Raw genomic sequence first — 110,584 nt, 5'->3', positions numbered from 1 at the left:
TCGCGGACCTGTCCGTGTCGTACGGGGACTTCGCGCTGCCGTTGCAGGACGCCCTGCTGGACCGGGCCTTCGAGTGCTGGGTGCACGCGGGGGACATCGCGAAGGCGGTGGACTACCCGTACGAGCCGCCGTCCGCCGGGCATCTGCACCGGATGATCGACCTCGCGGTCCGGATGCTGCCCGCCGCGCTGGCGGTGCGGCGGCGGTCGGGGCTGGCGGGACCGGCCCGGCAGCTGGTGACGGCCGGTTCGCCGGGGCGCTCGCTGCATCTGGAGATCGAGGGCTCGGGCGGCGGCGACTGGTACGTGGCGCTGGACTCGCCCGCCGCGCTCGGCTCGGCCGAGCACACGGTGGCGCAGGTCGCGCTGGACGGCGTGGAGTTCTGCCGGCTGGTGGCGGGGCACGTGCCGCCCGTGGAGGCGGCGGCCGGGCAGCGCGGGGACCGCGAGGCGATCCGCGACGTGCTCTTCGCGGCCGCCTCGCTCAGCCGGCTCTAGGGGCCCCGCTCAGTCGAAGACGACCGTGCGGCGGCCGTTGAGCAGGATGCGGCGTTCCGCGTGCCACTTCACGGCGCGGGCCAGCGCCTGGCACTCCACGTCGCGGCCGATCGCGACCAGCTGGTCCGGGGTCACGCCGTGGCCGACGCGCTCCACCTCCTGCTCGATGATCGGCCCCTCGTCGAGGTCGGCCGTCACGTAGTGGGCGGTGGCGCCGATGAGCTTCACGCCGCGCGCGTGCGCCTGGTGGTAGGGCTTGGCGCCCTTGAAGCTCGGCAGGAAGGAGTGGTGGATGTTGATGATCCGGCCGCTGAGCTGCTTGCACAGGTCGTCCGAGAGGACCTGCATGTAGCGGGCCAGGACGACCAGCTCCACGTTCTCCTCGCGGACCAGCTCCAGCAGCTCCGCCTCGGCCTGCGCCTTGTTGTCGCGGGTCACCGGGATGTGCCGGAAGGGCACGTCGTACGAGGCGACGAGCTCGGCGAAGTCCGGGTGGTTGGAGACGACGGCGGCGATCTCGACCGGCAGGGCGCCGATCCGGGACCGGAAGAGCAGGTCGTTGAGGCAGTGGCCGAACTTGCTGACCATCAGCACGATCCGCATCCGCTCCGACGAGCGGTGGATCTGCCAGTCCATGGCGAAGGAGTCACCGATCGCGGCGAAGCTGGCCCGCAGCTTGTCGACGGTCACCGGGGTGCCCGCCGAGAAGTGGACGCGCATGAAGAACAGACCCGTGTCGTGGTCCCCGAACTGCTGGCTGTCCTCGATGTTGCAGCCGGTCATGAAGAGATAGCTCGACACGGCGTGCACGATGCCTTGTTTGTCCGGGCAGGACAGCGTGAGGACGTACTGGTCGGAGGCGGTGTCGGCAGGCTGCGGCGCGGTCATCCCCGTAGCGTGCCACAACGACGCGCCTTCAGGCGGACCTGGTCAGAATGCGGAGCACGTCCAGGGAGCGGGGCGGTACGTCCGGGTCCTCGCCGTCGTTGGTGGACAGCAGCACATGGGCCTCGCGGGTGGCGGCGACCGCCTCCGGCCAGCCGTGGTGCTCCAGGTAGGCGGAGACGGGGGCGTCCGCGCCGACCTGGTGCATGATGCGCAGCACCCGCAGCACGGCGGCGTCCACGAGGGCGGCCTCGGTGGCGTCCCGGAAGATCGTGCCGACGTACTTCTCGGCGGACCAGTTGTCGAGCCAGGTGTCCTCGACCAGGCGGTACACGGCGTCGGTGACGTCGCCGTACCCCTCCCGGCCGGCCAGCCAGCACTCGTGGTGGAAGGTGGGATCGGAGAGCATGTGCAGCGCCGAGCGCACGTTGCTGCGCCAGCGCCACCACGGAAGGTCGTTGAGCGGCATGCCGCCCATGGTGGAGGAGCGACGGCCGCGACGGGAAGAGTTCTCGGAACCTTGCTGCACGGTTGTCGATCGTACGTTCCCTTTCCGGCACCCTCGACCGGCCCCCGGCGTTCACCGGGACGTCACCGGGCGTTGAGGACGGGCCACCACTGCGTTACCCGGGGCCGGGAAGGCTCTGGGGCCATGACCGGACGGCGACGCCCCCCTTCCCCCCGCCCCCTCAGGACACTCACCGGTGCGGTGGCGGCGGGGGCCCTGCTGCTGACCGGCTGCGGCGCGCTCCCTGGAGCCTCGGGGGACTCCGGGGAGCCCGTCACCGTCGTCACCTGGGCACCGGGCGGCGCCTCCGCCCCGGACGCGGCGAACATGGCGGGCATGACCGCGATGGCGCAGGCGTACGGGCGCTGGGTCAACGCCGCCGGCGGCATCGACGGGCACGAACTGCGCGTCGTCACCTGTGACGAACAGGACACCCCGGCCGGCGCGGGCGACTGTGCCCGCCGGGCCGTGGAGGAGAAGGCGGTCGCGGTCCTCGGCTCCTACAGCCGGCACGGGCGGGCGTCCCTGGCCCCGCTGGAGGTCGCCGACATCCCGTACATCGGCGGCTACGGGGCCTCCGAGGACGAGTTCCGCAGCTACACGTCCTATCCGCTGACCGGCGGCCAGTCCGCGCTGCTCGCTGGCACCGCCGAACAGCTCGCGCACGGCTGCGACCGGGTCTCGCTGGTGCGCCCGGACACGCTGGAGGGCGACAGCCAGTCGTGGCTGCTGCACACGGGGCTCAAGAGCGCCGGCCGGCCCCCGCAGCTCGACATACCGACGGCCGAGGGCGTCACCTCGTACGACGAGGAGGCGGAGCGCGCGCTGTCCGGCGCGGGCACGGACGGGGGGTGCGTGACGTCCGTGCTCGGCGAGCGTACGGAGACGTTCTTCGACTCGTTCCGGCGGCTGGAGCCGGCGGGCGCCGACGTGCGGGTGGCGTCCGTGCTCGGCAGCGTCGAACAGCCGCTGATCGACCGCACCGGGGGCCGGGACAGCCCGTTCGAGGGGGCGTACGTCACCGGCTGGTACCCGGCCGCGGGCGACGACCGGTGGAATCCGATGCGGAAGGTGATCCGTGAGCAGGCCTTCGGCGACAACCGGATCGACCCGGACGACACGGGCGTGCAGACCACATGGGTCGCGTACACCGCGCTGAAGTCGCTCGTCGAGTCGATGCACGAGTCCCGGATCACCGCCGCGAAGGTCACCGAGGCCCTCAAAGGGGGCGTCCGCGCGGACACCGGCGGTCTCACGCCCGTGCTGCGCTGGCGTTACGAGGACATGATCGGCTCACGGTCGTACCCGCGCATCGTCAACAGCAAGGTGACGTTCCAGGTGGTGCGGGACGGGCGGCTGGTCGCCGAGCGGAAGGGCTTCGTGGACGTCACGGAGACCCTCGTCGACGCCAGCGCCACCCGCTGAGCCGGCCTGATCCGAACGAAAGGCCCTACAGCGCGGTCGCCTCGCGCCGCGTCAGGCCGTACTTCTCCGCGATCTTGTTCCACAGCCCGGCCGCCTGCCGCTTCGCCGTGCTGGCCTCGCCGCTCTTCACGGTCGCCTGCTGGGTGTGCGAGGTCGTCTTCGCGTGCCCGTGCTTGCAGACCTTCTTGCTCTTGGCCTGCGCCGCCCATGCCGCGTAGTGGTCGTCGGCGGCCGCGGACGCCTGCCATGCCTTGGTGAGCGAGGCCGTCAGCTGATCGTGGTTCGGCAGCTTGTCGACGGACAGCGTCTGGAGCCGGGTGACCAGGTCGCGGCGCTGTGTCGCGGCGCCCTTGAGGTCGGAGACGGCCTTGTCCAGATCGGTGCAGTTCTTGGTCTTCTCGACCGCGCCGATCACCGCCGCACGGCTGTTGTTGCTGTCCGCGAGGAGCTTGTCCAGCGCCTCGGCCTGCGGCTTCGCCGGGTCCGCCGCGGGCTGCTCCTCCCCCTTGGACGGTTCACCGGCGGCCGGCGAACCGGCGGACGCCACCGGCTGCTTGGCGTCCTTGTCGTCGTCGCCGCCGCTCATCAGCGCGCCCGCGCCGAGCCCGATGACCGCGCACCCGACGACGACCGCCGCGATCAGCGGCACCGCACCGGACCGCTTGCGCCGCCCGCCGCCGTCCCCCTCGTCCTGCACACCGCCGTCCTGCGGACCGCTGTACGGGGGCGGCGGCTGCTGGAAGCCCTGCTGCGGCGGCGGACCCGCCTGGTACGGCTGCGGCTGCGGGCTCTGCTGGTACGGGGGCTGCTGCTGGGCCGGGTCGAACCGGGGCATCTGCTGCGTCGCACCCTCGGGCGCGTCGCTGCGGAAGAGGTTGTCGAACTCCGCGGGCGGCTGCCGCTCGCCGGGGGCCCCGGGCCGGATGCCGTACGGGGCTCCGCCGGGCACCGGGGGTATGTACTGCGTCGCCTCGGCGTCCCCGCCGCCCTGGGGGGCCTGCGCGGCGGGGCCCAGGAACCGCGTGGACTCCGCGGGGTTCTCCGGCGGCATCCCGCCGGGCGCGGGGCCCGCGGGGATGGGCGCGATGTACTGCGTGGCGTCGGCGTCACCGCCGGGTGCCGCGCCGGACCCGGCCTCGGGCGGCAGCGGCTGCGCGTACGGCTGGGGCTGCGCGGGCGGCCGGGGCTGGGCGGGCGGCTGGGCGCCCTGGTACGGCCCGCCCTGGCCGTAGGCACCGGGCTGCTGCTGCCCCTGGCCGTACGCGTCCTGCCCGCCGTACTGCTGCTGTCCGTACGGGCCCTGCTGCTGCGGGGCCTGCTGCTGCGGGGCCGCCTGGTACGGCTGCTGCTGCGGGTAGCCGTAACCGCCCTGGCCGCCGCCGTCCTGCGGGCCCCAGGGCTGTCCCCACGGCTGCCCGCCGGCCGGGGCCGCCCGGTCCGCGGCGCCCCCCGGCGTCCAGGGCTCGCCGCCGTCCGAGGGCAGCACGACACCCTCGTGTGCGGGCCGTACAGCAGGGGGCTGCTGCTCGTCGCCCTGTCCGCTCTGTGTCACCGGGACTCCTACGTGTCAACTATGGAATCGTCGGCTCACGCTATCGGGTGGCAGCCGCCGTTCGCCAAGTGCCCGCTGTCCCCCGTCTGCCCGCGGTACAGGGTGTAACACCACGCCCCCTCAAGACGCAGTTAAGGGCCCCTCTCGCTCGCCGCCCGGGTTTCCTCAGGCCGCCTGGAGCTCCAGGCGCGCGCCGAACTCCCGTACCGCGGGCTCGTCCCCGTACGGCAGCAGACGCTGCTGGAGGTCCTCCAGATACTCCGCGCCCCGGCTGGAGCGCACCGTGCCCAGCAGCTCCATCGCCCGCGTCCCCGTGTGGCATGCCTGCTCCACCTCCCGCATCTGCACCTGGGCCGTGGCCAGCAGCGCGAGCCCGATACCGCGACGGCGGGCCCGGGACTCCGGGTGGCCGTCCAGGGACTCCTTCGCCCGGCGCGCGGCGGCCTCCGCCTGCCCGAGGTCGCGGTGGCAGTGCGCCAGTTCGTCCGCGAGGTAGGCGTGGTCGAAGTGGGCGATCCAGTCGGGGTCGTCCCCGGTGTCCGGCGCGGCCTGTCCGAGGGCCGCCTCGGCCCGCCCCGCCACCTCCAGGCAGGCACGCGCGTCACCGAGCAGCGCGTGGCCGCGCGCCTCCGCCGCGTAGAACATCGCCTCCGCGCGCGGCGTGACCCGGCCGCGCGCCCCCTCCTGCGCGGCCCGCGCCAGCTGCGCGATCTCGCGCGGGTTGCCGAGCTGGGCGGCGAGGTGGCTCATGGACGCGGCCAGCACATAGCCGCCGTAGGCGCGGTCGCCCGCCGCCTGTGCGAGGCGCAGGGCCTGGATGTAGTAGCGCTGGGCGAGGCCGGGCTGGCCCGTGTCGACGGCCATGTACCCGGCGAGTTCGGTGAGCCGGGCGACCGCGCCGAACAACTGGCGGCCGGTCGATTCGCGGTACGCCCCCGAAAGCAGCCCGGAGACCACGCTGTTGAGGTAGTGCACGAGGACCGGCCGCACATGGCCGCTGCCGAAGCGGTGGTCGAGGTCGACCAGCGCCTCCGTCGTCGCCCGCACCGCCGCCACGTCCGACTTCCCGACCCGGGAGCCGGCCGCGCGGGCGACCTGCGGGTCGGCGCCGGTGATCAGCCAGTCCCGGCTGGGCTCCACCAGGGCGGAGGAGGCGACCGTCGAGCCGGACAGGAAGTCGCGGCGGCCGACGTCGCTGCGCCACAGCTCGCAGACCTGCTCGATCGCCCCGATGACCGTGGGGGCGAACTGGAGGCCGACGCCGGAGGCGAGGTTCTTGCCGTTGGCCATGCCGATCTCGTCGATCGTGACCGTACGGCCCAGCTTGCGGCCCAGCGCCTCGGCGATGGTGCCCGGCGCCCGGCCGCGTGGCTGCTGGCCGCGCAGCCAGCGGGCCACGGATGTCTTGTCGTAGCGGAGGTCGAGGCCGCGCTCGGCCCCGACCATGTTGACCCGGCGGGCCAGGCCCGCGTTGGAGCATCCGGCTTCCTGGATGAGCGCCTGGAGCCGTTCGTTCGGCTGGCGTGCGACGAGTGGCCTGGCTGCCATGTGTATCCCCCTGAGGCCGCAGTGATCGGTGGCCGGATCACTGCCCGACATATGCCTGAGAAATGCGCGAATTCATCGTGTTGGTCACTTTCCGCGCGACTTACCTCATTCGTCACGGCGAGTACCTAAAATGCCGCACCGAACCGCACCGCCCGGATGTCCCGTAACCAGTTACCCGCCCGGGGCCCGTGCCTCTCCCACGCGCCCCCGCCCATGCACCCGTGCGCCCCGTATGCGGATCCGCGTACCGGGCGGCCGTAACTCTTCGTGAAGCCTGTAGTTGAGCCGAGCGTGGAAGAGCCCATCGGAGTCATGGAAACCGCGCAGGTCCCCCGGCAGCGCGCGGAGCAGCTGCTCGACGCCGCCGTGCGGTACACGGAGGAGAGGCACTGGGACGTCTGCCCCGGCACCTGGCTGGAGCCGTCCGGCGGCGGGCGGTGCTCGTGCGGCGAGGACGGCTGTGCCGCGCCCGGCGCCCATCCCACCGGCGACGGCTGGGCGGACGGGGCCACCGGAAGCGGCGCGGCGGCCCGCCGGTTGTGGACCCAGCACCCGGGCGCGGCCGTGCTGTTGCCCACCGGACGCACCTTCGACGCCCTCGACGTACCGGAGTCGGCCGGCTTCCTGGCCCTCGCCCGGATGGAGCGGATGAGCCTGCCGCTCGGCCCCGTCACCCGCACCCCGGACCGCCGGATGCAGTTCTTCGTGCTGCCCGGCGCCGCCGCCAAGACGGACGACCTGGTGCGCCGGGCCGGGTGGAACGCCGCGTCGATCGGCCTGTGCGGGATCGGCGAGGGCGCGTACGTCGTCGCGCCGCCGACCCGGGTCGGCGGCGCGGGCGCGGTGCAGTGGGCGCGCACCCCCACCACCGCCAACCGCTGGCTGCCCGAGGTGGAGGAGCTCATCGGTCCGCTCGCGTACGCCTGCGGACGGGCGAAGGCGGACGCCCGCGACGGCCTTTCGTAGGGTGGTCCCCGCGTACGTACGGGGACTTCGAAAGGCGTGCAGATGCCGGACCTGATGGAACACGACGGAACAGAGCGGCCGCGGGCGACACCGCCCGCGGTACGCGTCGAGGGGCTGTGGAAGCGGTTCGGTGCGCAGACCGCGGTCGCCGGCATCGATCTGGAGCTGCCCGCGGGCAAGTTCATCGGCCTCGTCGGTCCCAACGGGGCGGGGAAGACCACCACGCTCTCCATGGTCACCGGCCTGCTCCGTCCGGACGGGGGCAGGATCGAGGTCGGCGGGCGGGACGTCTGGCGCGACCCGGTCGAGGTGAAGTCCCGGATCGGCGTCCTGCCCGAGGGCCTGCGCCTCTTCGAGCGCCTCTCCGGCCGCGAACTCCTCGCGTACACCGGCAGGTTGCGCGGGCTGCCCGGCCAGGAGGTGGACAGCCGGGCCACCCAGCTGCTCGACGTGCTGGACCTGGCGGGCTCCCAGCACAAGCTGGTCATCGACTACTCGACCGGCATGCGCAAGAAGATCGGGCTCGCCGCGGCGCTGCTGCACAACCCCGAAGTCCTCTTCCTGGACGAGCCGTTCGAGGGCGTCGACCCCGTCTCGGCGCAGACCATCCGCAAGGTACTGGAGCGCTACACGCGTTCCGGCGCGACCGTCGTCTTCTCCAGCCATGTGATGGAGCTGGTCGAGTCGTTGTGCGACTGGGTGGCCGTCATGGCGGCCGGGGCGATCCGGGCCCAGGGCCCACTGGCCGAGGTGCGCGGCGAGGCGACCTCCTTGCAGAACGCCTTCCTGGAGCTGGTCGGTGCGGGCGACCGCGACACCGGCGAGACCCTGGACTGGCTGGGCGGCGACCGATGAGCGTGCTCGACGCCCCGGCCGGCTCCGGTCCCCGGGCCGGCGGCACGGACAGCCGTACGGCACTGATCCCCGTCTTCGCCCGCCTCAAGGTGGCCCTGCTGCGCAACGGGCTGCGCCAGTCCTCCGGGCGCCGGGCCGCCTACATCGCCTCGGTCGCCGGCGCCCTGCTGATCGCCGCCGGCCAGCTGCTCGGGCTGATCCTGCTGCGCGGCCACGCCCACGCGGACTCGGTGGTGGTGCTGCTCACCGCTGTCGTGGCCCTCGGCTGGGCGGTGATGCCGCTGTTCTTCTCCGCCGGGGACGAGACCCTGGACCCGACCCGGCTCGTGATGCTGCCGCTGCGGCCCCGGCCGCTGATCGTCGCGCTGCTGGTGTCCTCGCTGATCGGGATCGGTCCGCTGTTCACGCTGTGCCTGGCGGCCGGTTCGGTGACCGCCCTGGCCCACGGGGCGGGCGCGGTCGTCTTCGCGGTGCTCGCCGTGCCGCTGACGCTGCTGGTCTGTGTGGCCCTGGCCCGCGCGGTCGCCGCCGCCAACACCCGGCTGCTCACCTCCCGCAAGGGCCGCGACCTGGCGGTCCTCAGCGGCCTGGTGATCGCGGTGGGCATCCAGGTCGTCAACTTCGGCGCCCAGCGCCTCGGCCGGGCCGGCGGGCTCTCCTCGCTCGACCCGGCGGCGGACGTGCTGCGCTGGCTGCCGCCCGCCTCGGCCGTCGGGTCCGTGGGCTCCGCGGCCGAGGGGGCGTACGGGCGGGCCGTCGTCCAGCTGCTGCTGGCCGCTGCCGCGCTGGTCGCGCTGCTGTGGCTGTGGCAGCGCACCCTGACGAAGCTGATGACCGCGCCGGACGGTTCGACGACCGCCGCCGCCGAGCCCGGACGCGACAGGCCCGGCCGGACCGGCGCCGGCCTGTGGGCGCTGCTCCCCGAGGGCCGCACGGGCACGGTGATGCAGCGGACCCTGCGGTACGTGGCACGGGACCCGAAGACCAAGGCCGCCTGGGTGACCGCGCTGGCGGTCGGGCTGATCGTCCCGCTGATCAACGCCCTCCAGGGCCAGGGTTCGGTGTACTTCGCCTGCTTCGCCTCCGGGATGCTCGGCATCCAGATGTACAACCAGTTCGGGCAGGACACCTCCGCGTTCTGGATGGTCGCCCAGACGATCTCGTCGCCCCGGGACGCCTACCTCGAACTGCGGGCGCGGGCGCTGGCGCTGCTGCTGATCACCCTCCCGTACACGGTGCTGGTGGCGGTCGTGACGGCGGCGCTGCTCGACGACTGGCCCGTGCTGCCCGGGGTGGTGGGCCTGTCGTTCGCACTCCTCGGCGCGATGCTGGCGACGGGCGCGACGGCCTCGGTGTTCTTCCCGTACTCGGTGCCGCAGGAGGGCGCGTTCAAGAACGTGGCGCCGGGGCAGGCCGGGCTCGCCTGGATCTCCATCCTCGGCGGGATGGTCGCGGCGGCCGTGCTGAGCGCCCCCGTGATCGCCCTGACGATCACCCTGCACGTCACCGGCCGCACGGGCCTGCTGTGGCTGCTGGTGCCGGTGGGGGCCGTGTACGGGGCACTGATCGCCTGGGGCGGGGTGCGGCTGGCGGCCCCGCGCATGGCGGCGCGGCTGCCGGAGATCCTGTCGGCGGTCAGCAAGGGCTGAGGCCGGCGGCTTTACGGGGCGACGGGCTCGCGGTCGTCCTGCGCGTCCTCGGCCAGCTGCTGCAGGAAGGGTTCGACCGCGGCGCGCCAGCCGTCCGGCTGGTCGAAGTGCACGAGGTGGCCGGCGTCGGCCACCTCGGCGTACTGCCCGCGGGGCAGGACCCGGACCATCTCCTGGGCCTCCGCCCGGCCCAGCTCGCCGTCCAGCCCGCGCAGCACCAGCGTCGGGCATCTGACCTGGGCCAGCTCCTCCCAATGCGCGTCGAACACCCAGGTGGCGCGGGACTCCAGCATCTGCCGCCGGGAGAAGACGGGCCGCCAGCCGTCGGCCCGCTCGGCCATCACCTCAGCGTAGAACGCGCCGCGCGAGGCGCTGGGCCGCTCGGTCCAGGGGTCGTCCTCACCGAACCACCGCCGTACGGCGTCCGGCGATGCGAACGGGAGCGGCCAGGTCCGGAACCAGTCCTCCCACTCGCGCTGCGAGGCGGCGCCGAGCGCGGAGGCACGCATGTCGCAGATGACCAGCGCACGGACCAGGTCGGGGCGCTTGGCGGCGAGCTGCCAGGCGGTGAGCGCGCCCATGGAGTGGCCGACGAGCGTGACGGGGGCGAGCCCCAGCTGTTCGATGACCGCCTCCGCGTCCGCCACGTAGGCGTCGCGGGTGTAGGGGCCGTCGGCGGGCTTCTCGCTGTCGCCGTGGCCGCGCTGGTCGAGGCCGACCGGCCGGTGCCGCTCGGTGAGCCAGCCGGCGGTGGACGCCCAGTGCGAGGCCCGGCCCATCAGGCCGTGCAGCAGTAAGACGGCGGGAGCGGGGGTGCCGTCCGCGCCGCCCGTGGGCGGGTCGGCGAACTCCCAGGCCGTGAGGCGTACGCCGTCCGTTCCGGTCACATCGATGCGCTGCGCCATAGCTTCTGGCACCCCCTTCTCTCCCTGAGCCACCGGGTGGTCGTGCCGGCCAGACTATCGAACCTCTATTCGAAAACGGGGATCTGCCAGCCAACACCGCTCGTTCGAGTGACTGCTTCCCAGGATTGACGTCGGCAGCTGCGGGGAGATTTTCTCCGGGAGGCGGGCCACTCGGGGATGAGGGCTCGCGGGACCGACCTCGAGAGCTCGGGGCTCCAGGTCGGACACAGGGGAGGACAGGCCCCGGCGCCTTGCGGCGCCGGGGCCGACCGCTTCGGTACGTACGACGGGGCGTTCCTGTACGACGGGTGCATCGCAGCTCCCCTCCCCGGCCGGACGACCGGCGGCCGACACGCTCAGCGACCCCTCCGCCACAGCCTGGCACGCTCCGCGCCGAAGCGCTGCGGTTCCGTACGGAAAAAGAGAAACCGGGCACCGGCGGCTGCCGGCGCCCGGTCTCCCGGAACGGTTCGAACGGTTCCCCCGGAAGGGCCCGCCCTACCGCTTGGCCACGAAGACGTGCGAGGCGACCTCGGAGTCCAGCTCCGCCGCCTCACCGCTGCTGCCGACCAGCACACCGCCGGGCGACTGCGTCACGCTGACCACCGAACCGGGCTGCACGCCCGCCCGCCGCAGCGTGTACATCAGCTGGGCGTCCGTCTGGATCGGCTCCCCGATCCGGCGGACCACCACCGTCTTCCCGTCACTGCCCGGGTCGAGGTCGGACAGGCTGACCATGCCCTCGTCGAGGAACGGGTCGGCCCCGGCCTTCTCGCCCAGCTCCTCCAGGCCCGGGATCGGGTTCCCGTACGGCGACTCCGTCGGGTGGCGCAGCAGCTCCATCACCCGCCGCTCGACCGCCTCGCTCATCACGTGCTCCCACCTGCACGCCTCGGCGTGGACCTGCTCCCACTCCAGGCCGATCACGTCGACCAGCAGACACTCGGCCAGCCGGTGCTTGCGCATGACGCGGGTCGCCAGCCGGCGGCCCTCCTCGGTCAGCTCCAGGTGCCGGTCACCCGCGACCTGCACCAGGCCGTCGCGCTCCATCCGCGCCACGGTCTGGCTGACGGTCGGACCGCTCTGGTCCAGCCGTTCCGCGATCCGGGCGCGCATGGGGACCACGCCTTCCTCTTCGAGCTCGAGGATGGTGCGGAGATACATCTCCGTTGTGTCGATCAGTCCGGACATTCGTGCCCCTCGATGCAGTCGTGCGCTGGCCCTGCACCAATTCTGACGCATCGCGCGCCCAACCGTGCCGCGCGGTGGCCATCGGCACCCCTGCGGTATTGACATGTCACTGGTCCAGACCGCAACGTGATCGGCGGTACGGACGCCCCATGGACATCTCACCCCGCCGGAAAGGCCCTCCCCGATGAGCGAAAGCAAGCTGGCCGGTCAGTTCTTCGATGCGGCGATCGGCCTGCTGGGGAGGGTGCGCGACGAGGAGGCCGGGAACATCGCGGCCGCCGGTGCCGCCATCGCGGACACCGTCGAGGCGGGCGGCCGGCTCTTCGCCTTCGGCGCCGGGCACTCCTCGCTCGCCGCGCAGGACGTCGTCTACCGCGCCGGCGGACTCGCCCTGATGAACCTGATGGCCGTCCCCGGCGCCCTCGGCGTGGACGTCATGCCGGCCACCCTCGGCTCGGCCCTGGAGCGCGTCGACGGCCTCGCGGGCGCGGTCCTCGACTCCAGCCCCGCCAAGGCGGGCGACGTACTCGTGATCATCTCGCTCTCCGGCCGCAACGCCCTGCCCGTCGAGATGGCGCTCAACGCCCGCGCGCTGGGCCTGAAGGTCATCGGCGTCACCTCGGTCGCGTACGCGGAGGAGACCCGGTCCCGGCACAGCTCGGGCGGCTTCCTGCGGGACCACTGCGACATCGTCCTCGACAGCAAGATCGCGATCGGCGACGCGGAGCTGGAGGTCGACGGCATCGAGGCGCCGTTCGCGCCCGCGTCGACGGTGGTCACCAGCGCGATCATGCAGGGCATGATGGCCGCCGCGGCGGAGCGGCTGCTGGAGCGGGGCATCGAGCCGCCGCTGCTGCGGTCGGGGAACGTGGACGGCGGGCACGAGTGGAACGGGCGCGTGATGACGCAGTACGCGGACCGAATTTTTTACCGTCACTAGCTGGAACCCCCTCGGGCTTCCCGGTCCGGGAGGTTCCGTTTCCCGGTGGCGACGGTTCCGTCCTCAATCGCCGGACGGGCTTGAAATGTGCAGGTCCACCGACGCCGCCACCCGGGCGGCCACGCTCTCCGCGTACACCGCGTCCGGCCGTTCGAACCCGGCGCGGTGGGCCGAGCGCAGGAACGTCACCACACCCAGGGTCCGCCTCCGGCTCCGCAGCACCGCGCACAGCGCGTGCACCGCGTCCGGCGGCCACTGCCGCTGCCGCGCCCACTCGCCGTCCGTGCGCCCCGCCCCCGCCGAGGTGCGCACCGAGCCCGTCCGGTCCACCGCCTGGAGGGCCGGGTGCCCCGGCGCGTACCGCAGCGGGATGGTGCCGCCGGCCACCGGCAGGCAGGGGCCCGGCGCGTCGGCCGGGGTGGCGGCGGCCCGGACCAGCCGCTCCCCCGCCACGAGGTCGACCAGTACGTGATCGGCGAACCCGGCGAGCGCGAAGTCCAGGGACGACGTGGCCGCCTCCATCGGGTCCTCGCACTCGGCGGCCGACCGCGCGGCGCGGTGCAGCTGGTTCGACCGGAAGCGGAGCCGGTCCGCCTCCTGGGCCGCGAGCCTCGCAGCCGTCACGTCCTGGAAGACCCAGCCCGCGCCCAGCGGCACCGGCTCCTCGGTGAGCGGTGAGGCCAGCCGCAGGAATCCGCTGCGCCAGCACCGGCGTCGGGTCCCCTCGCCGCCGCGCAGGGTCACCCACAGCTCGGCGGACGCGTCGGGCGCCCCCTCGGCCAGAACGTGCTGGAGCGCGCCCTCCAACTCCTCCACCCCTTCGGCGATCAGCTCACCGAGGGGCCGGCCGAGGAGGGTCGTACGGCCACCGCCCAGGGCACGGGCCGCGTACGCGTTGACGACGGTCGGGCGCAGGTCCACGTCGACCAGGACGACGCCCCAGGAGGCGTCCTCGAACAGCGCCTCGCTCAGCGCGATGGCCCGTTCCAGGTCGATCTGCGCGTGGACCTCGCTGAACGCGCAGTACACCCCGGCGGGCCTGCCGTCCGCGCCCCTGACCCCGGCGGACTGCGTACGGACGAGGACCCGGCCGCCGTCCTTGCGCAGCAGCGCGAACTCGTGCACCTGCCGCCCCGGCGCCCCCATGACGGCCATCAGCCGCCCCTGCACCTCGTCCGCGTCGGCCCGGCGCACGGCCCACCCGGCGAGCCCGGGCCGCCCCACGGCCTCCTCGGCGGACCAGCCCAGGACGCGCTCGGCCTCACGGTTCCAGTGGGTGACGGCGCCGTCCGCGTCGAACGCACAGAGCGCCGCGTCCATCCCGTCGAGGAGAGCCGCCAGCAGCTCCGCCCCGGGAATCGGCTCGGGGCCCAGCGCACCCGCCGTCCCCCTGCTCGTGGAAGCGCTCACTCCGGACCCCCTGCGAGACGTGTCCGCCATAACCGCACGTCAGACCATTGAACTCGAACGTGACCCAGCACACAGCGACTTCCCGGAAATCGATCCTTCGATAATTCGGTTGTGCGGGCCCGGGGGCGGTTCCTAAGCTGTCCGTACACGTTGAAAGGAGGTGATCCGAAAAGTGCGGTCTTATCGGATTCGTGAGGTGGCTGCGGGCTGACGCCCGTCGTCGCACATCGTGCACCTCGGCGGACTGTCTGCCGAAACCCAAGCAGTCACCGACCCGCAGGCTCGCCGGTAGATCCGGCCGGCTCCTCCGCAAGGAGGGACCAGAGCCTGCGGGTTTCCGCATGTCGGGGGCGGCGTACGGCGTTACGGGCACAGCCGCTCGACGCGCCACTCGGTGTCCTCGCCGCCCTCGCGGACGTACCGCAGCCGGTCGTGGAGGCGGTTCTCGTGGCCCTGCCAGAACTCGATCGTGTCGGGGACGACGCGGAAGCCGCCCCAGTGCGGGGGCGCCGGGACCTTCTCGGCCTCCGGGTAGCGGGCCGACAACTCCTCGTAGCGGGCGGTCAGCTCCTCGCGGCTGCCGATCACCGTCGACTGGTCGCTCGCCCAGGCGCCGAGCTGGGAGCCGTGCGGGCGGGTGCGGAAGTAGCCGACGGTCTCCTCGCGGGCGACGCGGGCGGCCGTGCCGGTGACGATGACCTGGCGGGCCAGCGGGTGCCAGGGGAAGAGCAGCGAGACGTACGGGTTGGCCGCCAGCTCGCGGCCCTTGCGGGAGCCGTAGTTGGTGAAGAAGACGAAGCCGCGCGCGTCGTACATCTTCAGCAGGACCGTGCGGGAGGAGGGGCGGCCCTCGGGGGTCGCGGTGGACACCACCATGGCGTTCGGCTCGTGGAGCATGCCGCCGGCGGCGACCTGCCGGAACCACACGGCGAACTGGTCCATCGGGTCGGCGGCGAGCGAGTCCTCCGTGAAGGACTCGGAACGGTACTGCTCGCGCATCGCGGCCGGATCGGTGGTGGAATCGAAGGAGGAGTCTGCGGTGGGCACGGGGCCATCCTGCCGCAGCGGCCGGACCGGCAGGAGGTCCGCCCGCCGTTGCACGGGGCCATGGGTGGCTGTGCGGGATGTCACCTTCCCCGGCCCCGGTGGAACCCGCCAGTATCGGGGGTGGGCCTCCGGGCCCGCCGCAGCCGTCGACCCGAGGGAGCCGCCTGATGTCCGACTTCGTACCCGGACTCGAAGGAGTCGTCGCGTTCGAGACGGAAATCGCCGAACCCGACAAGGAGGGCGGTTCGCTCCGGTACCGGGGCGTCGACATCGAGGAACTCGTCGGCCACGTCTCGTTCGGCAATGTGTGGGGGCTGCTGGTGGACGGGGCGTTCAAGCCCGGTCTGCCGCCGGCCGAACCGTTCCCGATCCCGGTGCACTCCGGTGACATCCGGGTCGACGTGCAGGCCGCGCTGGCGATGCTCGCGCCGGTGTGGGGCCTGAAGCCGCTGCTGGACATCGACGCGGAGACCGCCCGCGAGAACCTGGCGCGGGCCGCCGTCATGGCGCTGTCGTACGTGGCCCAGTCGGCGCGCGGGCAGGGGCTGCCGATGGTCCCGCAGCGCGAGATCGACAAGGCGGGGTCCGTCGTGGAGCGGTTCATGATCCGCTGGCGCGGCGAGCCGGACCCACGCCATGTGAAGGCCGTCGACGCGTACTGGACGTCGGCCGCCGAGCACGGCATGAACGCCTCCACCTTCACGGCCCGGGTCATCGCGTCGACCGGCGCCGACGTGGCCGCCGCGCTGTCCGGCGCGGTGGGCGCCATGTCGGGCCCGCTGCACGGCGGCGCACCGTCCCGGGTCCTCGGCATGATCGAGGAGATCGAGCGGACCGGCGACGCCACGGCCTACGTGAGGAAGACCCTGGACCGGGGCGAGCGGCTGATGGGCTTCGGTCACCGCGTCTACCGCGCCGAGGACCCGCGCGCCCGGGTGCTGCGGCGCACCGCCGAGGAGCTGGGCGCGCCGAGGTTCGAGGTGGCGCGGGCGCTGGAGAAGGCCGCGCTGGAGGAGCTGCACGCCCGCCGCCCCGACCGGGTGCTGGCGACGAACGTGGAGTTCTGGGCGGCGATCATGCTGGACTTCGCCGAGGTCCCGGCGCACATGTTCACGTCGATGTTCACGTGTGCCCGTACGGCGGGCTGGTCGGCGCACATCCTGGAGCAGAAGCGCACGGGCCGCCTGGTGCGTCCGTCGGCCCGTTACGTGGGCCCGGGGTCGCGCAGCCCGCGCGAGATCGACGGGTTCGACGAGCTGGCGGACCTGGGGAACTGAGGCGGGCGGTGGCGCCCGGCGCTCTCCGGGTCAGGCGCGGTCGAGCGCCCAGGTCTGGAGGGCGTACGGGCGCCCCTTCTCCTCGCCCTCGATGAGGGGTACGCCGAGCAGCCGGAAGCCGGTCGCGGTGGCGACGCCGACGCTGGCCGCGTTCTCCGGTTCCAGCTCCAGGATGACCCGGTCCGCCCCCAGCTCCTCGAAGGCGTACGCGGCCATCACCCGCACCGCCCGCCCGGCGAGCCCCTGCCCGCGGTGGGCCGGGCCCACCGCGTAACCGAGCTCCGTGCCCTCGGGGGCGCGCCGCAGCATGACCTCGCCGAGCGGCGCCCCGCCGTCCAGGGTGATGGCGAGCAGGACGGCCGTGCCGTCGGCCCGCAGCTGCCGGGCCCGGTCGAGCCGCGCGCGGGCGGCTTCGGCGTCGAACGGGGAGACGATCGGCGTCCAGTACGCGATGTCCGGGTGGTCGAACAGCTCCGGCATCGCGGCGAGGTCGTCCTCGGTCCAGTCGCGCAGCACGAGCCCTTCGCCCGTGAGTTCGAGGTGCTCGGGGAAGGGGGAAGTGGCGCTGCTGCTCATGCTGCGGACCCTATCCGTGCGTTCCCCTGACACCAAGGCGTTTCCTGCGCCACACTCTGGCTCCCGGACCATGACAGACCGGTCCGTACCAGGGGAGACGGGGCGCACATGCTCGACGACATGCGGGAGTTGGGGAAGTTCGTACGAAGACGGGACGTGCTCAGGTACGGCGGTGCCGGCCTGATCACGGTCGCGCTGGCGGCCTGCGGCAGGGACAAGGACGCCGGTGCGCCGGGGGCGGGGGGCCGCCCGGCCCCCAGGCCGTCGGTGACCGGGGCCGCGGTCGCGGCCTTCGCGCGCGGCACCTGGGACCTCTCGTACGAGCCGCAGGGGAAGGCCAACTACGAGTACCGGCGGCTCGTGATCACGGGCGGCCGCTGGACTCTGGACGGGGACGACGAGAAGGGCTCGTTCGAGCTGGACGGGGACGGTCTGGTGATCCGCATGGACCACCAGACCATGGACAACGTGTGGGCGGCGTCCGGTCTGCCCGCCGCGGTCGGCGACAAGGCCGCGCTCACCTTGCGGTGGGGCCACCACGCGGAGTCGGGCGAGGTCGACCCCGGCTCGCCGGTGGACACGACACCGGCCCCGCTGCCGGTGGTGTGGGACGGGAAGACGCTGACGATCCGCACCAAGGACGGCTTGCGGATCACGGCGGTACGGGCCTGAGCGACGCCCCTCAGCCCAGCGCCTCGTCCAGCAGCGCCGCCCACTGGGCCACCACCTTGCGGCGGCGGGCGGTGTCGTCGGTGAGGACGTTGGCGAGGCCGAGCCCGCGGGCCATGTCGAGCAGCCCCTGCACGGTCTCGCGCACGCCGGGCCTCGTCTCGTCGGCGCGCAGGAGGCTGACGGCGATGCGGTGGGTCTCGCGGCCGACCCGCGCCTCCAGCTCCGTGACGCTCGGGCGCAGTTGCTCCTCGTTGGACGCGGCGACCCAGAGCTGGAGGGCGGCGCGGAAGAGGGGGCCGGTGTAGAGGCCGACCAGGGCGGCGACGACGGCGGCGCGGTCCTGGTCGGGGACGGCGCGCAGGGCGGCGGAGCGTTCCTCGGCGACGTACTCGACGGCGGCGGTGAACAGGTCCTCGCGGGTCGGGAAGTGGTGCTGGGCCGCGCCGCGCGAGACGCCGGCCCGTTCCGCGACGACGGCGACGGTGGACCCGGCCCAGCCGTGCTCGGCGAGGCAGGCCACCGCGGCTTCCAGGAGGCGCCGGCGGGTGGCGCGGCTGCGGTCCTGTTTGGGGCCCGGGCTGCTGCCGCCCGGAGTCACAACACCCATGCGGGGTCCCGTCGTTCGAGGAAGGCCGTCATCCCCTCCCGGGCCTCCTCGGAGGCGAAGAGCCGGGCCGAGCGGGCGATGAGGTCTTCGGCGTGCTGGTCGAAGCTCTGCAGCACAGTAGCCGTGACCAGCGCCTTGGAGGCCGCCAGCCCCTGTGGCGAGGCCCGGCGCAGCCCGTCGAGCACGGGCCGGAGCGCGTCGTCGACGTCCTCGGCGGCCAGGGTGACCAGGCCGATCCGCTCGGCCTCCGCCACGTCGAACCGCTCGCCGGTCAGGTAGTACCGGCCGGCGGCCCGGGGGTCGATGCGTGGGAGCAGCGGCATCGAGATCACGGCGGGCGCGAGGCCGAGCCGCGATTCGGTGAGCGCGAAGGTGGCCCCGGACCCGGCCACGGATATGTCGCACGCCCCGAGCAGCCCGAGCCCGCCGGCCCGGACGTGCCCGGTGACCCGGGCGACGACGGGCTTCGGCAGCGCGACGATCCGCCGCATGAGGGCGACGAAGTCGTGCGGATCGGCCGGGGCGCGCAGGTCGGCGCCCGCGCAGAAGGTGGTTCCGGTGTGGGTGAGGACGACGGCCCGTACGGATGCGTCGCCCGCGCAGGCCTCCAGCGCGTCGGCCAGTTCGGCGACGAGGCCGGCGCTGAGGGCGTTGCGGTTGGCGGGCGAGTCGAGCGTGAGGGTGGTGACGCCGCGGTCGTGGGCGGGCGGTGCGAGGTGACTCATCCGCATGGTCTCCTTCTCGGCCGGCAGTGGGGACGAGGGTGACACCGGGGCCAGGAACAATCAAGCGCGCTTGCATGATTTTACCCCTGCCGGGGGTGTGGCCCGGCGCTCAGCGAGGCCCCAGACCTGTCCGCCCGTCGAGGAGTTCGCGGACGATGTCCAGATGACCGGCGTGACGCGCGGTCTCCTCGATCATGTGCAGGATGACGCCCCGCAGCTCGGATATCTCGTCGCCCAGGGGGCCGGGGCAGCGCCCCTTCGGCGGCGCCGACAGTGCGGTGCGGGCGATCACCTCGTCGGAGCGCCGGCACTGGTCGTCGTAGAAGGCGAACACCGCCTCGGGAGAGCGCGGGGTCGTCAGCGGGGCGTGGTCGTCGGACCACGGCAACGGCTCGGCCGCCCCGGTGACCACCTCCTGGAACCAGTACCGCTCCGCGTGCCCGAGGTGTTCGACGAGGCCGAGCGGGGTCCAGCCCGAGGGCAGGTACGACGTGGTCAGGGCCTGGGTGTCGAGGCCGTCGACGATGGCCCGCGCGCTCGCGCGCTGGGCCGCCAGGAACGCGGTCAGTGTCTTCTTCTCCGTGCCGTCCGAGTCCATACGCGCATGGTGGCAGCCGCCACTGACAATCGGTGTGCCGTGCGCATGGGGTTGTGCCGCCTCCCCGCTCCCGTGGTGCGGAAAACGGCTTGCCCCGGTCCGTAGCCTGATCGCATGACCGGACTCCTGACCGGCGGCGCGGTCTTCCACGACCCCGACGGTTCGCTGACCGCCCGCCGCGAAGCCCTGCGGTGGTACCCGGACGACGTGTGGCGGTACGTCCTCGCGGCCGCCTGGCTGCGCGTCTCGCAGGAGGAGGCGTTCATCGGCCGGACCGGTTCGGTCGGCGACGACATCCAGGTCCTGTCCGGCGACCGCTTCACCACGGCCCTGACCGCCCGCATCACCGACCCCGAAGTCCGCGCCCTGCTCACCCGCCTGGGCACGCGCCGCCCCGGGGACGCCCGTGCAGCCCTCCCGGGCGCGATCGACCAGGCGGTGGACTCGGTGGAGGTGCTCACGCACCCGGCCCGCTGCCGGGAGGCGGCGAGTGTGCTGGGGCTGCGGGACGACGACCGCGCCCAGGACATCCCCTGCCCGCCCTCGACGGGCGTGTCCGGCCCCGGAAGGTGACCGACCGTTCACCGGCCCAGCGGCACCGGGCGCGCCGGAGGCCCTGAGGTGATCAACACGCCGAGCAGACCCGCGAGGGCGCGCGGCGAGAAGATGTCGGATCCCCGGTAGTCGGAGAGATCCGACAGGGGCCACCACCTCAGCTCGCTGATGTGCTCGGCCGCGAGTTCGTCGTCGGACAGCTCCCCGCGCGGCTCGAACCACGCGGTGCGTACGAGGAAGTAGTCGTTGATCACGCCGTCGTAGCCGGGGGCGTGGCCGGGAGCCACGACCTCCTGGTGCCACACGTGCGGCGGGTCCGCCGCGATCACGAGACCCACCTCTTCCCGCGCTTCGCGGCGCAGCGCGTCGAGCGGTGTCTCGCCCGGTTCGATCCCTCCGCCGGGCGCCGCCCACACGACCGTCCCCGGCGGATCCGGGAGCGCGAAGCGGCACAGGAGGACGCGGTCGTCCGCGTCGAGGATGATCGCGCGAACCGAGTGACGCAGGGCAGCTGTTGGCATCCTGGGAGCGTAGTGCTCGCCGCCGGAACGCTTCGGAAGCCAACCGGCCACGAGGCACCCGCACCCCGGCTCAGCGCGCCGAGCGGGCCGCCGTCACCACCCACGACGTGCTGCGCAGCCGCACCGTGCCATCCGGCGCCTCATGGGCGCGCAGGTGGTCCGTGAGGACTTCGCGGGCCCGGGCGTGGGATGCCGCGTCGGCCTGTCGCATCAGGTGGCGGCCGGGGCCCGTGCCCAGCAGGAAGTCCGCCGCGTCCTCGGCGCAGGCGCCCCATGTGCCGTGCGTTCGAGCCGGGTTGACGGTGACATCGGCGAAGCCCGCCGCCGCGAGGACTTCGCGGATGCGGTCCGGGGCGGCCAGGGAGAACATGCCCGGCAGCCCCGGTTGGCCGAAGTCGCCGACCGGGACGAGGCCGCGCAGGGTGGCCATCGCCGTCACCCAGTCGTTGAGCGCGGCGTCGGCCGGGCAGACGAAGGCGAGGCGTCCGCCGGGGCGCAGCGAGCGGGCGATGTTGCCGAAGGCGGCCACGGGGTCGGCGAAGAACATCACCCCGTAGCGGCTGATCGCCGCGTCGTACGCGTCAGGCTCCAAGGGATGCGTCTGGGCGTCGCCCTGCACGAAGGACACGTTGCCGACCCCGTCCCGCTCCGCGCAGGCCCGCGCCTCGGCCAGCATCGGGCCGGACAGGTCGAGGCCCGTCGCGTGCCCCCGGGGTGCTCGGAGGGCGGCGAGGCGCGTGGTCTGCCCGGTGCCGCAACCGAGGTCGAGGATCCGGTGGTCGGCGGTGATACCGACGGCATCGAGGAGCGGGGTGTCGAAGCCGCCGTTGACGGCGTTCCAGCGGTCCTGGTTGCGGGCCCAGTGGGTGCCTTCGAGGCCGTTCCAGGCCTGCGCCTGCGCGGTGTTGACGATGTCGGACACGGTTGCCTCCTGTGGCGGGGCCAGAGAATGGGCGTACGCCCAAACCCTATGGGCGCACGCCCAAACCCGCAATCCCGGCTACCATCCGGAGCGGTCGCGCCCACGAGGGCGAAGGAAGCGGAACGGAAGAAGGCCCATGTCACCGCGCGGAGTGGCGACGCCGGACGTGCGCGAGCGGCTGTTCGCGGCGGCCGAGCGAGTCGTGGAGAGGGACGGGCCCGGCGCGCTGACCAGCCGGGCCGTGACGACGGAGGCCGGCTGCGCCAAGGGGCTCCTGCACACCCACTTCGCGGGGCTCGACGAGTTCGTGGCGGAACTCTGCCTCGACCGGTTCGCCCGGACGGCCGTGAAGGGGCGGGCCCTGTCGGGGCTCGCCGGGCAGGGCACGGTGCCCGGGAACCTGGAGGCCGTGGTCCTCGCCCTGTTCGCCTCCGGCGGCCCCGCGATCTCGGGCCTCGCCATGACCCGCCCAGCCGCCGCGGTCCGCGTCCGCGAGGCCCTGGAGGCCGGCGCTCCGGGCTTCACGGCGATCCAGGAGGCCATCACGGACTACCTGAAGGACGAGCAGGACCGGGGCAGGGTTGCGCCGACCGTGGACGCGCCCACGGCCGCCCTCGCCATCGTCGGCACCGCGCACCACCTCCTGATGACGACCTGGCCGGGCGCGCCGGACCCCCGCCCGGCGATGACCAGGCTGGTAGCGGCGCTGGTGGAGGGCTAGGCGGTTTGCCGGTTCCCCGCGCGCGCGGCCCGCCGATGGTGTGATGGCGCCATGCGCCCCGAGCACTGCGTGACCAGGAACCACATCGAGGTGTGGCACACCCGCGCGCTCCCGCCCGGACCGGAACGGATCAGGTTCCGGACGGTGCTGCGCGGCTCGCTCCTGCCCCTGCCGGCCTGGGCCGGCGCCGCCTGCTTCGCCTCCGTCTTCTACCACCCGCTCACGGCACCGGCCGTCGTCGGGCTCTTCGCGCTGCTGTTCACGGTGGGCTCCGTCCGGCGTCGCCAGGCACTGCACTCGGTGCGCTGCAGCGTTTACGGGGCGTTGGGCGGGGTGCTCGACAAGTCCCTGGCGGGCCTCTGAGAAGGGCCGCCGGGCTTCAGTCCTCGAAGTCCTCCACGAAGTAGCTGTCGTGGCGGATGCGGAACTCCTTGAGCTCCTCCCCTCCCCGCTGCGCCATCTCCGCGACCTGCTCGAAGTACTCCTCGCGCGGCCCGCCCGGGGTGAAGAGGAGGAGCATCGAGGCGGGGTCCGGGGAGGCGTTCTTGAAGGCGTGCAGGCCGCCCACGGGGACGTACAGGAAGTCGCCGGGGCGGCAGGTGACCCAGCGGTCGCCGTCGAAGATGGTCACCTCGCCGTCGAGGACGTAGAACGACTCCGAGATGGCGCGGTGGAAGTGGGTGCTGGGGCCGGGCGCCTCGGGGCCCATCTCGACCCTGTAGAGGCCGAATTCGCCGTCCGTCTGCGCGCCGGTCGCCAGGTAGTGCGTGCTGCCGTTGGCCGACGAGATCTCGGGCGGAGCACTCACCGGCCGGTAGGTGGCGTTGATCTCGCCCCTCTCGCCGAGGTAACGGGGTTCGGGGTACGACACGGTTGCTCCTCCTCGTGGGACGGCGCGCGTGCCGTACGGCGCGCCGGGCATACGTAGACGGTGATCCCTCAAGCGCGGTTGAGGTCAAGTGCGGGGCGACGGGCGGGCGCCGCACCCCCCTCACATCGCCGCCCTCAGCACATCCAGCTCGCACCCCGGCGCCCCCCGCACGGTCCGAAGCCTCTGGGGGGCTTCGGACCGTGCGGCCCTGCGCGTTCCGGCTACCGCCCGTCCAGTTGGAGCGGCGGGTTCGGGTCGGTGTCGTCGCTCATGAAGTCCTTCATGCCCTGCCACAGCGACCGGGCCCGGTGGACCGTGGCGCCCCGGGCGTCGGCCAGGACCTCCGAACGCTCGCCGAAACCGGCCGGGAGCGGCGGAAGGCCCAGCGCGTTCAGGGCGCGGATCAGGAGTTCCGACGGGTCGCCCGGGTCGCGCAGCATCCGTGCCACCTCGCGGGCGTCGCCGCCGGCCGCAGCGACGAGCAGTTCCGCGTGCCGTTGCGCGGTCTCCTGGGACGGCACCGTCCCGGGCCCCGCCCACCGGTGCCGTGCGGTCGTCCGGCCCTTGGTGACGACGGTCAGGCCCCGGGAACCGGCCCCCTCGCACTGGGCGACCAGGGTCGTCAGCCCGTCCGAGTCGAACGCGGTCTCCGCGACGTTCGCCAGTCCGTCGAGCCGCAGCACCGTCACCCGGCGTCCGCGCTTGCCGGGCGTCTCCTGCGAGGGCGCCGCCTCCATCAGCGTCCACCGCCCGGCCGGGGCGAGCCGTACGGTCGCCCCGCACAGCAGCAGCTCCTGCGAGGCGCGCTGCGGGGTGGCCGGTACGTACGCGATCTCCCGGGCCGCCTGCGGCTGCGCGGACTCCGGCAGGGGCACGGCCGGGGCGGGGACGGTGCCGTTACGTGGGATGGCGGCGGCGAGCCAGGCCCTGGCCTTGTCGCGGTGGCTCAGGAACACCTCCAGGGCGTTCGCCGGGTCGGCCCAGGGCGCCGAGGTGGCGCCGCGTCCGATGGAACGGTAGACGTCCAGCGACTCGGCCCAGCGTTCCTCGTGGTCCAGTACGCACACCAGGTGGTTGCGGATCAGCCGGGCCTCGCGGTCCTCGGGCGGGCGCGACGCGGAGTACGCCTGCGCGGTGGCGATGACCGCGTCGACCCGGTCGGGGGCGGGGGCCGTCCGGCCGCCGCGCGGGCGCTCGTCCGTTCTCTCCAGCTCGAACCCGACCTCTGCCAGAGCCACGGTCTCCAGGGCGCCGAGCGCGGACCCCTTCGGGGCGTCGGCGGCGGCGCGGGCCGCGTAGTCGAGCGTCTCCTCGTTGCTGCCGTACCACTTGGCGGTGAGGTACTGCACGGCGTTCAGATGGGTGGGCAGGTGGTGGGGCGCGCAGGCGAGCGCCCGGCCCAGACAGCCGTCGAAGACGTCGCGCGGCGCCCCGGCACCGATGCAGTGGGCCAGGGCGGCCGACCAGGGCACCGGGTCGCCGGGGGCCGCCGCGATGGCCGTCTCGATGACCGGCAGCGCGTCGTCCAGCAACGCGTGAAAGGCGCGGAACCGCTCCTCGTCCACGTCCTTCGCGTACGCGGCCGTACGGACCTCCCACGCCTCCCTGATCCGCCGGAACGCCTCCACCAGCAGCGCGTCGGGGTCCTCCGGGGACTCGCCCAGCCAGGCGCCCAGCCACGCCCCGTCGTCCACCGCGATCTCGGCGAGCGCGGTCGCGGCCTCGTCCCGGAGCGTCCAGTCGGCCTCCTCGCGGGTCGCGGCGAGCAGCACCCGGGCCGGTGCGTACGCACCACGGCGGGCCGCGGCCAGGGCCTCGACGGCACGCGCGTCCGGCTCATCGACCACGACCCCGTGATCCGGCACCAGCCCGACCCCGGTCGCCTCCAGGTGCCGAACCATCCGCCCCAGCTTGCCGAACACGTGCGCCCCCTCCGTAGATCCCCTGTGCCCGCCATGATCGCCGGTCGGCCGCGCGCGGGACCCACCGGGCGCCGAACCGTGCCCGTACCTCCGTCACGGCGTGATGTTCTCCCCGCCCGGAGGGCAGCCCCTGGGTGCGGGCCGTCAACGCCCCGCGACGCGCCCGTCGTCCCAGTCCGGGACCGTCGTGGTGCCCGATTCCCAGTCGCGGCGCAGGATCGCGTACCCCACGGAGTCGTGGACGGTGCCGTCGGCGGCCGGCCACGCCTCGCGGTAGTGCGCCTCCTGCACGTATCCGCACCTCCGGAACGTACGCCGCATCGCCGCGTTGTCCTGCCGCGTGTTGCCCTCGACGCGGCGTACCAGGGGGAACTCGTCGAACGCGTACCGCGTGAGCCAGGTCAGGGCCTGCGCGCCGAGGCCGCGGCCCCGGTGCTCGGAGCGGATGCGCAGGTCGAAGAGGGGCGCGTTGTCGCACAGGTCCATGAGGCGTACGAAGCCGACGCGTTCGCCGCCACGCGTGACCCAGAACGACCGGTTGTCGTCGCCCCCGAAGCGGCCCTCGTCGACCCACTTCCGGGCCTCGTCCGGCTCGACGACGTCACGGCCGTGGAACGGCCAGCTGTCCCCCGAGAGGAAGGCGACCAGCTCGTCCGCGTGGGCGGGCTCGAAGCGTTCGTACGTGATTTCCATGTCCACGGACGGACTGTAGCGACGGAACCGAAAGCCCGGCACCGATTTTCCGGCCCCTGCCGGACACGGTCGAACTCACCGAGATGCGCATGTCCTCGACGTACGACGGACTCCTGAAGGGTTACCACTGCAAGCGCGTCAATGACGTGATGGTCCACGGGCTGCGGCGGCAGGCAGCACGGGCGTTCCCCTCCACTGCGCGGACCACATGGCAGCGCTGCTCGCGGGCGCGGGGAGGGCGTGACAACGACGGCCCACTCGTCCCTAGTCCGCCGCGGGGTCCCGCCGCACCGCGCAGGGCTCGAGGACTTCGCGCGCGGCACTCATGTCCAGCGCCGCCGGCTCACCGTCCTCGAACCGGCACACGAAGACCTCCCGTACGGCACCCAGTGCGGGCCGGCCGCGTCACGCCGTCACGGGCAGGCACTCGGCGAGCAGGTCGACGACATCGCGCCAGGCTCGCTGCGCGTGTCGTGGGTGGTACCCGACGCCGGGGAGCACGGTGTGGTCGACCGGTGGGTGGTGGAAGGCGTGCAGGGCGCCGCCGTAGACCACGAAGCGCCAGTCGACGCCCCCGGCCTCCATCTCGGCCGTGAACGCGTCCCGTCGCGCGGGCGCCATGATCGGGTCCTCCGATCCGACCCCGGCCCACACCGGGCAGCGGATGCGCGCCGCCTCGTCCGGTCGGCCGGTGGTGAGTCCGTTGACGGTCCCGATCGCGCGCAGGTCGACGCCGTCGCGCCCGAGTTCCAGCGCGATCGCGCCGCCGGTGCCGTAGCCGACGGCGGCGATCCGGTCGGGGTCGGTCCGCGGTTCGGCGCGCAGTACGTCGAGCGCCGCGTGGCCGATGCCCCGCATCCGGCCGGGATCGTCGAGCAGCGGCAGGCAACGGGCCAGCATCTCCTCCGGTTCGCCCAGGTAGCGCCCGCCATGGAGGTCGAAGGCCAGCGTGACGTAGCCCAGTTCGGCAAGTACCTCGGCCCGGCGGCGCTCGACGTCGCTGAGCCCCATGCCCTCCGGCCCGAGCAGCACCGCGGGCCGGCGGCCGGTACCGGCCGGGAGCGCGAGGTGACCCACCATCGTCAGACCGTCGGCCGGGTACTCGACCGTGCGCGTGGTAACCGTCGTCATAGGACCGGACCGTAGTGGGCGCCGGGCACGGTGGGGACATGGTTCACCGCCGGCAGAATGACGCGGGTGACTCAGCCACTGCAGGGTGGAATGAGTTTCTCCGGGTCGAGGTTGACCTCGAAGGGCACCGGACGGGTGAGTGAGCCCATGAAGATGCCAAGGGGTACGAGGTGGCAGTCGGCCCGTCCAGTTCATAGACGTGGACGACGGGTGCTCCGTCCTCGTCCTCAAGCCCTCCTATTCACGTCCTACCGCTCGTCACCCCGGACCATACTTCCGATGAACGCCTGCCATCCCCCCACGGCGCACGTCAGTATCGGGCCCTCCTGCACCTTGCTGTCCCGTACGGCAACCGCGATACCGAAGCGCGCGACCTCGACGCAGTTGCCATTTCCGTTGCTGTGGCTCGACTTGAACCACTCAGCGTCGTCAACCCTATTCATAGCTCCCTGCTACCTCACCGATCAGACGCCGTGACGCCTGCTCATCCAGCGACGCGTGCCAGACGTCGTCGAAGGCTCCGTCGTACTGTTGCACCTCCCGCGCCTTGTCCAGGTAGAGACCCCCGGTGTAGCCGTCCGCGTAGACCGTCGGCGGCTCCGTGGCGAACCCCTCACCGGTCAGCGGGAAGCGAAGAATCACGAACGGCCCCGTCACCACCCCGGCATGCATGCCGGCCGCGAAGGGCACCACCCGGATGGAGATGTTCGGCTGCTCGGATACGTAGACCAGGTGCGCGAGTTGCTGCGCCATTACGTCGCGCCCGCCGACAGGTCTCCGTAGCACCGCTTCGCCCAGCACCGCCCGGAAGACCGGTGGGTCACTGACGCGGGTCAGCATGGCCTGCCGATCGATGCGTAGCCGCACGCGTCCGTCAAGTTCCGCCTCCCCGATGTCTCGGATGTGCGTGTGGATGACCTCTCGCGCGTATCCCTCTGTTTGAAGCAGTCCCGGAACGATGTCGCTCTCGTACATCGACAGCGACGATGCCGCCTCCTCCAGACCCACGTAGACGTCGAACCCTTCCGGGATCAAGTCTCCGTACGCGTGCCACCAGCCACGCGCCTTGGTCTCCTTGGCAAGCCCCATCAATGCCTGCGTGAGATCCGCAGGCGCTCCGTACACAAGGCACATGGCCTGAACGTCGAGACTCCGTAACGCGGTCTGACCTGTCTCGATGCGCCACATCTTCGCCTCGGACCACTCCAGCTTCGCCGCCGCCGCACGCACGGTCAGGCGAGCCTTGTTGCGCAGCTCTCGAAGGTTTCTCCCCAGCTGGCGCCGCGGAACGGTCGACCCGGTTGGACCCTCAGCCATCTCAACTCCCCTTACACGCCTCAGTATGAAGGGCTTTCGCCCCTCGCGATGAAAGCAGGTCGATGCTCGTTACGCAGTACAAGACATCCGTTCGATGCTTTATCAGCGGTACATCGCTATGAAGTCTTGCACGAGGATTGCGTCGCTGTGCAGTGTTGAGACCACTCTCCGTGAGCGCCGAGAGGGCTGGTAGCTCGTTGGCGCGCACACTCGCCTGCCGCGTACGGCACTTGCCATGAGGAAAACTCGTGCTCGACCTCCCACAGGCCGCCATTCAGACCACCCGCTGCACACGTGTTGCCGGCCCGCCGCCCTCCCTCGTCCTCGCCAGCGACCCACAATCCGCCGCGCACGCAAGGGAGTTCGTTCGTGAGCACATCCGGCACTGCAACCCGGACGCCTCCGCAGATCACATGGACACCGCTGTCCTGGTGACCAGCGAACTCGTCACCAACGCCTACCGGTACAGAACCGAACCGGGTGACCTCATCTCCGTAGTGCTCGATGTCGACAGCACCCGGACCCGCATCGAAGTGCACGATCCCGTGCGACGCACACCCCGACACCGACCTGGAGTCGGGGAGTCCGACCGAGAGGGCACGCGCGGTCGCGGCCTCGTCATCCTCGACGCGCTCTGTCCAAAGCGGTGGGGCGTCGGTGACCGACCGCTCGGGAAATTCGTTTGGGCTGAGGTGCAATACGACGCCTGACAGGAACGCCCGCACGAGAACAAGAGTCCACCGCCGCGACAAACATCGAGTACGGGGCGAAAGCCCTCGACATCGACCCACTCGGCGCGGTTCGCCTGGAGATCGACGAGTGGCCGCGCATCCCGCCGTACCTGGCGATCGAGGCGGACAGCGAAGGGCAGGTGTGGGAGGCGGCCGCGGCCCTGGGCTTCGCCCGGGACCGGCTCACCTCACATGCCGGGACGCTCCGGTACAAGTGTGTCTGTCGGGCAGTGCGGTCATGGCTCAACCGTAGCGACTCAGTGAGGTCCGGGCCACGAGGTCGACGCCGGCCGAACCGGGGAGGTCCCGGGTGGCCCGTCGCGGAAGTGGCCTGTACCGGCGAGCTGCGAAGTCCGGCACCGTACTACTTCGTCTCGTTCGGGTGGCTCGTGTGCACCTGCTCCAGGTACACCGTGCGCCCGTCCGCGAAGTACCAGATGCGGGCAGTGCCCTTCGCGGTCGGCTTGTGCTGCCAGCGGTCGTACGTCGCCTCGCCGCGCCGGATCGTCCCGAGCGCACCCCGCAGCCGGTAGTTGGTGGGGGTCGTGGACAGGGGCGTCCGAGTGAGGAAGTCCCAGGTCTCCGACATCGGGTTACGGATCGTGGCGACGAGATCCCGCCACCCCTTTTGCGCGTCGGCGGTGGCGAAGCGGATCTCGTACTCGGCCTTCCTCGGCGGCCGGGGCACCAGCTCCCTCTTCTTCTTCGCGGGTGCCACGGTCAGGGACGCTCCACGGTCTCGTCCTCCTCGAGCCACTCGAGGTCCGCGCTTCCGAGCCCTGCGGCCACCGCCGTGGCCGTCTCCTTCCAGGACGTCAGCTCGGCGAGCGCCAGATGCGGCTGGTTGGTGGAGAACGACGCGCGTGCCGCATCGACGAGGTCCTGCGCGCAGGACTCCCTGTCGGACGGGGACAGCGCGAGCATCCAGGGGAACGCCTTGGCCATGCGAGCGGCCAGCGTGCCGCTCTCGTCGAGCGTCACCGTGATGAGCTGAGCGGCGAAGTCCAGCAAGTGGGCGCGGCCCTCCGCCTCGCGCTGGGACATCAGCACCAGCGCCGCCCCGTCGCGGCGGGTCACAGTAACGGGGTGCTTGTCCGCCTCGGCGAAGACCTCGGCCGGGTGCTTGCTCAGGTCCGAGGAGCGCCGGACGGCAGCGGAGAGGTCAGCCGTCATAGTCATGTACCAATCGTATTCGGAACCTATTCGGAAGTCCAGCGGAGGCGGCCGGGTGGCTGGCAGACCCTGGAGCTGGCGCACGGCATCTGGCGGGCCGAACGCCTGCCCGCCCTCGTCGCGTGGACCGGCGCCCCGGCCTGCTTCGCCGAGGTCCACGACAGCCGCACCGCGGTCGTCACCGGCCTGGACGCGGACGGCCACCACTGACAGGCTCGGCTCGACCCGGACGGCGCGGCGGACCTGCCGGACGAGATCCCCGTCACTGCCCAGCGGGCGCTCGCCCGGTCGACGGCGGCGAGCGCCCGCACCCGGGCCGGGGGCGGATCAGAGCAGGGCGTAGCCCAGGATGCCCTCGGCGTCCTGGCCCTCACAGTTGTTCGCGTTGGAGTCGAAGTGCTCCAGCGGGCCATTGGTCCGGCAACGGCGTATCAGCTTGGTCTGCACGTTGGCGGGCTTCGCCGAGTAGATCCAGCCGAGCCGGGTCACGTACGTCTGCCCCTCGCAGTTGACGTCGGAGGAGGTGAAGGTGTCCTTGCCGATCTGACACATGTAGAGGGGTCTGGTTCCGGCGACCGGGGTCGTGTAGAGCCTGCCGAGGCTGCTCTCCACGTGGTACCCGCCGGATTCGAGGACGTTCCAGGTGGTGCTCATGTGCTCGCTGCCCAGGTATCTCACCAGGTCGCGGGTCGGGGTCTTGACCGCCGGCTCACCGGTGCATCGGATTTCCACGCCCCACTGGCCGAAGCCGCTGGGCAGTTGGAGCAGGTGGAACGGACCTGCGGTGACCCGGCACTGGTTGGAGGCGAAGCCCATGTTGGCAGCCTGGTAGTACGCGCTGTCGAAGGCGTAGCCGTACGCCAGATTGTCCGGGCCCGAGCCGATGCCGATGAACTTCAGGTTGACCGGGCCGACCGCCGTGGTGGCCGCCGCCGACGGGGTGATGGTGGCGGCTAACAGCGCGCCGACGAGCAGAGCTGAACCGGCGATCCGACGAAGAATTCCCACAGTGACGCCTCTCTCGAGTTTCCACGGCCGATGAGTGTGGTGACGGCATGGAGGTGCTGTGAAGTCCTCACTTTCCGACCACGCCACTCAGGCTGCCCACAACCCCCTTGAGAGGGAGGGCAGTTGACCAAAGGAAAAGTGTCGCCATGTTCACACCATCTGCACGTTTCGATGACTGCGGGCGCGCGTCGGTGACCGGCCGTTCGGCACGTTCGTTTGGGCAGAGGTGCCGCACGACGGCTGAGCCCAACCGACCGACCACCGGCCCCGTCCGGATCGGCGACGAGGTGGATGCGGTCCATCGCAACGGCATCCGACATGAGGTCACCCGCTTCGTGCGCCGGTGTGGGCTGCATCGTCTCCTGGCCCGGGCGAGCGCCACGGCCGGGGCCGACCCCGCGCCGCCGGGCGGAGCTGCCCCTTACCCCCGGCCCGCCTCCCGGTCTCTCAGTTCTCGGCGGAGGATCTTGCCCGAGGCTGCCCTCGGGACCGTGTCCGTGAATTCGACACGGCGGATCTTCTTGTACGGCGCCACCCGCTCCGCCACCCACTCCATCAGGTCCTCCGCCGTCACCGCCGCCCCCGGCCCCCGGACCACGTAGGCCTTCGGGATCTCGTTGCCGTCGGGGCCGTACACGCCGATCACCGCCGCGTCCGCCACCGCGTCGTGGCCGAGCAGCAGCGCTTCCAGTTCCGCGGGCGCGACCTGGTAGCCCTTGTACTTGATGAGCTCCTTGACGCGGTCGACGACGAAGAGCCAGCCGTCCTCGTCGACCCGGCCGATGTCGCCGGTGTGCACCCAGCCGTCGGGGTCGATCATCGCGGCGGTGGCGTCGGGGCGGCCGAGGTAGCCCTTCATGACCTGGGGGCCCCGGATCAGGATCTCGCCGGGCTCGCCCGCCGGGGCGTCGTGGGACGGGTCCTCCAGCGACACGATCCGCATCTCCGTGCTCGGGAGCAGCGTGCCGACGGCTCCGGGCGGCGGGTTCTCGGCGGCCAGCGGGACGACGTGGGTGCCGGGGGACAGTTCCGTCATGCCGTACGCCTGGCGGACCGGGGGCAGGCCGAGGCGGCGGGAGCAGGCGGCGGCCAGGTCGGCGTCGAGCGGGGCGGCGGCGCTGACGATGTACTCCAGCGAGGACAGGTCGTAGCGGTCGACCACCGGGTGCTTCGCGAGGGCCAGGACGATCGGCGGGGCCACGTACAGGCCGTTGATGCGGTGCGTCTCGATCGCCGCCAGGAACTGCGCGAGGTCGAAGCGCGGCAGGACGACGACCGTGGCGCCGGTGCGCAGCGGGGCGTTCATCAGGGCCGTCAGACCATATATGTGGAAGAAGGGCAGAACCGCCAGAATGCGATGCCCTTCCCCGAGCGGCACGAACGGCCTCAGCTGTTCCAGGTTCGTCGCCATCGAGCGGTGCGTGAGCATGACGCCCTTCGGGGCGCCGGTGGTGCCGGAGGAGTACGGGAGTGCCGCGATGTCCTCCGCCGGGTCGACGGCGACCATCGGTTCCGGGGCGGTCGTGGTGAGCATGTCCAGGACCGAGGAGTGGCCCGCCGCGTGGTCGCAGACGAAGATCTCCTCGACGCCGCCCACGAGTTCGGCCGCCCGGCGGGCGACCGCGAGCAGCGGGGACACGGTGACGATCCAGCGCGCGGCGGAGTCGCGGAGCTGCTTCGCGAACTCCTCGGCCGTGGCCAGCGGGTGGACGGGCGTGACCGTGGCGCCGGCCCGGGTCGCGGCGTAGAAGACGGCCGGGTACGCGATGGTGTTGGGGCTGTGCAGGGCGAGCACGTCGCCCTTGACCAGGCCGGCGGCGGCGAGACCGGCGGCGATCCTGCGGTGGAAGGCGTCGAGCTGGGCGTAGGTGAGGCGGCTGCTGTCGTTCGTGCCGTCGATCAGGGCGACGGTCTCCCCGAACCGCTCGGTGGCGTGCCCGAGCACCGCGTCGTGGATGGCGGTGTCGAGTGGCTGGACGTCTGGGTAGTCGCTGCGGAACACGTGCGCCATCTCGGTCCCTTCGATGCGCTGGGGTGGTACGGCGACAAGGCGCCGCCGCCCGTACAACAGTGGCCCGGTCAGTACGACTTGGGGAGCCCCAGCGTCTGGTGGGATATGTAGTTCAGGATCATTTCCCGGCTGACGGGCGCGATCCGGGCCACCCGTGCCCCCGTGATCAGCGAAGCCAGTCCGTACTCGCGGGTCAGGCCGTTGCCGCCCAGCGTGTGCACCGCCTGGTCCACCGCCTTCACGCACGCCTCGCCCGCCGCGTACTTCGCCATGTTCGCCGCCTCGCCCGCGCCGACGTCGTCGCCCGCGTCGTACAGCCGGGCGGCCTTCTGCATCATGAGGCGGGCGAGTTCGAGTTCGATGTGGGCCTGGGCCAGCGGGTGGGCGATGGCCTGGTGGGCGCCGATGGGCTCCTTCCAGACCTGGCGGGTCTTCGCGTACTCGACGGCCCGGCTCAGCGCGTAACGGCCCATGCCGATACCGAAGGCCGCGGTCATGATGCGCTCCGGGTTGAGGCCGGCGAACAGCTGGAGCAGCCCCGCGTCCTCGTCCCCCACCAACGCTTCTGCAGGCAACCGCACGTCGTCCAGGACGAGTTCGAACTGCTTCTCCGGCGCCTGGACCTCCATGTCGATCGGGGACCGCTGGAAGCCGGGCGTCTCGCGGGGGACGATGAACAGGCAGGCCTTGAGCTTGCCGGTCTTCGCGTCCTCGGTGCGGCCGACGATGAGCGTGGCGTCCGCGATGTCGACGCCGGAGACGAAGACCTTGCGGCCGGTGAGCAGCCAGTCTCCGCCGTCGCGGCGAGCCGTGGTCGTGATGCGGTGCGAGTTGGAGCCGGCGTCCGGCTCGGTGATGCCGAACGCCATGGTGAGGGAGCCGTCGGCGAGGCCCGGGAGCCACTGCCGCTTCTGCTCCTGAGTGCCGAAGCGGGCGATCACCGTGCCGCAGATGGCGGGCGACACGATCATCATCAGGAGCGGGGAGCCGGACGCGCCCAACTCCTCCAGCACGATGGACAGTTCCGCCATCCCCGCGCCACCGCCGCCGTACTCCTCAGGGAGGTTCACCCCGAGGAAGCCCGCCTTCGCGGCCTCGGCCCACAGCTCGCGGGGGTGCGCGCCCTCGCTGACGAGGGACTGCATGTAGGCGCGCCCATACCGCTTCCCGAGGGCGGCGACGGCGGCGCGCAGGGCCTGGTGCTCTTCGGTTTCGAGGACGGTGCTCATGCGGGCTGCTCCTCAGAAGGGTCCGTGGATGAATCCGTGGCTGGTTCCGTGGCTGATTCCGTGACTACGGCGAGCAGGGCGCCGACCTCCACCTGGAGGCCGGGCGCGGCGTGCAGGGCGGTGAGGGTGCCGGAGGCGGGGGCGAGGACGCGGTGCTCCATCTTCATCGCCTCCAGCCAGATCAGCGGCTGCCCGGCCGCCACGGCCGCCCCCTCCGCGAGGCCGTCCGCGAGGCGGACCACCGTGCCGGGCATGGGGGCGAGCAGGGAGCCGGGTTCGGTGCGGTCGGCGGGGTCGGTGAAGCGGGGCAGGGCGGTGAGGGTGTACGCGCCGGAGGCGGTGTCGACGTACGCCTTGCCGTCGCGTACGTCGACGTGGAAGACCCGGGTCACGCCGTCGATGTCGAGGGTGGCGCGGACGCGCCCGGCGGAGACCACGCGGACGCCCTCCGTGCCGACCACCAGGCCCTCGCGGTTCGGGCGGTAGCTGATCTCGTACTCACGGCCGTCCGGTTCGCTGCGGTACCGGCGGACCTGGGGCTGCGAGGGCAGGTTGCGCCAGGCGCCGAAGCGCATGAACCCCGTGACATTGAGCGTGGCGTTACGGGCCGCCTCGACGACGGCGGCAGCGGTCGCGGCCTGCCGCACGGACGTCTCGTCGGGCGCGGAGGTCAGGGCCTCCAGATGCCGGTCGTAGAACCCCGTGTCCAGCCGCCCGCCCACGAAGTCCGGGTGGCGCAACGACCGGACGAGGAGGTCGCGGTTGGTGACCGGGCCGTGGATTCGGGCGCGCTCCAGGGCGCGGGCGAGCAGGCGGACCGCCTCGGGGCGGGACCCCGCGTGGGCGATGACCTTGGCGAGCATCGGGTCGTAGTGGACGCCGATCGTGTCACCGCCCGTGTACCCGGTGTCCAGCCGCACCCCCGGCTCGTCCGGCACCTCCAGCGAGAGCAGTGCTCCGGTCTGCGGCTGCCAGTCACGCGCCGGGTCCTCCGCGTACAGCCGGGCCTCCACGGCGTGCCCGGCCGGGGCCGGGGGCTCGGCGGACGGCAGCGGCTCGCCCTCCGCGACGCGGAGCTGGAGCGCGACCAGGTCGAGCCCGAACACCGCCTCGGTGACGGGGTGTTCGACTTGGAGTCGGGTGTTCATCTCCAGGAAGTACGGCCGCCCGTCGGCCGCGACCAAGAACTCCACGGTCCCCGCGCCCCGGTAGCCCACGGCACGCGCGGCGGCCACCGCCGCCTCGTGCAGCCGCCCCCGCAGCCCGTCCGGCAGGCCCGGCGCGGGCGCCTCCTCGATGACCTTCTGGTGGCGCCGCTGGAGCGAGCAGTCGCGGGTCCCGAGCGCCCAGACCCCGTCGTGCTCGTCGGCCATCACCTGGACCTCGACGTGCCGGCCGCGCTCCACGTACGGCTCGGCGAACACCTCGCCGTCCCCGAACGCGGACAGCGCCTCGGCCGCGGCGGCGGTCAACTCACCGGGCAGGTCGCCCAGTTCCCGTACGATCCGCATCCCGCGCCCGCCGCCCCCGGCCGCCGCCTTCAGGAGCAGCGGCAGGTCGTCGGCGGTCGCGGCGGCCGGGTCCACGGGTGCGAGGAGCGGCACCCCGGCGGCGGCCATCAGCTCCTTGGCGCGGGTCTTGGACGCCATCAGCTCGATGGCCTTGACGGGCGGCCCGATCCACCGCAGCCCGGCGTCCTGCACGGCGGCGGCGAAGTCCGCGTTCTCGGAGAGGAAGCCGTACCCGGGGTGCACGGCGTCCGCCCCGGCCGCGAGCGCGGCGGCCACGACCAGGTCGCCGCGCAGATACGTGTCGGCGGGGGCCGCGCCCGGCAGCCGTACGGCGGTGTCGGCCTCCCGGACGTGCAGCGCTCCGGCGTCCGCGTCCGAGTACACGGCGACGGTGGCGATGCCGAGGGCCCGGCAGGTGCGGAAGATCCGGCAGGCGATCTCGCCCCGGTTGGCGACGAGCAGGCTGGTGATCACTTCACTCCTCACATCCGGAAGACGCCGAAGCCGCCGCGGGCGCCCTCGACCGGTGCGGTGTGGATGGCGGACAGGCACATGCCGAGGACGGTCCGGGTGTCGCGCGGGTCGATGACCCCGTCGTCGTACAGCCGACCGGACAGGAACATCGGCAGGGACTCGGACTCGATCTGCTGCTCGACCATCGCGCGCAGGGCGGCGTCCGCCTCGTCGTCGTACGGGCGTCCCTTCGCGGCGGCCGAGGCGCGGGCGACGATGGAGAGCACCCCGGCCAGCTGCTGCGGGCCCATGACGGCGGACTTGCTGCCGGGCCAGGCGAAGAGGAAGCGCGGGTCGTACGCCCTGCCGCACATGCCGTAGTGCCCGGCACCGTACGAGGCGCCCATCAGGACCGACAGATGCGGAACCTTCGAGTTCGACACCGCGTTGATCATCATCGCGCCGTGCTTGATGATGCCGCCCTGCTCGTACTCCTTGCCGACCATGTAGCCGGTGGTGTTGTGCAGGAAGAGGAGCGGGATGTCGCGCTGGTTGGCGAGCTGGATGAACTGCGCGGCCTTCTGCGACTCCTCGCTGAACAGCACGCCCTGCGCGTTGGCGAGGATGCCGACCGGGTAGCCGTGCAGAGCGGCCCATCCGGTGACCAGGCTCGTCCCGTACAGCGGTTTGAACGCGTCGAAGTCCGAGCCGTCGACCAGCCGGGCAATCACCTCGCGCGGGTCGAACGGCACCTTCAGGTCGCCGGGCACGATGCCGATCAGCTCGTCCTCGTCGTACTCGGGCGGTTCGGCGGGGCCCGGATCGGCGTGCGCCTTGCGCCAGTTGAGGCGGGCGACGATGCGGCGGGCCTGGCGCAGCGCGTCGTGCTCGTCGACGGCGAAGTGGTCGGCGAGCCCGGACGTACGGGCGTGCATCGCGGCGCCGCCGAGCGATTCGTCGTCGCTCTCCTCGCCGGTGGCCATCTTCACCAGGGGCGGTCCGCCGAGGAAGACCTTGGAGCGCTCCTGGATCATGACCGTGTGGTCGGACATGCCGGGGACGTACGCCCCTCCGGCGGTCGAGTTGCCGAAGACCACGGCCACGGTCGGGATGCCGGCGGCGGAGAGCCGGGTGAGGTCGCGGAAGAGCGCGCCGCCGGGGATGAAGATCTCCTTCTGGGAGGGCAGATCGGCGCCCCCGGACTCCACGAGGCTGATGCACGGAAGCCGGTTGGCGAAGGCGATCTCGTTGGCCCGCAGCGCCTTCTTCAGCGTCCACGGGTTCGACGCTCCGCCGCGTACGGTCGGGTCGTTGGCGGTGATCAGGCACTCCACGCCCGCCACCACCCCGATCCCGGTCACGAGCGAGGCGCCGACCGCATACTCGCTGCCCCACGCGGCCAGCGGCGACAGCTCCAGGAACGGCGTGTCCGGGTCGACGAGGAGCTCGATGCGCTCGCGGGCGAGCAGCTTGCCGCGCCCCCGGTGCCGCTCGACGTACTTCGCGCCGCCGCCCTCCAGCGCCTTGGCGTGCGCGGCCTCCAGCTCGGCGAGCTTGTCGAGCATGGCGGCCCGGTTGGCCGCGTAGTCGGGGCTCGCGGTGTCGAGCCCGGTGGGCAGGACGGTCATGCGGGCACCTCCAGAACGGTGACGGGTATCTCCAGGTGGCGGGCGCGCAGCCACTCCCCCAGCGCCTTGGCCTGCGGGTCGAAGCGGTGCTGCGCGGCGACGCCCTCGCCGAGCAGACCGTGGACGGTGAAGTTCAGCGCCCGCAGGTTCGGCAGGACATGGCGTACGACGGTGAGCCCGTCGGTCTCCGGGAGGAGTTCGCGGAACCGCTGGACGGTCAGCTCGTGCGCCAGCCACCGCCACGCTTCCTCGCCCCTGACCCAGACCCCGACGTTGGCGTCCCCGCCCTTGTCCCCGCTCCGGGCCCCGGCGACGCGCCCGAGGGCGGCGCGACGGGTGGGCGCGGGGTCCAACGGCGGGGGCAGCGGCGGCTGTTCGACATCGCGCAGGGGCCGCGTCCGCGCAGGGGTTTCGACGGCCTGGCGCGTCCCGTCGGGGAGTACGGCGACGTGCTCCACGTCCTCAGCCGGTACGTACCGCGCCTCGAACACCCCGTAGGGGGCGCCCTTGCCGGGCGGGGCGGTGACGTGGAAGCCGGGGTAGCTGCCGAGAGCCAGCTCGATCGCCGCGCCGGACAACGCCCGTCCCACGGCGTCCTGTTCGCGGTCGCGTACGACCAGCCGGAGCAGGGCGCTCGCGGTCTCCTCCGTGTCGGCGTCGGGTCTGTCCGTACGGGCCAGCTCCCAGCGGACCTCCTGCGGCCGGCGCCCGGCGCGCTCGAAGGCGTCCGCGAACTGGTCCCGGACGAGCGCGGCCTTGGCCTCGATGTCGAGCCCGGTGAGCACGAAGACGACCTCGTTGCGCCAGCCGCCGAGCCGGGTCAGCCCGGCCTTGAGCGTGGGCGGCGGGGCCTCCCCGCGTACGCCGGAGATCGCGACCCGGTCCGGACCGTCCTGCGTCAGCCGTACGGTGTCGAGCCGGGCGGTGACGTCGGGCCCCGCGTACCGGGCGCCGCCGGTCTCGTACAGGAGTTGGGCGGTGACGGTGCCGAGGTCGATGACGCCCCCGGTGCCGTCGTGCTTGGTGATGACGGAGCTGCCGTCGGCGTGGATCTCGGCGACCGGGAAGCCGGGGCGGCGGATGTCGTGGTCGCGGAAGAAGGCGTAGTTGCCGCCGGTTGCCTGCGTCCCGCACTCCAGGACGTGCCCGGCGACCACGGCCCCGGCGAGCGCGTCGTGGTCCTCGGGACCCCAGCCGAAGCGGGCGGCGGCTGGGCCGGTGACGAGGGCGGCGTCCGTCACCCGGCCGGTGACGACGACCTCGGCACCGGCCCGCAGGCACGCCGCGATGCCCGCTCCCCCAAGGTACGCGTTTGCGGTGAGAAATCCGTCCGGTACGGGGATGTTGTCGCCCTCCACATGCGCGACCCGCACCGGCACCCCCACCTTCCCGGACAGCTCGCGGATCGCGTCGGCGAGCCCGGCGGGGTTGAGGCCGCCCGCGTTGGCGACGATCCTCACCCCGCGCTCGTGGGCGAGCCCGAGCCCGTCCTCCAACTGCCGCAGGAACGTGGAGGCGTATCCGCGCGCCGGGTCCTTGAGGCGGCTGCGGCCGAGGATGAGCATGGTCAGCTCGGCGAGGTAGTCCCCGGTGAGGACGTCGAGGGGGCCGCCGGTGAGCATCTCGCGCAGGGCGTCGAAGCGGTCGCCGTAGAAGCCGGATGCGTTGCCTATGCGGAGGGGCGCGGGCCGGGGCTCCGTCATCGCTCCCCCTTCGGCGCCCGCCCCGCCCCCGCCGGGCCGGCGAAGGCCTGCGCGATCGACAGCCAGGCATCCGCGTCCGGGCCCTCCGCGCGGACCGCCAGGTCGTCGCGGTGGGCGCGCTGCGTGACCAGCAGGCAGAAGTCGTACAGCGGCCCGGTGACCCGCTGCGCGGCGTCCTCGGGGCCGTACGCGAACAACTCGCCGCCCGGTGCCTCCAGTTCCACCCGGAACTCCTCGGCGGGCGCCTGCTTCCCCCGTACGAGGAAGGCGTAGTCGCGGGCACGGACGCCGATGCGGGCGACGTGCCGCAGCCGGGCGGTGGGGGTGCGGGCGGCCCCGAGGGCGTCGGCGACGTCCTGGCCGTGGGCCCAGGTCTCCATGAGCCGCCCGGTCGCCATGGACGCCACGCTCATCGGCGGCCCGTACCAGGGGAACCTCGTCCCGGCCGGGGCCGCGCGCAGGGCCTCCTGCAACCGCTCGCGCCCCTCGCGCCAGCGGACGAGCAGCGCGTCCGGCGGATACGCGGTGACGATCTCCTCGGCGGCCCGGTCCACGAAGCCCTCGGGGTCCTCCATCGCCTTCGCCACCTCGTCGCCGAAGCGGCCGGGGTCGGTGACCGAGATCAGCGCGACGTCGTCGGTCCAGCTCAGGTGGGCGATCTGGTGGGCGAGGGTCCACCCCTCGGCGGGGGTCGGCCCCGCCCACTGTCTCGCGGTCGCCCCGGCGACGAGCAGGTCGAGCTCCAGGCTCTCGCTGCGCAGGTCGTCGAGCACGGCTGAGGCATCGGACACGGTGCGCTCCCCTCGGGGCGTGACGGCGTGCCCGGGAGCCTGCCAGCGGAACGCAAAACAATCAAGCATGCTTGCATGCTTTTTATCCGGGTGCCGGCGCCGGGACGGGCGCCGGCACCGCCCCCTACCGGTTCGAGACTCCCCGCACCTGACTCCGCACCGCGCCCATGCTCGCGCCGATGACCAGGGCGATGGCGAGGGCGTCCGTCGTGGACAGGGCCTGGTCGAGGACGAGGAAGCCGGCCATGGCGGCGATCGCGGGTTCCAGGCTCATCAGGATGGCGAAGGTGGGCGCGGGCAGGCGGCGCAGGGCGATGAGTTCGAGGGTGTACGGGAGGACGGAGCTGAGCAGCGCGACGGCCGCGCCGAGCCCGAGCGTCGTGGGGACGAGGAGCCTGGAGCCCGCGTCCATGATGCCGAGCGGCAGCGAGAGCAGGGCCGCGACGACCATGGCCAGGGCGAGCCCGTCGGCCTGCGGGAAGCGGCGGCCGGTGCGGGCGCTGAAGACGATGTACGCCGCCCACATCACCCCGGCGCCCAGGGCGTAGGCGGCGCCGGCCGGGTCGATCCGGTCGAAGCCTCCGCCGCTGAGCAGGACGACCCCGCCGAGCGCGAGGGCCGCCCAGACGAGGTTGACCAGGCGGCGCGAGGCGATCACGGACAGGGCGAGCGGGCCGAGCACCTCCAGGGTGACGGCGGCGCCGAGCGGGATGCGGTCGGCGGCCTGGTAGAACAGCGTGTTCATGCCGCCCATGGCGACGCCGAAGGCGACCACCGTGCCCCAGTCGGCGCGCGAGTGGCCGCGCAGCTTAGGCCGGCAGACCACGAGCAGGACGAGCGCGGCTGCGGCCAGCCGCAGCGTGACGACGCCGAGCGCCCCGGCCCGGGGCATCAGCAGCACCGCGATGGCGGCGCCGAACTGCACGGACAGCGCGCCCGCGACGACCAGTGCGACCGGGGCGAGCCCGGCCCGCCGGGCACCGGGCCGGGCGCCGGGTTCACCGAGGGCCGGGGTGGCGACCGCCTCCGGCACGGTGACGGCGGCTGCGGCCGGTTCTGCGGCGGTGGTCTGGTCGTTCACCCGGGGCCTGTCTCTCCTGATCCATGAACAGCGGTAGTGCATCATGCTGCACTACCCGATACACGGTACTGCACTTCTCCGGTGCGGTCCGTCCCTCCACGGTAAGGACTCGCGCAAACGGTTCGAAACGCCGGGAGACCACCCCTCAGGTCACCCCTGGGGCGTACCCTCCTCCAGCCCTTCCGCCAGCAGCTCCGCCAGGTGCCGGCCCCGTACGCCGCCCAGCTGGGCCAGCTGGGTGCGGCAGGAGTAGCCGTCGGCCAGGACCTCCGTGCCGGCGGCCGCGCCCCGGACCGCCGGGAGCAGCTGGTCCTCCGCGCAGGCGACCGAGACGTCCCAGTGGCCCCGCTCAAAGCCGAAGTTCCCGGCCAGCCCGCAGCAGCCGCCCTTCAGCTCACCGGTCAGGCCCGCCCGCTCGCGCAGCCGGCGTTCGGCGTCGTCGCCGAGGACAGCGTGCTGGTGGCAGTGGGTCTGGCCGGTGACCGGGCGGTCCAGACGCGGGGGCCGCCAGTCGGGGGCGTACGCCTCCAGGTACTGGGCCAGGGTGTGGACGGAGGCGGCGAGGCGGGCGGCGCGCGGGTCGTCCGGGAGGAGCTCGGGCAGGTCGGTACGCAGGGTCGCCGCGCAGCTCGGCTCCAGCACGACCACCGGGTCGCCCGGCGCGCCGCCCAGCCGGTCCAGCGTGCGGCGCATCACCCCGCGCGCCCGGTCGAGCTGGCCGGTGGAGACGTACGTGAGGCCGCAGCACAGCCCCCGCCCGGCCGGGACCACCTCGCGGCCCGCCGCCTCCAGGACCGTCACCGCGGCCCGCCCCACCTCCGGCGTCAGGTGCTCGGTGAAGGTGTCGGGCCACAGGAGGGCCGACCCCTCGCCGGAGAGCGTCCTGGCGCCCCGGTGCCGGTTCAGCCACCGCGTGAACGTCTCCCGCGCCAGCGGCGGAATCCCGCGTTCCGGTGCGATGCCCGCCAGCCGCTTGGCGAGGGCGGCGAGCGGGCGGAGTCGGGCGAGGGCGTTCAGCGGGCCCGCGAGGGGCGCGGCGAGGCGGAGCCAGAGCGGCAGCCGGCCCAGCGCGTAGTGGGAGGCGGGGCGCGGCCGGTGGCGGTAGTGGTGGTGCAGGAACTCCGCCTTGTACGTGGCCATGTCGACGCCCACCGGGCAGTCGCTGCGGCAGCCCTTGCAGGACAGGCACAGGTCGAGCGCGTCCCGTACCTCCGTGGAGCGCCAGCCGTCCGTGATCAGGCCGCCCGCGTCCCCGGCGAGCATCTCGTGCAGCAGCCTGGCCCGGCCGCGCGTCGAGTGGGCCTCCTCGCCGGTCGCCCGGAAGGAGGGGCACATCACGGACGGGCCGGCGGCCTTCTCCGTACGGCACTTGGCGACACCGACGCAGCGGCGGACGGCGGCCGAGAAGTCGCCGCCGTCGTGCGGGTAGCCGAAGACCACGTCGACGGGTTCGCGGGGCAGGACGTCGAAGCGGAGGTTCTCGTCGAGGCGGGCCGGGCGGGCGAGGATGCCCGGGTTCATGGAGCCGTCGGGGTCCCAGAGGTCCTTGTAGCGGGTGAAGAGCGCGACGAGTTCGTCCCCGTACATCTTGGGGAGCAGTTCGGCGCGGGCCTGGCCGTCGCCGTGCTCACCGGAGAGCGAGCCGCCGTGCGCGACGACGAGCGCGGCCAGGTCCTCGGAGAAGCGGCGGAAGCGGGCCACTCCGTCGCCGGTCAGCAGGTCGAAGTCGATCCGGACGTGGATGCAGCCGTCGCCGAAGTGCCCGTACGGGGTGCCGTGCAGGCCGTACTCGGCGAGCAGGGCGCGGAAGTCGCGGAGGTAGCCGCCGAGCCGGGCGGGCGGTACCGCGCAGTCCTCCCAGCCGGGCCACGCCTCACCGCCGCCCGGCATCCGGGTCGCCGTGCCGGCCGCGTCCTCCCGGATGCGCCACAGGGCCCGTTGCCCGGCCGGGTCGGTGACGACGGCGGTGTCCACGGCGTCGGCGGACGCGGCCCGGGCGAGGCGTTCGGCGTGCGCCCGGGCCTCGGCCGGGGTGGCCCCGCCCGTCTCGGCGAACAGCCAGGCCCCGCCGCGCGGCAGGCCGGCCGGTTCGCGTACGAGGTCGGCGGCCATGCCCTCCACGGTCAGCGGGTGGTGCCGGAGGAGGCCGGGGGCGGCGTCGGCGGCGGCGGACTCGTCGGCGTAGCCGAGGACGGCGAGGGCGCGGGCGGCGGGCGCGTCGACGAGCCGCACGGTCGCCTCCGTGATCACACCGAGGGTGCCCTCACTGCCGCAGAACGCGCGCACGGGGTCGGGGCCGTTCTCGGGCAGCAGGGCGTCCAGCGCGTAGCCGGAGATGCGGCGCGGGAGTGCGGGGAAGCCTGTGCGCAGGAGGGCGAGGTGGCCGGCGACCAGTTCGCGGACGCCGGGCGGGCCGGGTGCGCCGGGCTCCAGGCGCAGGGTGTCGCCGCCGTAGCGGGCGACGGTCAGGGCGTGGACGTTGTCGGCGGTGGTGCCCCAGGCGACGGAGTGGGAGCCGCAGGAGTTGTTGCCGATCATGCCGCCGAGGGTGCAGCGGCTGTGGGTGGAGGGGTCGGGGCCGAAGGTGAGGCCGTGCGGGGCGGCGGCCGCCCGGAGGCCGTCCAGGACGAGGCCGGGCTGCACGACGGCCGTGCGGGAGGCGGGGTCGAGTTCGACGACGGACCGCAGGTGGCGGGTGAGGTCGAGGACGACGCCGGTGCCGGTGGCCTGCCCGGCGATGGACGTACCGCCGCCGCGCGGCACGACGGGCACCCCGTGCGCGCGGCACACGGCGAGCGCGGCTGTGATGTCGGCGGCGTCGCGCGGGGCGACCACGGCGAGCGGCACCCGCCGGTAGTTGGACGCGTCCATCGTCGTCAGCGCCCGTGCGGCGGCGTCGGACGCGACCTCGCCGCGCACGGCCGCCCGAAGGTCGCGGTCCAGGGCGGCGGGGACGGTGGACGCGCTGCTGCCGTCGCTCCGGGCGGTGGATGCCATCCGTCCAGGATGCCGCCGGGGATCGCCGCACGCGGGCCAACACGACGTCATCCAGTCGTAAATTGACAGGTTGAAAACACAAACAGAACAGAGCCCACCACAAGTCCTTCCCAAAGGGTTCGTCAATTCTCATATAGTGACGGGGACTTAACTGGGAATCCCCTGTTCCAGTTGTCACGCTTGTCTCTCGCGCCCCCCCTCGCCCGAATCGCCCCCGTCCGCCGCCGTCCGCCCCAAGGACTCCGCTTTGCGCCCCTCAACCCGGCCGACCGCACTGGCCCTCCTGGCCACGGTGGTCCTCACCGCACCCCTGTGCGCGTGGGCGACCCTCGCCGCTCCCGAATCGGCCAGGACCGCGGTGGCCTGGGGCTCCGGTGCCGCCGCCGTGCTGCTCGCCACCGCCGTCGCCACGGCCGTCCACGCCCGGGCCACGGTGCGCCGGCTCCGCGCGGCGCACGCCGCCGAGAGCGGGCGGTTCACCGCGGAGGTCTCCCGCATGGTGTCCGCCTCCGCCGCCGAGGCCCAGCGGTTCACCGCGGAGAGCGCCCGCGTGAAGGCCGCCGCCGCCACCGAGACCGCGAAGGCCAGGGAGGAGGCCGAGACCGGCGCCGCCCGCCTCACCGCCGAGAACGCCCGGCTGAAGGTCCGCGCCTCGCGCGCCGAGACCGAGCGCTCCGCGGCCCTCACCGCCTGCGCCAACGCGGCCGGCCGGATGCAGGCCCTGGCCACGAGCATGCTCGCCGACCTGCGCGAGATGGAGCACCGGCACACCTCCGAGGACGTCCTGAGCGACCTGCTGCACCTGGACCACCGCACCGCCCAGGCCGGCCGCCTCGCCGACTCCGTCGCCGTACTCACCGGCGCCCGCTCCGGCCGGCGCTGGGCCAAGCCCATCGTCATGGAGTCCGTGCTGCGCGGCGCGATGGGCCGCATCAGCGGCTACCAGCGCGTCCGGCTCCACTCCACCAGCGACGTCGCCGTCGCCGGCCACGCCGCCGAGGGCGTCATGCACGCCCTGGCCGAACTCCTCGACAACGCGGCGAACTTCTCGCCGCCCACCGCCGAGGTCCATGTGTACGTGGAGGAGGTCCCGGCCGGGATCGTCGTCACCGTCGAGGACAGCGGCCTCGTCATGAGCGAGGTGCAGCTGCGCCGGGCGGAGCGCGCGGTCGCCGCCGAGGACGCCGACCTCACCGGCCTGTCCGGCACCCGGCTCGGGCTCGCCGTCGTCGGCCGGCTGGCCCGCAAGCACGGGCTGACCGTCTCCTTCCGGCCCTCCGCGCGCGGCGGCACGGGCGCCCTGATCATGCTCCCGCAGGAGATCATCACCCGCACCCCGGCCCGCACCGCCCCGGACACCGCACCCGACGAGCCGGAGCCCGTCCACACCTCGGGCGCCGAACCGACGGACCCGGACACCCCGGCCGGCAGGCCCACCGCCGCCGAGGTCATGCGCTCCGACTCCGCCTCGGACACCACCGGCAGCCTCCCGAAGTTCGGCGAGAGCGGCCTCCCCAGGCGTTCGCGCGGCCGCACCCTCGCCGCCGCCGAGGCCAGGGCACGGTCCACGGCCGAGGCCGCACGCGACACCGACGCGGCGGCGGACAGCACACCCGACACCGAACCCGACCCCAAGGCCCGTGCGGCCCGCTTCAGCAGCTTCCGCAACGCCGTACGGCCCGACTCCCCACACCCGGAAGGCAACTCCCGATGACCGCGACCACCGACGAGAAGCTCAACTGGCTGCTGGAGGGGCTCCTCGAACGGACCCCCGGCGCCCGTCACGCCCTCGTGCTGTCCAGGGACGGCCTCAAGCTGTGCCGCACCCCCGAGCTCTCCGTCGACCAGGCGGACCAGCTGGCCGCGATCTCCGCCGGCATCCAGAGCCTCTCCCACGGCGCGTCCGTGGAGTTCGGCAACGGCACCGGCGGCGTCCGCTCCGCCATGGCCGAGTTCTACGGCGGCATCCTGTTCATCGTGGAGGCGGGCGCGGGCGCCCACCTCGCGGTCGTCGCCGCCGACAGCGCGGACGTGGGCCTCGTCGGCCACAACATGAGCGAGCTCGTCGAACAGCTCGGCGAGCACCTGGTGGCCCCGCCCCGCGAACCTGCCGAGGCGGCCGCCGCCGGGGGCACGGCCGTATGACGCCGCGCCCGCGCCCGGGCAGGGACGAGGACCCCGACCGGCTCTACACCCTCACCGGTGGCCGCACCCGGTCCGACTCCGCCGCCTTCGACCTGGTCACGCTGGTCGTCTCCGAGTGCGAGCCGGCCGCCGGCATGCAGTCGGAGCACGTGGCGATCCTGCGCATGTGCGAACGGCCCACCGCCGTCGTCGAGATCGCCGCCGACCTCGATCTGCCCGTCAGCATCGTGCGCATCCTGCTCTGCGACCTGCTCGACACCGGCCGGATCAGCGCCCGCCACCCGCGTACCGCACGCGTATCGGACCGGCTTCCCGCCCCCGACATCCTGGAACAGGTGCTCGTTGGACTCCGCAACCTCTGACCGTGCCGCCCTGCAGGCCACGGCCGACAACGGACTGAAGATAGTCGTGGTCGGCGGCTTCGGGGTCGGCAAGACCACCATGGTCCGATCCGTGAGCGAGATCCGCCCGCTCAACACGGAGGAGACGATGACCCGCGCGGGCGAGGCGGTCGACCGCCTCGACGGCGTGCGGGCCAAGACCTCCACCACGGTCGCCTTCGACTTCGGGCGGATCAGTCTCGACGAACGCTCGGTGCTGTACCTGTTCGGCGCGCCCGGCCAGGAGCGCTTCTGGTTCCTGTGGGACCGGCTGTTCTCCGGCACCCTGGGCGCCGTCGTCCTCGTCGACACCCGGCGCCTCGCCGACTCCTGGTACGCCATCGACCGGCTGGAACACCACGGCACGCCGTTCATCGTCGCCTGCAACGACTTCGGCGGCCCGCTCCACACCGAGCAGCAGCTCCGGGAGGCGCTCGACATCTCACCGGACGTCCCGCTCGTGGAGTGCGACGCGCGCGACCGGTCCTCCAGCAAGTACGTGCTGATCACCCTGGTCGAGCACCTGCACCGCCTCTCGGCAGCCCGTGCGAAGGACGCCCCCGCGCCCGCCGGAGGCACCCCCGCCCTGACCCCGGAGCCCACCCCGTGACCCAGTGCCCCCACGCGGCGGCCGGTGCCGTACCCCTGTCCGGCCCCCGGTTCCAGACCGAACCGGCGCAGCTGTACCGGGAGATCCGGCGCGACCACGGCGCCGTGGCGCCCGTCGTCCTGGACGGCGGCCTCCCGGCCTGGCTCGTCCTCGACTACCGCGAACTGCACCAGGTCACCAGCGACCCGGTGCTGTTCAGCCGCGACTCGGACCTCTGGAACCAGTGGGAGAACGTCCCCGCCGACTGGCCCCTGCTGCCCATGATCGGCCGGAAGCAGCCCTCGATCCTCTACACCGTCGGCCCCCGGCACGCCGAACGCGCCGCGATGATCGGCAACTCCCTGGAGGCGATCGACCCGTTCGCCCTCAAGCGCTTCGCCGAGGAGTTCGCCGACGAACTGATCGACCGGTTCTGCTCCAAGGGCTCGACCGACATCATCGCCGAGTACGCCATGCTGCTCCCCGCCCGCGTGCTGGCCAGGATGTACGGCGTCAGCGACGAGGACGGCGACGCGCTCGTCGGCTCGATCAACGACATGATCGACGGCCGGGAACGCGCCCTGGCCGGCCAGCAGCACCTCGGCGCGACCATGCTGGAACTGCTGGCCGACAAGCACGCCGAGCCGGGCGACGACGTCGCCACCCGGATGCTGGCCGACCCCGGTGGCTTCACGGACGAGGAGGTCATGCAGGACCTCATGGTCATGATGGCGGCGGGGCACCAGCCGACCGCGGACTGGATGGGCAACTCCCTGCGGCTGATGCTCACCGACGACCGCTTCGCCGCCTCCCTCTCCGGTGGCCGGCACAGCGTCGCCGAGGCCATGAACGAGGTCCTGTGGGAGGACACCCCGACGCAGAACGTCGCCGGCCGCTGGGCCGCGCGCGACACGCGCCTCGGAGGCCGCCACATCCGGGCGGGCGACCTGCTCCTCCTGGGCGTCGCCGCCGCCAACTCCGACCCCCAGATACGCGTCGACGGCTCGGCCCTGACCGGCGGCAACAGCGCCTTCCTGTCCTTCGGTCACGGCGAGCACCGCTGCCCGTTCCCGGCCCAGGAGACCGCCGAGGTCATCGCCCGTACCGGCATCGAGGTCCTGCTGGACCGCCTCCCGGACATCGACCTGGCCGTCCCCGCCGAGCGGCTCACCCGACGTCCCTCCCCCTGGCTGCGGGGCCTGACCAACCTGCCCGTCGCCTTCACGCCCACCCCTGCCATCGGAGGCCGGATATGACCCGCATCACCCTCGACCCCTTCGTCGCCGACCTGGACGGCGAGAGCGCCGCCCTGCGCGCCGCGGGCCCGCTCGCCGAGGTCGAACTGCCCGGCGGGGTGCACTGTTACGCCGTCACCCACCACGCCGAGGCGAGACAGTTGCTCACCGATGCCCGGATCGTGAAGGACATCAACGTCTGGGGCGCCTGGCAGCGCGGCGAGATCCCCCTGGACTGGCCGCTGATCGGCCTGGCCAACCCGGGCCGCTCGATGCTGACCGTCGACGGCGCCGACCACCGCCGGCTGCGCACCCTCGTCGCACAGGCCCTCACCGTGAAGCGGGTCGAGCGGCTGCGCGCGGGCATCGAGGCGCTGACGACCGCGAGCCTGGACCGCCTCGCGGCCCTGCCCGAGGGCGAGAAGGTGGACCTGAAGGCCGAGTTCGCCTATCCGCTGCCGATGAACGTGATCAGTGAGCTGATGGGGGTCGACGCCGCCGACCACCCCCGGCTCAAGGAGCTCTTCGAGAAGTTCTTCTCGACGCAGACGCCGCCCGAGGAGGTCCCGCAGATGATGGCGGACCTCGGCGCGCTCTTCACGAAGATCGTGGACGCGAAGCGGGCGGAGCCGGGCGACGACCTGACCAGCGCCCTGATCGAGGCGTCCGAGGACGGCGACCACCTCAGCAACGAGGAGATCGTCAACACGCTGCAACTGATCATCGCGGCGGGCCACGAGACGACGATCAGCCTCGTCGTGAACGCGGTCGTCGCGCTCCAGACCCACCCCGAGCAGCGCAAGCAGGTGCTGTCCGGCGAGGTGCCGTGGGAGAACGTGATCGAGGAGACGCTGCGCTGGAACACCCCGACCTCGCACGTCCTGATCCGCTTCGCGACGGAGGACGTACAGGTCGGCGACAAGGTCCTCCCCAAGGGCGAGGCCCTGATCGTCTCCTTCGGCGCGCTGGGCCGCGACGAGCACCAGCACGGCCCGACGGCCGGTGAGTTCGACGTCACGCGTACGCCCAACCGGCACATCGCCTTCGGTCACGGCCCGCACGTCTGCCCGGGCGCGGCCCTCTCCCGGCTGGAGGCGGGGGTCGCCCTGCCCGCCCTCTACGAGCGCTTCCCGGACCTGGAGCTGGCCGTACCCGCCACCGAGCTGCGCAACAAGCCGATCGTCACGCAGAACGACCTCTTCGAACTGCCGGTCGAGCTGGGCTGAACCGGGCCCCGGTTCTCCGGGCCACGAGTCGGAGCCCCTGTCTCATCCGACGGACAGGGTGCGTGGCCGCCGCACCGAGCGGCTACGCTCCGACTCGTGGCCGACATCCAGATTCCCGCTGACATCAAGCCCGCCGACGGGCGCTTCGGCGCCGGTCCCTCCAAGGTGCGGACGGAGGCGCTCGACGCGCTGGCCGCCACCGGCACCTCTCTGCTCGGTACGTCCCACCGCCAGGCTCCGGTGAAGAACCTGGTCGGCGCGGTACGCGACGGTGTACGCGACCTCTTCTCCCTCCCCGAGGGCTACGAGGTGATCCTCGGCAACGGCGGCTCCACCGCCTTCTGGGACATCGCGACGCACGGTCTGATCGAGTCGAAGTCCCAGCACCTCAACTTCGGTGAGTTCTCGTCGAAGTTCGCGAAGGCCGCCAAGCTCGCCCCGTGGCTCGCCGACCCGACCGTCATCGCCTCCGACCCGGGCACCCACCCGGACCCGGAGGCCGAGGCCGGCGTCGACGTCTACGCCTTCACGCACAACGAGACCTCGACGGGTGTCGCGGCCCCGGTCCAGCGCGTCGCGGGCGCCGACGAGGGCTCCCTCGTCCTGGTGGACGCCACCTCAGGCGCGGGCGGCCTGCCGGTCGACATCGCGGAGACGGACGTCTACTACTTCGCCCCGCAGAAGTCCTTCGCCTCCGACGGCGGCCTCTGGATCGGCGTCTTCTCGCCGGCCGCCCTGGAGCGCGCGGCCCGCGTCCACGCCTCGGGCCGGCACATCCCGGAGTTCTTCTCGCTGCCCACGGCGATCGACAACTCCCTGAAGAACCAGACGTACAACACCCCGGCGCTCGCCACGCTCTTCCTGCTGAACGAGCAGCTGACGTGGATGAACACCCAGGGCGGCCTGGACTTCACGACCGGCCGCACCGCCGCCTCCTCCGGCCACCTCTACGGCTGGGCCGAAGAGTCCAAGTACGCGACCCCGTTCGTCACCGACCCGGCCAAGCGCTCCCAGGTCATCGGCACGATCGACTTCGCGGACGAGATCGACGCCGCCGCGGTCGCCAAGGTGCTGCGCGCCAACGGCATCGTCGACACCGAGCCGTACCGCAAGCTGGGCCGCAACCAGCTCCGCGTGGCGATGTTCCCGGCGATCGACCCGTCGGACGTGCAGGCCCTGACGGCGTGCATCGACTACGTGATCGAGAAGCTGTAGCCCGGACGCCCCGGAACGGCCCCGCGCACCGTGAGGTGTGCGGGGCCGTTTCTGCTTCACCCGACCGTGTGGCATATGCCAGAAACACGGTCTGAAGCCGTTCCGCCCTACGATGATGGTCTCGACACCAGCCATTCCAGGAGGCCCGCAATGTCTGGAGCAGCAGTCGAGCACGCCTGTGACGATGGACCGGAGCCCCTGCTCGTCACGGCCAACCGGCTCGCCGAGCAGAATCCCGGCCATCGCGTCGAGATCATCGGAGGCGTCATCACCGTGGCCCCACCCCCGGACGGCCCGCACGCCCGCGCACTGACCAAGCTCATGCGTCCGTTCATCCTGGCCGAACTCGACGGCGGGGAGACGGAAGTCCTCCAGGGCATCGGCCTGTGGCTGCCGGGTGGCCCCGAGGACTACGCGGTCCCCGATCTCGCCCTGGTCGACGCGGACTTCGATGAACACCTGATCAAGAACAACAGTTACGACCCGGCCGTCTTCCGCCTGGTCCTGGAGGTCACCTCCAGCAACTACGCCAGCGACCTGCGGCACAAGGTCGCCGCGTACGCCGAGGCGAAGGTCCCGGTGTACGTGATCCTCGACCGGAAGCACGGCCGCGTCCACGTCCTGACGGAACCGCTGGGCAGCTCGTACGACCGCCACGAGGTGTACGCCCCCGGCCAGCAGGCGCCGCTGCCCGCCTCGATCGGGGCCGAGGTGAGCCTCGATGTCGCCGAGCTGATCGACGCGGGCCGGGCCAAGCCCCGTACGCCCGACGCCTGAGGCCCTAACCCAGCGCCCACCGCTCCTCGCCGTCCTCCCACTCCCCCGTCCGCGCCAGGCCCGCCCCGGCGGCCACGGCGGCGGAGGCCGTGTGTTCGGGGTGAATGTGGGCGATCACGGTCCGTACGCCGGTCTCCCGCAGATGCGCGACCAGGCCCCGGGCCGCTTCCCGGGCGTACCCTCGCCCCTGCCACGGAACGCCCACCACCCAGGCGATCTCGGCGCGGTCGCCGCGCACCGTGGCCTGCGCGTACCCCACGAGGCCGTCACCGGCCCGCAGCACCCAGTTCCACCACAGCTCGTCCGGGTGCGGTGAGCCCGCCGCCTGCCGTACGTAGCGCGCCCGCAGGGCCTCCGCGGTCTCCGGGGCGCCTCCGGTGAAGGTGTGCAGCGCGGGGTCGGCCAGGACGGCGGCCATCTCGTCCGCGTACTCCACCCGCAGCGGCAGCACGTCGAGGCGGGGCGTGGTGAAGGGTTCGGGGCGGCGGTCGGTCGTCATGATCCGGGGACCCTACGCGAATCGCGGCCGTCCGTCCCCTCCCCGGATGAGTACGGCGCCGTACCGGCGGACCATGGGGGTATGGATACGGTCCCGCAGCTCAAGCCCTTCGTGAAGCAGTACACCGTCCTGCTGAGCACACGGCGGCAGGACGGGACGCACGCCGACACCCCGGTGCACATCGCGGTCGAGGGCGACCACGCCTACATCCGTACGTTCTCCTCGGCGTGGAAGGTGGAGCGGATGCGCAACCACCCGGTGGTGCGGCTCCGCCCGTGCACCGTGCGCGGCCACCCGACGGGCCCGCAGGTCGAGGCCCACGCCCGCCTCCTCCCGGCCGGTTCGAAGGAGAACACGCACGCGTCCCGGATGCTGTCCCGCAAGTACCCGGCGACGCAGGGGGTGCTCGTCCCGCTGACCCACCGGCTGAAACGGGACCGGACGCTGCACTACGAGATCCGGCCGATGGACTCCTGAGCCGCTCAGCCCTTCCGGCGGCGTCGGCCGAGGACGAACAGCAGCGCGACCCCGGCGAGCACGGCGACGCCGGTGAGCGTCGTGCCCTTCACCGGCACCCCGTCCCCGTCGGCCGCCGTGTCCTTCGTCCCCCCGGCCCGGTGCGTGGTGCCGCCGCCCCCATCCCCGGTCTTCTTCAGGTCGACCCGTACGACACTGCTCTGCTCGCCCTCGGAGCCGTACATCAGGGCGGAGCCGTCCGCCGTGTACGTCACGGACTCGGACTGCGGCAGCAGCGGCGACTCGACGTCGTAGTCCTTGCCGAGGCGGCCGTTGGCGAAGGCGTAGCCGCGGGCGCTGAAGTAGGAGCGCAGGACCAGCTCCTTGCCGTCCGGGGAGAAGGCGCCGTCGGTCACCCAGGGGACTTCCCCGACCCGCCGGAAGACGTTGTCGCCGCCGGTGGTGAGCTTCGCGGGCCCTTCGTACAGGCCGCCGCCGTCCTCGTTCTTGGACGCGATGTAGACGCGCCCGGTCCTGGGGTGGACCATCAGCGCCTCCGCGTTGCGCGGCCCGTCGGCGTACTTCACGTCGAACTGGGTGGCCCGGACCGTCGCGTCCTTCAGCACCTTCGGCTCGGGGAAACGGTAGATCCAGACGTGGTCCCAGCTGCCGTTGAGGTTGTCGCCGATGTCCCCGACGTAGATGTCCCCGTCCGGGCCGATCGAGATGGCCTCGACGTCGCGCGGCTGCCCGACGCCCTTCATGGTGATCCTCGCGACGGTCTTCCCCGTACGGGAATCGACGGCGAACACGTAGGGGCCGTCGTCGCTGTCGTTGTGCGTCCAGTAGATCCCCGGGTGGGCGCGGCTGGCGGCGAGGCCACTGGACTCGGTGATCCGGGGGTCCTCGATCGTGAAACCCCGGTCGGCCCCGTCGTCGGCGGCGAGCGCGGGGGCCGCCGCGAGGGCGAGGAGGACGGCGGCGCCGAGGGAGGACGTCAGTCGGTACGAACGCATGGCACAAGTGTCCACCGTCACCTACCGGCGCGTAGCCAAGATCCGCCATGATGGCGCCATGCGTTTCATGTGTGTGGGCGATTCCATGACCATCGGACGCGCCGGCGACTTCACGTGGCGCTACCGCATGTGGCAGCACCTGTCGATGACCTTCGACGGCCCGTTCGCACTCGTCGGCCCGCGCACGGAGCTGTACGACGCGGAAACCGGCACCGCCTCCTCGTCCGCGTACGCCGCCGACTTCCCGCCGGCCGCGCGCCGCCACCTGGCGGGCTGGGGCGAGGGCTGGCTGCACATGGCCCCGGTGATCGCGGACACGGTCACCGCGCACCGCCCGGACGTCCTGCTGGTCTCCCTCGGCCTGATAGACCTCGGCTTCTACACGGACAGCGCCCAGACGGCGGAGAACGCCCGCGCCTTCCTGACCGCCGCCCGCGAGGCGAACCCGCACATCCGCTGCGTACTCCTCCCGGTGATCCCGAACATCCGCGCCGAGACGGACGCCCCGTTCGCGGCGGAGTGCACCCGCTTCAACGAACTCCTCGCCAAGGCGGTAGCCGACCTGGACACCTCCACGTCCCCCCTCCTCCTTGCCTCCCACCCCGCCACGTACGACATCCACACCGACACATACGACGGCACCCACCCGGGCCCCACGGGCGAACACCACCTGGCCGCCGCCTTCGCGGACGCGCTGCACCAGGCGTGGGGGGTGGGCGGGGCGTACGCGGGGGTGGCGACCGCAACGGCTTAGCGGCGAGCAACTCTGGTCAGTACTGTCCGTCAGCCGGAGGGGGTGCGGGTCGCCCACAGTGCGGTCATGCCCACAAGGGGCTGATCGTTCACCGGGCAATCAGTATCGGTGTCGGCTTCGTTGCTGGAGTCGGAGTGGCCGCAATGTGCGCTGGCACCGCAGGACTGGGCTGCGCCATCCTCGCCGGCGCAGCGGTTGGCGCCCTCGTCGGCACGCCTGCCCATCTCGCTGCCGATAAGGCGATGGGACATGAAACTACTGGAGCGGAGGCCGCGAGATATGCATTGGGATCGGCTGCCGGAGGGGCCTTCCAGGGCGGCTTCCGTATGCAATACAAAACCAGCCCTGCTGTGAAGGGCGGCAAGGCCGCATGGCGAGGCGCGAAAACTGCGGGTCGCGCTACGACACAGGGAGCCAAGAGAGCGGGGTCCTGGCTCATGAACTACGTATCGGGCCCAGCGTGGAGTGGCGGTATTGAGCCGCACCCGATTCCTGCCGGGGACCCGCGGCAAGACAACTAGGACTCGGCACGTTGGGGGCCCTGTACCCGCCAGGGCCCCCGATGCGTCACCCAAACTTCGCGAGGCATTGTGAGATACAAGGACTTCAAAGACGAAATTTCTGGGGCATTGTGGAGCTCGCCCGCGAAGACCGAAGCGGTTTACTCGAGAGTGGAAACGCCACTTGGCGAGGTAGCACTGCTTCGCGGCCCGTCCAGCACGCGCACCCCAATCGCCCTGGCTGACGCCTGGGAGGATTGGGTCGTTACCCTAACAGGGGTTGCCGAGGCAAGGGTCAGGGACCTGGGCGTGCCCCTCTACGTAGGCCGAAAGCGTCTGGAGTCCGGCGTCGAGGGTGAGTTGAACGGTGCGAAGTTCAGCATCCGCACCCATTCATCTTTTCGTCGATCCGCCAGAATCGTTTCGTTTGACGGCCTCGGGATCACATTCACCGTCCACAGGCTAAAGGTCTACGTTCATGAAGGTGACAACTGCGTAGCAACAGGAGTCGCGGGCGATTGGGACATCGTCACACCCTCAGCAGCGGGAATCATCAGCATCTGCCTCTTCGTGTGGGCCGACATGGCCCACTTCCTGCGAACCCCCTTCTTCAGAATGCTCTGACGGGAGCCAGGAACACACGGGCGAACCCTTCCGGCGTGGACCTGCCGGGAGGCGCCCTCGCGGTCAGTAGTGGTAGCGGGCCGCGAGGATGACGATCTCCTTTGCCGTGACCAGGTAGACGAGCCGGTGCTCGTCATCCATGCGGCGCGACCACGCCCCGGGCAAGTGGTACTTCAGCGGCTCTGGCTTGCCGATCCCAGTGAAGGGGTCGCGCCGGACGTCCTCGATGAGCTTGTTGATCCGAGCGAGTATCTTGCGGTCGTTCTTGAGCCAGGACGTGTAGTCCTCCCAGCCCTGGCCCTCGAAGACAAGCCTCACTCGGCACCCGCAGCCGGATCCGCTGCCTCGGGATCGATCAGCTCGCGCTCCGCGACGTCGACGTGGGCCAGAGCGTTCTCGTAGGCCTTGAGCAGCCGCCGCGCGTTCGCCGGAGAGCGCAGCAGGTACGAGCCCTCGCGCAGTGCCGCGTAGTCCTCGGCGGAGACGAGCACGGCGTTGCCGTGCTTCGAGACGATCTCGATGGCCTCGTGATCGTCGTTGACCTTCTTGATCAGCGGAAAGAGAGCTTTGCGGGCTTCGCTCGCGGTTATGGACATGACTCAACCTTCCCATCAAGTGGTACTCGATAACGTACCACTCCTCGCTGGAAGGGCACGGAATCGGGAGACGGAAGGCCCGCCGGAGTGACCGCACCGGACACGGGAGCCGGCCGGACGCGCTTCTCACTCCCGCCCCGTCGGCTTCGCGCGTACGTGCATCCGCTCCCCCTGCGGTCCGAACAGGCTCAGGAACTCCACCGGGTCCGGCCCCGCCGCCCCCCACCAGTGCGGGGTGTGGGTGTCGAACTCGGCCGCCTCGCCCGCCGTGAGGACCAGGTCGTGGTCGCCCAGGACCAGGCGCAGCCGGCCGGAGAGGACGTACAGCCACTCGTAGCCCTCGTGGACCCGTTGCTCGACCGGCCCGGAGGGGCCCGTCGCGCCCGGCATGACCTGCTTGTACGCGTTCACGCCGCCGAGATGCCGGGTGAGCGGGACGAAGGTCATGCCGTGGCGTTTGAAGGGCCGGAAGGTGACCCTGGGGTCACCCGTCTCCGGGGCGCCGACGAGTTCGTCCAGCTGCACGCCGTACGCCTTCGCCAGGGGCAGCAGCAGCTCCAGGGTCGGTTTGCGGCCGCCCGATTCCAGGCGGGAGAGCGTGCTGAGCGAGATGCCGGTCGTCTCGCTCAGCTGCGTCAGCGTCGTCCCGCGCTCGGTGCGCAGCGCACGCAGGCGGGGTCCGACGCCGGTCAGGACGGCGGCCAGGTCATCGTCACCCATCGGGTCTGCCATGGTTCCATTTGCCGACCCGGCAACGCGCCTTGTCAAACGGTGGCACCACCGGCGGCCCCCGGAGCGTCCGGATGCGCTGGACCGATCATCGCCATCGACAGCCGCGTGAACTCACTGGTCAGCCACGCCGGCGGCACCTGGCGCGGCCTCCGCCCGTGGTGGGCGAGCAGCTCGTCCACCGACCGCGTCAGCACCTTCACCACCACCGCGAGATCGCCGTCCACCCCGTGCCCCCGCGTCCGGGCCCGCTCGGACTCCGCCGTCAGGAACTCCACCCACACCGAGCGCCACATCGTGAGGTGCTCCTCCATCGCCCGGCTCACGCCCAGCACCTCCACGAAGGCCACCCGGGCCGCCCGCGGATCCCGTGTGACGGCCCGGACGTACGCCTCGAAGAGCCTGCGGACACGCTCCTCGGTCGGGCAGGTCTCCATGCCCTCCGCCGCCAGCTCCGCCTGCGCCGCCTGCATCCCGGTCATCGCGACCTCGTCGTACAGGTCGGTGAGCAGCGCCTCGCGCGACGCGAACTCGCGGTGGAAGTCCCGCACCTCCACCTGCGCCTCCGCGCACAGGTCCTCGACGGACGTGTGGGCGTAGCCGTACACGGCGAACAGCGTCCGCCCGGCCTCCATGAGTTGCGCACGCACCCGCGCGGGGTCGCGCACCACTCGCACACCGTCCCAAAGCCGCACCACGGTATCCACCACGGGCCCTCCTTTGTCCGCCCCGGCCCCCGGTCGAGCGTGAGCGGTACCGCCGAGGCCACATAAGCGCAGAAACACACAGAGCGTGACAGTTCGCTCACGGTACCGCACACCCGAGGCGCCCTCTACGGCCAAAAGCTGCTCGAACGGCAGTTCCGTTTCCGCCGAACCCGCTCCGGGCGGGCCCGATCGGCGCGCATGCACATGCATGCGCGGACTTTTCAGCGCTGTTTCACCTCATAGATGGGCATAGCATCCATCTTTGCGAAGAGCAGAGCGTGTCGAGATCAATTCGTGACGGTCGACTTGCTGAACAAATGTCCACTTAATGGAGAAATCGTGATGATCTAATGATCATTCGGTTTGCATCCGAGGAGGGGCACTCATCGGTGCACCGAAACGTTGCCTCTTCCTCTCAATGCTGTTCAAAGAGGAGAGTCATGAATCTGAAAAAGACCCTGGCGGTCACCGCCGCCGTCGTGGGTATCGGCGCTTCCGCGATTTCCCCCGCCCAGGCGAGCACGGGCGCTGAGAATCAGGACAGCCCGGAGGCGTGCGTGAAGTCGCAGTCCGCGTCGACGTTCAAGTTCGCGATCTACTACAACTCGAACTACGGCGGCGCCTACCGCAACATCGGCTACAGCGTCTGGGACTTCGCGGACGAGCGTATCGGCGGGTCCCCGCAGGCCGGCACCCAGCCGCTCCTGTTCTGCCACGGCGGCAACGGAAACCTCACGGGCATCAAGAACAACGCGGCCTCCGCGAGGAACAAGCACTCGACGTACTACTCGGTCGTGTACTTCAACTCGGGTTACAAGGGCAATTCCGACTGGATCGCCCCGGGCACCGGGTGGAGCCAGCTCTCCAACACCTACAACGACAACGCCTCGTTCGCCTGGCAGTCGCTCTGACCTCTGCGGAACACGCCGCAGCGTACGGGGACTTCGCCGAAGCCGCCGAAGCCCTCCCGCGGAAGCGGCTCGGTTCCTGTTCCGGGCAGGAGCCGGGCCCCGCCCGCCCGTTCCCGGTCCGATCGTCACGGCACTCGGTGAAGCAGCCGCACGCATCCGGGCAGAAATAGGTAGACCCATGAAGAACCCCCTGAACACCCGCGCCTCGGCCCTGTTGCTCGCCGCGCTGTGTGTGGGCACGGCGACAGCCTGTTCCGCATCGTCCGCATCGGCGAGCGTCGGGCCGGTCAGGACACCGCCCCCGCTGTCCGTGCCGTTCGACGCGAAGAATCCGGCGACCTGGACGCTGCCCATTCAGGGCTACCTCCCGTCCGACAGCGGGAGGACACAGCTCCTCCAGGCGAAGAAGCAGCTCGTCGGCGACTGCATGAAGGAATACGGGTTCTCCTGGTCACCGGCCCCCGATCTGCCCCGGATCGGCGGAAAGACTTTTGTCGACTGGCGTTACGGAATTCATGACCTGGAATTGGCGAAAAGGCGGGGTTACAAGCCGGATGCGGACGACCAGGCCGCTTACGACAAGGCGATGCACGAAGGCGTCGGGGAAGAGGAGGAGCGCAGCCGGGCGGAATCCCAGATGCTCGATGGGAGCGGTCCCGCAGAAGTGAACGGCGTGAAGGTTCCGGAAGGCGGCTGCCTCGGCCGCGCGGACCGGAAGATCGATATCGAGGCGGCACAGACGAGTACCGCCCAGCAGATCAGCGCGCAGACCTTCGTCCAGTCCAAGAGCGTCGGAGAAGTCGTGAAGGCCTTCGCCGCGTGGTCCGCCTGCATGAAGGAGAAGGGCTACACCTACGCGGCCCCGCTCGACGCGAGCGACGACCCGCGCTTCGGCTCCGCCGAGGTCAGCCCGGAGGAGATCGCGACGGCCACCGCGGACATCCTGTGCCGCGACCGGACGAACGTGGCGAAGATCTGGTACGACGCCGAGACGGACATGCAGACCGAGGCGATCGAGGACAAGGCCGAACAGCTGGAGGAGGAGGCCGACGCCCTCGACGGCGCGGTGAAGAAGGCCGCCGACGTGGTGGCGGGCGCCGCCCGATGACCCTCGCCCTCCGCCGACGCACCCTGCTGGCCGTCGTCCTCGCCTGCCTGCTGTGCACCGGGGCGGGCGCCGGCGCCGCCACGCTCCTCAAGTCCCCCGCCCAGGCCGCCGCCGAGACGGTCGCCCCGCCGCCCGACGTGCTGACCGCGCCCGTCGTACGCAAGGTGCTCGCGCAGTCCGTGGTGACCCGGGGCAAGGTGACCGCGTCCCAGCACGTCGAGATCACCGCCGCCGGGACACCCGCGGGGGTCGGCCGCGCCGTCGTCACCAAGGTGAGGGCCGAACCGGGCGCGACGCTCAAGGCCGGCCAGGTCCTGCTGGAGGTCTCCGGGCGCCCGGTCGTCCTCCTCCAGGGCGCCATGCCCGCGTACCGCGACCTGATGCGGGGGACCTCCGGCGAGGACGTCACCCAGTTGCGGAAGGCCCTCGCGGGCATCGGCTACCCGTCGCACGGGGACGCGCCGGGCGAGTTCGGCGCCGCCACCGAGCAGGCCGTGACGCGCTTCTACCGCGCGCGGGGATACGCACCGCCCACGTCGTCCGGGAACGCGGACAAGGGCACGGGCGCGGGTGCGGGTACCGCCGGGGGCAGGCGCCTGCCGATGATCCCGCTCTCCGAGGTGGCGTACGTCGCCTCGCCCACCGCGCGGGCCGACACGGTGACCGCCCAGGTCGGGGACGACGCGAACGGCGCCCTGCTGTCCGTCACTTCGGGGGCCCTCGTCGTCAAAGGCAGCGTCGCCTCGTACGAGAAGGGCCTGATCCGTCCGGGGCAGAAGGTCGAGATCCTGGACGAGGCGACGGGTACGTCCGCGTCGGGCACGGTCGCCTCGGTCTCCGACAGGCCCGCGAAGGAGCGGGACGGGGAGAGCGCGCAGAGCGGCGAGGCGTACGCGCTCCGGGTCACGTCCGCGAAGGCGCTGCCGGAGGAGTTCAACGGGGCGGACGTCCGGCTGACCGTCGTCGCCGCGTCGTCGCACGACGAGGTGCTGGCCGTACCGGCGTCCGCGGTCTCGGCCGGTGCCGACGGGCTGACCAGCGTGACGGTACGCGGCGGAGGCCGTGAGCGCCGCGTCGCCGTCCGGGTCGGCATGACCGGCGACGGCTTCGTCCAGATCACCCCTCGGGAGCCGGCCGCCGTCGCCGAGGGCGACCAGGTCGTGGTCGGCGTCCAGACCCGGGACCGGTCATGACCCCCGCCCTCCGTGAAACCCTCCGCTCCCGCCTCACCGTCCACGACCTCCTCGCCGAGGCCGTCGTCGGCATCCTGCAGCGCCCCGCCCGGTCCGTGCTGACGGCCCTGGGGACCGTGCTCGGCGTGGGCGCGTTCATCGCCGTGCTCGGGCTCACCGGCACCGCCGCGTCCCAGATCGACACCCGGTTCGACAAGCTCACCGCGACCGAGGTCGGCGTCGAGGACACCGGCGGGAGGGACGCGGCCCGGGTGCCGCTCTCCTTCCCCGCGGACGCGGACGCGCGCATCGGCGGGCTCAACGGCGTCGAGGCCGCCGGGGTGTACTGGCGGGTCCGGCTCGGGCCGCAGGACGCCGTCCGGTCGTCCCCGCTCGCGGCGACCGGCGGTGCCGACGCGCAGACCCAGGTGGTCGCCGCCTCCCCCGGCGCCCTGAAGGCGGCCAACTCCCGTTACTCGCAGGGGCGTTCCTTCGACGGCTTCCACGAGACGCACCACCAGCAGGTCGCGGTCCTCGGCAAGGCCGCCGCCGCCCGGCTGGGCATCACGACCCTGCGCACCGCCCCGGCGGTCTTCATCGGGGACGTGGCGTTCACGGTCATCGGCATCGTCGACGACGTGGACCGCAAGCCGGAGCTGCTGATGTCCGTCGTGGTCCCCCGCACCACCGCGGAGCGCGTCTGGGGGCCGCCGACGGACAGCAGGGCCCAGATGCTGATCTCGACCCGGCTCGGCGCGGCGACCCAGATCGCCCAGGAGGCCGCCCTGGCGCTGCGCCCGGAACACCCCGACTACTTCAACGCCGTGCCACCGCCCGACCCCAGGACCCTGCGCACGGCGGTGAGCGGCGACCTGAGCGCGCTGTTCCTGCTGCTCGCCGCCGTCTGCCTGGTGATCGGGGCCGTGGGCATCGCCAACACCACGCTCGTCGCCGTCATGGAACGCACCGGGGAGATCGGCCTGCGGCGGGCGCTCGGCGCGCGCGGCCGGCACATCACCGCGCAGTTCCTGGCGGAGTCGGCGGCCCTCGGTCTGATCGGCGGCCTGGTCGGAACGTCCCTCGGCACCGCGACGGTCGTCTCCGTCTCGGCGTTCCGGGAGTGGACGCCCGTGGTCGATCCGATGACGCTCGCGGCCGCGCCGGGCCTCGGCCTGGCCACGGGTCTGCTCGCCGGCCTCTACCCGGCGTGGCGCGCCTCCCGTATCGCCCCCGTGGAAGCGCTCCGCCGCTGACCCACGTCCGAAACCTGCACCACCCACACGAAAGGATCCCCATGGCCGACGAAATGGTGTTGCGAGCACAGAGATTCATCAACACCACCTACGGCAACGGCGCCACCCTCGGCATATCCAAGCTGTCCGAGGACGGGAAGACGGGGTGGACCGTCATGTACGCCCTCACCCGCGCCCTCCAGTACGAGATGGGCATCTCCGCCCTGTCCAACAACTTCGGCCCCGGCACCATGGCGGCGCTGGCGGAGAAGTACGGCAAGGTCGACGAGACGACGGTCCCTTCGGCCAACTTCTGCCGGATCATCCAGTCCGCCCTGTACTGCAAGGGTTACGACGGCGGCGACATCGACGGCACGTACAACTCGCGCGTGAAGAGCGCCGTGCTCAAGCTCCACCAGGACATGGGCGTCTCGACCACCTACCCGGGCAGCTCCCTGTGGCCGAAGGTGATCAAGGGCCTGTTCAACATGGACGCCTACGTCTCCGTGAACAACGGGTCGGAGACCATCCGGTCCATCCAGCAGTGGCTGAACGGCAACTACGTGCTGCGCAGCGACTTCTACATCATTCCGTGCGACGGTCACCACTCCCGCGACGTGGCGAAGTCGCTGCTGTTCGCGATCCAGTACGAGCTGGGCATGGCCGACGGCACGGCGAACGGGGTCTTCGGCCCCGGCACCCGGTCGGGTCTCAAGAACCACGTCCTGTCGACCGGGAGTTCCGGGGTCTGGGTGCAGCTCTTCACCGCGGGCATGGTGCTCAACGGCCGTCCGGTCTCGTTCAGCAGCTCGTACAGCTCCTCGCTGGCGTCGACCGTGAGCACCTTCCAGTCGTTCATGATGCTGGCGGTCAACGGGCAGGCCGACTTCCGTACCTGGTCCTGTCTGCTGGTGTCGTACGGCGACCAGACGCGGGAGGGTACCGCCTGCGACGGGGTCACGAAGATCACGCCCGCCCGCGCGCAGGCCCTGAAGGCCGCCGGTTACAAGTACGTCGGCCGGTACCTGTACAACCCCTCCACCACGGACCTGCCGGAGAAGGAGATCCAGCCGGGCGAGCTGGCGACGATCGAGGAGTACGGGCTCCGCTGCTACCCGATCTACCAGACGTGGGCGCGGTCCGTGGACTACTACAGCCCCGACCAGGGGAAGACGGACTGCATGACCGCCGCGTACAAGGCGGAGGAGCACGGCTTCAAGCCCGGTTCCCGCATCTACTTCGCGGTGGACTACGACGCGGTGGACGACGAGGTCACCGCGTACATCCTGCCGTACTTCCACAGCGTGAAGCAGCAGATGGACGCGCTGGGCAGCCCGTACAAGATCGGGGTCTACGGGCCCCGCAACGCGTGCACGCGCATCTCCGACGCCGGGTACGCGGACACCAGCTTCGTCTCGGACATGTCGTCGGGCTTCTCGGGCAACCTCGGCTACACGATGCCCACGAACTGGGCGTTCGACCAGCTCGTCACCAAGGTGGTCGGCTCGGGCGACGGCCGGATCGAGATCGACAACAACATCGCCTCCGGGCGGGACACCGGCCAGGGGAGCTTCTACCCGGCCCCGGCGCAGAAGATGGACATCGGCTTCAGCACCGACTACTGGGACGCGCTGCTGAAGGAGGTGGACGACTACATGGAGTCGATCAACCGCCCCGGCGGCACGGGCTACATGTACACCCGGGAGGAGTGCCTGGAGACGATCATCTCGCACGACGCGGCGATCACCTCGGCCTCCCGCAGGTACCGCATGCGCAAGGCTCTGATCCAGACCTCCGCGTTCTGGGAGTTCTGCCACTACAGCATCAAGGACTACACCGAGGACGCGGGCGTGGTGCTGTACCACACCGGTGTCATCCCGGACTGGGCCAAGGACCTGCCGAAGGTCGAGCGCCTCGTGGACAGCAGCACCGGCATCGCCAAGATCTCGGGGCGTACGGCGATCCTGTCGCGGAACAACTCGATCCGGGCCGGCCTGCTCGAGGACAGCATCCTCGACGCCACGTCCGACGACGACCGCTGGACGATGTGGCAGAAGTCGAACCAGGACAACGTCTTCAACGTGACCACGGTGCCGCACCTGCACATCTGGGCGGCCGACGGCAAGGCGGGCGACCACGCGGAGACCCCGCAGCGCCGCCCCGCGCTCGACTACACGGAGGACGAGACGTTCGAGATCCTGCGCCGCTACCAGGGCTTCGGCGACCAGGCGGTGGCCGACAACCAGCTCCGGATGCCGCTGTACGCGATCTTCGAGAAGTACAACAGCATCATCCGGGGCTGACCGGCTATGGCCACGGCTACCGATCCCTGGCAGGGGCACGATTTCGCGATCCTGTTTCCCGTGATCATCGCCGGTTCGCTCGCCGGTCTGGGCATCCTCGCCTTCCTGGGCTCGCGCCTCACCGCGCGGGCCCGCGCCCGGCGCACCGCGCCGGCCGTGTGGCGGGACGCCTCCCTGGCGGCGGCCGGTCTCGCGCTCGCGCTCTACGTCTGGGGCTGCCTGCACGTCCTGTTCCTGGAGGACCAGGAGCAGGCCGAGCAGTGCGAGCTGCACCGCCCCGAGGGGACCCCCCGGCTGGTCGGCCGCAGGGGCGACTTCATCCCGCTGCGCCTCGTCTGCGAGGCGTCGAACGGCCACGACTACTCCGTGGTCATCCCCCACTACATCAATCCATCCATCGCCGTCCTGCTGCTGCTCGCGCTCGCCTGCGGCACCGTCTCCGCCCTGCTCCACCTCGGGCGGCGCAGGGCAACACGGAAGAGAGGCTGAACCGTTGATCCACACCGAGATGACCCGCAGACGTGCCCTGACCGTCGCCGCCGGTGTCACCGGGGCCGTGAGTCTGGCCTCCACGGGCCTGCTCGCCACCCCGGCCGCCGCCGCCCCGCAGCCCCTGCGCGACGACAAGCTCAAGGCCGCGATCCGGCGCGCCCAGGCCCGCTCCCGCCGTCTCCTCACCGGCCGGCACTCCGCCAACCGCTGGGAGATGCAGACCGCCGCCGACGACGGCGGTGACATCGTGACCCGCCGGGTCCCCGGCACCGGTCTCGACGTCGCCCTGCACCTGGGCGACGCCGAGACCGTCCTGGTCCACGTGATCCGCCGCTTCCACTACGAGGTCGACCAGCTCGGCCTGCACGGGGAGCCGGACGCCCTGGCGGGCTGGGTGCCGCCGTCGGACGTCCGCGACAGCGGCCTGCCGGAGTCCAACCGCGCCTCCGGCACCGCCGTCGTGATCCGGCCCGGCTCCTACCCGCCGGGCGCCCGGGGGGCGTTCACCGCCGCCCAGCAGGTGACCCTCGCGGACATCGTCGCCGACACCGAGGGCGTCGTCCGCTGGGGCGGCGACGACAAGCGCCCGTACGAGGGCCTGTTCTACGTGGCCGTACGGCCCGGCGACGCCCGCCTGGCCCGCGTCGCGACGAAGATCCGCGCCTGGAACGGGACGCCGGGCTCGGGCGCCGGTGCGGTGCCGGACGTGACCTCGCGGGAACGGCGACGCAAGGCCGCCGCCTTCCGCTGAGCGTCCCGCGCGTCCGCCTCCGCCGCTGCCGGGGCTACCCGGCGGCGGCGGACGCGGGCCTCGCGGCGTCCTCGGCCAGCACCTCCTTGAACCGCTCCCGCCAGCGCACCGGTTCCTGGAATTCGCTGTCCGGGTCGGGGGCGTACAGCGGCCATTTGGCGTAGTGGGCCTCCTCCGCCGCCCGTTGGGCGCACGGACGGCACAGCGTCTCGTCGGCCCTGGGGCGGAACACATGCTCCGGCCCGTCCCCCTCGCACCGCACGGGTGGCCTGACCGGTGCGACGGGCGGTGCGGGCTCAAGTGGCTCCGGCAGCTTCCGCACGAGGCGGTGGCGTACGAAGCCGAACGCCGACCTGACCCCGTCGGCGGGCAGTCCGCTCACCAGCGCCGTCCGCAGCTCCGCCGCCTTCACGCCCCGCCGCAGCCAGTCCGCCGCCATCTCGGACAGGCCGCGCGCCTCCCGTACGCCGAGGTGCAGCTGCGGGGTCGCGTGCCGTAGCGAGAGCAACACGCGCTCGGCCTGGACGACTTCCGGGTCGGTCGCCGCGACCGACTCCGCCGCGTCGGCCGCAGGCACTTCGGTGGGTGGGTGGGGAGTGTTCTTCTCACGTTCTTCTTCAACCTCTGGTTGGGAAGCACCGACCGACCGAGTGCCCGCCTGACCGACCGCCGGTGACCGATCAGCCGGTTCGGCCTGCGCCTTCGCACCCCTGAGCCCCCGCGCCTCCTCGTCCGTGAGCGGCACGTTGGAGAACAGCTGATCCGTCATCCACAGCCCGCCCTGGCCCTGCCACCGCCACTCGTGGACGTAACCGGCTTCCTTCAGCTGGGACTTGGCCCGCTGATACGCCCGGCCCTTGATCCCGATCCTCTTCGCGTGATCGCTCAGCGCCTCGTTCGCGCGGGACTCGGGCAAACCCTGCACATACATGATCAGAACCTTTGCATCACTGCTCAGATTCGAATGACGCACGACATCGTGCGCGGCCTTCACATAGGCGCGGGAGGGCGAGATAGCATGCCAAAGCATCTTCGGTGGACCTCTGATCCATCTGTGGGTGAAGGCCCCCGGACCAGGTGTTGTGAGCACCCCCGGGGGCCGCCCCGTGCGCGGTGCGCACGGAGCGTAACGACGTGATCACCGTACAGCAGATTTTTCGTCCGACACCACCTTGATCAGTAGCTCGAACAGCAGTGCCGTTTCTACGAACGGGTCCTGCGCGGTGGGTCGCGAACGCCAGTCCAGCGGGTACGTCAGCCCGTGCAGCGCGGGCACACCCACGAAGTCCGCCCCCTTGCGCACGAGCGCGTCCGCCCCCGCCGGCCAGCGGTGCGCGCCCGCCGTGCCCGGCGGGACGAGGAAGTACATGCTCCGCATCCCGATCCGCGACCGGACGATCGGCCCGGTCTGGAAGTCCGTGAACTGCATGATCTCGTACGCCACTTGGTCGCCCAGGATGCCGGAGATCCGGATCGCGTCGAAGTGGATGCCCGCATGCCGCAGGGCGTGGCCGCTCGCGGGAATCCACGAGTGCACCAGGTCCGGGGAATTTTTCGGTTCCATACGGACAGCGTCGGCGCCCGCACGTACGGTGACCAGGGACACGCGACGTCTGTGCACTGTTGTGCACTTGGAGGTGGGGCTGTGCACTCCAGTAATACCGGTGGCGGTACGGCCCAGATGTTCGGGGCGCTGCTACGGCACTACCGCGAGCTGGCGGGGCTGTCGCAGGAAGGGCTGGGGACTCGCATCGGCTTCTCCAAGTCGCAGGTGGCGATGGTGGAGCGGGGTGAGCGCCCGCCGAAGGGGGACTTCGTCCCGGAGGCTGATGCGGCGCTGGGGGCCAACGGTGCCCTGATCAAGGTCGCAACGCAGCTCCAGTTGGGTCACTTGGCTGCTTGGTTCGAGCCGTTCGCCGAGGAAGAGGCGAAGTGCGTGGCACGGTACGAGTACGAGTCCAGCACCGTGCCTGGCCTGCTGCAGACCGAGGCGCACGCGCACGCCCTGCACCGGGGAGCATGCCCGCCCCTCGACGACGACGAGATCGAGAGGCTGGTGGCCGGCCGTCTTGCGCGGCAGGCCCTGCTGACACGTAAACCACCGGTGGACATCAGCTTCATCCTTGAGATCAGCGCGATCACGCGCCCCATCGGGGGACGGGATGTGCACCGCGCGCAGCTTCAACACCTGCTCGCAGTGAGCGAGTTGCGGAACGTGAACATTCAGGTGATGTCGCCTCATAGGGAGGCGCACGTCGGGCTGAATGGCCCCTTCGTCCTGCTGGAGACCGACGACCGGCGGCGGCTGGCGTACCTGGAGGTGCAGGGCCGTAACTTCGTTGTCAGCGAGCAACCCCAGCTGGGAGACTTGTTTGCCACGTATGGCATGCTCCGGACCCAGGCTCACGGACTGGAAGAATCGCGCGAGCTGATCAAGCAGACGGTGAAGGACTATGAGTACTGACCTGAAGTGGTTCAAGAGCAGCTACAGCGGCCAGAACGGCGGCAACTGCGTCGAGGTCGCCCTCTCCTGGTCCAAGTCCAGCTACAGCGGCACGAACGGCGGCAACTGCGTCGAGGTCGCCACCTGCCCCCACACCGTCCACGTGCGCGACTCCAAGGACACCACCGTCCCGGCCCTCGCCCTCTCCCCCGACGCCTGGGCCATCTTCATCCGGCACACCGCCGCCTGAACCGGCCCCGGCACTACACCCCGCGCTGGGCGAACACCTCACGCGCGGCCGTGAGGCCGTTCAGCGCTGCCGGGAAACCGGCGTAACCGGCCATCTGCGTGATGATCTCGACGGCCTCCTCCCGCGTTCCGCCGACGTTGAGCAGGCCGTGGAGGTGTACGCGGAGCTGCGGGCCGACCGTGCCGAGGGCGGTGCACAGGGCGACGGTGACCAGTTCGCGGGTCCTGAGGTCGAGTCCCGTACGGGAGTACACGTCGCCGAAGGAGAACTCCAGGATGTAGCGGGCCAGGTCGGGGGCGATGTCCTTGAGGGAGTCGATGACCTGCTGACCGGCGTGCCCGTCGATGTCGGCGAGGGCCCGCTGACCGCGTTCGAACCGGTCGCCGCCCTGGTCGTCGGCGGTGTCGGCGGGGACGAGCGCGGGCTCGTCGGGGCGGGACTCGAAGACCTCGCGGGCGGCGGTGAGACCGTTGAGCGCGGCCGGGAACCCGGCGTAGACGCTGACGTGGATCAGGACCTCGACGATCTCCTCGCGGGTGCAGCCGACGTTGAGCGCACCGCCGATGTGGAAGCGGAGCTGCGGGGCGGCGTTGCCCATGGCGGCGAGGGCGGCGACGGTACCCAACTGGCGCTGACGGCGCGTGAGTCCGGGGCGGGTCCAGATGTCGCCGAAGCCGAATTCGACGATGTACCGGCCCATGTCGGGGGCGATGTCGGCGAGGCCGTCGATGACGGCGTCCTGGTTGCCGCCGGCGACCTCACGGAGGGCCGCGTAGCCACGCTCGTACCGTTCGTTGCGCTGTTCGGTGGTCATGCCGAGGACGGTAGGAGCTGGAGTGCACTCCAACGCAAGCGCGTCCCGCGAAAACCGTTCGGGCGGACGCCCGGGTGACTGCCATGATGCCCGGATGGACACCTCCGCCCCCATCCCCACCCCCATCGACCTGGACACCTGGCCGCGCCGGGAGCACTTCGCGCACTACCGGCGGCGCGTGCCGTGCACGTACTCGATGACGGTGGAGGTGGACGTCACCGCGTTCACCGCCGCGCTGCGCCGCTCGTCGCGCAAATCGTACGTGGCGCAGGTGTGGGCGCTGGCGACGGTGGTGAACCGGCACGAGGAGTTCCGGATGTGCCTGACCGGGGCGGGCGATCCGGCGGTGTGGCCGGTGGCGCACCCGGCGTTCACGGTGTTCAACGCGGAGCGGGAGACGTTCGCGTGCGTGTGGACTCCGTACGACGCGGACTTCGGTACGTTCCACGACGCGGCGGCCCCGCTGCTCGCGGAGCACGCGCACGCCACGGAGTTCTTCCCGCAGGGCCCGCCCCCGCCGAACGCCTTCGACGTGTCGAGCCTGCCGTGGCGGTCCTTCACGGGCTTCAACCTGAACATCGCCGACGGCTACGACCACTTGGCCCCGATCTTCACGCTCGGCCGGTACACGGAGCGGGAGGGCCGGACCCTGCTCCCGCTCGCCGTACAGGTGCACCACGCGGCGGCGGACGGCTTCCACACGGCGCGCCTGGTCGACGAGCTGGAAACGCTCCTCGGGGACGCGGCGGGGTGGGTGGGCTAGCGCCTGGCCGGCGACGGTTTGCGGTTTTCACGCCTCGACCGAGTGACCACCACGGATACACGAACCGATGACAGTCGGCCCGGATACTCTGAGCCACGATGTTCCGCTCGCGGTCGGACACGTTCGTCTCGCGGGCGGGAGCCGTCCGTCGCACCCACTCGATAGGTTCCCCATGCCCGGCCGTCTCCTCGAACTGCACGTCGAGAACTTCCGTAGCCTGCGCGACGTGACCGTACCCCTGGGCCCGCTCACAGTGCTGGTGGGCCCGAACGGCGCGGGCAAGTCCAATGTGCTGGAGGTGTTCGACTTCCTGGCCGACATCATCCGTACCGACCTCCAGCCGGCGCTCGACGTGCGTGGCGGATTCGACGAGGTGGCCTTCTGGGGAGGCAACAGACCACCGACCTCCATGCGCATCCATCTCAAGGCGACATGGACGACCAACTCCACCCGCAACGCACCGGACGAATACGACCTCACCATCCGCCGCCGCTCACTGCGCTCGAAAGTGTCCGGCGAGCGTTCGCCCTACTACGCGCTCTCCCGCGAGGAGAGCTTCGCCTTCAAGCGCAGGCAGGGGCGCGGGCGACGCATCACCATCAAGGGTGAGGAGGCGCGCATCCACGACGTGCGGGCGGGCGAGAGCAAGGACAGCGGCAACTTCAGCATTCGCAGGCTGAGCAGCGGACTGTCCACGCTCCCTCGGCTGGGGCCCGCTGACGGTGGCGACGAGGTGACCCGGGTCGCCGATCGTCTGTCGTCGTTTCGGCTCTTTGATGTGGACGTGGCCGCCGCGCGGCAACCGACGCGCCTGCGTGGCGCGGACTTCAGCACGCTCTCGCCGCACGCCGAGAATCTGGCCGGGTTCCTGATCCACCTGAGCAGTCATGAGGAGACCTGGGACAATCTGGTCACCGATGCCCGCGAGGTGCTGCCACAGCTGGAGAACATCGAGTTCGAGGAGGTCGGCGGTGCGACCGACCAGCTGACCGTCGTACTGCGCGAGCGCGGTCTGCGCCGTCTGACCCCCCTCGCCGACGCGTCCTACGGAACGGTCCGGCTTCTGGGGCTGCTCGCCCTGCTGTACGACCCGAATCCCCCGGCGTTCACGTGCATCGAGGAAATCGATCACGGGCTACATCCCCAGGCACTCGAACTCGTTGTGCAGCGGCTGCGCGAGGCCGCCGAGCGAACCCAGTTCATCGTCGCCACCCACTCCCCGGCCCTGGTGAACCGGCTGCATCCGGACGAGTTCGTCGTATGCGACCGTTTCGACGACGGGGCCTCCGTCATCCCGGCGCTCACCGTTGACGAGGTGAGGGACATCGTTCAGGAGTCCGGTGACCAACCGCTCGGGGAACTCTGGTTCTCCGGGGTGCTGGGTGGAGACCTCACCGGGGGTGAGCTTTGACCCCGAAGCGGAGGCCGGGCGGCGGCCGTGGGCCCCGGGCACAGGAACGGGGCGTTGTCGTATTCGCCGGTGAGGACCGGAACGACTGCGAGATCCTGGCCGCACTCATACGCGCGCACCGGCCCGATATCAGTGATGCGACCAAGCTCGTCCGCATCAACGACCCGGTACGGCTGCGCCGGAAGACCGGCCCGAAGCTCGCTGCTGCCGTGGAGGTCTTGGTCGGCAAGGCGCGGGCCAAGGCACGCCAGCAGCGGGCCGAGCTGTACGGCTTCGTAGTCCACGAGGACCTGGACGGCTACACCAACGCCCACTACGAGCAGATCCGCAGAACCTTGGCCGGCGAACTCGCGCGCCAATGCCCTGGGTTCCGGACGGCCCTCGGACTCGCTGCTTGGGAGAGCGAGGGCTGGTTGCTGCTTTTCCCTGAAGCCTTCCCTCACGTCCACCCCCGCTGGAGGGTCCCCACTCACCTGCTCCACAAGGACACCGGGCGTGTCAAGGACGCCAAGGAGGAGCTGAAACGAGGGCTCGGCCCGCCGCTCTTCCGGGAGAGCGACGGTCCAGCGGTGGCCCGCGAGGCACAGCAGCGCGGGCTGATCCCCTCCCCGCGCGGCGCCAACCGCTCGTACGAAGACTTCGTCGGGGATCTCGCCGGCTGGAACTGACAGGCCGGCGGCCGGCCCGGGGCGGTGGCTTCGCCAGGCCGCTATTTACGGTGCAGCACGTACCGGTTGAGCGAATCCGGGTCGCCGATCCAGTAGAAGAGGGTGGGCCGTGCCTCGGTGCCGCCGTACTGCCAGCCGGGGCCCTCCAGGCAGCCGCCGACACTGAGCTCGAACTGCGTGCTTCCGGACGGCGACGCACCCTGTGTCCACGTACCGGAGCCGTCGCACTGCTCGGGTGGGTCCCCGGCGTACGGCTCGTCCGTCTCACGGGCGCCCAGGTCGTGGGCGACGGCGGTACCGTCGGCCCGGAGGGTGAGGGTGCCGCCGTGCTCGTCGGTCCAGGTGCCGACGAGTTGCGCGTCGGTGGGCCGTGGCGGCTCGTACTCCTGGAGCAGGCCGGTCCCGTAGGCCAGCAGGCCCCCGACGAAGGCCACCGCCGACAGCGACACCCCACATACGAGCACCAGCGCGGCCAGCCCGAACCGGATTCCGTTGCGGCGCACGACGGTCGCGGCCCGGGTGCACAGGACGGCGGGAACCAGGCCGAGGAAGGTCGCGAGAAGAACCACGGGGAGCACGGTCCAGCTGCCACCGAGCAGCAGCGTCGGGACCCCGGCGCACACGGCGGCCGCCGTGGCCACCGCCCCGCAGACAGCCAGGCCCCAGCGCATCGTCTCTGCCCGCCCGGCCCGGCGGGCGGACCAGCGCGACAACTGCACGACCGGCAGGACGACCGCCGCCGAGCCGATCAGGCCGCCCAGGCCGAGCACGACCACGGCGACCACGATCAGAAGGAGATACCCGACGTAGGCACCGATACCGGCGGCGAAATAGTGCTCGTTCCGCAAGCCCGCCAGGAAGTGGACGACCAGCGCGAGCCCGCCTTCCCCCGCCAGCGCCACGGCCCCCGTCAGCCACGCGGCCGTCCAGCCCGCGCCGCCGACACGCTCCGGCCCTCCAGAGGTCGCCGCCTGCCTCTCCACCGTCCAGCGCGCCATCACTCGCCCCTTCCCCCCACGGTCTGGTCCATCATGCACCTGACCAGCCGGGCGGCCGCCGCAGGGGTGCCGCGGCTGAAGCGGGCGTCAGCCCCGGAGCTCCGCCACGTCCTCCTCACTGAGCAGCAGGTCGCGGGCCGCCACGTTCTCCTCCAGGTGCGCGAGGTCTCCCGTGCCGGGGATGGCCAGCATCACCGGGGACGAGGCGAGCAGCAGGGCCAGCTGCACCTGGGCGACGGGCGCGTCCAGGCGGGCGGCGACCTTCTCCAGGCGGCGGGTGTCCAGCGGCTCGTGGCCGCCGCCGAGCAGGAAGAACGGGACGTACGCGATCCCGGCGGCCTCGCACTCCGCGAGGAGCGCCAGGTCGTCGGCGTACGGATTCTGTACGCACACCACGGGGGCGACGGAGCGCGCCTCCGCGAGCTGCGCGGCGTCGACGTTGCTGACGCCCAGGTGCCGGATCAGGCCCTCCTCCTGGAGCCCGGCGAGCACGGCGAACCGCTCGGCGACGGATTCGCCGCCCGGGCCGCTCATGCCGCCGACGCGGAGGTTGACGACGTCGAGCCGGTCGACGCCGAGGGCGCTCAGGTCCGCCTCGACGAGGGCGCGCAGCTGGTCGGGGGTGGCCTGGCCGCTGGGGAGGCCGTTCGGCCCGGGGAGGGGGCCGACCTTGGTGGCGATGACCAGGTCGTCGGGGTAGGGGGCGAGCGCCTCGCGGATCAGCTCGTTGGCGCGGACGTCGCCCCGGGCGTAGAAGGCGGCGGTGTCGATGTGGTTCACGCCGAGCTCGACGGCCCGCCGGAGGACCGCGATGCCGTTCTCGGGGGTGCGGGCGGGGCCGGCGAACGTGCTCATGGGCAACCGCATGGCGCCGAAGCCGAGACGGTTGACGGGGAGGTCGCCGCCGAGGGCGAAGGTGGTGGTCGTCATGGCTTCATGCTGTCCGGGGAGCCGGGGGCGGCCCAGCGCGTGGCAGCTTGCTGCCAGACCTGCGGGAGGCCGGGTGCTGCGAGACTGGCGGTATGCGGAACGAACAGATCTTCTCGGTCCACGGCGACGCGGAGCTGCTGACGCGCGCCGGACACCTCCTCGAATCCGCCCGTTCCGAGTTCCTCTGCGCCGCCCGCACCCTGACGACGTGGCCCCGGCCGGCGACCTGGACGACCCCGGGCCCCGACTTCACGACCCGCAAACTGCTCACCCCGGCGGCCCTCACGGACGAGGCGACCCGGGACCACCTGCGGCTGGTGCTGGGCGCGGGCGCCCAGGTGCGCATCACCGACGCGGAGCTCCCGCACGAGACGATCATCATCGACCGCCGGGTCATGATCCTGGCCGGCCGCGAGGCGCCCGCCGGCCGCGAGTACTCCGTGACGACGTCGAAGACGATGATCGACGGCGTCCACTCGCTGTTCGACGCGATGTGGCACCGGTCGGCGGACTACAGGACCTACCTGGCGACGGACACCCCGCACCTGACCCCGGAGTCCCGCCAGATCCTGGAGACCCTGAGCACGGGCCTCACCGACGCGTCGGCGGCCCGGCACCTGAACCTCTCCCTGCGCACGTACCGCCGCCGGGTGGCGGACCTGATGGTGACGCTGCAGGCCGCGTCCCGGTTCCAGGCGGGCCTGCGGGCGGGGGAGCTGGGGCTGCCGGGGCGGTGAGGGCGGGGGGTGCCGCGGCGGGGGCGGGGGTCACCCGGCGAACGTGTGTCGCGCGTGGGGCAGGTGGCAAAGCATTCGACGCGGCGCGCTTTATTTATTGCGGATGCTGCGAATATTGCGGATACTGGAGAAACCGCCAGGCAATGACGCCCACCCGCCACGAAATCCAGGGGCGCACCGTGACGAAGACAGACATCAAGCCCGTGAAGCTTCCGCCCGAGAAGACCGCCGCGGCGAACCTTGCCCTCACGCGCGTCCGGGGCTACCTCACCGAGCACCCCGACCTGGGCCAGATCGCCGTCAAACCCCTCGACGACAGCGAGCTCGAGCCCCTCACCCTGCCCCGTGAAGCCGTCGAGCTCCTCGCAGGTCTCCTCGCCCACCTGGGGGCGGGCCGAGGGGTGTCCATCGTCCCGAGCACCGCGGAGCTCACGACCCAGCAGGCGGCGGACATCCTCAATGTGTCCCGGCCCTTCCTCATCGGCCTGCTGGATGCAGGCGAGATCGAGTGCCGTCGAGTCGGGACGCACCGCAGGATCACGGCATCGTCGCTGATGGAGTACAAGCAGGCAGACGACCGTCGCCGTCGCGAGGCAGCGGACGAGCTCACTCAGCTCGGCCAGGAGATGGGAATGATGTAGTCGATGGCCTTCGTCGCCATTTACGACGCGAACGTGCTCTATCCGAACATCCTCCGCGACGTCCTCATCCGCGTCGCAGGGGCCGGCCTCGTGCAGGCGAAGTGGACGGAGGGCATCCTCGACGAGATGTTCCGCAACCTGCGGGCGGACCGGCCGGACCTGGCCCCCGTAGCTCTGGAACGGACGCGACGGCTGATGAAGGCGGCCGTACGGGACTGCCTCGTCAAGGGCCACGAGCCGCTCATCGACATACTGGAACTCCCGGACAAGGACGACCGCCACGTCCTGGCCGCGGCGATCCGCGCCAAGGCCCAGGTGATCGTCACGTTCAACCTCAAGGACTTCCCCGCGGAGGCCCTGGCGCCCTGGGACGTGGAAGCCGTCCACCCGGACGCGTTCCTCGAAGCGCAGATCGATCTGGCGCCGGAGATCGTCTACGGAGAGATCCAGCGCATCGCAGACAGCTGGAGGAACCCGCCCGGTACGGTCGCCGACGTGATCGAGCGCCTCGACAAGAGCCGTCTCGTCTCGTCCGCAGCGGCCCTGAGGGCGCTCGCCTGATCCGTATGCGCTCTGCGGACCGCCGGGGCGCCACTCCGACGGGCTGTCACGGCGGAGCCGTGGCGTCACCCCTCCGGGATCGCCTGCGTCAGGTTCACCGCGTTGCCGTCCGGGTCCTGGATGTGGGCGACGCGTTGGCCCCACGGCATGTCCTTGGGGCCGCCGCTGACCGAGCCGCCCAGGGCCTCCACGCGGCCGAGCGTCTCGTCGACGTCGGCGACCTCGATGCTGAGCAGGATGCGCGGCGCGGTGCCGTCCGCCGGGTCCGGCTTGGTCACCAGGCCCAGGTCGGTGTCGCCGATGCGCAGGCCGAGGTAGAAGGCCGGGCCCTTCTCGGGCACCCGGAAGATCTCCTCGGCGCCGAACAGGTCTGTGTAGAACCGGCGCAGCACGTCCTGGTCGGCGGTGAGGATCACGGGCTGGATGGTGGACATGGCACTCCTGTCGAGGACGGTCGGGTCACTGGATGGACTGTTCGCGAACGGAGAACTCATCGGTCACCGCGTGGGAGGCTGGCCCCGTCGTCGGAGGCGCGAGTGAAGGGTTCCCATATGTCCCGCAGTGCCCGGCTCGCCGCTCACGGTGCCGTATCCACGGCGCTGGCTCTGCACAGTGACCGCGGACTGCGGGAGCTGCTGGACGCCGGCTCGCCGCTGGGCGTGGGCATCGGTGGGCAGACCGTGCTGCTTGAGGTCGAGGGCACCCCGGTGTTCGTCAAGCAGGTGCGGCTGAGCGATCTGGAGCGGCGCCCGGAGCACCTGCACTCCACCGCGAACCTCTTCGAGCTCCCCGCCTTCTGCCACTACGGCATCGGCACCGTCGGCAGCCCGGGGCTCGGCGCCTGGCGGGAGCTCGCCGCGCACACCATGACGACGAGCTGGGTGGTCGCCGGGGCGTACGAGGGCTTCCCGCTGATGTACCACTGGCGGGTGCTCCCGGACTCCGGCGCCCCGCTTCCGGAGGAACTCGCGGATGTGGACCGGGCCGTCGCGTACTGGGGCGGCGGGTCGGCCGTACGCGGGCGGATCGAGGGGCTGCGGGACTCCACGGCGAGCCTCGTCCTGTTCCTGGAGTACATCCCGGACAACCTGCACGACTGGCTGGACGTGCGGATCGGGGCGGGCGGGGACGCGGCGGAGCGGGCCTGCGCGATGGTGGAGGACGAGCTGCGGGCCGGCATCGCGTTCATGAACGCCCACGGGCTCCTGCACTTCGACGCCCACTTCCAGAACATCCTCACGGACGGCCACCGCCTCTACTTCGCGGACTACGGCCTCGCGATCTCCTCCCGCTTCGACCTGTCCCCGGACGAGGCCGCCTTCTTCGGGGAGCACCGCGCGTACGACGAGTGCTACGCCGTGAACCACCTGGTCAACTGGCTGGCCGTCGCGCTGTACGGCCATCCCCCGGAGGACCGCAGGGCCTTCGTGGACGCCTGCGCCCGGGGGGTCCCGCCGGAGGGGGTTCCGGCGCCGGTCGCGGCGCTCCTGCTCCGGCACGCCCCGGTGGCGGCGGTGATGGGCGACTTCTGCCGCGCGTTCCAGCGGGAGAGCCGGACGGTGCCGCATCCGCTGGGGACGATCAGCCGGGTGGCGTGGAGCCGGTCCGCATACTCGGTGGACAACACAGCGGCCGACGACGAACGTTGACGGAATGCAGCAGGAGAAGATCTGGGACGCCGATGCCGCCCGACGCTACGACACACCCGATTCCGGAATGTTCGCGCCCGAGGTCCTGGGGCCTGCCGTGGACCGTCTCGCCCAGCTCGCAGGTGGCGGACGAGCGCTCGAGTTCGCCATCGGGACCGGCCGCGTAGCCGTCCCGCTCGCGGGGCGCGGGGTTCCCGTCACCGGCATCGAGCTGTCGCGCCCGATGGTCGAGCAGCTGCGTACCAAGGCCGATGAGGCAACGATCCCCGTGGTCATCGGTGACATGGCGACCGCGACCGCTCCCGGGGAGTACGCCCTCGTCTACCTCGTCTACAACACGATCTCCAACCTGCTCACGCAGGATGAACAGGTGCGGTGCTTCCGTAACGCGGCCCGCCACCTCTCACCCGGCGGCCGGTTCGTGATCGAACTCTGGGTGCCCGAGTTGCGCAAGCTGCCGCCGGGCCAGACGGCCACCGTCTGGCAGTCCGAGCCCGGCTACATCGGGCTGGACACCTACGACGTACTCCGCCAGCACGTCGTATCGCACCACTTCAGCTTCGACGAAACCCAGCAGGCGCGGTTGTTCCGCAGCCCTCACCGCTACGTCTGGCCGGCCGAACTCGACCTCATGGCCCAGCTGGCCGGGTTCGAGCTGGAGAGCCGGCATGCGGACTGGGCCGGTGCCGAATTCACGGCCGAGTCGCGTTCTCACGTCTCCGTGTACAGGATCCCGCCCGCGGGGCGGCGCCCCTAGGGCCTTCCGTTTGGGAGGGGCATCAGTCTGTGAAGGCTGCCTTCCACCTGACCGCACTTTCCCGTTCCAAACGCGGCAGTCGCAGAATCGGCCCGTATCAAATTCCCTTCACTGCGGGACGGATGAATGTGCGAGTCCGGGGCAACTGGCTGGACATGCTTCCCATCATTCTGGTTCTTCTTCTCGCCCTGATCCTCTTCGGCGCCGGTTTCGCCCTCAAGGCGCTCTGGTGGATAGCCGTCATCGTCCTCGTCGTCTGGCTCGTCGGCTTCTTCGTCCGCCCCGCAGGTCACGGCGGCAAGCGTGGCCGCTGGTACCGCTGGTGACCATCGCCCCACCCAGCCTTTCCGCGAGACCCGGCAGCAGGAGCTGCCGGGTCTCACCCACGTGTTCCGGGACGATGAATAAGCCCGCCCACCGGTGGGCGAGAAATGCGAAATGCAACGCGCAGGGCTCCTTTCAGCCGGAATGCGGGACGCCTGGACACACGCGCCGGACGAGCGCAAATCCGTCAACCGCCCTTTTGAACCGGCCAGCCGCCACAGCCGCGTGAGCGCGGCCCGCGTGGACGCGATCACCGGTCTCCTGCCGGCCGTGACGTTGTCAGTGGGCCCGTTTACGGTGGCCCCATGGACGAACAGCAGCGACAGCCGGACGTACGGGGCGCGCAGCCGCAGGGTGACGACGCGGTGCGTGTCTGGGCGCGGGCCAACGGGTACGTCGTCAACGAGCGGGGGCGTATACCCGCCATGATCCGCGAGGCGTGCGCGAAGGAGCAGCCCCGTACGGCTGACTAGTGGTGCCGGGTCGCTACGGCGCCAGCGTGCGCAGTACGCAGAACTCGTTGCCCTCCGGGTCCGCCATGACCACCCAGCTGCGGTCGGGGCCCTGGCCCACGTCCGTGCGGGTGGCGCCGAGGGCCAGGAGGCGGGTCACCTCGGCTTCGGTGGTGCGGTCGACGGGGCTGACGTCGAGGTGGAGGCGGTTCTTCGCGGACCGGCTCTCCGGGACGCGGAGGAAGACCACCGTGGGCGGCATCTGGCGGGCCCGGACGTCCTCGACGGTCGGGACCCAGGAGCCGATCTCCACCTTGTCCTCGGTGCGGTCGATCACCGTGAAGTCCAGGACCTCGCACCAGAAGGCCGCCAGGCGTTCCGGGTCGTGGCAGTCGACGGCGAGCTCGGTGAACCGGCTGGTCATGCCGCCGCCCTCCGCAGCGTGAACTCGTTGCCGTCCGGGTCCAGCAGCACCCCGTCCGGCCCGGGGCGCGCGCCCAGGTCCGTCAGGCGGGCGATCTCCGCCGCCTCGTCGGCGTCCGCCGGGAGCGTCAGCTCGAAGTACAGGCGGTTCACGTCCGGCTTCGGCGCGACCGGCGGGCCGCCCCAGGTCAGCTTCGTGCCGCCCTCAGGGGACTGGATCGCGGTCTCCTCGTCCTGGTCCCAGACCAGCGGCCAGCCGAGCGCCTCGCTCCAGAAGTAGCCGACCGCCTGGGTGCCGTCGCAGGCGACCGCGCCGATGACCCCGGTGTCCGCGAGGAACTTGTTGCCCGCCTCGATCACGCAGAACTCGTTGCCGTCCGGGTCGGCGAGGACGATGTGGCCCTCCTCCGGCGTCTGGCCGATGTCGATGTGCCGGGCGCCCAGCTCCAGCGCCCGGGCCACGGTCTCCTGCTGCGCCTGGGGCGTGGCGCTGGTCAGGTCGAAGTGGGCCTGGTTCTGCCGGGCCTTGGGCCGGCGGCTCTCGGTGAAGCGGAGGCCGAAGCCCTTGCCGTCCGGGGGCAGGACCGTGACGGCGTCCGCCTGTTCCCGGTTCAGGAGGCCGGCCCAGAAGCGGGCCAGGGCCGCCGGGTCGGTGGCGTGGAAGCCGATCGCTGCGAGGTGGGGCGTCATGTTCCGTACGTCTCCGATTCGTTGGCGGCGCGCCCGCGCAGCATAGGGACGACGTGCGAGCGGCGCACCCCGATTTCGCGCGCCCCCGCCACCGGCTACGCTGACCGGCTCGGTCGGCCCCGACGGAACCCCGACGAAACCCCGACGAACGGACACAGCCGTGAGAGTCGTGTTCAGCAGCCGCGTCATCGAGTGGCGCGGCCCCGCGCCGTACTACTTCGCCCCCGTACCCGAGGAGCAGGCCGACGACATCCGCGAGGTCGCCGCGCTGAGCTCGTACGGCTGGGGCGTGGTCCCGGTCGAGGCCGAGATCGGCGGGACCGCCTTCACCACGTCGCTCTTCCCGAAGGACGGCGGCTATCTGCTGCCGCTCAAGAACGCGGTCCGTGCGCCACAAGGCCTCGCGGCGGGCGACGACGTGACCGTGGCGATGACGGTCCGCCTCTGACACGCGCACCCCTCGGCGCACCCCTCAGTCCAGCGTCACCCTCGCCGTCACCGGCAGGTGGTCGCTGCCCGTCGCGGGAAGCGTGCGGACGCGGCCGACCGTCGCCTCGCGGGCCATCACCTGGTCGATCCTGGCCAGCGGGAAGGACGCGGGGAAGCTGAACGCGAAGCCGCGCTCGGAGACGTGCAACCGCGAGGTCAGCGGCGCCAGGCCCCGGTCGTCCACCGTGCCGTTCAGGTCGCCCAGCACGATCACCGGACCCGTCGCCTCGGCATCCAGCGCCCGGCCCAGCAGCCGGGCGCTCTCGTCGCGCCGGGCGGTGCCCAGGCCTCCCGCGCCGAGGCGGAACGACGGCAGGTGGGCCACGTACACCGCGACCTCGCCGTGCGGGGTGCGGGCTACCGTGCGCAGGCCCCGGCTCCAGCCCTCCGTGATGTCCGCGGGCTTGATGTCCACGGTCCGGGTGCCGGAGAGGGGGTGCCGGGACCAGATCCCCACGGTGCCCCGGACCTCGTGGAAGGGGTACTTCGCCGCGAGGGCCTTCTCGTACGCCGGCAGCGCGCCGGGCACCAGTTCCTCCAGCGCGATCAGGTCGGCGCCCTCGGCCGCCAGCGCGCGGGCCGTGCCCGTCGGGTCGGCGTTCACATCGCTGACGTTGTGCTGCACGACGACCAGATCACGCGGGCCCGGGTCCCCCGCCGGGAGGAACAGCCCGCCGAACGCGTACGCCCACGCCGCCACCGGCAGGACCACCGCCACCAGCGCGAGCACCGACCGGCGCAGCACGGCCACGGTCAGCAGGGGTACGACGGCGAGGCCGAGCCACGGGAGGAACGCCTCCAGGAGGCTCCCGAGGTGGCCGGGGGTGTTGGGGACGGCCCGATGGCCGACGAGCAGGAGCGCGGTCAGGGCCGCGAGCCCGGCCGTGACCCGCCCGCGCCGGCCGGCGCGGTCCCACGCCCGCCTCGGGGCGACGGCCCCCGCCGCGCCGGACTTCCGCTTCACCCTTGCCTCTGCCATCTCCCACCAGGACGGGCTTGCGGGCGCGCCCGGTTCCCCGGCCCGCGGAAGGACCGGGCGGGCGACCGCCAGTCGTGGGGACGTCGGGGTCCGTGCGGGTGGTCCACGGCCTCGCCGCCCCGGACGGCCGGGCGCGCGGGCTTACGTTCCCCCGCATGAAACGCACCAGTACCGTCGCCACGACCGCCTGCCTCCTGTGCCTGGCCGCCGCCGTCCCCGCCACGGCCGACTACTCCGGCAACCCGCTGGCCGGGGACAACGGATTCGGGGTGCTCGTCCAGGACGACGCCGTGCTGGGCAGTACGGAGACCGAGGGCTCGGTGGCCATCGGCGGGAACCTCACCTACGGGCCGGGTTACAACGTCGCACTGCACACCCCCGGCACGTTCACCGCGCCCGGCGACGACCGCCCGACCGCGCTGCTCGTGGGCGGCAGAATCGATCATGCGGCCAGCTCGCCGCAGGGCGTGCTCCAGGTCCTCAGCCAGGGGTACGTGAAGGTCGGCGACCCGACCGGCTCCTCGATCCTGAACCAGGACTCCAACAACGCCGAGGTCAACACCCACATCGTCCCCGAGGGCGCCGGGTACGACTCCACGCCCCGAATTCAGGAAACGATTCACCAACCCGTCGCGTCCGTCACCGACACCACCGGGCTGCCCGACCTCGACGCGCTCTTCTCGACCTTCCGCGACCGCTCGGACGCCATCGACACCTGCTCCGCCAACGTGATCCTGCGCGACGCCGCAGGCGACCCGCTCCCCGACCAGACGGGCTTCCCGGCCGGGACGAGCGCACACGTCAGGCTCACCGAGGGCGAGACGAACGTGCTCCGGCTGACCGGCGAGCAGCTGAACAACCTCTCCGAGATCACCTTCGACAACCAGCCGACGGCGACCACCCCGTTCGTGGTCGACGTCGACACGACCGGCACGGGCGGTACGTACACCTGGCACATCCCGAACCTCGCGGGCGTCTCCGGCGACCAGGCCCCGTACATGCTGTGGAACTTCCCCGACGCCACCGACATCACGATCGCGGACGGCGACTCGCTGGAGGGCACGATCTACGCGCCCCGCGCCCACCTCACGGACCTCGACGCCTCGAACATCGAGGGCACGATCGTCGTACGGGAACTCACGGCCGGGCCGCTCAGCGAGGACGGCACGACGTCCGTGAACGCGGGCGAGATCCACCAGTTCCCGTTCGCGGCCGACATCGACTGCACCGGCGACGGCCCGTCACCGTCCCCCACCCCGAGCCCCACGGACCCGACACCCACGCCTACGCCGTCCCCCACGGACCCGACACCCACGCCTACGCCGTCCCCCACGGACCCGACACCCACGCCTACGCCGTCCCCCACGGACTCGCCCCCCACGCCGACGCCGACGGACTCCGCCCCCGGTCCGCACCCGACGCACAGCCACCCCGTACGGCCTCCGGACCACGACGGCCACCACCACCGGCCTCCGCACGGTGGCCTCGCGGACACCGGCACGGCCACCACCCTCTATGCGGTGGCCGGTGCCTTCGCGCTGGCCACGGCGGGAATCCTCCTGCTGGGACGGCGGCGCCGGCCGAAGCACTGACGCGGGCTCAGTGGCGCCCGGCCCCCGTGTCCCCGGAAGAACTCACCGCCCCGGAAACCGCTCCCCGCAGGCGCTGCAGAACACCGGCGCCGACTCCGGGGACATCCGCCCGCACTCCGGGCAGACCCGGTCCAGCGCGCACGGCGCCTCGCCGCCCTCCTGCGCGTACACCGTCGGCTTGAGCGTGAGGCCGGGGCGGCGGCGGTGGACCGTCAGGTAGGCGAGGCCGTCCGGGCCCGCCGTCAGGGAGCGGCGGGAGGTGCGGGGCAGCCAGGTCGCCGTCGTCGGGGTCAGGGTCAGGGGGTCCGCGCCGTCGCCGGGGGTGAGGCGGCCGCTGCCCGCGAGGACGACCAGGAGCACGTCGAGCACGTCCTCCTGGTGCTCCCCGACCTCCGCGCCCGGGGGCAGCCGCACGAGGTTGGCGTCCAGCTCCCTCCCCTGCCGGTCGAGCTGCCACAGGGCGCCCCGGTCGTCGGGGCCCGCGGCGGCGAGCAGGTCGTCCAGTACGGCGAGTACCTCGGGAGTCGCGTTCACGACGATCAGGCTACGACCGTGCGGGCCTAAGCTGTACCGCCGCCGAGCGAGGGAGACGCAGCGTCATGCGCGACGAGAAGTACCCGCCGATCGAGCCCTACGAGCACGGCATGCTCGACGTCGGCGACGGCAACCACGTCTACTGGGAGGTCTGCGGCAACCCGGCCGGGAAGCCCGCCGTCGTCGTCCACGGCGGGCCGGGGTCCGGCTGCACCGAGGGCGCCCGGCGGTCCTTCGACCCGGAGCGCTACCGCGTCGTCCTCTTCGACCAGCGGAACTGCGGGCGCTCCACCCCGCACGCGAGCGACCCGGCCGTCGACCTGCGGCACAACACCACGGACCACCTGATCGCCGACATGGAACGCCTCCGCGCACACCTCTCCGTCGACCGCTGGCTGCTGTACGGGGGTTCCTGGGGCTCCACGCTGATCCTGGCGTACGCCGAGCGGCACCCGGAGCGGGTCACCGAGATCGTGATCCCGGCGGTGACCACGACCCGGCGCTCCGAGACCGACTGGCTGTACCGGGGCGCCGGGCTCTTCCACCCCGAGGCGTGGGACCGCTTCCGGGCCCACGTCCCCGAGGCCGCGAGCGACGCGACCCCGGACGTGCTCGCCGCGTACGCCCGGCGGACCGTGGACCCCGATCCGGCGGTACGGGAGCGGGCGACGGCCGAGTGGTGCGCCTGGGAGGACGCGGTGCTGTCCGGGGAGGCGTACACGGGCCCTCCCCCGTACAGCGGGCGGCCCGGCCGGGCGCAGGCGGCGCTGGTGCGGATCTGCTCGCACTACTTCTCGCACGGCGCCTGGCTGGAGGAGGGGCAGCTGATCCGGGACGCGGGGCGGCTGGCCGGGATTCCCGGGGTGCTGGTGCACGGACGGCTGGACATGGGCGGGCCGCTGGCCACGGCGTGGGAGCTGGCCAAGGCGTGGCCGGACGCGGAGCTGACGGTGATCGAGGACGCGGGCCACCTGGGCGGGGCGGCGACGACCCGGGCGATCCTCGCCGCGCTGAACCGTTTCGCGCGGCCATGAGGGGCGCACGCTTGCTTCGAGTGCGCTCGAAGGAGTTGGCTTGGGGGTCATGAAGTACACGCAGCTCGGACGCACCGGACTCAAGGTAAGCCGCCTCGTCCTGGGGACGATGAACTTCGGCCCCCAGACCAACGAGAGCGACAGTCACGCCCTCATGGACGCCGCGCTGGACGCGGGCGTCAACTTCTTCGACACCGCGAACGTCTACGGCTGGGGTGAGAACAAGGGCCGTACCGAGGAGATCCTCGGCACCTGGTTCGCGCAGGGCGGCGACCGCCGCGACAAGGTCGTGCTCGCCACCAAGGTCTACGGCAACATGGGCGCCGACGGCGAGGCGTGGCCGAACCACGACAAGCTGTCCGCCGTCAACATCCGCCGGGCCGTCGACGCCAGCCTGAAGCGGCTCCAGACGGACCACATCGATCTGTACCAGTTCCACCACGTCGACCGGTCGACCCCGATCGAGGAGATCTGGCAGGCCATCGACGTACTGATCCAGCAGGGCAAGGTCCTGTACGCCGGTTCCTCGAACTTCTCCGGCTACAAGATCGCCCAGGCCAACGAGCGCGCCCGGCAGCGGGGCAGCTACGGCCTGGTCAGCGAGCAGTGCATCTACAACCTGATGGAGCGCGGCGCCGAGATGGAGGTCATCCCGGCCTCCCAGGAGTACGGCCTCGGGGTCATCCCGTGGTCCCCGCTGCACGGCGGTCTGCTCGGCGGCGCCATCCGCAAGGAGCGCGAGGGCGGCGGCGCCCGCTCCACCTCCGGCCGCTCCGGCGACGCGCTGGCCGACCCGAAGGTGCGGGCGCAGGTCCAGGCGTACGAGGACCTGCTCGACAAGCACGGCCTGGAGCCCGGTGAGGTGGGCCTCGCCTGGCTGCTGACGCGGCCCGGGATCACCGGCCCGATCTCCGGCCCGCGCACGCGGGAGCAGCTCGACTCGGCGCTGCGCGCGGTGGAGCTGGAGCTGTCGGCGGAGGTGCTGGACGCGCTGGAGGAGATCTTCCCGGGTCCGGGCCCGTCGCCGGAGAACTTCGCCTGGTAGAACTTCGCCTGGTAAACAGGGCCTAGCCGAGGGCGGCCGCCACGGCGACGACGGCGAACATCAGTACGAGCACGGCCGCCATGATGCGGTTTCTGGTCTTCGGGTCCACCCGACGAGCGTAACCGGCCCGGCATTCGTACACGCGACGCGGCCCCGCCCCGGAGAACCGGGAGCGGGGCCGCGTAGTCGCGTAGTCGCGTACGGAGGGGAAACCCCTACGCCGCGGTCGCCAGCTGCTCGCGCTGCACGAACCGTACGCGCGGGCGGCCCGGGCGCAGGTCGACCTTCAGGCGCAGGCCGCCGAGGCGGGCCAGGACGACGCCGATACCGACCGCGGCCGCCAGGGACAGCGCGCCGCCGACCACCATGCCGGTGCGGACACCGTACGCGTCGCTGATCCAGCCGACGATCGGGGCGCCCACCGGCGTACCGCCGGCGAAGACCATCATGTACAGGCTCATCACCCGGCCGCGCATGGCCGGGTCGGCCGCCATCTGGACGCTGGTGTTGGCGCTGATGTTGGTCGTCAGGCCGATCATGCCGATCGGGACCAGCAGGACCGCGAAGACCCAGACGTTCGGCGCGAGCGCCGCGACGATCTCCAGCAGGCCGAACGCCGTACCGGCGGCGACCAGCATCCGCAGCCGCGAGGAGCGGCGGCGGGCGGCGAGCAGGGCGCCGGCCAGCGAGCCGGCCGCCATGAGGATGTTGAAGAACGAGTACATCCCTGCGCCGCCGTGGAAGATCTCGTCCGCGAAGGCCGTCAGCCAGATCGGGAAGTTGAAGCCGAACGTGCCGACGAAGCCGACCAGGACGATCGGCCAGATCAGCTCGGGGCGGCCCGAGACGTACCGCAGCCCCTCACGGAGCTGCCCCTTGGCGCGCGGCACGACGACGGACTTGTGGAGCTCGCTCGTCCGCATCATCATCAGGCCGACGAGCGGCGCGAGGAACGACAGGCCGTTGAACATGAAGGCCCAGCCGCTGCCGACCGTGGTGATCAGCACACCCGCGACGGCGGGACCGATGAGCCGGGCGGACTGGAAGTTCGCCGAGTTCAGGCTGACCGCGTTGCGCAGCTGGGCGGGGCCGACCATCTCGGAGACGAAGGCCTGGCGGGCCGGGTTGTCCACGACGGTGACCATGCCGAGCAGGAACGCGATCAGATAGACGTGCCAGACCTGCACCACGCCGGAGAGCGTGAGCACGGCGAGCACGACACCGCAGGCGCCCAGGGCGGCCTGGCTGACGAGCAGGAGCTTGCGCTTCGGCAGCCGGTCGGCGATGACGCCGCCGTACAGGCCGAACAGCAGCATGGGGAGGAACTGGAGTGCCGTGGTGATACCGACGGCGGCGGCGGACCCGGTGAGGCTCAGGACGAGCCAGTCCTGCGTGATGCGGGACATCCAGGTACCGGTGTTGGAGATCACGGCGCCCGTGGCGAACAGGCGGTAGTTGCGGATCTTCAGCGACGAGAAGGTCCCGCCGGGCTTGCTCTCGTGGGTGGAAGTCGGTGCGGGGGCGGAGTCTGCTCCGGATCCCGTACTCAAAAGGGTTCGCCTCCTCGGCGTGGGCATTGCGTGACTGACGGGACTGCGGCGGGCCTCGCCGCTACAGGTGGGCGAGCTTCTCCAGCACGGGCGCCGCGTTGCGCAGCGTCTCCCACTCGTCCTCGTCCAGGCCTTCGGCGAGGGTGGTCAGCCAGGCGTTCCGCTTCTTGCGGCTCTCGGCGAGCATGGCCTCGGCCTGCTCGGTCCGGCTGATCATCTTCTGACGACGGTCATCGGGGTGCGGTTCCAGCCTGACCAGGCCCTTCGATTCCAGCAACGCGACGATGCGGGTCATCGACGGCGGCTGTACGTGCTCCCGCCGGGCCAGCTCACCGGGAGTGGCGGAGCCGCAACGGGCGAGAGTCCCGAGCACCGACATCTCGGTCGGGCTCAGCGACTCGTCGACGCGCTGGTGCTTGAGGCGCCGGCTGAGCAGCATGACGGCGGAACGAAGGGAGCTCACGGCGGCGGCACTGTCGCTGTCGTGGATCAGGTCAGGCATGTTTGTTAGCGTAACTCATTACCTATACTAAAGACCACTCGTGGTACACGCGCGAGAGCGGGATCACTCGCCCGGGAGGGCCGGATCACCAATCGATCACCCAAACGAGTGAGTCGGTGGCGGAAAATCACGCGCGTCGGGGCCGCGGGACGTAACCCTGCTTGCCATGGGATCGACAGTGCTCAGCCTGCGCATAGACGGTGAGCTGCTCGACCGGCTCAAGCAGCACGCCGCGAAACGCGGAATGAGCGTCCAGGACTATGTGGTCCGGACGCTCATTCGCGACGACTTCGACGAGCGCTTCCAGGCGGCCGTCGAGGAGACGGAGAAGTTCTACGGGCCGGAGAAGCTCTGCCCCGCGGACGGCGTGCCGGCCGAGGAGGTCACCTGACCCCCGGGGCCGGCCCGCTCGCCGCCCTTACGTGAGGCGCCCTTACGTGAGACCGAGCGCCGGCATCATGTAGTAGAAGACGAAGACCGCCGACACCGCGTACATGGCCGCCGGCACCTCCCGGCCTCGCCCGGAGGCCAGCCGCAGCACGCTGAACGCGATGAAGCCGATGCCGATGCCGTTGGTGATCGAGTACGTGAACGGCATCATGACCATGGCGAGGAACGCCGGGATCGCGAGCGTGAAGTCGCTCCAGTCGATGTCCCGCACCGAGCCCGCGATGATCAGGAAGCCCACCGCCAGCAGCGCCGGGGTGGCCGCCTGCGAGGGGACCATGGTCGCCAGCGGCGTGAGGAACAGCGCCACCGTGAACAGCAGACCCGTGACGATGCTGGCCAGACCCGTACGGGCCCCCTCGCCGACGCCCGCCGTGGACTCCACGAAGCAGGTCGATGCGGAGGAGGAGCTCGCACCGCCCGCGGCGACCGCGACACCGTCGACGAAGAGCACCCGGTTGATGCCGGGGAAGTGGCCCTTGGAGTCCGTCAGCTTCGCCTCGTCGCCGACACCGAGGATGGTGCCCATCGCGTCGAAGAAGCAGGACAGCAGCACGGTGAAGACGAACAGGATGCCGGTGAGGACGCCGACCTTGTGGAAGCCGCCGAACAGGCTGAAGTGACCCAGCAGCCCGAAGTCCGGCGACGCCACCGGATTGCCCGGCCACTTCGGGACGGTCAGCCCCCAGGCCTCGCCCGGCAGGTCCGCGACGGCGTTGATGACCAGCGCGACGACGGTCATCGTCACGATGGAGATCAGGATCGCGCCCGGCACCTTGCGGACGATCAGGATCAGCGTGAGCAGCGCGCCCAGGACGAAGATCAGGACCGGCCAGCCGTTGAGGTGGCCGTCGCCGCCGAGCTGGAGCGGGACGGTGGTCATCGCCTTGTCGGGCATGCGCGAGACGAAGCCGGAGTCGACGAGGCCGATCAGCAGGATGAACAGGCCGATACCGATGGCGATGCCCTTGCGCAGCGAGCCCGGTACGGCGTTCATCACGCGTTCCCGCAGCCCGGTCGCGACCAGCAGCATGACCACGATGCCCGCGAGGACCACCATGCCCATGGCGTCGGGCCAGGTCATCCGGGGGGCGAGCTGGAGGGCGACGACGGTGTTGACGCCGAGGCCCGCGGCCAGCGCGATCGGCACGTTGCCGATGACACCCATGAGCAGGGTGGAGAACGCGGCGGTGATGACGGTCGCGGTGACCAGCTGGCCGTGGTCGAGGAGGTGCTGGTTCACGTCCTTCGCGCTGCCGAGGATGATCGGGTTCAGCACGATGATGTAGGCCATCGCGAAGAAGGTCGCGAATCCGCCGCGGATCTCGCGGGCGACCGACGACTTCCGCTCGGAGATCTTGAAGAAACGGTCCAGGCCGCCAGTGGGCTGGGGAGGCGAGGCATCGACCGGAGCGGTGGCCGAGGGGGACATGTATGACCTCAGTACGTACGTAGCGGGGGGTTAAAAACAGTCAGCTTTGGACGTTCACACGAATAATTCGAGCCAGTCTTAAGCAGATTCAGTATGAATACATAAGGCGAAGATCGCTATCTCCGCGCGTAGACCCTTGGGCCGACTGGCCCGAACGCACTTACATACGCGCCGCATACACTGACCGCATGGAGAAGTGGACACCGAAGCACGAGGCGCCGGAGCCCCTGGAGGGGCCGGTCGTCGCGACCATCACCGGCGGCACGATCCTCTGGTTCGTCCTCTTCCTGGTCCAGATCCCGTTCTACGGCTGGTTCGACGACCACGGCCACCTGTGGTGGGTGTGGACCTGCCTGGCCGGCGCGGGCCTGGGCCTGATCGGCATCTGGTACGTACGCGGACGGGACGCGGCCCTCAAGCGCGCGGCGGCAGCGGCCCAGGGCGACTGAGCTCTCGTACAACCACGGGACGATTCCGGTCCTCCCCCGGTCTGATCTTCGTACGCCCCAGCGGGTGCCCCGCACGTTCCGCCCGTACCGTCTGAACCATGACGCAGCGGGCATCCGAACTTTCCGGGAAGCGGCACACCGACGCTTCCGGGCGCGGGCTCACCTCGGCCGAGGTGGCCGAGCGGATCGCGCGGGGCGAGGTCAACGACGTACCGGTGCGGTCCTCGCGGTCGCTGACCGAGATCGTCCGGGCCAACGTCTTCACCCGGTTCAACCTGATCATCGGTGTGCTCTGGGTGATCATGCTGTCCGTCGCACCGATCCAGGACAGCCTGTTCGGCTTCGTGATCGTCGCCAACACCGCCATCGGCATCGTCCAGGAGTGGCGGGCCAAGAAGACCCTCGACAGCCTCGCGGTCATCGGTGAGTCGAAACCCGTGGTCCGGCGCGACGGCAAGGCCGGTGAGATCCACACCTCGGAGATCGTCCTCGGTGACCTGGTCGAACTGGGCCCCGGGGACAAGGTCGTCGTCGACGGCACGGTCGCCGAGGCGGACGGCCTGGAGATCGACGAGTCCCTGCTCACCGGCGAGGCCGACCCGGTCATCAAGAAGGCCGGCGACACAGTGATGTCCGGCAGCTTCGTCGTCGCCGGCGGCGGCGCGTTCACCGCGACGAAGGTGGGGCGCGAGGCGTACGCGGCGCAGCTCGCCGAGGAGGCGTCCCGCTTCACGCTCGTACGGTCCGAGCTGCGCAGCGGCATCTCGACGATCCTCAAGTACATCACCTGGATGATGGTGCCGACGGCGACCGCCCTGGTGATCAGCCAGCTGGTGGTCAAGGAGCACAACTTCAAGGACTCGGTCGCCCGCACGGTCGGCGGGATCGTCCCGATGATCCCGGAGGGCCTGGTCCTGCTGACCTCGGTGGCCTTCGCGATCGGTGTCGTACGCCTGGGCCGCAAGCAGTGCCTCGTGCAGGAGCTGCCCGCCATCGAGGGCCTGGCCCGGGTCGACGTCGTCTGCCTGGACAAGACCGGCACGCTCACCGAGGGCGGCATGGACGTCACCGAGGTCCGCGCGCTGAACGGCACAGACGAACCGTATCTGCGCCGCGTCCTGGCGGCCTTCGGCGCGTCCGACCCCCGGCCCAACGCGAGCCTCCAGGCGATCATCGACGCCTACCCGGCCCCGGAGGACGGCGGCCGGCGGATCACCGGCACGCTGCCGTTCTCCTCCGCCCGCAAGTACAGCGGCGCCGCGTTCGACGAGGACGGCGGCGCGTCCTCCGCCTGGCTGCTCGGCGCGCCCGACGTGCTGCTGGCCGAGGACGACCCGGCGCTCGCGGAGGTGGAACAGCTCAACGAGCAGGGGCTGCGGGTGCTGCTCCTCGCCCGGACGCGGGGCGAGCTGGACGCCCCGGACGCGGCCGAGGGGGCGGAGCCGGCCGCGCTGATCGTCCTGGAGCAGCGGCTGCGGCCCGACGCGGGGCAGACCCTCGCCTACTTCGGCGAGCAGCGGGTCGCGACGAAGGTGATCTCCGGCGACAACGCGGTCTCGGTCGGCGCGGTCGCCGCGAAGCTCGGGATGGAGGGCGCGGACCACCCCCAGGACGCGCGCAGGCTCCCGGAGGACGCGGACGAGATGGCGACCGCGATGGAGCAGAACGCGGTGTTCGGCCGCGTCACCCCGCAGCAGAAGCGGGAGATGGTCGCCGCGCTCCAGTCACGCGGGCACACCGTGGCGATGACGGGCGACGGCGTCAACGACGTCCTCGCGCTGAAGGACGCCGACATCGGCGTCTCCATGGGCTCCGGCTCCGAGGCGACGCGCGCGGTCGCCCAGATCGTGCTGCTGAACAACAGCTTCGCGACCCTGCCGTCCGTGGTCGCCGAGGGCCGCCGCGTGATCGGCAACATCACCCGCGTCGCGACCCTGTTCCTGACGAAGACCGTGTACTCGGTGCTGCTGGCCGTCCTGGTGGTCTGCTTCCAGGTCGAGTACCCGTTCCTGCCGCGCCATCTGACCCTGCTGTCGACGCTGACGATCGGCGTCCCCGCGTTCTTCCTGGCGCTGGCCCCGAACAAGGAGCGCGCGCACCCGCACTTCGTGCGCCGCGTCATGCGGTACGCGATCCCCTCGGGCGTCATCGCCGCCGCCGCGACCTTCGTGACGTACCTGGTCGCCCGGCACCACTACGCCGGTACGGGGGCGCTGGACGCGGAGACGAGCGCGGCGACGCTGACGCTGTTCCTGGTCTCGATGTGGGTCCTGGCGATCATCGCCCGCCCGTACACCTGGTGGCGGGTCTGCCTGGTGGCCGCGATGGGGCTGGCGTTCCTGGTGGTGCTGGCGGTGCCGTGGCTCCAGGACTTCTTCGCGCTGAAGCTGGTGGGCGCGCAGATGCCGTGGGCGGCGGTGGGCATCGCGGTGGTGGCGTCGGCCGCGCTGGAGTACGCGTGGCGGCTGGTGGGCCGCCGCTTCCCGGTGTAGTCCCCGTACAGGGGAAGCGGCGGCCCCGTCCGGACTACTTCACGTCGACGTAGTCACCCGTGGCGGTGGCCGCCGGGGTGGTGGACGTCCCCGCGAAGCTGTAGCGCCAGTAGCCGTCGACGGACGCCTTGACGGTGGTCTTCAGGTCGCCCTTGCTGTTCGTCTTCACGGTCTTCACCGTGGTGTACGTCTTGCTGCTCTTCTTGCGGAACTGCAGCTTGACGGACTGGCCGGTGTAGCCGTGGTATTTGAAGTCGTCCCAGTTGGCGCGCGAGAGCCAGCCGGTGACGGTGATGGTCTTGCCCTTCTTGACGGGCTCGGGCGAGGCGTTGACGGTCTGCTTCGACGCGCGCTGGAACTTGAAGGAGCGGGCCTTCTCCTTCCAGATGTAGTCGCCGTCCTTGGCGTCCACCCACGCGTCCACGTACCAGGTGCCGGCGTAGTCGTTGGAGTACGGCAGGTCGACCTTCGGGTCCACGGTGAACGACGCCGTGCAGGTGCTGCCGGAGCAGCGGGTCTTGCCGGTCATGTAGCCGAAGCCCGGCCCGTGGAGGGCGATGTCGGCGCCCTTGATGCCGGAGTTGTCCTTCGCCGTCACGGAGACGGTGAACTTCTTGACCGCGCTGGTACCGAGAACCACGTTCTTGCCGCCGTTGACCGTGACCTTGGTGATCGTGGTGTTGCCGTAGCCGCCGTCGGCCTGGGCGGCCGGTATGGCGAGGGCGGACAGGGCCAGGGCGCCGGTGAGGACGGCGGCGGATGTGCGCATGCGCATGTGTGCTTCCCCGTGGGAAAGGGCCCGGGTCCGCGCGCGCGGACCCCTCGGGCCGATCGGTCGGTCGAGTCGGGGTGACTCAACAGACCAGACGGTCAACGGATGTGAAGGGTTGTGCAGGGTTTGAAGATTCTGCGAAGGTCACACAAATCGGTGTAGTTGCCACAGACTGCCGCGCCCTTTCGCCCGGCCCGGGCCTCAGTCGAACCAGCGGTCCCGGGCCAGTTCCGCCGTACGGGACGGGTCCTCCAGGAGCGCCGCGACCTCGAAGCGGCGGGGCCACTGGCCGGCGGCCCAGGCCAGGCCCGCCGCGACGCCCTCCAGCGTCGCGGCGTGCACCACGCCGTCCGGGGTGCGGCGCCAGTCCAGTTCGACGCCTCCCGCGCGGAGCTCGCCGTGCTCGATGTACGTCGCCGGGGTGGCGGGCCCCAGCAGGACGCGGACGGACTCGGGCACCGCGTGCTCCTCGCCGTCGCTCGTGACCTCGGCCTCGACGCTCTCGCCGAGCCGCCGCACCTGGAACAGCTCGGCCAGCTCCGCCGCGTGCGCCGGGGCGACGGGCAGCAGCGGCAGCCCGTAGGTGAGCGGCAGCAGGTCCGGCGCGTCCGCGATCACCGCGTCCACCGCGTCGGCCACCCGCACCTCGCCGTCCACGACCGCCCGCAGCTCGTCCGGCAGCGTGACCTGTTCCGGGTCGAGCGCGGACAACGCGGTGTACAGGGCGTGCAGTTGTACGGCGGTGACCGGGCGGTCCTCGTCCGCGAGGCGGCCCAGGAGCTCGGCGGCTCCACCCGGCTCGTCCAGCAGGGCGTCGACCGAGGTCCGTACGCCCAGGGCGCGGAGCACCTCGGCGTCGTCGAAGCCGGTCGCGTCGGCGGAGTCGTACAGGCCCGCGAGCCGGGCGTCGCCGCCGTGGGCGCGCAGTCCGGCCGGGCGGCGGCCGTCCAGCACCGGGTGCCCGCGCAGCCACCACGCCGTGTACGGGCGGACGGACTGCGTGGTGCCGTCCGGGAGCAGCACCCGGATTGGCTGGGTGAGCGCGTCCCGAAGCGGCGGCCGGGCGAGGAGCGCGAGCGCCTGCGGCCAGGCGTCGTCGTCGACGAGGTCGAGGTCGCGTACGGCGACGAGCTCGGTGGCCACGGGCGGCACCGGGCTGTCCGGCAGCTGGTCGAGGATGTCCTCGCACCACACGTCCACGGCGTCGAGCAGCCCGGCGTCGTCCGGCTCCGCGAAGTCGCTGTCGCGCGGCTCCAGTTCGTCCGGGTCCAGGACGACGTCGGTGGCCCGTACGAGGGCGAAGGTGGCGAGCACCCCGCAGGCGGTGAGCGGTTGTTCGCCCCAGCGGCCGGCCAGCTCCGCGTCGCACAGGGCGAGTTCACCCTCGCGCATCACGGCCGCGAACGGGCTCCCCGGCAGCACGAGTTCCCCGGCGGGGGCGAGTTCGCCGTCCTCGTCGGGCAGCGCGAGCGCCCCGAGCCAGGGCTCGTCGCCCGGCTCCAGGGCCGCGTCCCGGACCAGGGCGAGCACGGTCTCCACCAGCTCGTCGCCGTCGAGCGCGTCCTCGTCCCAGATCTCCCCCGCGTCCAGCGACCCCGCGACGGCGGCCCGCACCTGCGGGGTCGTCAGCACGGCGCGAGGCGTGGCGGGCAGAGCGCCCAGCTTCTCCAGGAGCGGGTGCGCGGCGTCCGGATGCGCGACCTTGAGCCCGAGCCGGCCGATGCGGTCGAGGACGGGGCCGGCCAGGGCGTCGGGAAGCGGGAGGAGGACCTGGCGGGGGCCGATGGTGGTGCGGGGGAGGGCCGGCGGGGCGTCCGGGCCGCCCCCCGCCGTCCCCGTTCCGGCGAGCGGTACCGGGAGCCCCGACAGCCGGTCCGGGTCCACCCCGGTCAGGCTGTCGTACAGGCGCCGCCACCAGGCGGGTTCGCGCTCAAGACCGGCCAGCCGGTCGATCGCCTCGGTCAGCGGGACGCGGGCGACGCCCAGCGTGCGCAGTTCGACGCGGCGCTCAAGACCTGCGGGCAGCAGGCACGGCAGCACCTCGGCGAGCACGGCGACGGTCTGCGCGCCGACGCCCTCCACCACCTCGGCCTCGACCGGCCGCAGCGCGACGGTGTCCTTGCGGACGCCCTCGTCGCCGTCCCAGCCGTCCCAGCGCTCCGGCTCAGCAGCAGGGTCTCGCGGGGCGGCCGGTTCCAGGAACGCCACGCGCGGCAGCCGCTCCAGGATCGCGCCGCGCAGCGCGCCGTCCACCCCGCCCTGCCCGAGCGGGCCCGGGACCAGGGAGATCGTCGCGACGGACACCGGCTCCCAGTCGCCGAGCAGCTCCGCGTACGCGTCGGCCGCGCGCCGCACCAGGAAGTCGGTGAGCGGTCCGGGCGCGGGGTGCCTCCGGGTGGTGTCCAGCGGCAGCGAGGCGATGAGCAGCGCGGGCAGGCCGAGCGGTTCGTCGGTGGGCGTCGGCGCGTGCACGACGGGTGCGGTACGGGGGCGGACCGGGGCGCCGTCCTCGTCCACCGGGACCGCCCAGGTCACCGACCAGTGCGGGCGCAGCCGTTCCTCCAGCGGCCGGTCGGCGAGCAGGGCGGGCTCGATCGGGCCGTGGTGGACGGCGGTGCGCCAGCGGTTGGTGCCGTGCGCGGAGTCCTCGATGTGCGTGTACGGGCCGTGCTGCGTGCGGCGCAGGGTGCGTACGGTCTCCGGGGTCTCGACGACCACCTCGTCGAGCCCGGTCAGCGTGAGGAGCAGTGCGTCGTCCACGGCGGCCAGCAGCCGGCCCACCAGGTCCTCGGCGACACCGTCGCGCAGCGGCAGCACGACGACGGTGTCGTAACCGTCGGGCGCGGTGCCCTCGGCGGGCAGCGGGAGGCGCAGCAGCGGTACGTGGCCGTCGCGGCGGCGCAGCTCGTCGCCCAGGCCGGGGCTGCCGACGGCGGCCTCCCGGGCGAGCTCGCGGGCCTCCGCGAGGGACCAGCGGACACCGCCGTGCCGGCCGAGGACCGCCGGCTCGTCGCTGACCGCGAGCACGGCGGCGAACCCCACGCCGAACCGGCCCACGGCGCCCTCGTGCCCCTCGCGCTTCGCGGACGCGCGCAGCGTGGACAGCGACTCGACGCCGGTGGCGTCCAGGGGTGCGCCGGTGTTCGCGGCGGCGAGGACGGCGGGGGTGCCGTCCGCCGCCGGGTGCAGGGTGAGCCGCAGGCGGCCCGGTGTCCCGGCGCGGGCTGCGGCGTCGGCGGCGTTCTGGGCGAGCTCGACGACGAGGCGGTCGCGGTAGCCGCCGAGCGCGAGGTCCTCCTCGGCGTTGGCGTCCTCCCGGAACCGCGCCGGGCCCGCGCCCCAGGCGTCGAGCACGCCGCGCCGCAGCCGCGCGGTGCCGAACGGGTCGCCCTCCGTCGCGTTGATGCTCACGCGCGTACTCCCTCTGCCGGTTGCCGGTAACGCGTACCCCGCGAAGCTACCGGGTACCGCCCGGGCCCTCCGACTCACCGTCCCCCCGGGGCGCGGGGCCCCCGCCTCAAGGGTTCCGTCCTCAATCGCCGGACGGGCTGGGGTTGGCCGGGTGCGGGCTGGGGTTGGCCGGGTGCGGGCTAGTGCGGGCCGTACGGCTCGCGCCGGCCCGAAGCGTCCCGCGGTAAGAAGTCCGCGCCGGCCCGAATCAAGCCCGTCCGGCGATTGAGGACGGAACCGGTCCGCCCGGGGGCGGCGAGCCGGTCCGGACCGGGGCCGCATCTCAAGCCCGTCCGGCGATTGAGGACGGAACCGGTCCACCGGCGCGCCCGAGGCCACACGGCCCCGGGCGCACGCCCGGCTACGCGTCGCCCGCGTCCTCCGACGAGGACGGCTCACCGTGCAACGCATACTCGTCCACCCGCACCGTGTCCAGCCGATGCGCAACCGCCGCAGGCGGCTTCGGCATGACCGCCGCCTCCGAGTGCCCCCCGCACCCGTACGACAGCGACACCACGCGCCCGTCCGCCGGAGCGAACTCGTTCGCGCAGACCCCGAACGCCTGCCGCAGCGACCCCGCCAGCGGCATCAGGAAGGCGCAGGACGCGCACGAGGCGGGCGCGGCCTGGGCCATCGGTGTCTTGGGGCCGAACTCCTCTTCCCAGCGGTCCGCCGCCGAGTGCAGCCCGTACCGGGACAGCACCCGCGCCCGCCGCAGGCCCAGCTCCTCCGCGACCGCCGCGATCGACCCGCGCGCGGCCGGGCCCGGGCGCGTCGTCAGCTCCGCGTCCTCGACGTCGACGAGCTCGGCCAGCTCGCCGGTGACCGGGGAGTTCGGCGGCGGCTCGTCCGCGCCGGTGTAGCCGGGCTCCAGGCGCAGGTCGTCCGCCTCGGTCGGCAGCAGGTCGCCCGGGCCCATGTCGCCCGGCCGCAGCCGCTCGCTCCACGGCACCCACTCGGGGGCGAGGATCGCGTCGCTGCCGGGCAGCAGCACGGTCTCGTCCAGCGTGACGTTCTTCGCGCGGGAGGCCCGCGCGACCGTCACCGCCCAGCGCCAGCCCCGGTAGCCGGGGTCCTCGCACTCGAAGTAGTGCGTGACGACCCGGTCTCCCTCGGAGACCACGCCGACATGCTCACCCACGACCCCTGGCGCGGCAGCCTCCTCGGCCGCGGCGCGGGCGAGGTCCACGGCCTCGGCGCACAGACGGTCGGGAGCGGGGGTACGGGCGGTACGGGCCGTACGGCCTCGCGTCGTCGCAGCACTCACAGGTCTCGCTTCTCTCCTACGCCAGTCTCACGAGCGCGCCAGCACATCGACCATCGATTCCGGCCATACGGTCGCGGACGGAGCGGACCTGGGGGCCGCGTCGACGTCCACACCCGTTGAGCCAACCTCGGGCACGCCTTCCGCAATCCATTCTGCGGGATCGCCGAGAGGCGCGCGGCCGAGAACAACCGCCGGTGGCGCGCTACGCACGCTACCCTCTCCGCCGCTCCCCGCCCACCTGCCGTCCCAAACGACGCCGTTTCGGCACCGCGCGCCGCCCTCCGCCCACCCGGTCCGGCGAGCCCCCGCACCCCCCGCCACCTGGCCGATCACTGACCCGACGGGGCGGTCCGGGCCGTGCCCCGCAGCGAGGCCGGTTCGCATCGCCCGGTCCTGGGGCAGTATGACCAAGTGGCTTCTGCCAGGTCGCACGACGGGCCCGGCCCCTTCCGCAGGACGGGCCGGTCGATCGGTCATGCCCTGAAAACGCCGTTCACCGGCACCGCCCGCTCCATCAGGAAGGCGACACACGCACACGGCGCCGGCGAGAGCGGTCTCGGCAAACTGATCGAGCTGCACGCGGTGAACGGCGCGGGCGACGTGATGATCACCGTCGCACTCGCGTCCACCGTGTTCTTCTCCGTACCGACGGACCAGGCACGCGGCCGCGTCGCGCTGTACCTCGCCGTGACGATGGCGCCGTTCATCCTGCTCGCCCCGGTCATCGGCCCGCTCCTGGACCGCCTGCCGCACGGCCGCCGCGCCGCGATGGCCGGTTCCATGCTCGCGCGGGCACTGCTGGCGCTCACCATGTCGGGCGCGGTCGCCACCGGCGGCCTGGAGCTGTATCCGGCGGCGCTCGGCGTGCTGGTCTGCTCGAAGGCGTACGGGGTGGTGCGCAGCGCCGTCGTACCGCGCCTGCTGCCACCGAAGTTCTCGCTGGTGAAGGCCAACTCGCGGGTCACCCTCGCCGGGCTGCTGGCCACCGGGGCCGCCGCGCCGGTCGGGGCGGGGCTCCAGATGATCGGCTCGCCGTGGCCGCTGTACGGGGCGTGCGCGGTGTTCGCCGGGGGCGCGGCCCTGGCGTTCACGCTGCCGCCCAAGGTCGACTCGGCGAAGGGCGAACGCCGGGCGCAGCTCGTACCGCCGCACGGCGAGGGCGCGCCCCGCCCGGAGCCGGTGCGGTCCTCCGCCACGAAGGCCGGGTCCAAGGGGCGCAAGCGGCGGGAGAACGGCGAGCGGCGGCCGGGCCTTCGGTCGGTCGGCCCGTCCGTGCTGCACGGCCTCCAGGCCAACGCCGCGCACCGGGCGCTCTCCGGGTTCCTGATCTTCTTCCTGGCGTTCCTGCTGCGCGAGCACCCGCTCGCCGGGCAGAGCGCCGCGATCTCGCTGGGCATCGTCGGCGTGGCGGCGGGCGTGGGCAACGCGCTGGGCACGGCGGTGGGCTCCTGGCTGAGGGCGCGCGGCCCCGAGGTCATCGTCGCCTCGGTGCTGGGCCTGGCGCTCGGCGTGGCGGTCCTCGCGGCCGTCTTCTTCTCCACGGTCATGGTCGCCGCGCTCGCCGCGACGGCGGGGCTCACGCAGGCCCTGTCGAAGCTGTCGCTGGACGCGATGATCCAGCGCGACGTGCCGGAGGAGGTGCGGACGTCGGCGTTCGCCCGCTCCGAGACGGCGCTCCAGATGGCCTGGGTGGTCGGCGGCGCGATCGGCATCGCCCTCCCCCTCAACGGCGTACTCGGCATGTCCGTCGCCGCCGGGCTGCTCGCACTCGGCGCGTCCGCCTCCGTACGGGGGCTGCTGGGCGCCGCGCGGCGCGGCTCGCCGCACCCCCGCGTGGCGTGAGCGGGAGCGACCGATAGCCTTCGGCCCATGACCGTTGCGTTCTTCTCCGGTAAGGGCCGTCGAATCGGCGTCGCTCTTGGTGCCGTGTCCGCGGGACTCCTTGTCCTCTCCGCCTGCGACAAGCCGACGCCGCTCGCCACCGTGACGGTCGGCGACGACTCGGTGAGCTCCGAGGCCGCCTGCTACAACGACGGCAAGGCCCTCAAGAGGTCCGAGGCCGAGAAGTGCCTCAACAAGGAGGCGGAGAAGACCGTCGAGGTCGGGATGACCGACACGGTCCACTTCGGGGTCGACCCCGAGGTCGCGGACAACGGCTGGACGCTCTTCATCGACGGCCGCAACGCCGAGCAGGAGCCGTTCAAGAAGACCTACCGCTCGATCTCGGGCAGCGCCTTCTTCTCCAGCCAGACCGGCGAGGCCGCCGCGAAGAACACGCAGATCAGCGTGGTGGAGACCAAGGGCAACGACGTGATCGGCATCTGGCACTTCAAGCTGGAGAAGACCGACTGACGTGCGTGTACTCGTCGTGACCGCGGTCCCGGTCGAACGGGACGCGGTCACGCGTGCGTACGGGGACGAGCCCGAGGTCCGTCGGGTGCGCGGCGCGGAGATCCACCGCACCGGTCCGCTGGACGTCCTCGCCGGTGGCGCGGGCCCGGCCGCCTCGGCGGCGTCGGCGGCCTTCGCCCTGGCCGCCGACCGCTACGACCTGGTGATCTCGGCGGGCATCGGCGGCGGTTTCGCGCCAACCGCCCCGCTGGGCTCGCTCGTCGTGGCCGAGGCGATCGTGGCCGCCGATCTGGGCGCGGACACCCCGGACGGCTTCCTGCCCGTGACGGCGCTCGGCTTCGGCCGCGACCGGTTCGCCCCGCCGCCCGCGCTGGTCCGGGAGGCCGCCGCCGCGACCGGGGCGGCCACCGGCGACATCCTCACCGTCTCCACCGTCACCGGCACGGCGGAGCGCACCACCGCCCTGCTGGCCGCCCACCCGCACGCCGCCGCCGAGGCCATGGAGGGCTTCGGGGTCGCGGAGGCGGCGCACCTCGCCGGCGTACCGGTCCTGGAGATCAGGGCCGTGTCGAACACCGTCGGCCCGCGCGACCGCGACGCCTGGCGCATCGGCGACGCGCTGACCGCGCTGGCCGGGGCGTTCGGGAAGCTCATACCCGTACTGGAAGGCTGGACCCGCCATGACCGAGACGACACCGCAGGCTGACGCGCTGCGCATCGCCTTCTCGCCCTGCCCGAACGACACGTTCGTCTTCGACGCCTGGGCGCACGGCAGGGTCCCCGACGCGCCGGCGCTGGACGTCACGTTCGCGGACATCGACCTCACCAACGGCATGGCCGAGCGCGGCGAGCTGGACGTGCTCAAGGTGTCGTACGCGGTGCTGCCCTGGGTCCTCGACGAGTACGCGCTGCTGCCGTGCGGCGGCGCGCTGGGCCGGGGCTGCGGCCCGCTCGTCCTCACCCGCGAGGCGGGCACCGACCTGACCGGGAAGACCGTCGCCGTACCGAGCGAGCGCTCCACCGCGTATCTGCTCTTCCGGCTCTGGGCGGCCGAGGTGGTCCCGGGCGGGGTCGGCGAGATCGTCGTCATGCCGTTCGACGAGATCATGCCGGCGGTCCGGGACGGCAAGGTGGACGCCGGCCTGGTCATCCACGAGGCGCGCTTCACGTACCAGAACTACGGCCTGCACAACCTGGCCGACATGGGCCGGCACTGGGAGGACACCACCGGCCTGCCGATCCCGCTCGGCGCGATCATCGCCAAGCGCTCGCTGGGCGCGGACACGCTGAAGCTGCTCGCCGAGTCGGTCCGCACGTCGGTCCGGATGGCCTGGGACGACCCGGAGGCGTCGCGCCCGTACGTCCTCGCGCACGCCCAGGAGATGGACCCGTCCGTCGCGGACCAGCACATCGGCCTGTACGTGAACGAGTTCACCGCGGACCTGGGCGAGGACGGCTACGCCGCGATCCGCGGCCTGCTGACGCGCGCGGCGGCCGAGGGCCTGGTGCCCGCCCTCGGGCCGGACGCGCTGGCGTTCCCGTAGCGTCCGCTCGATCAGTGGATTCTCCGATGGAGGTATGCGTGCCGAGTGGTGTGGGCGAGTCGTGGCAGCGTGTCGTGTCCTGGCTGCGTGAGAACGCGCCGGTCAGTCACCGTGCGTTGGGGGACGCGGCGAGCGAGGAGGAGATCGCCGCCGTCGAGGAGAAGACGGGTGTGCGGTTCCCGGCGGATCTGCGTACCTATCTGAAGGTCAGCAACGGGACCGTCACCCGGCTCGACGAGTCGAACGGGCTGACGGGTTCCTGCCCGGAGGGCGAGTTCCTCGTCGGCGGATGGGCGCTGCTCCCTCTGTCGAGCATCGAGCGGCTGCACCATCAGATGATGCCTGGCCCGAACGAGGACGTGGCCTATTGGCGGAAGCAGTGGATTCCTTTCGCCGCCGAATCCTACGCGTGCGGTGAGATGTACGGCTTCTTCATCGACGCGGAAACGGGTTCGGTGGGGCAGTGGAGTGACGGCGACGTGGAGGACCTGGATCTCTTCGCGGATCTGCCGGAATTCTTCGCATCGGTTCTCGCGGATCTGGAGCGAATCCTCGGTCCGGAGGAGACCGGTCAGCGCATCCTGGACGGCCGCGTCACTCTCGACTGAGGCCAAGGGAGCCAAGAGGAAGGCCCCCGCGGATGTTTCCGCGGGGGCCTTCCCGGTGTGCGGTCGTGTCAGGGGGTGAACCCGTCGAGGTCGACCCAGTAGTCGTCGTCCTCCATCAGCCGCTGTTCACGGATGAATCCGCCGAAGGGCTGCATGGACTGGGTGTTCTGCCACTTCGACATGCTGGAGCGGCCGCAGGGCTCGTTCCAGGCCGGGTCCGGGTAGTCGGGCCGCAGGTGCAGGCTCATGGTGCCGTCGGCGTTGCGCTTGAGGTAGGTCTGCACACACTCCGTGCCGTTGACCTTGACCGCGTTCGGGCCACTCGCGTTGCCCGCGCTCTGGAAGGAGTTGGCGAAGGAGAACTCGTCACAGGTGATGCTGTCCGTCTTCGCGGTTCCCGAATCGGCGGTCCACAGGTCACTGAAGAGCCCGGTGCCCTGGTAGGGGTCTCCGGGAATGTTGTACTCGGTGAAGTTCGTGGAACTCTTCGTGCAGAGCTTCTCCCTGTTGACGGTCTTCTGCAGGCGGGTACCACCGGCGACCTTCTTCTTGCCGAGGTAGGTCAGCGGCTTGCCGTTGGTGGTGTGCTGACCCCACTTGATGCCGGTCTTGCGCCACATCAATTCGATGTGCGCGGCGGCCCCGGGGAACTTCTTGGAGTTCATGACGTACGTCGGCTTGTAGCCGGAGAACACACAGCCGCTGCCCGCGTTGGCGACCTCGGAGTCGCAGCGGATGGTCAGCTTGGCGTTCTCGAACTCGGACGGATTCGCGACCGTGGTGCTGCCGACCTTGCCGCCGAGAGTCAAGTACGGGGTGATCGTGTTCTTCGTGCCGCTGGGCGTCCACTTGAACCGGGTGGTGACGGTCCGCGTGAGCGTGTCGCCCTTGGCGAAGGTCTTCGACCCGTTCCAGTCGACGCTGGTGATGGAGCAGTAGCCGCGGCACTTGGCCGCGTAGTCGAGGGTGGCGGACGTCGCCGAACCGTCCATCATCTTCAGCCGGATCGTCGTGACCTGCGAGAACTCGGCACTCTTCGGATCGAGGTAGTACGTGGCGTAGATGTCGAACGCCGCGTTTCCGATCGGGACGGTGTTCGAGTACTCCGTCATCCCGTAGTCGCTGTGGATGCAGCCGGTGGTGCGCTTCCGGCTGAGGGAGTGGTTGATCGTCGAGCACGACGCGGTGCCCATGGCGGCCATCGGCGTCGCCGTGGCGGTGTTCGCCGAGAAGCTGCCGACCGCGGAGAAGGAGCTGTTGGTGATGTCCTCGTCCGGCTCGACCGGCGACGGCGCCGGAGCGGTCGGGTCGGCCGTCATGTCGCGGGTGAGCTTCATGCCGTTGTACGTGCCGGGCACGAAGGCGACGGCGTCGAAGGCGATGTCGGCGTCACCGGAACCGCCGTTGAAGTTGTCGAGTCGCACTTCGGGGATCTGGTCGCCGAAGACGTAGGCGCCGAGACTGACCCACTTGTTGGACTGGTTCGACTTCTGGGAGATCGAGACGCTCCGTTCCCCGTTCGCGGTCTGGATGCGGTAGACGGCGTTGGTGGTCTGCGCCCCGTGGTCGGGGATGTGGACGAAGACCTTCGCCTGGCGGCTCGTATTGGTCAGCGGGGCGTTCAGCTTCCAGGTGCCGGTGACCTTCAGGCGGTTCGCGTTCGTCGGGTGGGACTCCGGCGAGCGGGTGTGCGTGAACCAGAAGTGGTTGCCGTAGCCCGCGCCGATCTGGTGCGTGTCGATCTTCCCCGGATACGTGGTGACGGTGGTCGGGTTGTCCGTACCGTCGTCGGTGAGATCCATCTGCGTGTCCCATGGCACGTAGCCGAGGCTGAACGTGCCGTCGGACTGCACCGCTCCGCAACCGCGGTTCCCGTCGACTCCCGCCGGAACCATGCCGTCGGGCAGGTCGTCGACCACCAGGGCTTCGGCCGGCAGGGACCCGAGGGAGCAGTTCGGCGGGTACGAGCCGGCGTCCGCCTGCTCACCGTAGGACGTCGGGAAGCGGTGCACGCCGTTTCCGCACTCCGCGAGGAGTTCGCAGTCCTTCCACTGGTCCTTGGTGATCTCGTCGTTCCACCAGCAGTGCAGCCAGTGCGGGTTGGTGTCGCTGTCGCCCGCGTCGGCGGTGCAGGCACCCATGCCCTGGTCGTTGGAGTCGTTGTCGCCGATCTTGGACGGATCGCAGGAGTTCGACCCGTTGCAGAACAGGTCGACCGGCGGCTTGGCGTTGGTCCGGTCGGCGTTGCTGGTCCACCAGGCGGGCCGGTAGCCGGCCTGGAAGTCACCGGGCGCGAACATCGCCGAGATCGGCCGGGCCGCCCAGCCGATCACCTTCTCCTCGTACGGCCAGTCCTGCGGGTGCGCGGCGTGGCTGTAGTCGTCCCCCGCCGGGTTGGTCGCGCTCTGCAGGAACGGGACGCGGTTGGCCTTCCACAGCGGGTTGGCCGGGTTGTTCGTCCAGCCGACACCCCAGTGGCCCTGGGAGTCGGCCGTGTCGTAGAAGCCGGAGTTGTACGCCCACAGGGCGAAGAACCAGTTCTCGATCCACTTCGGGTGGCCGCCGTTGATCTTCATCCCGGCGTTGTAGGTCTGGTTCCACTTCTCGGAGAGGATGCGCACACCGGCGGCGATGTTCGCCGTGTAGTCCAGGGCGACGGCCTCCTGCGCGAGCGTGGACAGCGCCGTCTCGCCCGGCTTGGTCTTGCCCGCGAGCCGCATGCCGTCGGTAGCCTGGGTGATTCCGTAACCGCAGTCGGCGTCGGCCCAGTTGATCCGCCAGGGGTCGATCTGCTCGCCGGAGGCGGCGTAGTCGACCCCGTAGTAGTTGCCGATCAGCGAGTTGGCGGTGACACCGGGCACGGCGAACCGGGTGGCCTGCCACATGTTGGACTCCTGCGCGGTGATGCCGAGCATCACCTGCGCCGGGATGTGCCACTTGTCGGTGACATCCGGGTCCTCGTTGTCGAGGGTGCCGTTGGGGTCACCGGCGAGCACGGTCGGCGGGAACAGGCCCTGGGGCTGGTAGCCACCGGTGCCGGTGTTCTTCCAGTTCGGCGACCGGTAGAAGTTCAGCTCACCGACGACCGCCTGGTCCACGGCCCACTCGACCTGGCGCGGAGTGGGCTGGAACGCCTGCTTCTTCGCGTCGTTGCGGGCCACCGCGCAGTACCGCTCCCCGGTGCCTTCGCTCGGGTTGTCGGCCTGCCCGGCGAGGGCCTGGGTGCGGAAGGACTGCGTGGACATGCCCTCCGTGCTCTTCCCGGACGTGTCCGGGCCGGAGTCGACCGGGCCGCCGGTGGGCAGAGCCGGGGACAGGGCGCGCCCCTGTGCCGCGTCGCCCACGCGGTGCGCACCCGGGCGCAGGTCGAGCGTCACGGACTTGCCCGAGTCCAGCATGCGCAGCGCCGTACGGGCGGGGCGCGGCTTGGCGGCGTCCTCCGGGTTGACCAGGGTGGTCTTGCCGTCGGACCACGTGGTGGTCAGGGCCGCCTGGGCGTGGCTGGAGATCTCCGCGCCCTTGGGGAGCTTGCCCGGGTTGTGCACCCGCTTGGGCAAGGTCGTGGAGGTGGACGTCGCCTTACCGGTGACGAACACCTCGCCGCGTGCCGAGCGGGTCAGGTCCCAGGCGTGCAGCTTGCCGGAGGCGACGGTGACGGGCTCGGTCCTCTTGCCCCGCCTCACCATCGTGCGGTCCAGGTGCTTGGCCCGGGCGGCCGGTTCGTCGGACGCCTTCTTGTCCAGGTCGCGGTCGATGTAGGTGATGCCGCCGTCGGCGTCGGCGGTGATCTGGAACGGCACCGTGGTGGTGGACGCCAGGGTCTTCTCGGCCGTGCCGTTGATGCGGACCAGCTTGTTGCCGTGGGCGGCGACGATGCCCTCGTCGGTGGGGATCGCCGAGGTGACCTGGCCGGCGAGCGTGACCGGCTTCGACTCCTTGCCGGTGGCCGCGTCGACGGTGATCAGACGGGTCTGCTGCTTCTTGTCCCCGTCGTGCGTGAGCTGGGTGAACACCGCCTGGTCGCCCTGGCCGCAGCCGGGCGAGAAGTAGGCCAGCGATGACTGGAACGGCAGCTTGGTGACCTTGCCCGAGGTCAGATCGACCACCGCGGTGAAGGCACCGCGCACCATGAGTTCGGGCTTGTTGGTGAACATCCGCGGCGCGTACGAGACGGCCGCGTACTTGCCGGACTCGGTGACGCAGTGGTTGCCGATCCAGGTGTCCGAGGCGAAGCCCTCCTCGAACAGGCTCGCCACCGTGCGGAGCTGGTAGCCGTCCTTCTCCTTGCCCGCGAGGAGGTGGAAGCCGGTGCCGTCACCGGTCGTGGTGACCGCGGTGTCCGCGGACTTCTCGTAGCCCGCGCCGAGGAGGCCGGCGCGGTCCTTCGCGGGGATCGCGGAGGGCTTCAGGGAGAGCTTCTGCTGCTGGGTGGTGGTGTCGTTCCACCCCTGCGCCGCGCTCTCGGGCGGCTTGGGTTCGTCGGCCTGCGCGGGCAGGCTCAGCGGTACCGCCAGCGCGGTGGTCACCGCGAGGGTGACCGGCACGCGCAGGCGGCTGCGTATCTGTCTCAACTGTGCTTCTCCTCTGATTACTTGACTGCCTCGGCGGCCGCAAGGACCTCGCCCATGCGCTTCTTGACGGCGGTGAGCGGGTCCTTGTTCTTCTCGATCAGCCGCTTCTGGACGGCCGACTCCTCCTTGAACCAGACCTCGATCAGACGGGTCCGCTTCTTGCAATCGATGTCGTCCAGCGCGAGCCCGATCGCGTTCTTGGTGGTGCCGTCACCGTCGGCGTAGCCCTGCTCCATCGCCCGGTACGGGTCGGCGGCCTTGCGGCCCTTGTCCTTCATGCAGGCCGACCAGCTCTTGAGGGCCTTCTGGACCGGCTTCAGCGGCCGGGACTCGGAGAGGCTGGTCGAGGCGAGCCCGGAGACGAAGCCCTCGTCCTCCTCGTTCACCTTGAGCTGCCGCTTCGCCCAGCCGGCGCAGCCGCCCTGGTGCAGCTTCTTTCCGTTGTGCTCGGCGCGCGCGGGCTCCGGGACGGTGCCGAAATGGCCTTCGCCCTGCTTGGCGCCCTTGGGCGGGGTGAGTCCGGGCTTCTTCCGCCCGGTCAGGACTTCCACCTCGACGCCGGAAAGCCCTTCTTCGACGGATTCGAGGCTCCGGGTCTGCTGCTCGGGCAGCCCGTACCCGTACTTCCGCGCCTGTGCGCGGTCGCTGAGGCCGTATCGCCGCTCGATCGAGAGGGCGTTGCCGTAGGGGGGCGGGTTCGCGCCGGGACGCGGCAGATCGACGGTCAGCCCGTACTCGGACATGCACCGCGTCTCCAGGGTGCGCAGCGCGGTGTCGACGGCGACCTGGTCCGCGTAGGAGGGCAGGTAGGACTCGAGCGGCAGCTCCAGACCCTTGACCAAGCCCGAAGTGGGCACCTCCGCGGGCCAGTTGGTCCGGTCGACCGGGGCCCTGTCCTTCGCCGGGCCGGAGGCCGGTCCGGACGAGGAGCAGGCACCCAGCGATATCGCCGCGAGCATGACAGCAGTGGTGACGGTCGTCCGTCTGAGGACGTGCATGGGTATTCCTTCTCTACGTAATCCCGGGCGATCGCGACGCATCCCGGAAGAAGCGGCCACCGATCGCAGGAAACCCCGACATTTGCGATCAGTGGCCGCGAACTACCGCTGCACCAGGAGCAGCTTCACATGATTCCCAGAAGCCCCCGGGAAGCCGCACGTTCACCCGCCATTTGCTCGCGCGGCAACCTTGAGCACCTCGTCGTTCTTCTTCCGCTCCTCGTCGAGCGCGAGCTGATTCTCCTCGATGCGTCGATTCTGAATCTTCTTCTCGGCCTCGAACCAGATACTCACCAGCCGAGAAGTCTTCTTGCACTCGACATCGGCCACGGCCAGTGCCGTTTCCTCCGCAGAAGGATTTTCGGAACCGAGCGTGGAAATAAGATCGGGCGTCTTGTACGGATGCGTCACGCGATAGCCACTCGACTTCATGCAGGCCGACCATTTGTCAACCGCAGCCCGCACCTCGGCGACTTTCCGCGACTCTTCCAGGGAGGCGAATTCGACTTTGCTCGCCAGCGGGTAAGAAATCCTGCCGAGCTTTTTCTTCGTCTCGCCCTGGCAGCCGCCCTCCGGAACCTTTTCCCCCTTGTACGACCCGCCCGCCAGCTGGGCGCCCGATCCGGAGAACACCGCGCCTTCCGCACCTGCGGCCGGCTCCCACACGGGAGGCTCCCCGCGGTCATTGGGAAGGTGGTACCCGTATCGGGCGGCCTCCTTGGCATCCGATATGCCGTACCGGCGAGCCATGTTCGCGTCGTCGTATCCGACCGGCGGATACATGCCCGGCTCCGGAGGGGAGAAGGAGTTGAATCCGTATCTACGCATACAGCTCTTCCAGAGGTTCTGCTGGGCACGCTGCCAGGCAACCAGTTCGGGGTACGAGAGCAGGTATCCCTCGATCGGCAGCACCATCCCCTTGGCCAGGCCGCTGACCGGAGTACGAGCAGGCCAGGCCTGCTCGTCCACCTTCGAGCCGGTCGTGGACGCACTGCCCGAACCGGCCTCCCCCGACGCGCCTCCGGAACATCCCGACACCAGAACCGCGATGATCAGGGCAGAGCCCGTGACCGCTCTCCGCATTCGGTCAAGACCTCTTGTGCGAGGCGTTGTTGTTCTTCAGCGAGGACTTCAGGTTGGTCGACGGCCAGTCGCTCCCGCAGCCCGGCGTGATGGTCTGGGAGGTTCCCTGATAGCCGGAGTTGTAGTAGATGATGTTATTCACCGAGCACTCGTTGTTCACCGCCGACGCTGCTTGGTTCTTGAGCTCGATGCCATCACCCGAAGCACCGGTGCATCCCGGGTTGGAGCCCGTGATGCGGTCCACGCCGCCCCTGAAGATGTACCTCACGAGCACCGCCCCATTCGGGGAGTATCCGTAGTGATTGGAGATGCTCTGATTCGCCAGGAAGCAAGAGCTGTACGAGTAGCCGGTAGTGGTACCGGCACTGTTGTAGTAAATCTCGAAGCAGTACTGATTACCGCTCGAACTGCACACGTCCGATTCGTACGAGGTCGAAACGGCCTGAGCCGGCGAACCCCCCTGCAATGCCACCAGGAATCCGGCGCCGACGACAGCTGCCCCGCGCGTCCAACGAGCAATCATGACTAACCCTCCAGTAGGGATGAAGATGACAACCGTAAAAGTTAGTCAAAGCCCCCTCTTCCCCGCCACCACCCCTCTACCATCTGACGCAAATACGTCAACTTTTTTGCACCCTTTTGCATATAGTTGCCACGATTCAAT

At 71.5% G+C, this 110,584-nt stretch carries 112 protein-coding genes and 2 pseudogenes (1 of these 114 running past the window's edge); 55 read left to right on the top strand and 59 right to left on the bottom strand.

Translation table 11 applies throughout. From position 1 onward, the window contains the following. Positions 1–497 carry the 3' portion of a zf-HC2 domain-containing protein gene (locus OG242_RS18510; protein ID WP_405899230.1) on the top strand. 805 nt of this gene lie to the left of the window's left edge, so only the last 497 of its 1,302 coding nucleotides appear in the window; its start codon lies off the left edge, out of view; its stop codon occupies positions 495–497. Positions 498–506: 9 nt separating this feature from the next. Here OG242_RS18510 and purU read toward each other — a convergent pair whose 3' ends face one another. Together purU and OG242_RS18500 are read right to left on the bottom strand one after the other, a co-directional pair. Next, positions 507–1,385 carry a formyltetrahydrofolate deformylase gene (purU, locus tag OG242_RS18505; protein ID WP_405899229.1) on the bottom strand — a complete coding sequence of 293 codons (879 nt, stop codon included), beginning with the start codon at positions 1,383–1,385 and terminating at the stop codon, positions 507–509. A 28-nt stretch (positions 1,386–1,413) separates the two neighbouring features. Then, a complete protein-coding gene (locus tag OG242_RS18500) occupies positions 1,414–1,860 on the bottom strand; it encodes a hypothetical protein (RefSeq protein ID WP_405901650.1) in 447 nt (148 codons plus the stop codon). A gap of 174 nt (positions 1,861–2,034) precedes the next feature. On the opposite strand from OG242_RS18500, the gene OG242_RS18495 reads away from it, so the two are divergent. Continuing rightward, the gene (locus OG242_RS18495) at positions 2,035–3,315 is read left to right on the top strand and encodes an ABC transporter substrate-binding protein (RefSeq protein WP_405899228.1); all 1,281 of its coding nucleotides are present in this window, start codon (positions 2,035–2,037) and stop codon (positions 3,313–3,315) included. A 25-nt stretch (positions 3,316–3,340) separates the two neighbouring features. Here the strand turns inward: OG242_RS18495 and OG242_RS18490 are convergent, their stop codons facing one another. Next, positions 3,341–4,801: a hypothetical protein gene (locus OG242_RS18490; RefSeq protein WP_405901649.1), complete on the bottom strand. Its 1,461-nt coding sequence runs from the start codon at positions 4,799–4,801 to the stop codon at positions 3,341–3,343. A gap of 231 nt (positions 4,802–5,032) precedes the next feature. Next, positions 5,033–6,415 carry a transcriptional regulator gene (locus OG242_RS18485; RefSeq protein ID WP_405899227.1) on the bottom strand — a complete coding sequence of 461 codons (1,383 nt, stop codon included), beginning with the start codon at positions 6,413–6,415 and terminating at the stop codon, positions 5,033–5,035. A gap of 312 nt (positions 6,416–6,727) precedes the next feature. Here OG242_RS18485 and OG242_RS18480 point away from each other — a divergent pair, with 312 nt between their 5' ends. From OG242_RS18480 to OG242_RS18470, 3 genes are read left to right on the top strand one after another with little or no spacing between them, the layout of a single operon-like run. After that, complete coding sequence (locus tag OG242_RS18480) at positions 6,728–7,381, top strand: bifunctional DNA primase/polymerase (RefSeq protein ID WP_405899226.1); 654 nt, start codon at positions 6,728–6,730, stop codon at positions 7,379–7,381. A gap of 42 nt (positions 7,382–7,423) precedes the next feature. Continuing rightward, positions 7,424–8,236, top strand: coding sequence for an ABC transporter ATP-binding protein (locus tag OG242_RS18475; protein ID WP_405899225.1), 813 nt, complete (start codon positions 7,424–7,426; stop codon positions 8,234–8,236). Further along, positions 8,233–9,885, top strand: coding sequence for a transporter (locus tag OG242_RS18470; RefSeq protein WP_405899224.1), 1,653 nt, complete (start codon positions 8,233–8,235; stop codon positions 9,883–9,885). Before OG242_RS18475 ends, OG242_RS18470 begins: the two co-directional genes overlap by 4 nt. Positions 9,886–9,896: 11 nt before the next feature. Here OG242_RS18470 and OG242_RS18465 read toward each other — a convergent pair whose 3' ends face one another. Beyond that, positions 9,897–10,790, bottom strand: a complete 894-nt coding sequence (locus OG242_RS18465) for an alpha/beta fold hydrolase (protein ID WP_405901648.1) — start codon at positions 10,788–10,790, stop codon at positions 9,897–9,899. A gap of 498 nt (positions 10,791–11,288) precedes the next feature. After that, positions 11,289–11,981, bottom strand: a complete 693-nt coding sequence (locus OG242_RS18460) for a metal-dependent transcriptional regulator (protein WP_018519461.1) — start codon at positions 11,979–11,981, stop codon at positions 11,289–11,291. 184 nt (positions 11,982–12,165) lie between these two features. On the opposite strand from OG242_RS18460, the gene OG242_RS18455 reads away from it, so the two are divergent. Continuing rightward, positions 12,166–12,921: an SIS domain-containing protein gene (locus OG242_RS18455; RefSeq protein ID WP_405899223.1), complete on the top strand. Its 756-nt coding sequence runs from the start codon at positions 12,166–12,168 to the stop codon at positions 12,919–12,921. Between the two features lie 63 nt (positions 12,922–12,984). On the opposite strand, the gene OG242_RS18450 is transcribed toward OG242_RS18455, so the two are convergent. Continuing rightward, positions 12,985–14,331, bottom strand: coding sequence for a PAS domain S-box protein (locus OG242_RS18450; protein WP_405899222.1), 1,347 nt, complete (start codon positions 14,329–14,331; stop codon positions 12,985–12,987). 363 nt (positions 14,332–14,694) lie between these two features. Next, positions 14,695–15,330, bottom strand: a complete 636-nt coding sequence (gene pdxH / locus OG242_RS18445; RefSeq protein ID WP_405901647.1) for a pyridoxamine 5'-phosphate oxidase — start codon at positions 15,328–15,330, stop codon at positions 14,695–14,697. Between the two features lie 215 nt (positions 15,331–15,545). Here pdxH and OG242_RS18440 point away from each other — a divergent pair, with 215 nt between their 5' ends. Further along, positions 15,546–16,655: a citrate synthase 2 gene (locus OG242_RS18440; RefSeq protein WP_405899221.1), complete on the top strand. Its 1,110-nt coding sequence runs from the start codon at positions 15,546–15,548 to the stop codon at positions 16,653–16,655. 30 nt (positions 16,656–16,685) lie between these two features. Here OG242_RS18440 and OG242_RS18435 read toward each other — a convergent pair whose 3' ends face one another. Further along, entirely contained in the window at positions 16,686–17,231 is a 546-nt protein-coding gene (locus OG242_RS18435; protein ID WP_405899220.1) for a GNAT family N-acetyltransferase, read from the bottom strand. A 108-nt stretch (positions 17,232–17,339) separates the two neighbouring features. Here OG242_RS18435 and OG242_RS18430 point away from each other — a divergent pair, with 108 nt between their 5' ends. Further along, complete coding sequence (locus OG242_RS18430) at positions 17,340–17,903, top strand: hypothetical protein (protein ID WP_405899219.1); 564 nt, start codon at positions 17,340–17,342, stop codon at positions 17,901–17,903. 10 nt (positions 17,904–17,913) lie between these two features. Here the strand turns inward: OG242_RS18430 and OG242_RS18425 are convergent, their stop codons facing one another. The 3 genes from OG242_RS18425 to OG242_RS18415 all read right to left on the bottom strand — a co-directional run bounded on the left by OG242_RS18425 (position 17,914) and on the right by OG242_RS18415 (position 19,833). Further along, entirely contained in the window at positions 17,914–18,510 is a 597-nt protein-coding gene (locus OG242_RS18425; RefSeq protein WP_405899218.1) for a TetR/AcrR family transcriptional regulator, read from the bottom strand. After that, a complete protein-coding gene (locus OG242_RS18420) occupies positions 18,498–19,235 on the bottom strand; it encodes an enoyl-CoA hydratase family protein (RefSeq protein ID WP_405899217.1) in 738 nt (245 codons plus the stop codon). Before OG242_RS18420 ends, OG242_RS18425 begins: the two co-directional genes overlap by 13 nt. A gap of 109 nt (positions 19,236–19,344) precedes the next feature. Beyond that, the gene (locus tag OG242_RS18415) at positions 19,345–19,833 is read right to left on the bottom strand and encodes a DinB family protein (RefSeq protein ID WP_405899216.1); all 489 of its coding nucleotides are present in this window, start codon (positions 19,831–19,833) and stop codon (positions 19,345–19,347) included. 114 nt (positions 19,834–19,947) lie between these two features. Between OG242_RS18415 and OG242_RS18410 the strand changes: the two genes are divergently transcribed. Beyond that, on the top strand, positions 19,948–20,406 hold the full coding sequence (locus OG242_RS18410; RefSeq protein WP_405899215.1) for a DUF4037 domain-containing protein: 459 nt from the start codon (positions 19,948–19,950) through the stop codon (positions 20,404–20,406). 8 nt (positions 20,407–20,414) lie between these two features. Here the strand turns inward: OG242_RS18410 and OG242_RS18405 are convergent, their stop codons facing one another. Both OG242_RS18405 and OG242_RS18400 read right to left on the bottom strand, forming a co-directional pair. Continuing rightward, complete coding sequence (locus OG242_RS18405) at positions 20,415–20,909, bottom strand: NUDIX hydrolase (protein WP_405899214.1); 495 nt, start codon at positions 20,907–20,909, stop codon at positions 20,415–20,417. 70 nt (positions 20,910–20,979) lie between these two features. Beyond that, positions 20,980–21,831, bottom strand: a complete 852-nt coding sequence (locus OG242_RS18400; RefSeq protein ID WP_405899213.1) for a class I SAM-dependent methyltransferase — start codon at positions 21,829–21,831, stop codon at positions 20,980–20,982. 136 nt (positions 21,832–21,967) lie between these two features. On the opposite strand from OG242_RS18400, the gene OG242_RS18395 reads away from it, so the two are divergent. Beyond that, entirely contained in the window at positions 21,968–22,552 is a 585-nt protein-coding gene (locus tag OG242_RS18395) for a TetR/AcrR family transcriptional regulator (protein ID WP_405899212.1), read from the top strand. 51 nt (positions 22,553–22,603) lie between these two features. Then, positions 22,604–22,915, top strand: coding sequence for a hypothetical protein (locus tag OG242_RS18390; protein ID WP_405899211.1), 312 nt, complete (start codon positions 22,604–22,606; stop codon positions 22,913–22,915). 16 nt (positions 22,916–22,931) lie between these two features. On the opposite strand, the gene OG242_RS18385 is transcribed toward OG242_RS18390, so the two are convergent. The 7 genes and pseudogenes from OG242_RS18385 to OG242_RS18355 all read right to left on the bottom strand — a co-directional run bounded on the left by OG242_RS18385 (position 22,932) and on the right by OG242_RS18355 (position 28,486). After that, on the bottom strand, positions 22,932–23,423 hold the full coding sequence (locus OG242_RS18385; RefSeq protein WP_405899210.1) for a cupin domain-containing protein: 492 nt from the start codon (positions 23,421–23,423) through the stop codon (positions 22,932–22,934). A 221-nt stretch (positions 23,424–23,644) separates the two neighbouring features. Further along, a complete protein-coding gene (locus tag OG242_RS18380) occupies positions 23,645–25,345 on the bottom strand; it encodes a hypothetical protein (protein ID WP_405899209.1) in 1,701 nt (566 codons plus the stop codon). 144 nt (positions 25,346–25,489) lie between these two features. Then, a complete protein-coding gene (locus OG242_RS18375; protein WP_405901646.1) occupies positions 25,490–26,038 on the bottom strand; it encodes a GNAT family N-acetyltransferase in 549 nt (182 codons plus the stop codon). 405 nt (positions 26,039–26,443) lie between these two features. Then, a complete protein-coding gene (locus tag OG242_RS18370) occupies positions 26,444–27,169 on the bottom strand; it encodes a dienelactone hydrolase family protein (RefSeq protein ID WP_405899208.1) in 726 nt (241 codons plus the stop codon). 71 nt (positions 27,170–27,240) lie between these two features. Continuing rightward, positions 27,241–27,401: pseudogene (locus tag OG242_RS18365) on the bottom strand (Uma2 family endonuclease); the annotation flags it as partial. Between the two features lie 16 nt (positions 27,402–27,417). After that, the gene (locus tag OG242_RS18360; RefSeq protein WP_405899207.1) at positions 27,418–27,612 is read right to left on the bottom strand and encodes a DUF397 domain-containing protein; all 195 of its coding nucleotides are present in this window, start codon (positions 27,610–27,612) and stop codon (positions 27,418–27,420) included. Then, the gene (locus tag OG242_RS18355) at positions 27,605–28,486 is read right to left on the bottom strand and encodes a helix-turn-helix domain-containing protein (protein WP_405899206.1); all 882 of its coding nucleotides are present in this window, start codon (positions 28,484–28,486) and stop codon (positions 27,605–27,607) included. The genes OG242_RS18360 and OG242_RS18355 overlap by 8 nt, the downstream gene beginning before the upstream one ends. A gap of 248 nt (positions 28,487–28,734) precedes the next feature. Here OG242_RS18355 and OG242_RS18350 point away from each other — a divergent pair, with 248 nt between their 5' ends. Further along, a complete protein-coding gene (locus OG242_RS18350) occupies positions 28,735–29,196 on the top strand; it encodes an ATP-binding protein (protein ID WP_405899205.1) in 462 nt (153 codons plus the stop codon). An 80-nt stretch (positions 29,197–29,276) separates the two neighbouring features. Beyond that, a pseudogene (locus OG242_RS18345) lies at positions 29,277–29,408 on the top strand (adenylate cyclase); the annotation flags it as partial. Between the two features lie 173 nt (positions 29,409–29,581). On the opposite strand, the gene OG242_RS18340 reads toward OG242_RS18345, so the two are convergent. From OG242_RS18340 to OG242_RS18290, 11 genes are all read right to left on the bottom strand, one after another. Continuing rightward, a complete protein-coding gene (locus OG242_RS18340; RefSeq protein ID WP_405899204.1) occupies positions 29,582–29,935 on the bottom strand; it encodes a hypothetical protein in 354 nt (117 codons plus the stop codon). Positions 29,936–29,937: 2 nt separating this feature from the next. Continuing rightward, positions 29,938–30,396 (bottom strand): prevent-host-death protein, encoded by a 459-nt coding sequence (locus tag OG242_RS18335; RefSeq protein WP_405899203.1) that lies wholly within the window; start codon positions 30,394–30,396, stop codon positions 29,938–29,940. 321 nt (positions 30,397–30,717) lie between these two features. Next, positions 30,718–31,398 carry a hypothetical protein gene (locus OG242_RS18330; protein WP_405899202.1) on the bottom strand — a complete coding sequence of 227 codons (681 nt, stop codon included), beginning with the start codon at positions 31,396–31,398 and terminating at the stop codon, positions 30,718–30,720. Between the two features lie 421 nt (positions 31,399–31,819). Next, positions 31,820–33,409 carry an AMP-binding protein gene (locus OG242_RS18325; RefSeq protein WP_405899201.1) on the bottom strand — a complete coding sequence of 530 codons (1,590 nt, stop codon included), beginning with the start codon at positions 33,407–33,409 and terminating at the stop codon, positions 31,820–31,822. A gap of 68 nt (positions 33,410–33,477) precedes the next feature. After that, positions 33,478–34,638 carry an acyl-CoA dehydrogenase family protein gene (locus OG242_RS18320; protein WP_405899200.1) on the bottom strand — a complete coding sequence of 387 codons (1,161 nt, stop codon included), beginning with the start codon at positions 34,636–34,638 and terminating at the stop codon, positions 33,478–33,480. Beyond that, positions 34,635–36,623 carry a biotin carboxylase N-terminal domain-containing protein gene (locus OG242_RS18315; protein WP_405899199.1) on the bottom strand — a complete coding sequence of 663 codons (1,989 nt, stop codon included), beginning with the start codon at positions 36,621–36,623 and terminating at the stop codon, positions 34,635–34,637. The genes OG242_RS18320 and OG242_RS18315 overlap by 4 nt, the downstream gene beginning before the upstream one ends. Positions 36,624–36,631: 8 nt before the next feature. Then, positions 36,632–38,230, bottom strand: a complete 1,599-nt coding sequence (locus OG242_RS18310; RefSeq protein WP_405899198.1) for an acyl-CoA carboxylase subunit beta — start codon at positions 38,228–38,230, stop codon at positions 36,632–36,634. Next, entirely contained in the window at positions 38,227–39,933 is a 1,707-nt protein-coding gene (locus tag OG242_RS18305) for an acyclic terpene utilization AtuA family protein (protein WP_405899197.1), read from the bottom strand. The genes OG242_RS18310 and OG242_RS18305 overlap by 4 nt, the downstream gene beginning before the upstream one ends. Beyond that, complete coding sequence (locus tag OG242_RS18300; protein ID WP_405899196.1) at positions 39,930–40,724, bottom strand: TIGR03084 family metal-binding protein; 795 nt, start codon at positions 40,722–40,724, stop codon at positions 39,930–39,932. Before OG242_RS18300 ends, OG242_RS18305 begins: the two co-directional genes overlap by 4 nt. 124 nt (positions 40,725–40,848) lie before the next feature. Next, on the bottom strand, positions 40,849–41,805 hold the full coding sequence (locus OG242_RS18295) for an EamA family transporter (protein WP_405899195.1): 957 nt from the start codon (positions 41,803–41,805) through the stop codon (positions 40,849–40,851). Between the two features lie 150 nt (positions 41,806–41,955). Continuing rightward, entirely contained in the window at positions 41,956–44,802 is a 2,847-nt protein-coding gene (locus OG242_RS18290; RefSeq protein WP_405899194.1) for an FAD-binding and (Fe-S)-binding domain-containing protein, read from the bottom strand. A gap of 247 nt (positions 44,803–45,049) precedes the next feature. On the opposite strand from OG242_RS18290, the gene OG242_RS18285 reads away from it, so the two are divergent. From OG242_RS18285 to OG242_RS18250, 8 genes are all read left to right on the top strand, one after another. After that, the gene (locus OG242_RS18285) at positions 45,050–46,516 is read left to right on the top strand and encodes a sensor histidine kinase (RefSeq protein WP_405899193.1); all 1,467 of its coding nucleotides are present in this window, start codon (positions 45,050–45,052) and stop codon (positions 46,514–46,516) included. After that, positions 46,513–46,947 carry a roadblock/LC7 domain-containing protein gene (locus OG242_RS18280; RefSeq protein ID WP_405899192.1) on the top strand — a complete coding sequence of 145 codons (435 nt, stop codon included), beginning with the start codon at positions 46,513–46,515 and terminating at the stop codon, positions 46,945–46,947. Before OG242_RS18285 ends, OG242_RS18280 begins: the two co-directional genes overlap by 4 nt. Continuing rightward, positions 46,944–47,309, top strand: coding sequence for a DUF742 domain-containing protein (locus OG242_RS18275; RefSeq protein ID WP_405899191.1), 366 nt, complete (start codon positions 46,944–46,946; stop codon positions 47,307–47,309). Before OG242_RS18280 ends, OG242_RS18275 begins: the two co-directional genes overlap by 4 nt. After that, on the top strand, positions 47,290–47,937 hold the full coding sequence (locus OG242_RS18270) for a GTP-binding protein (RefSeq protein WP_405899190.1): 648 nt from the start codon (positions 47,290–47,292) through the stop codon (positions 47,935–47,937). The genes OG242_RS18275 and OG242_RS18270 overlap by 20 nt, the downstream gene beginning before the upstream one ends. After that, positions 47,934–49,172: a cytochrome P450 gene (locus OG242_RS18265; RefSeq protein WP_405899189.1), complete on the top strand. Its 1,239-nt coding sequence runs from the start codon at positions 47,934–47,936 to the stop codon at positions 49,170–49,172. The genes OG242_RS18270 and OG242_RS18265 overlap by 4 nt, the downstream gene beginning before the upstream one ends. Further along, complete coding sequence (locus tag OG242_RS18260; RefSeq protein ID WP_405899188.1) at positions 49,169–50,377, top strand: cytochrome P450; 1,209 nt, start codon at positions 49,169–49,171, stop codon at positions 50,375–50,377. The genes OG242_RS18265 and OG242_RS18260 overlap by 4 nt, the downstream gene beginning before the upstream one ends. Before the next feature lie 96 nt (positions 50,378–50,473). Continuing rightward, complete coding sequence (gene serC, locus OG242_RS18255; RefSeq protein WP_405899187.1) at positions 50,474–51,592, top strand: phosphoserine transaminase; 1,119 nt, start codon at positions 50,474–50,476, stop codon at positions 51,590–51,592. Positions 51,593–51,742: 150 nt separating this feature from the next. After that, complete coding sequence (locus tag OG242_RS18250) at positions 51,743–52,369, top strand: Uma2 family endonuclease (protein ID WP_405899186.1); 627 nt, start codon at positions 51,743–51,745, stop codon at positions 52,367–52,369. A gap of 4 nt (positions 52,370–52,373) precedes the next feature. Here the strand turns inward: OG242_RS18250 and OG242_RS18245 are convergent, their stop codons facing one another. Then, positions 52,374–52,868 (bottom strand): GNAT family N-acetyltransferase, encoded by a 495-nt coding sequence (locus tag OG242_RS18245; protein WP_405899185.1) that lies wholly within the window; start codon positions 52,866–52,868, stop codon positions 52,374–52,376. An 81-nt stretch (positions 52,869–52,949) separates the two neighbouring features. On the opposite strand from OG242_RS18245, the gene OG242_RS18240 reads away from it, so the two are divergent. Next, positions 52,950–53,345, top strand: coding sequence for a PPOX class F420-dependent oxidoreductase (locus tag OG242_RS18240; RefSeq protein ID WP_405899184.1), 396 nt, complete (start codon positions 52,950–52,952; stop codon positions 53,343–53,345). A 5-nt stretch (positions 53,346–53,350) separates the two neighbouring features. On the opposite strand, the gene OG242_RS18235 is transcribed toward OG242_RS18240, so the two are convergent. Continuing rightward, a complete protein-coding gene (locus tag OG242_RS18235) occupies positions 53,351–54,340 on the bottom strand; it encodes a WD40 repeat domain-containing protein (RefSeq protein WP_405899183.1) in 990 nt (329 codons plus the stop codon). 58 nt (positions 54,341–54,398) lie between these two features. Here OG242_RS18235 and OG242_RS18230 point away from each other — a divergent pair, with 58 nt between their 5' ends. After that, on the top strand, positions 54,399–55,094 hold the full coding sequence (locus tag OG242_RS18230) for a GDSL-type esterase/lipase family protein (protein WP_405901645.1): 696 nt from the start codon (positions 54,399–54,401) through the stop codon (positions 55,092–55,094). 29 nt (positions 55,095–55,123) lie between these two features. On the opposite strand, the gene OG242_RS18225 is transcribed toward OG242_RS18230, so the two are convergent. Then, positions 55,124–55,345, bottom strand: coding sequence for a hypothetical protein (locus OG242_RS18225; RefSeq protein ID WP_405899182.1), 222 nt, complete (start codon positions 55,343–55,345; stop codon positions 55,124–55,126). 339 nt (positions 55,346–55,684) lie between these two features. Between OG242_RS18225 and OG242_RS18220 the strand changes: the two genes are divergently transcribed. After that, complete coding sequence (locus tag OG242_RS18220; protein ID WP_405899181.1) at positions 55,685–56,218, top strand: hypothetical protein; 534 nt, start codon at positions 55,685–55,687, stop codon at positions 56,216–56,218. A 63-nt stretch (positions 56,219–56,281) separates the two neighbouring features. On the opposite strand, the gene OG242_RS18215 is transcribed toward OG242_RS18220, so the two are convergent. The 4 genes from OG242_RS18215 to OG242_RS18200 all read right to left on the bottom strand — a co-directional run bounded on the left by OG242_RS18215 (position 56,282) and on the right by OG242_RS18200 (position 58,253). Continuing rightward, positions 56,282–56,536, bottom strand: coding sequence for a Txe/YoeB family addiction module toxin (locus OG242_RS18215; protein ID WP_405899180.1), 255 nt, complete (start codon positions 56,534–56,536; stop codon positions 56,282–56,284). Beyond that, complete coding sequence (locus tag OG242_RS18210) at positions 56,533–56,814, bottom strand: type II toxin-antitoxin system Phd/YefM family antitoxin (protein WP_405899179.1); 282 nt, start codon at positions 56,812–56,814, stop codon at positions 56,533–56,535. The genes OG242_RS18215 and OG242_RS18210 overlap by 4 nt, the downstream gene beginning before the upstream one ends. A gap of 126 nt (positions 56,815–56,940) precedes the next feature. Next, positions 56,941–57,534, bottom strand: coding sequence for a helix-turn-helix domain-containing protein (locus OG242_RS18205; RefSeq protein ID WP_405901644.1), 594 nt, complete (start codon positions 57,532–57,534; stop codon positions 56,941–56,943). Positions 57,535–57,578: 44 nt separating this feature from the next. Continuing rightward, a complete protein-coding gene (locus OG242_RS18200; protein WP_405899178.1) occupies positions 57,579–58,253 on the bottom strand; it encodes a TetR/AcrR family transcriptional regulator in 675 nt (224 codons plus the stop codon). Between the two features lie 437 nt (positions 58,254–58,690). Here OG242_RS18200 and OG242_RS18195 point away from each other — a divergent pair, with 437 nt between their 5' ends. From OG242_RS18195 to OG242_RS18165, 7 genes are all read left to right on the top strand, one after another. Further along, positions 58,691–59,161: a hypothetical protein gene (locus OG242_RS18195; RefSeq protein ID WP_405899177.1), complete on the top strand. Its 471-nt coding sequence runs from the start codon at positions 58,691–58,693 to the stop codon at positions 59,159–59,161. 178 nt (positions 59,162–59,339) lie between these two features. Next, a complete protein-coding gene (locus OG242_RS18190; protein WP_405899176.1) occupies positions 59,340–60,269 on the top strand; it encodes a hypothetical protein in 930 nt (309 codons plus the stop codon). Then, positions 60,266–61,462 carry a peptidoglycan-binding protein gene (locus OG242_RS18185; protein WP_405899175.1) on the top strand — a complete coding sequence of 399 codons (1,197 nt, stop codon included), beginning with the start codon at positions 60,266–60,268 and terminating at the stop codon, positions 61,460–61,462. Before OG242_RS18190 ends, OG242_RS18185 begins: the two co-directional genes overlap by 4 nt. Next, positions 61,459–62,694, top strand: a complete 1,236-nt coding sequence (locus tag OG242_RS18180) for an ABC transporter permease (protein WP_405899174.1) — start codon at positions 61,459–61,461, stop codon at positions 62,692–62,694. Before OG242_RS18185 ends, OG242_RS18180 begins: the two co-directional genes overlap by 4 nt. A gap of 41 nt (positions 62,695–62,735) precedes the next feature. Next, positions 62,736–64,976: a glycoside hydrolase domain-containing protein gene (locus OG242_RS18175; RefSeq protein ID WP_405899173.1), complete on the top strand. Its 2,241-nt coding sequence runs from the start codon at positions 62,736–62,738 to the stop codon at positions 64,974–64,976. Positions 64,977–65,036: 60 nt separating this feature from the next. After that, positions 65,037–65,465, top strand: a complete 429-nt coding sequence (locus OG242_RS18170) for a hypothetical protein (protein ID WP_405899172.1) — start codon at positions 65,037–65,039, stop codon at positions 65,463–65,465. A 19-nt stretch (positions 65,466–65,484) separates the two neighbouring features. Continuing rightward, entirely contained in the window at positions 65,485–66,219 is a 735-nt protein-coding gene (locus OG242_RS18165; protein ID WP_405899171.1) for a hypothetical protein, read from the top strand. A gap of 34 nt (positions 66,220–66,253) precedes the next feature. Here the strand turns inward: OG242_RS18165 and OG242_RS18160 are convergent, their stop codons facing one another. Then, positions 66,254–67,249 (bottom strand): hypothetical protein, encoded by a 996-nt coding sequence (locus OG242_RS18160; RefSeq protein ID WP_405899170.1) that lies wholly within the window; start codon positions 67,247–67,249, stop codon positions 66,254–66,256. 108 nt (positions 67,250–67,357) lie between these two features. Further along, complete coding sequence (locus tag OG242_RS18155) at positions 67,358–67,783, bottom strand: hypothetical protein (RefSeq protein ID WP_405899169.1); 426 nt, start codon at positions 67,781–67,783, stop codon at positions 67,358–67,360. A 117-nt stretch (positions 67,784–67,900) separates the two neighbouring features. Here OG242_RS18155 and OG242_RS18150 point away from each other — a divergent pair, with 117 nt between their 5' ends. Both OG242_RS18150 and OG242_RS18145 read left to right on the top strand, forming a co-directional pair. After that, entirely contained in the window at positions 67,901–68,683 is a 783-nt protein-coding gene (locus OG242_RS18150; protein ID WP_405901643.1) for a helix-turn-helix domain-containing protein, read from the top strand. Next, positions 68,673–68,912, top strand: coding sequence for a DUF397 domain-containing protein (locus OG242_RS18145; protein WP_405899168.1), 240 nt, complete (start codon positions 68,673–68,675; stop codon positions 68,910–68,912). Before OG242_RS18150 ends, OG242_RS18145 begins: the two co-directional genes overlap by 11 nt. Before the next feature lie 13 nt (positions 68,913–68,925). On the opposite strand, the gene OG242_RS18140 is transcribed toward OG242_RS18145, so the two are convergent. After that, positions 68,926–69,726 carry a carboxymuconolactone decarboxylase family protein gene (locus OG242_RS18140; protein WP_405899167.1) on the bottom strand — a complete coding sequence of 267 codons (801 nt, stop codon included), beginning with the start codon at positions 69,724–69,726 and terminating at the stop codon, positions 68,926–68,928. 94 nt (positions 69,727–69,820) lie between these two features. Between OG242_RS18140 and catA the strand changes: the two genes are divergently transcribed. The 3 genes from catA to OG242_RS18125 all read left to right on the top strand — a co-directional run bounded on the left by catA (position 69,821) and on the right by OG242_RS18125 (position 72,568). Then, positions 69,821–70,489: a type A chloramphenicol O-acetyltransferase gene (gene catA, locus OG242_RS18135; RefSeq protein ID WP_405899166.1), complete on the top strand. Its 669-nt coding sequence runs from the start codon at positions 69,821–69,823 to the stop codon at positions 70,487–70,489. 172 nt (positions 70,490–70,661) lie between these two features. Further along, positions 70,662–71,900 (top strand): AAA family ATPase, encoded by a 1,239-nt coding sequence (locus tag OG242_RS18130; RefSeq protein WP_405899165.1) that lies wholly within the window; start codon positions 70,662–70,664, stop codon positions 71,898–71,900. Continuing rightward, positions 71,897–72,568, top strand: a complete 672-nt coding sequence (locus OG242_RS18125; protein ID WP_405899164.1) for a hypothetical protein — start codon at positions 71,897–71,899, stop codon at positions 72,566–72,568. The genes OG242_RS18130 and OG242_RS18125 overlap by 4 nt, the downstream gene beginning before the upstream one ends. Positions 72,569–72,609: 41 nt before the next feature. Here OG242_RS18125 and OG242_RS18120 read toward each other — a convergent pair whose 3' ends face one another. Beyond that, positions 72,610–73,566, bottom strand: a complete 957-nt coding sequence (locus tag OG242_RS18120; protein ID WP_405899163.1) for a hypothetical protein — start codon at positions 73,564–73,566, stop codon at positions 72,610–72,612. An 87-nt stretch (positions 73,567–73,653) separates the two neighbouring features. Then, complete coding sequence (locus OG242_RS18115; RefSeq protein ID WP_405899162.1) at positions 73,654–74,496, bottom strand: oxidoreductase; 843 nt, start codon at positions 74,494–74,496, stop codon at positions 73,654–73,656. A 92-nt stretch (positions 74,497–74,588) separates the two neighbouring features. On the opposite strand from OG242_RS18115, the gene OG242_RS18110 reads away from it, so the two are divergent. From OG242_RS18110 to OG242_RS18100, 3 genes are all read left to right on the top strand, one after another. Further along, positions 74,589–75,233 (top strand): DNA-binding response regulator, encoded by a 645-nt coding sequence (locus OG242_RS18110; protein WP_405899161.1) that lies wholly within the window; start codon positions 74,589–74,591, stop codon positions 75,231–75,233. 179 nt (positions 75,234–75,412) lie between these two features. After that, positions 75,413–75,874, top strand: coding sequence for a helix-turn-helix domain-containing protein (locus OG242_RS18105; RefSeq protein WP_405899160.1), 462 nt, complete (start codon positions 75,413–75,415; stop codon positions 75,872–75,874). Positions 75,875–75,877: 3 nt separating this feature from the next. Further along, positions 75,878–76,435 carry a PIN domain-containing protein gene (locus tag OG242_RS18100; RefSeq protein ID WP_405899159.1) on the top strand — a complete coding sequence of 186 codons (558 nt, stop codon included), beginning with the start codon at positions 75,878–75,880 and terminating at the stop codon, positions 76,433–76,435. Positions 76,436–76,500: 65 nt separating this feature from the next. On the opposite strand, the gene OG242_RS18095 is transcribed toward OG242_RS18100, so the two are convergent. After that, positions 76,501–76,869: a VOC family protein gene (locus OG242_RS18095; RefSeq protein WP_405899158.1), complete on the bottom strand. Its 369-nt coding sequence runs from the start codon at positions 76,867–76,869 to the stop codon at positions 76,501–76,503. A 117-nt stretch (positions 76,870–76,986) separates the two neighbouring features. On the opposite strand from OG242_RS18095, the gene OG242_RS18090 reads away from it, so the two are divergent. The 4 genes from OG242_RS18090 (at position 76,987) to OG242_RS18075 (ending at position 79,638) form a co-directional block, all read left to right on the top strand. Further along, positions 76,987–78,084, top strand: a complete 1,098-nt coding sequence (locus OG242_RS18090) for a protein kinase family protein (protein ID WP_405899157.1) — start codon at positions 76,987–76,989, stop codon at positions 78,082–78,084. Between the two features lie 4 nt (positions 78,085–78,088). Then, positions 78,089–78,841 carry a class I SAM-dependent methyltransferase gene (locus OG242_RS18085; RefSeq protein WP_405899156.1) on the top strand — a complete coding sequence of 251 codons (753 nt, stop codon included), beginning with the start codon at positions 78,089–78,091 and terminating at the stop codon, positions 78,839–78,841. A gap of 155 nt (positions 78,842–78,996) precedes the next feature. Continuing rightward, complete coding sequence (locus tag OG242_RS18080) at positions 78,997–79,167, top strand: DUF5670 family protein (RefSeq protein WP_405901642.1); 171 nt, start codon at positions 78,997–78,999, stop codon at positions 79,165–79,167. 303 nt (positions 79,168–79,470) lie between these two features. Further along, positions 79,471–79,638, top strand: coding sequence for a histone-like nucleoid-structuring protein Lsr2 (locus OG242_RS18075; RefSeq protein ID WP_405899155.1), 168 nt, complete (start codon positions 79,471–79,473; stop codon positions 79,636–79,638). 13 nt (positions 79,639–79,651) lie between these two features. On the opposite strand, the gene OG242_RS18070 is transcribed toward OG242_RS18075, so the two are convergent. Continuing rightward, positions 79,652–80,041, bottom strand: a complete 390-nt coding sequence (locus tag OG242_RS18070; RefSeq protein ID WP_405899154.1) for a VOC family protein — start codon at positions 80,039–80,041, stop codon at positions 79,652–79,654. Further along, positions 80,038–80,730 (bottom strand): VOC family protein, encoded by a 693-nt coding sequence (locus OG242_RS18065; protein WP_405899153.1) that lies wholly within the window; start codon positions 80,728–80,730, stop codon positions 80,038–80,040. Before OG242_RS18065 ends, OG242_RS18070 begins: the two co-directional genes overlap by 4 nt. Before the next feature lie 160 nt (positions 80,731–80,890). Here OG242_RS18065 and OG242_RS18060 point away from each other — a divergent pair, with 160 nt between their 5' ends. Further along, positions 80,891–81,178: a DUF1905 domain-containing protein gene (locus tag OG242_RS18060; protein WP_405899152.1), complete on the top strand. Its 288-nt coding sequence runs from the start codon at positions 80,891–80,893 to the stop codon at positions 81,176–81,178. Positions 81,179–81,202: 24 nt separating this feature from the next. Here OG242_RS18060 and OG242_RS18055 read toward each other — a convergent pair whose 3' ends face one another. After that, complete coding sequence (locus tag OG242_RS18055) at positions 81,203–82,198, bottom strand: endonuclease/exonuclease/phosphatase family protein (protein WP_405899151.1); 996 nt, start codon at positions 82,196–82,198, stop codon at positions 81,203–81,205. A 155-nt stretch (positions 82,199–82,353) separates the two neighbouring features. On the opposite strand from OG242_RS18055, the gene OG242_RS18050 reads away from it, so the two are divergent. Beyond that, positions 82,354–83,790 carry a collagen-binding domain-containing protein gene (locus OG242_RS18050; protein WP_405899150.1) on the top strand — a complete coding sequence of 479 codons (1,437 nt, stop codon included), beginning with the start codon at positions 82,354–82,356 and terminating at the stop codon, positions 83,788–83,790. Between the two features lie 42 nt (positions 83,791–83,832). On the opposite strand, the gene OG242_RS18045 is transcribed toward OG242_RS18050, so the two are convergent. Next, the gene (locus OG242_RS18045) at positions 83,833–84,324 is read right to left on the bottom strand and encodes a hypothetical protein (protein WP_405899149.1); all 492 of its coding nucleotides are present in this window, start codon (positions 84,322–84,324) and stop codon (positions 83,833–83,835) included. Between the two features lie 65 nt (positions 84,325–84,389). On the opposite strand from OG242_RS18045, the gene pip reads away from it, so the two are divergent. Together pip and OG242_RS18035 are read left to right on the top strand one after the other, a co-directional pair. Continuing rightward, complete coding sequence (gene pip / locus OG242_RS18040; protein WP_405899148.1) at positions 84,390–85,358, top strand: prolyl aminopeptidase; 969 nt, start codon at positions 84,390–84,392, stop codon at positions 85,356–85,358. A 49-nt stretch (positions 85,359–85,407) separates the two neighbouring features. Next, entirely contained in the window at positions 85,408–86,403 is a 996-nt protein-coding gene (locus tag OG242_RS18035; RefSeq protein ID WP_405899147.1) for an aldo/keto reductase, read from the top strand. A gap of 215 nt (positions 86,404–86,618) precedes the next feature. On the opposite strand, the gene OG242_RS18030 is transcribed toward OG242_RS18035, so the two are convergent. Continuing rightward, positions 86,619–87,953, bottom strand: a complete 1,335-nt coding sequence (locus tag OG242_RS18030; protein WP_405899146.1) for an MFS transporter — start codon at positions 87,951–87,953, stop codon at positions 86,619–86,621. Positions 87,954–88,014: 61 nt separating this feature from the next. Then, a complete protein-coding gene (locus OG242_RS18025; RefSeq protein ID WP_405899145.1) occupies positions 88,015–88,455 on the bottom strand; it encodes a MarR family winged helix-turn-helix transcriptional regulator in 441 nt (146 codons plus the stop codon). 166 nt (positions 88,456–88,621) lie between these two features. Between OG242_RS18025 and OG242_RS18020 the strand changes: the two genes are divergently transcribed. Continuing rightward, positions 88,622–88,846 carry a hypothetical protein gene (locus OG242_RS18020; protein ID WP_177153969.1) on the top strand — a complete coding sequence of 75 codons (225 nt, stop codon included), beginning with the start codon at positions 88,622–88,624 and terminating at the stop codon, positions 88,844–88,846. Positions 88,847–88,888: 42 nt separating this feature from the next. Here OG242_RS18020 and OG242_RS18015 read toward each other — a convergent pair whose 3' ends face one another. After that, complete coding sequence (locus OG242_RS18015; RefSeq protein WP_405899144.1) at positions 88,889–90,334, bottom strand: NCS2 family permease; 1,446 nt, start codon at positions 90,332–90,334, stop codon at positions 88,889–88,891. 188 nt (positions 90,335–90,522) lie between these two features. Between OG242_RS18015 and OG242_RS18010 the strand changes: the two genes are divergently transcribed. Together OG242_RS18010 and OG242_RS18005 are read left to right on the top strand one after the other, a co-directional pair. Continuing rightward, a complete protein-coding gene (locus OG242_RS18010; protein WP_405899143.1) occupies positions 90,523–90,783 on the top strand; it encodes a DUF2530 domain-containing protein in 261 nt (86 codons plus the stop codon). A gap of 98 nt (positions 90,784–90,881) precedes the next feature. Continuing rightward, entirely contained in the window at positions 90,882–93,275 is a 2,394-nt protein-coding gene (locus OG242_RS18005; protein WP_405899142.1) for an HAD-IC family P-type ATPase, read from the top strand. 34 nt (positions 93,276–93,309) lie between these two features. On the opposite strand, the gene OG242_RS18000 is transcribed toward OG242_RS18005, so the two are convergent. From OG242_RS18000 to OG242_RS17990, 3 genes are all read right to left on the bottom strand, one after another. Then, positions 93,310–94,050 carry a calcium-binding protein gene (locus OG242_RS18000; RefSeq protein ID WP_405899141.1) on the bottom strand — a complete coding sequence of 247 codons (741 nt, stop codon included), beginning with the start codon at positions 94,048–94,050 and terminating at the stop codon, positions 93,310–93,312. 198 nt (positions 94,051–94,248) lie between these two features. Then, the gene (locus tag OG242_RS17995) at positions 94,249–97,458 is read right to left on the bottom strand and encodes a sacsin N-terminal ATP-binding-like domain-containing protein (protein ID WP_405899140.1); all 3,210 of its coding nucleotides are present in this window, start codon (positions 97,456–97,458) and stop codon (positions 94,249–94,251) included. Positions 97,459–97,858: 400 nt separating this feature from the next. Further along, the gene (locus tag OG242_RS17990; protein ID WP_405899139.1) at positions 97,859–98,764 is read right to left on the bottom strand and encodes a DUF3027 domain-containing protein; all 906 of its coding nucleotides are present in this window, start codon (positions 98,762–98,764) and stop codon (positions 97,859–97,861) included. Between the two features lie 411 nt (positions 98,765–99,175). Here OG242_RS17990 and OG242_RS17985 point away from each other — a divergent pair, with 411 nt between their 5' ends. From OG242_RS17985 to OG242_RS17965, 5 genes are read left to right on the top strand one after another with little or no spacing between them, the layout of a single operon-like run. Further along, the gene (locus tag OG242_RS17985) at positions 99,176–100,606 is read left to right on the top strand and encodes an MFS transporter (protein WP_405899138.1); all 1,431 of its coding nucleotides are present in this window, start codon (positions 99,176–99,178) and stop codon (positions 100,604–100,606) included. Between the two features lie 27 nt (positions 100,607–100,633). Next, complete coding sequence (locus OG242_RS17980; protein ID WP_405899137.1) at positions 100,634–101,116, top strand: DUF2771 domain-containing protein; 483 nt, start codon at positions 100,634–100,636, stop codon at positions 101,114–101,116. A 1-nt stretch (position 101,117) separates the two neighbouring features. Continuing rightward, positions 101,118–101,822: a futalosine hydrolase gene (locus tag OG242_RS17975; protein ID WP_405899136.1), complete on the top strand. Its 705-nt coding sequence runs from the start codon at positions 101,118–101,120 to the stop codon at positions 101,820–101,822. Next, a complete protein-coding gene (locus OG242_RS17970; protein WP_405899135.1) occupies positions 101,797–102,660 on the top strand; it encodes a 1,4-dihydroxy-6-naphthoate synthase in 864 nt (287 codons plus the stop codon). Before OG242_RS17975 ends, OG242_RS17970 begins: the two co-directional genes overlap by 26 nt. 38 nt (positions 102,661–102,698) lie before the next feature. Then, positions 102,699–103,268, top strand: coding sequence for an SMI1/KNR4 family protein (locus OG242_RS17965; protein WP_405899134.1), 570 nt, complete (start codon positions 102,699–102,701; stop codon positions 103,266–103,268). Between the two features lie 68 nt (positions 103,269–103,336). Here the strand turns inward: OG242_RS17965 and OG242_RS17960 are convergent, their stop codons facing one another. The 4 genes from OG242_RS17960 to OG242_RS17945 all read right to left on the bottom strand — a co-directional run bounded on the left by OG242_RS17960 (position 103,337) and on the right by OG242_RS17945 (position 110,443). Beyond that, positions 103,337–107,839, bottom strand: a complete 4,503-nt coding sequence (locus tag OG242_RS17960; RefSeq protein WP_405899133.1) for a hypothetical protein — start codon at positions 107,837–107,839, stop codon at positions 103,337–103,339. 17 nt (positions 107,840–107,856) lie between these two features. Beyond that, positions 107,857–108,837 (bottom strand): hypothetical protein, encoded by a 981-nt coding sequence (locus OG242_RS17955; RefSeq protein ID WP_405899132.1) that lies wholly within the window; start codon positions 108,835–108,837, stop codon positions 107,857–107,859. Positions 108,838–108,999: 162 nt separating this feature from the next. Beyond that, positions 109,000–109,806 (bottom strand): hypothetical protein, encoded by an 807-nt coding sequence (locus OG242_RS17950; RefSeq protein ID WP_405899131.1) that lies wholly within the window; start codon positions 109,804–109,806, stop codon positions 109,000–109,002. Positions 109,807–109,924: 118 nt separating this feature from the next. After that, the gene (locus OG242_RS17945) at positions 109,925–110,443 is read right to left on the bottom strand and encodes a hypothetical protein (RefSeq protein ID WP_330240031.1); all 519 of its coding nucleotides are present in this window, start codon (positions 110,441–110,443) and stop codon (positions 109,925–109,927) included. Positions 110,444–110,584 lie beyond the last annotated feature (141 nt).

It is taken from the genome of Streptomyces sp. NBC_00727 (genome assembly GCF_045161745.1).
Taxonomy (GTDB): Bacteria; Actinomycetota; Actinomycetes; order Streptomycetales; family Streptomycetaceae; genus Streptomyces.
The sequence above is the reverse complement of the archived record's forward strand: the minus strand, read 5'-3'. Positions and strand labels throughout refer to the sequence as shown.

What these genes read in the sequence shown, in the direction of transcription:
- purU (WP_405899229.1), bottom strand. Translation starts at nt 1,385, where the DNA reads ATGACCGCGCCGCAGCCTGCCGACACCGCCTCCGACCAGTACGTCCTC.
- OG242_RS18500 (WP_405901650.1), bottom strand. Translation starts at nt 1,860, where the DNA reads ATGGGCGGCATGCCGCTCAACGACCTTCCGTGGTGGCGCTGGCGCAGC.
- OG242_RS18495 (WP_405899228.1), top strand. Translation starts at nt 2,035, where the DNA reads ATGACCGGACGGCGACGCCCCCCTTCCCCCCGCCCCCTCAGGACACTC.
- OG242_RS18485 (WP_405899227.1), bottom strand. Translation starts at nt 6,415, where the DNA reads ATGGCAGCCAGGCCACTCGTCGCACGCCAGCCGAACGAACGGCTCCAG.
- OG242_RS18480 (WP_405899226.1), top strand. Translation starts at nt 6,728, where the DNA reads ATGGAAACCGCGCAGGTCCCCCGGCAGCGCGCGGAGCAGCTGCTCGAC.
- OG242_RS18475 (WP_405899225.1), top strand. Translation starts at nt 7,424, where the DNA reads ATGCCGGACCTGATGGAACACGACGGAACAGAGCGGCCGCGGGCGACA.
- OG242_RS18470 (WP_405899224.1), top strand. Translation starts at nt 8,233, where the DNA reads ATGAGCGTGCTCGACGCCCCGGCCGGCTCCGGTCCCCGGGCCGGCGGC.
- OG242_RS18465 (WP_405901648.1), bottom strand. Translation starts at nt 10,790, where the DNA reads ATGGCGCAGCGCATCGATGTGACCGGAACGGACGGCGTACGCCTCACG.
- OG242_RS18460 (WP_018519461.1), bottom strand. Translation starts at nt 11,981, where the DNA reads ATGTCCGGACTGATCGACACAACGGAGATGTATCTCCGCACCATCCTC.
- OG242_RS18455 (WP_405899223.1), top strand. Translation starts at nt 12,166, where the DNA reads ATGAGCGAAAGCAAGCTGGCCGGTCAGTTCTTCGATGCGGCGATCGGC.
- pdxH (WP_405901647.1), bottom strand. Translation starts at nt 15,330, where the DNA reads ATGCGCGAGCAGTACCGTTCCGAGTCCTTCACGGAGGACTCGCTCGCC.
- OG242_RS18440 (WP_405899221.1), top strand. Translation starts at nt 15,546, where the DNA reads ATGTCCGACTTCGTACCCGGACTCGAAGGAGTCGTCGCGTTCGAGACG.
- OG242_RS18435 (WP_405899220.1), bottom strand. Translation starts at nt 17,231, where the DNA reads ATGAGCAGCAGCGCCACTTCCCCCTTCCCCGAGCACCTCGAACTCACG.
- OG242_RS18430 (WP_405899219.1), top strand. Translation starts at nt 17,340, where the DNA reads ATGCTCGACGACATGCGGGAGTTGGGGAAGTTCGTACGAAGACGGGAC.
- OG242_RS18425 (WP_405899218.1), bottom strand. Translation starts at nt 18,510, where the DNA reads ATGGGTGTTGTGACTCCGGGCGGCAGCAGCCCGGGCCCCAAACAGGAC.
- OG242_RS18420 (WP_405899217.1), bottom strand. Translation starts at nt 19,235, where the DNA reads ATGAGTCACCTCGCACCGCCCGCCCACGACCGCGGCGTCACCACCCTC.
- OG242_RS18415 (WP_405899216.1), bottom strand. Translation starts at nt 19,833, where the DNA reads ATGGACTCGGACGGCACGGAGAAGAAGACACTGACCGCGTTCCTGGCG.
- OG242_RS18410 (WP_405899215.1), top strand. Translation starts at nt 19,948, where the DNA reads ATGACCGGACTCCTGACCGGCGGCGCGGTCTTCCACGACCCCGACGGT.
- OG242_RS18405 (WP_405899214.1), bottom strand. Translation starts at nt 20,909, where the DNA reads ATGCCAACAGCTGCCCTGCGTCACTCGGTTCGCGCGATCATCCTCGAC.
- OG242_RS18395 (WP_405899212.1), top strand. Translation starts at nt 21,968, where the DNA reads ATGTCACCGCGCGGAGTGGCGACGCCGGACGTGCGCGAGCGGCTGTTC.
- OG242_RS18390 (WP_405899211.1), top strand. Translation starts at nt 22,604, where the DNA reads ATGCGCCCCGAGCACTGCGTGACCAGGAACCACATCGAGGTGTGGCAC.
- OG242_RS18375 (WP_405901646.1), bottom strand. Translation starts at nt 26,038, where the DNA reads ATGGAAATCACGTACGAACGCTTCGAGCCCGCCCACGCGGACGAGCTG.
- OG242_RS18370 (WP_405899208.1), bottom strand. Translation starts at nt 27,169, where the DNA reads ATGACGACGGTTACCACGCGCACGGTCGAGTACCCGGCCGACGGTCTG.
- OG242_RS18360 (WP_405899207.1), bottom strand. Translation starts at nt 27,612, where the DNA reads ATGAATAGGGTTGACGACGCTGAGTGGTTCAAGTCGAGCCACAGCAAC.
- OG242_RS18355 (WP_405899206.1), bottom strand. Translation starts at nt 28,486, where the DNA reads ATGGCTGAGGGTCCAACCGGGTCGACCGTTCCGCGGCGCCAGCTGGGG.
- OG242_RS18335 (WP_405899203.1), bottom strand. Translation starts at nt 30,396, where the DNA reads ATGACTATGACGGCTGACCTCTCCGCTGCCGTCCGGCGCTCCTCGGAC.
- OG242_RS18325 (WP_405899201.1), bottom strand. Translation starts at nt 33,409, where the DNA reads ATGGCGCACGTGTTCCGCAGCGACTACCCAGACGTCCAGCCACTCGAC.
- OG242_RS18320 (WP_405899200.1), bottom strand. Translation starts at nt 34,638, where the DNA reads ATGAGCACCGTCCTCGAAACCGAAGAGCACCAGGCCCTGCGCGCCGCC.
- OG242_RS18310 (WP_405899198.1), bottom strand. Translation starts at nt 38,230, where the DNA reads ATGACCGTCCTGCCCACCGGGCTCGACACCGCGAGCCCCGACTACGCG.
- OG242_RS18305 (WP_405899197.1), bottom strand. Translation starts at nt 39,933, where the DNA reads ATGACGGAGCCCCGGCCCGCGCCCCTCCGCATAGGCAACGCATCCGGC.
- OG242_RS18290 (WP_405899194.1), bottom strand. Translation starts at nt 44,802, where the DNA reads ATGGCATCCACCGCCCGGAGCGACGGCAGCAGCGCGTCCACCGTCCCC.
- OG242_RS18280 (WP_405899192.1), top strand. Translation starts at nt 46,513, where the DNA reads ATGACCGCGACCACCGACGAGAAGCTCAACTGGCTGCTGGAGGGGCTC.
- OG242_RS18275 (WP_405899191.1), top strand. Translation starts at nt 46,944, where the DNA reads ATGACGCCGCGCCCGCGCCCGGGCAGGGACGAGGACCCCGACCGGCTC.
- OG242_RS18260 (WP_405899188.1), top strand. Translation starts at nt 49,169, where the DNA reads ATGACCCGCATCACCCTCGACCCCTTCGTCGCCGACCTGGACGGCGAG.
- OG242_RS18250 (WP_405899186.1), top strand. Translation starts at nt 51,743, where the DNA reads ATGTCTGGAGCAGCAGTCGAGCACGCCTGTGACGATGGACCGGAGCCC.
- OG242_RS18245 (WP_405899185.1), bottom strand. Translation starts at nt 52,868, where the DNA reads ATGACGACCGACCGCCGCCCCGAACCCTTCACCACGCCCCGCCTCGAC.
- OG242_RS18240 (WP_405899184.1), top strand. Translation starts at nt 52,950, where the DNA reads ATGGATACGGTCCCGCAGCTCAAGCCCTTCGTGAAGCAGTACACCGTC.
- OG242_RS18235 (WP_405899183.1), bottom strand. Translation starts at nt 54,340, where the DNA reads ATGCGTTCGTACCGACTGACGTCCTCCCTCGGCGCCGCCGTCCTCCTC.
- OG242_RS18230 (WP_405901645.1), top strand. Translation starts at nt 54,399, where the DNA reads ATGCGTTTCATGTGTGTGGGCGATTCCATGACCATCGGACGCGCCGGC.
- OG242_RS18225 (WP_405899182.1), bottom strand. Translation starts at nt 55,345, where the DNA reads ATGTCCCATCGCCTTATCGGCAGCGAGATGGGCAGGCGTGCCGACGAG.
- OG242_RS18210 (WP_405899179.1), bottom strand. Translation starts at nt 56,814, where the DNA reads ATGTCCATAACCGCGAGCGAAGCCCGCAAAGCTCTCTTTCCGCTGATC.
- OG242_RS18205 (WP_405901644.1), bottom strand. Translation starts at nt 57,534, where the DNA reads ATGGGTGACGATGACCTGGCCGCCGTCCTGACCGGCGTCGGACCCCGC.
- OG242_RS18195 (WP_405899177.1), top strand. Translation starts at nt 58,691, where the DNA reads ATGAATCTGAAAAAGACCCTGGCGGTCACCGCCGCCGTCGTGGGTATC.
- OG242_RS18190 (WP_405899176.1), top strand. Translation starts at nt 59,340, where the DNA reads ATGAAGAACCCCCTGAACACCCGCGCCTCGGCCCTGTTGCTCGCCGCG.
- OG242_RS18185 (WP_405899175.1), top strand. Translation starts at nt 60,266, where the DNA reads ATGACCCTCGCCCTCCGCCGACGCACCCTGCTGGCCGTCGTCCTCGCC.
- OG242_RS18180 (WP_405899174.1), top strand. Translation starts at nt 61,459, where the DNA reads ATGACCCCCGCCCTCCGTGAAACCCTCCGCTCCCGCCTCACCGTCCAC.
- OG242_RS18175 (WP_405899173.1), top strand. Translation starts at nt 62,736, where the DNA reads ATGGCCGACGAAATGGTGTTGCGAGCACAGAGATTCATCAACACCACC.
- OG242_RS18165 (WP_405899171.1), top strand. Translation starts at nt 65,485, where the DNA reads ATGACCCGCAGACGTGCCCTGACCGTCGCCGCCGGTGTCACCGGGGCC.
- OG242_RS18160 (WP_405899170.1), bottom strand. Translation starts at nt 67,249, where the DNA reads ATGCTTTGGCATGCTATCTCGCCCTCCCGCGCCTATGTGAAGGCCGCG.
- OG242_RS18155 (WP_405899169.1), bottom strand. Translation starts at nt 67,783, where the DNA reads ATGGAACCGAAAAATTCCCCGGACCTGGTGCACTCGTGGATTCCCGCG.
- OG242_RS18150 (WP_405901643.1), top strand. Translation starts at nt 67,901, where the DNA reads ATGTTCGGGGCGCTGCTACGGCACTACCGCGAGCTGGCGGGGCTGTCG.
- OG242_RS18145 (WP_405899168.1), top strand. Translation starts at nt 68,673, where the DNA reads ATGAGTACTGACCTGAAGTGGTTCAAGAGCAGCTACAGCGGCCAGAAC.
- OG242_RS18140 (WP_405899167.1), bottom strand. Translation starts at nt 69,726, where the DNA reads ATGACCACCGAACAGCGCAACGAACGGTACGAGCGTGGCTACGCGGCC.
- catA (WP_405899166.1), top strand. Translation starts at nt 69,821, where the DNA reads ATGGACACCTCCGCCCCCATCCCCACCCCCATCGACCTGGACACCTGG.
- OG242_RS18130 (WP_405899165.1), top strand. Translation starts at nt 70,662, where the DNA reads ATGCCCGGCCGTCTCCTCGAACTGCACGTCGAGAACTTCCGTAGCCTG.
- OG242_RS18120 (WP_405899163.1), bottom strand. Translation starts at nt 73,566, where the DNA reads ATGGCGCGCTGGACGGTGGAGAGGCAGGCGGCGACCTCTGGAGGGCCG.
- OG242_RS18115 (WP_405899162.1), bottom strand. Translation starts at nt 74,496, where the DNA reads ATGACGACCACCACCTTCGCCCTCGGCGGCGACCTCCCCGTCAACCGT.
- OG242_RS18110 (WP_405899161.1), top strand. Translation starts at nt 74,589, where the DNA reads ATGCGGAACGAACAGATCTTCTCGGTCCACGGCGACGCGGAGCTGCTG.
- OG242_RS18100 (WP_405899159.1), top strand. Translation starts at nt 75,878, where the DNA reads ATGGCCTTCGTCGCCATTTACGACGCGAACGTGCTCTATCCGAACATC.
- OG242_RS18095 (WP_405899158.1), bottom strand. Translation starts at nt 76,869, where the DNA reads ATGTCCACCATCCAGCCCGTGATCCTCACCGCCGACCAGGACGTGCTG.
- OG242_RS18090 (WP_405899157.1), top strand. Translation starts at nt 76,987, where the DNA reads ATGTCCCGCAGTGCCCGGCTCGCCGCTCACGGTGCCGTATCCACGGCG.
- OG242_RS18085 (WP_405899156.1), top strand. Translation starts at nt 78,089, where the DNA reads ATGCAGCAGGAGAAGATCTGGGACGCCGATGCCGCCCGACGCTACGAC.
- OG242_RS18080 (WP_405901642.1), top strand. Translation starts at nt 78,997, where the DNA reads ATGCTTCCCATCATTCTGGTTCTTCTTCTCGCCCTGATCCTCTTCGGC.
- OG242_RS18075 (WP_405899155.1), top strand. Translation starts at nt 79,471, where the DNA reads ATGGACGAACAGCAGCGACAGCCGGACGTACGGGGCGCGCAGCCGCAG.
- OG242_RS18070 (WP_405899154.1), bottom strand. Translation starts at nt 80,041, where the DNA reads ATGACCAGCCGGTTCACCGAGCTCGCCGTCGACTGCCACGACCCGGAA.
- OG242_RS18065 (WP_405899153.1), bottom strand. Translation starts at nt 80,730, where the DNA reads ATGACGCCCCACCTCGCAGCGATCGGCTTCCACGCCACCGACCCGGCG.
- OG242_RS18055 (WP_405899151.1), bottom strand. Translation starts at nt 82,198, where the DNA reads ATGGCAGAGGCAAGGGTGAAGCGGAAGTCCGGCGCGGCGGGGGCCGTC.
- OG242_RS18050 (WP_405899150.1), top strand. Translation starts at nt 82,354, where the DNA reads ATGAAACGCACCAGTACCGTCGCCACGACCGCCTGCCTCCTGTGCCTG.
- pip (WP_405899148.1), top strand. Translation starts at nt 84,390, where the DNA reads ATGCGCGACGAGAAGTACCCGCCGATCGAGCCCTACGAGCACGGCATG.
- OG242_RS18035 (WP_405899147.1), top strand. Translation starts at nt 85,408, where the DNA reads ATGAAGTACACGCAGCTCGGACGCACCGGACTCAAGGTAAGCCGCCTC.
- OG242_RS18025 (WP_405899145.1), bottom strand. Translation starts at nt 88,455, where the DNA reads ATGCCTGACCTGATCCACGACAGCGACAGTGCCGCCGCCGTGAGCTCC.
- OG242_RS18020 (WP_177153969.1), top strand. Translation starts at nt 88,622, where the DNA reads ATGGGATCGACAGTGCTCAGCCTGCGCATAGACGGTGAGCTGCTCGAC.
- OG242_RS18015 (WP_405899144.1), bottom strand. Translation starts at nt 90,334, where the DNA reads ATGTCCCCCTCGGCCACCGCTCCGGTCGATGCCTCGCCTCCCCAGCCC.
- OG242_RS18010 (WP_405899143.1), top strand. Translation starts at nt 90,523, where the DNA reads ATGGAGAAGTGGACACCGAAGCACGAGGCGCCGGAGCCCCTGGAGGGG.
- OG242_RS18005 (WP_405899142.1), top strand. Translation starts at nt 90,882, where the DNA reads ATGACGCAGCGGGCATCCGAACTTTCCGGGAAGCGGCACACCGACGCT.
- OG242_RS18000 (WP_405899141.1), bottom strand. Translation starts at nt 94,050, where the DNA reads ATGCGCATGCGCACATCCGCCGCCGTCCTCACCGGCGCCCTGGCCCTG.
- OG242_RS17980 (WP_405899137.1), top strand. Translation starts at nt 100,634, where the DNA reads ATGACCGTTGCGTTCTTCTCCGGTAAGGGCCGTCGAATCGGCGTCGCT.
- OG242_RS17970 (WP_405899135.1), top strand. Translation starts at nt 101,797, where the DNA reads ATGACCGAGACGACACCGCAGGCTGACGCGCTGCGCATCGCCTTCTCG.
- OG242_RS17955 (WP_405899132.1), bottom strand. Translation starts at nt 108,837, where the DNA reads ATGCACGTCCTCAGACGGACGACCGTCACCACTGCTGTCATGCTCGCG.
- OG242_RS17945 (WP_330240031.1), bottom strand. Translation starts at nt 110,443, where the DNA reads ATGATTGCTCGTTGGACGCGCGGGGCAGCTGTCGTCGGCGCCGGATTC.